Raw genomic sequence first — 110,981 nt, forward strand, 5'->3', positions numbered from 1 at the left:
AGGGCCTTGGCCTGCAGCCACAGGTCATGCAGCTGGCTCACATGCACCCAGGGCAGCACCACGTTCTGGTCGTGGGTCACACGGGCTTCGCCGGCGGAGAACTGGTCCACCAACTGGGCCAGCGCGTCGAGCTGCTCGCCCGAGGCATCACCGGGCGCCTGGCCAACGCGCTTGAACGACAGCACCACGGCACGCAGCTGCGGGTTCTGGTGGGCGCGCACATTGCGGCTCACCCAGCGGCCAAAGGCCGGCTCACGTGCGCCTTGCTCGGTCAGCAGGTGCTTGGCTTCGGTGGCGTTCACCTGCGGGTAGGCCGACAGGTCCGGCGCGACAAAGCAGGCGGCAACACGGTCGAATTCGGCCTGGGGGATGGTGTGCGGGCCGCCGTCGACTTCGACGATCTGGCGGAATTCCTCTTCCACCGAATCAATGTAGGTCTGGCCTTCGGCCTTGACCAGGATCTTGATGCGGGCCTTGTACTTGTTGTCCCGGCGGCCGCGCTCGTTGTAGACGCGCACGATCGCTTCGATGTAGTTGAGCACCTGGTTCCAGGGCAGGAACTCGCGGATGGGTGTGCCGATCACCGGCGTGCGGCCCATGCCGCCGCCGACAAACACCTTGAAGCCGATTTCACCAGCCTCGTTCTTGACCAGATGCAGCCCCACATCGTGCCAGCCTGTGGCGGCGCGGTCTTCTTCAGAGCCGCTGATCGCAATCTTGAACTTGCGCGGCAGGAACGCGAACTCGGGGTGCAGGGTGGTCCACTGGCGCAGCACCTCGGCATAGGGACGGGGGTCCACCAGCTCGTCCACCGCCACGCCGGCCAGCGCATCGGTGGTCGTGTTGCGGATGCAGTTGCCGCTGGTCTGGATGCCGTGCAGGTTGACGCTGGCCAGCAGGTCCATCACATCGGCGGACTTGGACAGCGGAATCCAGTTGAACTGCACATTGGTGCGGGTGGTGAAATGGGCGTAGTGGGTGGGCAGGTAGGTGGTGCCCATGGCGCCCTGGGTCTTGAGCGCGTCCTGGTACAGCTGGGCGTCCGGTTCATCGTATTCGCGGGCAATGCGGGCCAGCACGCGGATCTGGGCAGAGTTGATTTCGCCATAGGGCACTGCCACCCGGAGCATCGGTGCGTAGCGCTGCACATACCAGCCATTTTGCAGACGCAGCGGGCGGAATTCTTCTTCACTCAGCCGGCCCGTTTCCCAGCGTTGGAGCTGGTCACGGAACTGGTCTGCTCGGGCCTGGACAAACTGGCGGTCAAAAGGGGTGTATTGGTACATCGTGGTGCGGAAGTTGCAGCTACCGAGCCCTGGTGTGCCCGCTGCCCCAATGGCGGCGGAGCTGGGCTGTTGCGATGTACTGTAGAAAAGTTTTATATAAACTCAAACTACATTTTTCTCAGTCCTGTATGACATCGAGTTATATGAAAATGGCAAATGCTAGTGAGTAAATGGCATATGGGCGCGGTAGCAGGCCCGGTAGACGGGGCGAAGCGAAGGCCCTGGCCGCAGCAACCACGGGCTTTCAAACACCGCTTATTTGCAGTATCGGTCGCTGGCCAGCGCCAGGGCCAGCGGGTTGGCTACCGGCAGCGGCTCCGCATGCAGGCGGGCCGCCAGCAGTTCGGCGCAGAGCAGCGCCCAGGTCAGGCCGCGCGATCCCATCGCCGTGGCGACCCAGGGGCTGGCGAGGCCTTCGGGCAGCGCTTGCAGCGCCTGCGCTGGCAAGAGCGGGCCCACCAGCGGCAGCCGGTCGGCCGATGCGCAGCGCAGCTGGGCCCAGTGCCGGGCCTGGGCGAAGGCCTGGGCATCGGGCCGGTGGCCGGCCGGCAGCAAGGTTTGCAGCTTGGCCCAGTTGCCGGCATGCGCAGCGGCGGCATCGTCGGCCGAAGGCGGAAGTGTTGCCTTACCGCGCTCAAAACTTGATCCCATGACCCAGGCCGCTTCTCCGGTCTGCCCATGGCGGAAATACGGCACCCAGCTGCCATGGCCGTTGACGGGCGGGTGGACAGTCGGCGCCTGGCCGGCCGGGTAGCTGCCCCAGCTGACCTGGCCGCGAATGGTTTGCAGCGCGGGGGCCGCAGCCAGGCTTTGTCCGTTGATGCGGATGCTGGCCGATTGCGGCCCGGCGCAGAGTACGACCAGATCGGCCTGCGCCCATGGCTGGCCCTGGCCGTCGCGCAGCGACCACTGCGGCGGGCCTTCTGCGGTCTCCAGCGCGTCGAGCGCCTGCACCGGGGCGTTGCCCACAAAGCGGATCGCTGGATGGTCCAGCAAGGCCTGCACCAGCGCGGCCGGGCGCAGCCAGCCGCCGCGCGGGTGCCAGAGCGCGGGGGTGCCAGCGGGCAAGCCCAGCGCCTCCAGGCAGGCGGCGCTGGCCTCGTCACTCCAGTCAGCGGCAGGCGCGGCCAGCGTGTCTCTCCAGGCGGGTGGCCGTTCATGGGCGCTGCGGCGTGCCGGCACTGCCGGGCCGTCGCCATGCGCTGCCGTCTCATCGGGCGGCGTGCCCAGTTGCCGGCGCTCCAGCACCCCGGTCATCTCCCAATCCAGCCCCGCTTGCAGCAGCTGCTGCAAGCATTGCAGACTGCAGCGCTGGCCAGCGCGGGTGATGCGCGAGAGCAGGCTGTCGTCGCTGCTGGTATGGGGCGCAAAAATGCCGGCCGGCAGTGCGGAGGCACCGGCGGCCGGATGGCTGGCGGCATCGAGCACGGTCACCTGCCAGCCGCGCAGGGCCAGTTGGCGCGCGCAAGCCGCACCGGCGATGCCCGCGCCGACGATGGCAGCGTGCCCGCCACCGCCGGCGAGCCGCGCTGGCAGGGCCTGCGCGCCCATTGGCCACAGCGGCGCCTTGCGGGGCTCCCAGTGCGGCGCAAAGCTGGCCTGCAGGTTGTCGCGCTTGGGCGGCACGCCGGGTACCTTGCGCACCTCAAAGCCGCACTGGGCCAGGTCGCGCCGCAGCTGGGCGGCGATGGTCCAGGTGGCGAGCCGGGTGCCGCGCCGGGCGCAGCGTGCCACGGCCTTCAGGGTGTGCAGGCTCCACATGTCGGGGTTGCGGGCGGGGCTGAAGCCGTCCAGGTAGATGCTGTCGGCGACCAGCTCGTGCTGGCGCAGCATGGTCTGGCTGTCGCCCACCAGCAGGCTGAGCAGCACCCGGCCACCGGCCAGGCGCAGCCGGTGCACGCCCGGCAGCAGCCCCCACCATTGGGCGGCAAGCTCTTCGGCCAGCGGCAGCAGATGGGGAAACTTGCGCGCTTGCTCCAAGAGGTCAGCTGCCGCAATGGGAAAGGCCTCGGTCGAGACAAAGTGCAGCAGCGCAGGGCGGGCCGGGTCTTGCTGCCAGGCATGCCAGGTGACCAGAAAGTTCAGCCCAAAGCCAAAGCCGGTCTCCAGAATGCGCCACTGCGGCTGGCCCGCCCAGGCCTGGGGCAGGCCGCAACCGGCCAGGAACACCTGCTCGGCCTGGGCCAGTGCATGGGCGGCTTCGCTGTGGTAGCGGTCGCCAAAGCGGGGGCTGTACGGTGTGCCGTCGGCCATCCATTGCACGGTCTCGGTCATGGCTTGCAAAGATCATTTTTCAAAGAATGCGCATTGTAGGGAGTGGGAGGCTGCTGCAGCGCCGGTATCGCCGCTCATGGCGGTTTTGTGACAATTTGTTGTCGAAGCCGTACTATCATCGCCCCATGCCTGATCGACTGTCTGCCCGTTCCCTTGTCTCTCACTGCCTGTTGCTGGCGCTGGCCTGGACCCTGCCTGGCCATGCCCAAACACCCGCCCAAGCCAAGCCCGCCGTCTATGCCGCTGCGCAGGCAGAGCAAACGCCGATGCTGGCGACCTTGAAAAACCTGGTGCATATCGAATCGGGCAGCCGCGATTATGGCGGCGTCAGCTATATCGCCCAGGTCGCCGCCGAGCGGCTGAAAGCACTCGGTGGCGAGGTGCAGATCATTCCGGCGACGGATGTGGTGCGGCTGGAGGATACGCCGGAGCAGGTCGGCCCCATGGTGCAGGCCGTCTTCAAGGGACGGGGCCAGTCGCGCATCATGATGATTGCGCACATGGACACCGTCTACCAGCGCGGTGATGTTGATAAGCAGCCTTTCCGCATCGAGGGTGACCGCGTCTACGGCCTGGGCGTGGAAGACGAAAAGCAGGGGGTGGCGCTGGTGCTGCACAGCATTGCCATGCTGCAAAAGCTGGGCTATGACCGCTTTGGCGAGATCACCGTGCTGTTCAACAGCGATGAAGAGATCAGCTCGCCGGGCTCGCGCCGGCTGATCAGCGCGCTGGCGCGCGACCAGGATGCCATCTTCTCGTTCGAGAGCGGTGGCCAGCAAGGCACCTTGCACCTGGCCACCAGCGGCATTGGCGCGATGTTCCTGGATGTGGAAGGTAAATCCTCGCACGCCGGGGCCAAGCCCGAGGCAGGGGTGAATGCGCTCTATGAACTGTCGCACCAGCTGCTGCAGATGCGCGACCTGTCGCAACCCGACAACGGCCTGAAGCTGAACTGGACCATCGCACAAGCGGGCACCACCCGCAATGTGATACCGCCACATGCGCAAGCGCAGGCCGATGCGCGGGCGCTGCGGGCCCAGGATTTTCAGGCGCTGCAGGATGCGGTGCAGGAAAAAATCAAGAACCGCCTGCTGGAGGGCAGCAAGGTGACGGCCCGCTTTGAACTGCGCCGCCCGCCGATGCAGGCCAGCGACGCTGCACGCCGCATTGCCGCGCAGGCCAAAGCCATCTACCAGGATGAGCTGGGCATACCGCTGCATGTGAACGATGTGGCGCTGGGCGGCGGCACCGATGCCGCTTTTGCCGCCCTCAACACCCGGGGTGGGGTGGTCGAGGGCATGGGCGTGTGCGGCTACGGCGCGCATGACATGTATGGCGAATACATCCTGCTGGACTGCATTGCGCCGCGCCTGTACCTGGTGGCGCGCATGGTGATGGCGCTGTCGGATCCGGCGACCGCGCGCTGAGCACCGGCCGCCGGAGCAGGGCTGAGATTCAGCCCTTTTTCTGCAGCATCTTGATGACGCTGGAGAAGTCCTCGCCACCATGGCCGGCAATGCTGTGCGCCGCATACAGCTGGCGCGCCATGCCGCCCAGCGGGGTGCTGGCCTTCACCGTCATTGCGCTTTCCTGCGCCAGGCCCAGGTCCTTGAGCATCAGGTCGGTGCCAAAGCCACCGGTGTAGCCGCGCGTGGCGGCGCTGGCATCCTGCACGCCAGGGAAGGGGTTGTAGACCTCCAGCGCCCAGTTGCCGCCCGAGCTGCGCCGCATGATCTCGCTGAGCACCTTGGGATCCAGGCCATTGGCAACGCCCAGCGCAATCGCCTCGCTGGTGCCGATCATCAAAATGCCCAGCAGCATGTTGTTGCAGATCTTGGCCGTCTGGCCTGCGCCCACATCGCCGGCGTGGAAGATGTTCTTGCCCATTTTCTCGAGCAGTGGGCGGGCACGCTCCAAGTCTGCTGCGCTGCCGCCGACCATGAAGGTCAGGGTGCCGGCAATCGCGCCACCGGTGCCGCCGGAGACGGGCGCATCGATAAAGCCAATCCCCAGCGCTTGTGCGGCCTTGGCCACTTTCTGGCTGGTCGCTGCCGCAATCGTGGAGCTGTCGATGATCAGCGCGCCTTTGGCAATGCCTTGCAGCAGGCCCGCCTGGCTGCCGTTGCCCAGAAACAGGCCTTCGACATGCTGGCTGGCGGGCAGCATGCTGACGACCACCTCCGCGCCTTCGACGGCCTCCTGGGCGCTGGTCGCGGCGCTGCCGCCTTCGGCCACCACCTTGGCTACCGCCTCGCGGCTCAGGTCAAAAGCGCGCACCTGGTGGCCCGCCTTGGCCAGGTTGATGGCCATGGGCGCGCCCATATTGCCCAGGCCGATGAATGCGATAGTTGCCATGTTTGTCTCCTTGAAGGTGTTATTGCAAAGCTTGTCGGTTGGTAGGGTTGCGAATGACAGTCAGTACTCAAAGATCGCTGTCAAACACGCTGTGGCGTTTGCGGGCGGCGGGGGCCGGGCCCGCATCGCCAGCCGGCTTGGCGGTTTTTGGTTTTTTGAGCGGCTTGGCGGATGGATCGGAAGCGGCTGCCTTGGGTTTTTTCTTCGGTGTGGCCTTGGCGCGCGGGTTAAAGGCCAGCGCCGCATCGATCCAGTGCTGCCAGGCCTCGCGCGTGGCGTAGGCCGCGGGGCCGACCAGAAAATAGCCGTCCATCAAACCTTTGGACGACAGCGGGCGCAGGCCAGGCACTTCTGCCACCTGGGCATGGGTGTCGGGCGCCAGGCGCACCAGCAGCTCATCGTTTTCCACGCCCAGGCACATCTTGCCGTCGACCATGAACACATGGCAGCCGAACATGGTTTTCTCTTCCACCGGGACACCCACGGCTTGCTCGGCCAGTGCCAGGCGTACGGCATCGATGAGGCGCAAAGTTTCTGGGTCCAGAGGGCGGCGTGGCATGGTGGGATTGTGCTTGGGCAGAAGGGGCAGGGCAGGGGCCTGCTCAGCGGATGGCTTCGGGCGCATCTCCATCGAGCATGCGCCGGGCGATGATGACCCGCATGATTTCGTTGGTGCCTTCCAGAATCTGGTGCACCCGGGCGTCGCGCATCAGGCGCTCCAGCGGGTACTCCCGAATATAGCCGTAGCCGCCGTGCAGTTGCAGCGCATCGTTGCAGACATTGAAGCCCGTATCCGTCGCAAAGCGTTTGGCCATTGCGCAGTAGGTCGAGGCGTCGCGCGCGCCGGCATCGAGCTTGTTGGCGGCCAGGCGCACCATCTGGCGCGCGGCGACCAGTTCGGTGGCCATGTCGGCCAGCTTGAATTGCAGCGCCTGAAAGCTGGCAATCGGCTTGCCGAACTGCTTGCGCTCCTGCATATAGCTTTGCGCCTGGGTCAGCGCGCCCTGGGCCGCGCCCACCGAGCAGGTGGCGATATTGATGCGGCCGCCGTCGAGCCCCTTCATCGCGATCTTGAAGCCTTCGCCCTCGCGGCCCAGCAGGTGGTAGGCGGGGATGCGCACATTGTCAAAGCTGATCACGCGCGTGGGCTGGCTGTTCCAGCCCATCTTTTCTTCCTTCTTGCCGTAGCTGATGCCTTCCAGGTGCGCAGGCACCGCAAAGGCGCTGATGCCCGAGGCGCCCGATTGCGCGTCGCCCGTGCGGGCCATCAGCACCAGCATGTCGGTGGCGCCGGCCCCGCTGATGAAGGCCTTGCTGCCGTTGATGATGTAGTCATGGCCGACCAGCTCCGCCCGGGTTTTGAGCGAGGCGGCGTCGGACCCGGCACCGGGCTCGGTCAGGCAATAGCTGGCCAGCTTCTGACCGCTGGCGAGCAGCGGGCCCCATTCATCGCGCACGGCATCGCTGGCCCAGGTGCCCAGCATCCAGGTCGCCATGTTGTGGATGGTGATGAAAGCGGTGGTGGACGGGTCCACCGCGGCCAGCTCCTCAAACACCAGGGTGGCGTCCAGCCGTGGCAGCGCCAGGCCGCCGGCGTTTTCAGGCGCATACAGGCCGCAAAAGCCCAGCTCGCCGGCCTTGGCAATCGCCTCACGGGGGAAGACGGCCTCTGCATCCCAGTGCGCGGCATGCGGGGCCAGCTCGGTCTGGGCAAAGGCGCGCGCGGTGTCGGCAAAGGCGCGTTGGTCTTCTGATAGCTCGAAATCCATGGGCTTGTCTCCTGTCTCTTATCGCGCTGCGCCGGGCATGCGAGGCCCGGGCAGCACCGTTTTGTGGTGAACGCGGCTGGCTATGGTTTTTGTAGCAGCTCGGGCGGCGGGCCCTCGTGCAGCCAGACCATCAAGTCCTTCTTGCGCTTGCCGATTTCGGCCACCAGGCATTCGTGGTAGCGGCGCGGCCAGTCGGGCTGGGCCTCGTGCGCGGCCTGCTGCTTTTTGCAGGTGGCCGCGCGCTGGCGTATCCACTCGTTCTGGTCGCGGCGCAGTGCAGGGCGCTCGTGCGCCGACAGAATGCGCATGACGTCGGCATAGAGGATGTTGTTGTCGGTATCGGCTTGCTGAAAGGCCTGCACCGCGCAGGCATTGGTTTGCTCGGTATTGCCGCCGCTCACACAGGCCGCGCCTGCCTGGGCAAGCACGGTCTGCGGCGCGAGGGCAGCCGAGGCTGCAAAAAACAGAGCCAGCAGTGCTGGGCGGAATGCAAAGGAATGGGGCATAGCCCAGATCATCGCCGCAAAACCGCAGCGGTCCGGCAAAGGGCCGCTGCGGTGTTGGCCAAGTCCGCTTACTTCAGGCTGATCGTGGTGTTCACGCCATGGGCAATGGTGCTGTCGTCAAACCAGCGGGCCGTCACCGTCTTGGTCTGCGTGTAGAACATGACGACCTGTTTGCCGTAGGGGCCCAGGTCGCCGAGCTTGGAGGCGCGGCTGCCGGTGAACGAGAACAGTGGCACCGGCACAGGAATGGGCACATTGATGCCGATCTGGCCGACATCGATCTCTTCTTGGAACTTGCGCGCTGCGGCGCCGCTTTGCGTGAAGATCGCTGTGCCGTTGCCATTGGGGTTGGCGTTGATGAAGGCAATCGCCTCATCGATATCGGCAGCCTCGGCAATGCAGAGCACGGGGCCGAAGATTTCCTGGTCATAAATGGCCATGCCGGGCTTGACGCCGGAGAAGACCGTCGGGCCGACAAAATTGCCCTTTTCATAACCCGCGACGGCGGGCTTTCGGCCATCGAGCTCCAGCTTGGCGCCGTCGGCAATGCCGCGCTCGATCAGGCCCTCGACCCGCGACAGCGCCTGGCAGGAGACGACCGGGCCCACATCGGTGCCCGCTTCGGTACCGGCAGAGACCTTCAGGGTCTTGGCCTTTTCGACCAATTCGGGGATCCACTTCCGGGCCTCGCCCACCAGCACCACCACCGACAAGGCCATGCAGCGTTGGCCGGCCGCGCCAAACGCCGCACCAGCGAGCGCGTTGAGCGACTGCTCCTTGTTGCAGTCGGGCAGCACGATGGCGTGGTTTTTCGCGCCCATCATGCATTGCACGCGCTTGCCGTTGAGCGATGCGCGGTTGTAGACATGGGTGCCGACCTTGGTTGAGCCCACAAAGCTGATCGCCTTGATATCGGGGTGGTCGCAGATGGCATTGACCGCGTCTTCGCCGCCGTGGATCACATTCAGCACGCCCGGGGGCACGCCGGCTTCCAGTGCCAGCTCGCACAGGCGCATGGTCACCATCGGGTCTTGCTCGGAGGGCTTGAGCACAAAGGTGTTGCCAGTGGCAATCGCCATCGGGAACATCCACAGCGGGATCATCGCCGGGAAGTTGAAAGGAGTGATGCCGGCGCAAACGCCCAGCGGCTGGTTCAGGGTGTAGGTGTCGACACCATTGGCCACATTGTTGGCCAGCTCGCCCAACTGCAGGGAGCCGATGTTGGCCGCATGCTCGACCACCTCCAGGCCGCGAAACACATCGCCTTCGGCGTCGGGCAGGGTCTTGCCTTGCTCGGCCGTCAGGATGGCGGCCAGCTCCTTCATGTTCTCGCGGATCAGCTGCTGGAGCTTGAGGAAGATGCGGGCGCGCACGCCAATCGGCGTCTTCTTCCAGGTCTTGAACGCTTCCTTGGCGTTGGCGACGGCGGCGTTGATCTCTTCGGGCGTGGCAAAAGGCACGCGGGCCAGCACCTGCTGCGTGGCAGGGTTGACGACGTCACGCCATTGCGTGGTCTTGGACTCGACCAACTGGCCGTTGATCAGCAGCTTGACGGTCGGCGCCAAGGTGCTGGTGGATTGCGGTGCGTTCATGTTTTGTCTCCTGGTTATCTGGGTCACGAGCGGCGGCAGGTTGCCAGCGGGCAAGCTACCGTTGGTGCCCATGGTAGATGTGCGCATTCGCCCAAACAAGAGGTTGTCTGCACATGGCTGTGCGAAGCTGCACACCCCCCCTTCCTGCAGACGGCTTGGGGCATACTGTTCCGGTGGCTTTGCAAAGGAGGCTTGCATGGGTTGGTTAGACAGAATCGGTCAGCTGTTGGGCGCCAAACCGCCGGCCCAAGACGGAAGCACCGCACCGGCGCTTGCGCCTGAACGCCCCTCGGAGCCTACGCTGGACGACTGGCATGCCTTGTGCCTGGCTTGGGGTCAGGCGCTGGCATTGGACGATACCGCTGAACTGTGGAGCGAGGTGCGCCAGGCCATCGAGCAGCCGGCGCTCTACCTTGATCGCTTTGCGGATGCGTTGGTCAACCGGGGGATGGACGAGCCCGAGCATGTGACGCCTTGGCTGGCGCTGTTAGAAGGGCTGCAGCGCCGTGGGCAGAACGTTGAGCTCGATTGGAAGCTGGGCATGGACGACGCCATCTGGGCGCTGCAGCAGCTGAAAACCGTGCAGCAAGCTGGTGTGGACCTGCAGGTGCTGGCGGGCAGCAAGGCGCTGAACCATGAGGCTTTGCAGGAAGCGGGTGACTGCCTGCGCCGCCAGGGACTGAGCTTGGTCTGCATCGACATCGATAGCGATAGTTATCCGCTGTCTGTGTTGGAAAGCAGCGCTGTTGCGCCTTTGCAGGGCCTGGCCCAACGGGTGGGCGGCAAACTGCTGACTTTGCACAATTAGTTGCGCAACAAAATAACCTTTTGGCCCTGCGCGGTGTAACGCTGTTTTATCCTTGCGCACCTTCGCGGTGCGTGCCAGCTTCAGCTGGGCTGAGCGCACTATCTTTTTCGCTAACGCCCGGCGCTCTACTCTATGAACAAACAGGCCCCAGCGGAGCAATCGAGGGCCGAGCATGGCACCGACGATCTCCAACGCAATCTCAGCAACCGCCATATCCAGTTGATCGCCATCGGCGGCGCCATCGGCACGGGCCTCTTCATGGGCTCGGGCAAGACCATCAGCCTGGCGGGTCCGTCGATCGTGCTGGTCTACGCCATCATCGGCATCATGCTGTTCTTTGTGATGCGGGCCATGGGTGAGCTGCTGCTGTCCAACCTGCAGTACAAGTCCTTCATCGATTTCTCCGACGACCTGCTGGGCCCCTGGGCTGGCTTTTTCACCGGGTGGACCTACTGGTTCTGCTGGATCATCACCGGCATTGCCGATGTGATTGCGATCTCCGCCTATGCCCAGTTCTGGTGGCCTGATCTGCCCCAGTGGGCACCCGCGATCGCCTGCGTGGCCTTGCTGCTGTCGCTGAACCTGCTGACCGTCAAGCTGTTTGGCGAGATTGAGTTCTGGTTTGCGATGATCAAGATCGTCGCGATCGTCGCGCTGGTGGGCACGGGCCTGTACATGGTCAGCACCGGTTTCAGCTCGCCAGCCGGGCGCCAGGCGAGTATCGCCAACCTCTGGAACGATGGCGGGCTCTTCCCCCATGGGGCGATGGGCTTTTTTGCCGGCTTCCAGATTGCGGTGTTCGCGTTTGTCGGTATCGAGCTGGTGGGCACCACAGCCGCCGAAGCCAAGGACCCGCACCGCACCCTGCCGCGCGCGATCAACTCGATTCCGGTGCGCATCATCATCTTCTACGTCTGCGCGCTGATCGCCATCATGGCCGTCACCCCCTGGCGTGATGTGGTTCCGAGCAAGAGCCCGTTTGTGGAACTGTTTGTGCTGGCCGGCCTGCCTGCCGCAGCGAGCGTGATCAATTTTGTCGTGCTGACCTCGGCCGCCTCATCGGCCAACAGCGGCGTGTTCTCCACCAGCCGCATGCTGTTTGGACTGGCGCTCAAAGGGGATGCACCGCGCTCGTTTGGCAAGCTCTCGGCCAGCAGCGTGCCTTCGCGCGGCCTGCTGTTCTCCTGCGTCTGCCTGCTGGGCGGTGCGTTTTTGATGTGGGTGGTGCCCAACCTGGTGGAAGCCTTCACCTTGGTAACCACGGTCTCGGCCATCCTCTTCATGTTTGTCTGGTCGCTGATCCTGCTGTCCTATATCAGCTACCGCAAGCAGCGCCCGGCGCTGCATGAGGCCTCCCGCTACCGCATGCCCGGCGGCGTGTTCATGTGCTGGGTCTGCCTGGCCTTCTTTGCCGCCGTGCTCGTGCTGCTCAGCCTGGAGCTGGACACGCGCCAGGCGCTGATCGCCACGCCGGCCTGGTTTGTGCTGCTGGGCCTGGCCTACGCCTGGCAACGCAAGCGCGCCAAACAGGGCTGATCGGAGCCAGGCACGCTGCCTCACTGCTGCCCCTGTTGCAAATTTGCACAATAATGCTGTGCAACATCGACAAGGGGCTGGCATGGATTGGGATCATTTGCGCTTTTTCTGGGCCTTGGTGCAGGCAGGCACCTTGGTGGGTGCGGCCAAGGCGCTGGGCGTGGAGCACACGACGGTGTCGCGCCGCATCCAGGCTTTGGAAAAGCAGCTCGGCGCCACCTTGTTCACCCGCGAGGGCAGCGGCTACAAGCTGACCGATGCCGGCCGCCAGTTGCAGCCACGGGCCGAGGCCATGGACCAGATTGCGCGCGGCATTGCGCCGATTGCCGCCAGCCAAGGCGCCGAGACGCCCAGCGGCGTGGTGCGCATCGGCGTGACCGAGGGCTTTGGCACCCAGGTGCTGGCCAAGCACCTGGCCGTGTTGGCCCAGCGCTACCCGTTGCTGACGATTGACCTGCTGGCCGTGCCGCGCATGCTCCAGCTCTCGCGCCGCGAAGCCGACATCGTCATCTCGCTGGAGCGCCCGGTGCGCGATACCGTCGTGACCAGCCGGCTGACCGAGTACCGCCTATATCTCTATGGCCAGCGCGAATACCTGGCCCGCCATCCGCTGATCACCGCGACCGAAGGCCTGGCCAGCCACCGCTTTGTGCACTATGTCGATGACCAGCTGTTCACCAAGGAGCTGCAGTTTCTCGACAGCCTGAGCGCACCGCAGCGCTTCAGCTTCCGCAGCACCAGCATCCTGGCGCAATACACCGCCGTGCGCACCGGTGCAGGCTTGGGGGTGCTGCCCGGCTTTCTGGCCGACAAGGATCCGCTGCTGCAGCGCGTGCTGCCCGAGCAGGCCCAGTTCACCCGCACTTTCTGGATGTCGATGCCGCCGGAGCTGCGCTCGGTGCCGGGCATCCAGGTGGTCTGGCGCTTTTTGCAGGCCACGGTGCAGGAGCAGCAGGACCTGCTGCTGTGCTGACCTCGGGCACCTAAAAAAACCGGCTGCCAAGGCAGCCGGTTCGTTGTGCAGCGACGCGCGGTTTACATGTTGTTCGGCAGCACGGTGACGATTTGCGGAAAGAACCACAGAATCACCAGGGCCAGCACCATCAGCATAAAGTACGGCGCGCAGACGCGGGCCAGGTAGGTGATCTGCTTGCCCGTCATGCCCTGCAGCACAAACAGGTTGAAGCCCACTGGCGGTGTGATCTGGGCAGTCTCCACGGTGATCACCAGAAAGATGCCGAACCACAGCGGATCGATACCGGCAGCCTGGATGATCGGCAGCACTACGCCCATGGTCAGCACGATCGTGGAGATACCGTCCAGGAAGCAGCCGATCAGGATGTAGAAGATGCCGAGCACGATGATCAGCATCGCCGGCGACAGGTTCAGACTGCCGACATACTCGGCCAGCTGGCGTGGCAGGCCGATATAACCCATCGACAAGGTCATGAACGCAGCGCCGGCGAGGATCAGCGCGATCATGCAGTACAGGCGCGTGGCGCCAAACAGCGAGTCCCTGAAGTTCTTCCAGGTCAGCGCGCCTTGGGCTGCAGACAGCACCAGCGAGCCCACCACACCGATGGCAGCTGCTTCGGTCGCCGTTGCAATGCCGGTGTAAATACTGGCAATCACCGAGGCAATCAGCAGCACCACCGGGATCAGGTGGCGCGACTCGTGGAGCTTTTGCTTGAAGCTCATCGTGCTGTCAGCCTTGGGAATCTTGTTCGGGTTGAGCAGCGCCCAGAACACGATCCAGCCGCTGAACATCAGCGCCAGCATGATGCCGGGCAGCACGCCGGCCATGAAGAGCTTGGAGATCGACATCTCCGCGGCCACGCCGTAGACGATCAGGATGATCGATGGCGGAATCAGCAGGCCCAGGGTGGCAGGGCCGCCCAGCGAGCCGATGACCATGTTCTCGGGGTAGCCGCGCTTCATCAGCTCGGGCACATTCATCTTGCCGACGGTGGCGCAGGTGGCGGCCGACGAGCCAGACACTGCCGCAAAAATCGTGCAGCCAATCACATTGGTGTGCAGCAAGCGGCCGGGCAGCAGGTTGACCCAGGGTGCGAGGCCGCGGAACATGCTCTCCGAGAGGTTCGTGCGGTAGAGAATCTCGCCCATCCAGACAAAGAGCGGCAGCGCCGTCAAGGTCCAGCTGCTGGCCGATCCCCAGATCGTCATGGCCATCGCGTCCCCAGCCGCACGGGCGGTGAAGAACTCCATGCCGAACCAGGCGACACCGGCCAGGGTCAGACCCACCCAGACGCCGCCGCCCAGCAGGATCAGCAGCACCACGATCAGCGCAATGCTGGCGGTAATTTCATTCATGGTGGGCGTCCTCTTTAACCACAGGTTTGCGTTTGCCCATCAGCTCCAGCACCAGCTCGTCGCAAAAGGCGATAAAGAACACCAGGGTACCCAGTGCCATGAAAACTTGGGGAATCCACAGCGGCGTCGCGTCGATGCCGACCGAGATATCGTCGATCTCCCAGGATTGCCAGACCAGGCGCGAAGCGTAGAACGCCAGGAAGCCCGACAGCACGGTGGCGATGACCAAGGCAATCACTTCCAGGGTCTTGAGGGCGGAGCCCTTGAGCGCGCCCAGCAGCAGGGTCACGCGGATATGCTCGCCTTTTTTGAGGGTGCTGGCCAGGGCCATGAAGCCCGCTCCCGCCATCGCGTAGCCGGCGTAGGCATCGGTGCCGGGGGCACTGAAGCCGAACAGGCGGCTGATGACGGTGAGCAGCACCATCACGAGGATGCCGATCATTGAAAGCCCCGCCAGCCAGGCGGAGGCTTCATACAGTCCATTGAGTAGCTTGCGCATGCTTGTCATTCAAAGCAGTAAAGGTTGCTGACTATGCAGCCCACCCGGCCTAGGCCGGCGGACTGCATAGAGAGGGGCCGTGGCTTACTTGGAGGCTTGGTAGGCGTCCAGAATGGCCTTGCCTTCGGCGCCCGCCTTGTCGGTCCATTCCTTGATGACGGTGTCACCAACCTTGGCCAGGTCAGCCTTGAGCTGGGCCGATGGCTGCTCGATGCTCATGCCGCCTTGCTTCAGGGTCGCCAGCGACTTGGCATCCACTTCCTTGGATTCCTTCCAGCCGCGCTCTTCGGCAGCAGCAGCGGCCTTCAGCACCGCTTCCTGCTCGGTCTTGCCCAGCGCGTTGAAGGCCTTCTTGCTCACGGTGACGGCATTCTTCGGAATCCAGGCCTGCACGTTGTAGTAGTACTTCAGGTTTTCAAACAGCTTGTTGTCGGCGCCGGTAGCCGACGAGGTGATCAGGCCATCGACTACGCCGGTGGCCAGCGCCTGGGACAGCTCGGCTTCCTGCACGGTGGCCGGTTGCGCGCCAATCAGCTCGCCAATGCGGGCGGTGGTGGGCGAGTAGACGCGCCATTTCATGCCCTTGAGGTCAGCTGCCGAGTTGATGGGCTTCTTCGTGTAGATGCCCTGGGGTGGCCAGGCCACCGAATACAGCAGCACCTGGCCTTGCTTGTCCAGCAGCTTTTGCAGCGCTGGCTTTTGGGCCTGGTAGAGCTTGAAGGCGTCGTCGTAGTTGTTGACGAGGAAGGGCAGGCCGTCAACGCCGAAGATCTGCGATTCATTCTGGAAGCTCACCAGAAAGAACTCGCCCATTTGCGCATTACCGGTTTGCACGGCACGCTTGATTTCGGGCATTTTGAACAGCGACGCACCAAAATGGGGCGTGATCTTGAGTTTGCCGCTGGTCGCCGCGTCCACGTCCTTGACGAACTGCTCATTGTTCTTGGAATGGAAGTTAAATGGCGCATACGCCGTGGCGAAATCCCATTTGGTTTGGGCAGCGGCTGCGGTGGCAAAACCGACGCTGGCAACCAGGGTGGCGGTGGCACAAAAAATTCGACGCTTCATGACGGCTCCTTCTAGAGACAAATAGGGCGCAGCGGATGCTGCCCGGGATGAATACGATCAACAGCCACAGCAATGCTCGCAGCAACTGCTATGCTGGTGAATTGTTTGCCAAAATTAACAGTTATTGCAAAGTAACGCTATACGGGGTTTCAACAATCGTCGGTTCTTGTAGGTTTCAAAATTTCTTTTGTGGGATGTGGTATTAAAAATTGTTCAACGATTTTTGATTTCGATGGAACACGCCCATTATTTTTGCCGTCATAGTGTCATAGGGTTAATACTAGGTTTGCTGAGAAATCAGACAGGCCATGGGGCGCCAAAGCATGACCTTAAGGCAGTCTTAAGAGCCCTCTAAAGCCTGGAAATGCAGGCGCAAAAATGCCACCACGGCGGCTGGAGCGCGGTGGTGGCTGGCGTGAGGCAGCAGTGCAGCAGGGCGGCGGTTCAGCCCTTGTTGGCGCTGTCGCCGGCAGGCTTGTCGGCGGGGGTGGCGCTAGTGGTTGCCACCGCTGCAGTGCCGGTGCTGCCTGGCTTGGGCGCTTGCCAGCCGATGAATTGGGGGTAGATGGTGGCGACCCCTTTGCCATTGAAATCCCAGCCTTTGCACTGCCCCAGATGGCGGGGTGGCTGGTCCGATTGGGGGCGCGCAAAGGCCTGGTTCACGCTCTGGAAGGCGGCAGTCGCCATGTTGAACAGCAGCTCGCGCATATGGGTGCAGCCCTCGATGTTGCCGAGGTTGGCTTCGATGGCCTTGCGCCAACCGCGCGCCATGCAGCAGCCCACCATGCGTTGCATCGCGGGCAGGGCCAGCGGGCACTCGCCCAGCGGATGCGCATCCATCGCGACCTCGATCGCCACCACTGTAAGTGTTGTATCAATGGTACAGCGAATCCACATATGGTGAATGGGTTCTCCGGCCATGCGTTTGCGCTCGCCGGACAGCACCAGGTCATAGGCCTTGGTGTCCACCAGCTCGCCTTCGACATCCCAGAGCCCGTCGGCGCGCTCGAAGCTGCGGTAACGCACATCGCGCAAATGTTTGGGGACTCGGTTGGGGACGGGAGACAAAGGCATGGGAGAGGGTGTCGCGGTGGGATTGTTTTTTATGAATGACCCGGTTTGGTGCAGACGGCGCGGTATCGCTGCGCTGCCATGCCAACAGTGTTGATCACTATGCGGCTGTTGCTGCGGGCTGTCTGTGCAGCAGGTGACAGAGGGGCTGCCGGCTGCGCAGAGCCCTCTATTGTAAAAACAATCGCGCCGCCGCTGCAGAGCAGGGGCGGCGCTGTGGGGGAGGGCCTGCGAGCCGGTATCAGCCGTGGCGGATCGCGACGGTCTTCAGCGTGGTAAAGCCATACAGCGCTTCAAAGCCCTTTTCGCGGCCGTGGCCGCTGGCCTTGGTGCCGCCAAAGGGCAGCTCCACACCGCCGCCGGCGCCGTAGTTGTTGATGAAGACCTGGCCGCTGCGCAGGCGCTTGGCCACGCGGAACTGGCGGCCGCCATCGCGCGTCCAGACGCCGGCGACCAGGCCGAACTGGGTGGCATTGGCCATCTTGATGGCTTCTTCCTCGGTGTCGAAGGCCATGGCGCTGAGAATGGGGCCAAAGATCTCTTCCTGGGCCAGGCGGTGGTCCACGGGCACATCGCGCAGCAAGGTGGGGGCCTGGTAGTAGCCGCCCTCTGGGGCCTCGTCGATGATCTGGCCCTGCGCGACGACGGAGATGCCGTCGTTGTGCGCATCGCTCAGAAAATCCCAGACGCGCTGCTGCTGGGTCTGGCGGATCAGCGGGCCCAGGTCCAGGTCCAGGCTGGCCGGGCCCACGCGCAGCGCTTCGAAGGCGCTTCCCAGGCGTGCCAGCAGGGTTTCGTAAATGCTGCGTTCGACCAGCAGACGCGAGCCGGCCGAGCAGGTCTGGCCGGAGTTCTGGATGATGGCGTTGATGATGGTCGGGATGGCGGCATCCAGATCGGCATCGGCAAACACGATCTGCGGGCTCTTGCCACCGAGCTCCAACGTGCAGGGGCAGTGGCGCTCGGCAGCGGCCTGCTCGATCAAGGTGCCGATGCGGGGGCTGCCGGTAAAGCTGATGTGGTCCACATCGGGATGGCGGGCCAGCGCGTCGCCCACTTCATGGCCAAAACCGGTGACGATGTTGATGGCGCCGGCAGGAAAGCCCACGTCGGCCGCCAGCTGCGCCACGCGGATGAGGCTCAGGCATGCGTCTTCGGAGGGCTTGACGACGCAGACATTGCCTGCCGCCAGCGCGGCGCCCACGCAGCGGCCAAAGATCTGCATCGGGTAGTTCCAGGGCACGATATGGCCGGTCACGCCATGGGGTTCGCGCCAGGTCAGCACGCTGAAATCATGGGGATAGGGAATCGTCTCGCCATGGAGCTTGTCAGCCGCGCCGGCGTAGAACTCGAAATAGCGCCCCAGCGCCAATGCGTCGGCCTTGGCCTGCTTCGTGGGCTTGCCGCAATCACGCTGCTCGATGGCGGCCAGCTCATCGGCATGCTCCAGCACCTTGGCCGACAGGCGCATCATCAGGCGGCTGCGTTCCGCAGGGCTGGTCTTGCGCCATACGTTGTCGTAGCACAGACGTGCGGCCTGCACCGCATGGTCGACATCTTCCGCATTGCCACGCTGGATTTCATCAAAGGGTTGGCCGTCAGAGGGGTCGAGGACGGGGATGGTCTTGCCCGACAGCGAGGGCACAGAGGCGTTGGCGATGTAATGCAATTGCATGGCGTTGTTCCGTTCTGGGTGCAATAGGCGGCGGAGTCTGCCAGCTGGCAGGCTCGAAACGGCCACCACGATAGCGCAGGAATGGGCCAGCGCCTACCGGGATGAGCCCGCGGTTGTCACGGGTTTGACCAGCCCATTTGAGCAGCCTGTTGGCACTTTTTGGGCGATGGCGGGCCAATGCACCTAAAATCACGGGGTTTTGCCGCTGGCGGGCCGATTTTTTGCGTGCTGCCGGCCCTCCATTCAATTGACCTCATAGGAATCGCATGTCCTTCGAAAAACTGACCCCTGGCTCCAAGGCCCCTGATGTCTTCAATGTTGTGATCGAAATTTCGGCCAACTCCGCTCCTGTGAAGTACGAAGTGGACAAGGATTCGGGCTGCGTGTTTGTGGACCGCTTCCTGGGCACCGCGATGCACTACCCCGTGAACTACGGCTATGTGCCCCAGACGCTGTCGGGCGACGGCGACCCGGTGGACGTGCTGGTGATGACGCCTTTCCCGTTGCCTACCGGTGTGGTGGTGCCTTGCCGCGCGATCGGCATCCTGCAGATGGAAGATGAGTCCGGCGTGGACGGCAAGGTGCTGGCCGTGCCCACGCAGAAGCTGCTGCCTTCCTACGACAAGATCAACCACCTGAGCGATATCCATGACCTGGTGCTGCAGCAGATCTCGCACTTCTTCGAACACTACAAGGACCTGGAAAAGGGCAAGTGGGTGAAGGTGCTGGGCTGGAAGGGCGTGGACGAAGCGCACAAGGAAATCCTCGACGGCATCGCCAACTGCAAGAAGTAAGAAGGTGCCGCCTGCTGGGGCCTTGCGGCCCTCGCCAGGCCATGCTGACAAAAGCCGGTTTTTCACCGGCTTTTTGCTTTTGGGCGATGCGCCAGGCGCTAAGCTGGCAGGCATACAAAAAAGCGAAGGAGCGAGCAAGTGGTTGATGTCGTCGATTGCGTGGTGATTGGTGCAGGGGTGGTGGGGCTGGCTGTCGCCCGTGAGCTCGCCTTGGCGGGGCGGGAAGTGCTGGTGCTGGAGGCCCAGGATGCCATTGGTACGGGCACGAGCTCGCGCAACAGCGAGGTGATCCATGCCGGCATCTACTACGCCCAGGGATCGCGCAAGGCGCGCTGGTGTGTGGAGGGCAAGGCGCTGCTGTACGCTTACTGCCAGGAGCGAGGTATTGACCACCAGCGCAGCGGCAAGCTGATTGTGGCCACGTCCGAATCACAGCGCGCGAAGCTGCAGGACATTGCCCGCCATGCCGCTGCCAATGGCGTCGATGACCTGGTGCTGCTCAGCCGCGAAGAGGCCCGGGCACTCGAGCCCGCGCTGGAATGTGTGGCGGCGCTGCATTCGCCCAGTACCGGCATTGTCGACAGCCACGGCCTGATGCTCAGCCTGCAAGGCGACCTGGAAAATGCCGGTGGCATGGTGGTCTTCAACAGCCCGTTGGCTGCCGCCCGCTGCGACGAGGGCAGTATCTTGCTGCGCACCGAAGATGGCACCGAGCTGCAGGCCACGACCGTGGTCAATGCTGCCGGCCTGTGGGCGCCCGATCTGGCGCGCAAGTTTGAAGGCGCAGACCTGACGCAGCTGCCGACCGCCCATTACGCCAAGGGCAACTACTTCACGCTGTCGGGCCGCGCGCCTTTCAGGCATCTGATCTACCCGGTGCCCGAGGTCGGTGGCCTGGGCGTGCATCTGACCCTGGACCTGGGTGGTCAGGCCAAGTTTGGCCCGGATGTGCAGTGGGTGCAAAGCCCGGAGGACCTGGTCGTTGATCCCGCCCGTGGCGAGGCCTTTTACGCGGCCGTGCGCCGCTACTGGCCGGCGCTGCAGGAGGGTGCGCTTGCAGCCGGCTACGCCGGCATCCGGCCCAAGATCAGCGGCCCTGGCGAGCCCGATGCCGACTTTGTACTGCAAGGCCCGGATGTGCATGGCGCCGTTGGTCTCTTCCATTTGCTGGGCATCGAATCTCCGGGGTTGACCAGCTGCCTGGCGATTGCGAAGGCCGTGGCCCGGGAAGTGGCCGCGCCTGGGGCATAGGCATGGATTACGCCCCGCGTGGACTGTGCTGGGAAAACTACAAATAGACGCTTTTGTACCGCGATAGTCGGAATCTTCTGACAGGCAGGGGTGCATATCTGAACCCGGCAGCGCCGCTTTCTCCGTTAACATGTAACGGAGCTAACGCCATGCCGCAGCCATTGTCTGCGCTGCACGGCGTCTGCGGAACTTTCCTGTAGCCTGACCAAGAAAAGGATGATGAATATGCGTAAATCCAATTTGCTGAGCGATACCGTTGAGAATGCCCAGGCTGATCTGGAAAAACTGGTGAGCGATCTGCGCGGCGTGCTGTCGAGCAAGGACCTGGACGGCGTGCCGGACATCAAGCAACTGCGCCAGCGCCTGGAAGACACCGCTGGCGATGCCCGTGAAGGTGCAGTGCGCGCAGCCCAGGAAGCTGCCCGTCAAGCCAAGGAGGCCGCACTGGCCGCAGACCGCTATGCCCACGATGAGCCATGGCGCGTTGCTGGCGCAGCGTTGGCCGTAGGCGCGCTGATCGGCTTTATCTTCTCGCGCCGCTAAGCTGCGCCCGATGGCCGGTTGCCGGCACCATAGCCGCACTGGCCTGGCCCGCCGGGCCAAGACCTAGAACAAGGGGCACCCCGGTGCCCCATATGCACGAGGAGAGTCCATGAACTGGTTGTCTGTGCTGGGCGTGGATGACATGCTGCTGCGCTTTCGCGCGCTGCTGTCTGAAAGCGCCATGGCGGCTGAAGACCGAATGGATCTGCTGGCCATTGAATGGCAGGAGCAGAAGAAAAACCTGATCTGGCTGGTACTGATGGGTTTGGTGGTCGCAGGCCTGACCATCGTCGCGCTGACGGTGCTGTCGGGCGCCATCATCATTTCGTTCTGGGATACGCCCAACCGCATGCTCGCCACCTGGCTGGTGGCTGGTGTCTGGCTGGTGCTGTGGCTGGGTGTTCTGGCTTTCCTGTATTTCACGACGAAGAAAGCCGCCAATCCCTTCCAGCTGACCAAGACCGTGCTGCGCCAGGACTGGCAAGCGGTCAAGGGCCGTCTTAAATAATGCAGGTGACCAACGCTATGAGCAATGCAAGCAAGGACGCTGATCTGGTGCTGCTGCAGGCCACGGATCCGCAAGCGCGAGAAGTGCTGCAGCGTATAGAGAACCAGCGTGAACGTCTCGAAGGCCGCCGCCTGGCGCGCCAGCAGGCACTCACGCTGCGCAGAGATGCTGCCGGAGGCCAGCACAACCCCATGGCCTATGGCACGTTGGCAGAGCGCTTGATCAACTTTGGCCGTGAGCATCCTTTGGTATGTGCCGGTCTGGTCGGTGCGGGTCTGTTGCTGGGCCCCCGTAAGCTGATTCGCATGGCCTCGATCGCGATGCCCATCGTGATGAAATTGCGCCGCAGCCATTAGGCTGCACGCGAGCGCAGCCTCGCACCTTTGGCTCCCTGGAGACCGCCATGCTTTACCGCATGGCGGTTTTTTTTCGTGCTACAGCCACGGGCACAGTCCCGGCAATAGGGACAGTCCGCTTGCTGTCTGCGATGGCATCGCGAAAATACGCTGTCAAGCCCCGCTTATCTGGGTAGAATGCGCGGCGCGCTGTGTATATACGCATTGCGTGGTGCACTTGTTTTTTGCGCTGTGATCGGTGTTGCTGGTGCTGCAACGGACGGCCCATGACGCATGTTTGCTCCTCAAAATGGAGCAAGCAGGGGCCTGTGCACCGCAGCGGCGCAAGACACGGTACAGAACTTGCTTCTCTCGCCCGCCCACTTGATCGCAGGTGGATCTCACCCCTAAGGAGTTTCTTGATGACTACACGGCGTCGTATTGTTCAAACCTGTCTGGCTGCGCTTCCCCTTGCGCTGGCCGGCCTGTCGGCTGCACCGGCCTGGGCGCAGACCAAGGTCAAGGTCGCGGCGGTGTACACCGTGCCGTATGAACAGCAATGGGTCAGCCGCATCCATGAGGCGCTCAAGGCGGCCGAGGCGCGTGGCGAGATCGAGTACAAGTCCAGCGAGAACGTCGCCAATGCGGACTACGAGCGCGTGATGCGCGAGTACGCGACGGGCGGTGCGCAGCTGATGTTTGGCGAGGTGTTCGGCGTGGAAGCGGCTGCTCGCAAGGTTGCCAAGGACTTTCCGAAGACCGCCTTTGTGATGGGCTCGTCCGGCAAGGTCCAGGCGCCCAATTTCAGTGTGTTCGACAACTATATCCAGGAGCCTGCGTACCTGACGGGCATGGTGGCCGGCGGCATGACCAAGACGGGCAAGATCGGCATGGTCGGCGGTTTCCCGATTCCGGAAGTCAACCGCCTGATGCATGCCTTCATGGCGGGTGCCAAGGAAGTGAACCCCAAGGTGGAGTTCACCGTCAGTTTCATCAACAGCTGGTTTGACCCGCCCAAGGCCAAGGAAGCGACCTTTGCGATGATCGACAAGGGTGCGGACGTGCTCTATGCCGAGCGGTTTGGTGTGAGCGATGCGGCCAAGGAGAAGGGCAAGCTGGCGATCGGCAACGTGATCAACACCCAGGCACAGTACCCCGATACCGTGGTGGCTTCGGCGCTGTGGCACATGGAGCCCAGCGTGGAGCGCGCGATCAAGGCGGTGAAGGACGGCAGCTACAAGGCTGAGGACTACGGCCCGTACTCGATGATGAAGTACAAGGGCTCGTCGCTGGCACCGTTTGGCACCTTCGAGAAGAAGCTGCCCGCAGACTTGATCGCCAAGGTGCAGGCCAAGCAGGCCGACATCCTGTCGGGCAAGTTCACCGTGAAGGTCGACGACTCGCAACCCAAGTCCACGGCCAAGTAAGCCGGGCTTGGATTGCATAGGCGCTGTGCCCACTGGCATGGCGCCTCCACTTCCAGCTCCGGCACTTGCCGGGGCTGTTTTTGTGCCCGCTGGCAGGCCCCGCCGCCTGCCCAGCGAACCCAGCGGCCCCTTTGCCCATGTCTCCTCCAAGCTCCTCTCCTGTCGTGCTCCAGCTGCATGGCATCACCAAACGTTTTGGCCCCCTGGTGGCCAATGATTCCATTTCGCTGACCCTGCACCGGGGTGAGATGGTGGCCCTGCTGGGCGAGAACGGTGCGGGCAAATCCACGTTGATGTCGATCCTGTTTGGCCACTATGTGGCCGACGAGGGGGAGATCACGGTGAGGGGCCAGCCGCTGCCGCCGGGCCAGCCGCGTGCCTCGCTGGCTGCCGGCATCGGCATGGTGCACCAGCACTTTGCGCTGGCCGACAACCTGAGTGTGCTGGACAACATCATCGTGGGCAGCGAATCGCTGCTGCGCCTGCAGTCGGCCAAGCGCCAGGCCCGTGCCAAGCTGGTCGAGGTCGCGCGCCAGTTTGGTCTGGTGGTGGACCCGGATGCGCGGGTGGGCAGCCTGTCGGTGGGTGAGCGCCAACGGGTGGAAATCCTCAAGGCGCTGTACCGGGGCGCCAAGATCCTGATTCTGGATGAGCCGACCGCCGTGCTGACCCCGCAGGAGAGCGAGGCGCTGTTTGCGACCTTGTCCCAGATGGTGGCGCAGGGACTGTCGATCATTTTCATCAGCCACAAGCTCGGCGAAGTGCTGCGTGTGGCCGACCGCGTGGCCGTGCTGCGGCACGGCAAGCTGGTGGCCGAGGCGCCGACTGCCGGCAGCACCCAGGCGCAGCTGGCGCAGTGGATGGTGGGCGAGGCGGTGAGCCTGCCCGAGCGCCAACCTGCCGCCAAGGTGGGCGGCGAGGTCTGCAGCCTGCGCCATGTGCACACCACGGCCTCGGCCAAGTCCACCGCGCGCGATCGCCTGGTCGATGTATCGCTGGTACTCAAGGCCGGTGAGCTGGTGGCGATCGCCGGTGTCTCGGGCAATGGCCAGGTGGCTTTGGCCGATATGCTCTGCGGCATGCGCCGCCCGGGCCAGGGCACGGTGCAGTACCTGGGCGCGCCGATGCCAGCGTCGGCCGTGGCCCTGGTCGCCCAGGGTGTGGCCCGTATCCCAGAAGACCGGCATGGCACCGGCGTGGTCGGTGATTTGCCGGTGTGGGAAAACGCGGTGTCCGAGCGGCTGCGCAGCCCCTGGTTCTCGCGCTGGGGCTGGGTGCGCCGTGCGCAGGCGCGCAGCCAGGCCCAGCATGTGTCCCGGCAGTTCGACGTGCGCGGTGGCGGGCTCGATGCGCCGGCCCGCTCGCTGTCGGGCGGCAATATGCAAAAACTGATTCTGGGCCGGGCGCTGTTGGCACCTCAAGGCGCCGAGGGCATGGCGCCACGCCTGATTGTGGCGCACCAACCCACCTGGGGGCTGGACATTGGCGCGGTGCGCTTTGTGCACCAGCAGCTGCTGGCGGCCCGCGATGCCGGCGCTGCGGTGCTGCTGATCTCGGACGATCTGGACGAGGTGCTGGCACTGGGTGACCGCATCGGTGTGATGCACGAGGGCCACCTGTCGCCCGTGCTGCCTTTTGCGGACTGGAGCCGCGAGACCATCGGTCTGGCCATGGCCGGATCCCCTATGACAGCGCCTGTGCACCAGCGCTGAGAGACTGCCATGCGTATAGAAAAAAGAGCAACCCCGTCGAAGCTGGCCATGGTGGCTGCGCCCTTGGGGGCCGTTGTATTTACCCTGGCCATCAGCGGCTTGCTGGTGCTGTGGGCCGGCGCGCCCGTTGGTGCGACCTATCTGGCGCTGTTCAAAGGGGCCTTTGGCTCGCTGTTTGCGCTGTCCGAGACCTTGACGCGCGCTGTGCCGCTGATCCTGACCGGCCTGGCCGCGGCAGTGGCTTTCCGGGCGCGGCTGTTCAACATTGGTGCCGAAGGCCAGCTGTATGCCGGTGCGGTGGCGGCTGTGGCCGTGGGCGGCATGCATGGCGGCACCGGCTTTGAGCTGCCCATTTATCTGCTGTTTCCGCTGATGCTGCTGGCCGCCGCACTGGCCGGCGCGGCCTTGCTGCTGGGCCCTGCGTTGATGAAGACCAAGCTGGGTGTGGACGAGGTGGTCACCACGTTGCTGCTGAACTTTGTCATGCTGCTGGCAGTATCCTATCTGCTCGATGGCCCGATGAAAGACCCGATGGCGATGGGCTGGCCGCAGAGCGTGGCGCTGCAGGGCGACCTGGAACTGGGCAAGCTCATTGCGCAGACCCGTTTGCACAATGGCCTGCTGATTGCCGTTGGCCTGGCCGTGGCGCTGTGGCTGCTGCTGCAGCGGGCGGTGCCGGGATTCGACATTCGCGCCGCAGGTGCCAACCCCCGGGCAGCGGCTTTTGCCGGCGTGCCGGTGACCCGCACCGTGGTGCTGGTGGCGCTGCTGTCGGGCGGTCTTGCAGGCCTGGCCGGCGCCATCGAGGTGGCGGGCCGCACCAGTTACCTGACTCTGGACATGTCGCCCGGCTATGGCTACAGCGGCATCGTGATCGCGATGCTGGCAGGGCTGCATCCGCTGGGTGTGGTGGCCTCGGCCGTGTTTGTGGCTGGCATGCTGGTGGGGGCCGACAGCATGAGCCGAGCGGTAGGCGTGCCCAATGCGATTGCCGATGTGATCGTCGCGGCCTCGCTGTTGTCGGTGCTGGTGGCCAGCCTGATGACCCAATACCGCTTGCGCAGAAAGTGAGATCTGCGATGTTGAAACCCCAAAAACAAAGCGCAGCGCGAGGTGCCCGATGAGCGACGTGATGGATATTTTGGCCAATGCCTCTTTCTGGGTGGCCGTGCTGCGTACGGCCACACCGCTGCTGCTGGGCACGCTGGGGGTGCTGCTGTGCGAGCGCGCCGGCGTGCTGAACCTGGGCATCGAGGGCATCATGGTGGCCGGGGCCTTTACCGGCTGGCTGACCGTGTATGCCGGCCATGGCCTGTGGACGGGGGTGCTGGTGGCCGCACTCACCGGCGCGGTGCTGGGCAGCCTGCATGCCTGGCTGACGGTGGGGCTGGCGCTGTCGCAGCACGTATCGGGCCTGGGCATCACCATGCTGGCGACCGCCTTGTCGTACTACGGTTACCGGGTGAGCTTTCCCAAGGTGAACACACCGCCCACGATCACGCCTTTTGAGGCGATGGACTGGCTGCCGATTCCGATTCTGGGCGACCAGACGGCCTTGACCTTGCTGGCCCTGCTGCTGGTGCCTTTGCTCGCCTGGGTGCTGTTTCGCACGCCCCTCGGTCTGGCCGTGCGCATGGTCGGCGAGAACCCGCAGGCCGCAGAAGGGCAGGGCGTGGCCGTGATGGCTGTGCGCAGTGGTGCCATCATTGCGGGCTCGGCACTGATGGGCGTGGCCGGTGCCTTCCTGACCCTGTCGGCCTTCAATGCCTTTTTCTTCAACATGGTCAACGGCCGGGGCTGGATCTGCGTGGCACTGGTGGTGTTTGCCTCCTGGCGGCCGGGCAAGGCCCTGCTGGGCGCGCTGCTGTTTGCGTTCTTCGATGCGCTGCAGCTGCGCCTGCAGCAGTCGGGCGATGGCCTCGTGCCCTACCAGTTCTATTTGATGCTGCCGTACCTGCTGTCGATCCTGGCGCTGGTGCTGGTGGCCCGCAAAGCCGCGTACCCGCAGGCGCTGATGAAACCCTACCGCAAAGGCGAGCGCTGAGCCGCGCGCCGCGCCCCACGATGCAGACCAGGGTCTGCCTACAAGGATAAACAATGCTTGATTTATTGATTCGCAATGCCAGCCTGGCCGATGGCCGCAAGAACATGTCGGTGGCTGTGCAGGACGGCAAGATTGCCGAGGTGAGCGAGGGCCTGCAGGCGCCAGCGGCCGAGGTGGTGGATGCCGAGGGCCTGCTGCTGAGCCCGCCCTTTGTGGACCCGCATTTCCACATGGACGCCACGCTGAGCTACGGCATGCCGCGTGTCAACGAAAGCGGCACCTTGCTCGAAGGCATTGCGCTCTGGGGCGAACTCAAGCCCCAGCTGACGCATGAGGCCCTCGTCGAACGCGCCTTGGCCTACTGTGACTGGGCGGTGGCGCGTGGCCTGCTGGCCATCCGCAGCCATGTGGACACCAGTGACCCCAGCCTGCTGCCGGTCGAAGCGATGCTCGATGTGCAAAAGCGCGTGGCGCCGTATATCGATCTGCAGCTGGTGGCTTTTCCGCAGGATGGCGTGCTGCGCACACCGGGCGGGCTGGACAACCTCAAGCGCGCGCTGGACCTGGGCGTCGATGTCGTCGGGGGCATTCCGCACTTTGAGCGCACGATGGCCGATGGCGCAGAGAGCGTGCGCATTCTCTGCGAACTGGCGGCCGAGCGCGGCAAGCGGGTGGACATGCACTGTGACGAGTCGGATGACCCGATGTCGCGCCATGTGGAGACGCTGGCCTACCACACGCAGCGCCTGGGGCTGCATGGCCGCGTGACCGGTTCGCACCTGACTTCCATGCACAGCATGGACAACTACTACGTCAGCAAGCTGATGGCCCTGATGGCCGAGGCGCAGCTGGGCGTTGTCAGCAACCCCTTGATCAACATCACGATCCAGGGCCGCCATGACAGCTACCCCAAGCGCCGGGGCATGACGCGCGTGCCTGAGCTGATGGCCGCCGGCCTGACCGTTGCCTTTGGCCATGACTGCGTGATGGACCCCTGGTACAGCCTGGGATCGGGCGATGCACTGGAGGTGGCGAGCATGGGCCTGCATGTGGCGCAGATGACCAGCCGCGCAGGCATGCAGCAGTGCTTCGATGCCATCACGCTGAACCCGGCACGCCTGCTGGGCCTGCAAGGCTATGGCATTGAAAGGGGCGCGCATGCCGACTTTGTGCTGCTGCATGCCAAGGACCCCGTCGAGGCCTTGCGCCTGAAGGCCACGCGCCTGGGCGTTTGGCGCCGAGGCCAGCGCATTGCCAGCACGCCGGCACCGGTGGCCCGCTTGAACCTGCCTGGGCGCCCAGCCAGCACCAGCTTGCTGAGCGCGCGTTAAGCACGGCCTTTCAGCGCTGCTGCAAGCGTTTGCGGATGGGCTCGAACTCTGGTGTCGCGCGGCGCTTCACCGGGTCGGGCTGGCCTTTTTCCATCGCATCCCAGTAGCGCCAGTGCACCTTGGCCTGGCCCAGTTCGTAGTCCATCGCGTCCCAGGCATCTTCGCGGAAGCTGTAGAAGGCCCAGTGGTAGCGCTTGTCTTCGGCATAAGACAGAACATCGTCCAGGTACTGGCTGCAGCTGTCGAGCATGCGCACACAGCCAAACTCGCCCATGACGATCTGCTCCGGCGCGATCGACAAGGAGCGCGCCCAGCCGTTGACGGTATCCAGGTACCGGGCCACGCGCTCCTTGTTCCACGGCTGGGTCTTGCCGGCAAACGGCACCTCGCCCGGGTAGCGGTAGGGCTGCTTGCGCTTGAGGTTGAGGCCGCTGGTGGCCTGGTAGGGCTCGTACATGTGAAAGCTGTACAGCACCCGTTTGTCCTCTAGTGCTTTGGGCCAGTAGGCGAAGGCATCGGCCGCGCCATACCAGCCGGCATCGACCATGATGGGCGTGTCCGGGTCGACGGCACGCACCTGGGCAATGAGGTAGTTGTAGAAGGCGAGCAGATCGCGCGATCCACCTTTGGCCTTGGCATACCAGGCCTGCATCTCCGCTGGGCTGGCATGCTCGGGCAGGCCGCCTTCCTTCTCGGGCGCGGGTTCATTGACCAGGTTGTAGGCCGCTATGCCGGGCGTGTCCTTCAACGCGCGGGCGAGGTCTTGCCAAAACTGGCCTGCGGCCTTCCAGTGCGCCTTGTCCTGCCAGATGCGGTCATCAAACTTGCCATCGTTGTTTTGTGACCAGCGGGACAACGGCAGCGACAGCGGTGCAATCACCACCTTCAAGCCCGCCGCATCGGCCTGGGCCACCGAGGCTTTCAAGGTGGCCAGATCCACGGCGGACAGGCGCTCGTAGTCGTCGGCATTGCCCATCAGGAAATCACGCTGCTCGGGCTTCCATTTGTCATACGACAGCCGTACCCAGCTGGCGCCATAGCCGCGCAGTGCTTCGTAGTAGCTGGCATCCGGCGGCAGGCGGTTGAAGCTGTTGCCACCCCGTTGGGTGTCGGTCCAGAAGGCCGCCAGATCGGCCGCTTGCACGGATGCGGTCAGCGCCATCGCGACGGCCAGGCTGGGTACAGAGATCTTGAACATCGAAGCAGGGCGCTGAAGGCCAGTGGCTGGAGATGCGGGCGATGCTATCACTGGTATTGCTTTGATTGATTTTTATTTGCAACCGGTTTGGGGGCCGTTACAGGGCGTTTTAAGAGGCGTGCCGTCCGGACCATCCTTTGCGCTTGCTCACACAATGCCTGGCCATCGCGTTGCGCTTCTGCTTTTTAAGGATGACCAGGCAGGTTGGGCACCGCTTCCTGGCCGCCACCCTCCGCCAGCAGCCACTGCCGCAGCTGCGCAAAAGCGGGAAACTGCATACGGTCGGGCCGGTAGCACAGGTAGTGGCCATGCTCGACGGCGGTGCTGCCGTCGAACGGCGTCACCAGCACACCCTCGGCCAGTTCGTCTTCGACGAGGATGAGCGGCACAAAGGCGATCCCCAACCCGCAGCGCGCCGCCTGGATCAAGGCCGAGTACTGCGCAAACCGTGGGCCGGTGATCAGCAACTGGTGGGTGATGCCATGGACTGCGGCCCACTGCGACCAGGCGCCCTGGGCTTCTTCATGGTGCAGCAAGGTATGGGCCAGCACATCGCTGGGGTTCTCGATCTTGTGCTTGCCCTGCATCAGCTCGCGGGAGGCGATCACCACGAACTCGCGCCCTGCGATGTATTCGTTCACCACGCCAGCGTAGTCAGCCGGGTTGTAGCGGATGGCGGCATCGACGTGGGCCGGCAGGTTCTCCAGCGGCGCCAGATGGCGGCTGAAGCTGAGCGTGGCGCGGGGATGGGCCTGGCGGAAGCGGGGCAGGCGGGGAATGAGCCAGCGCGTGAAAAACGTCGGCACGCAGCTGAGGGTCAGCACATGGGTGTCCGCGCCGGCGCGGGCCTCGTAGGTGGCGGTTTCGAGGTTGCGCAGGCTGCCGGTGATCTTGAGCCAATAGCTGCGGCCCACGGGTGTGAGCTCTACGCCGCGCCCCGCTTTTTGCAGCAGGGCGGTGCCCAGAAAGCTTTCCAGCGAGGCAATCTGCTTGCTCACGGCACTGGTGGTCACGCACAGCGAGGAGGCCGCCAGGGTCAGGCTGGAATGGCGGGCCACGGCGTCGAGCGCAAGCAGTTCCTGGATGGTGGGGCAGTCCCGTTTCATAGGTCTCGGTAAGTCGTTCTGTTGATGAAAAGTTGCGAGAACACTTTCCATTAATTCAATGATGAAGTGGCATTGTCACGCAGTTGCAATATCAATATAGAGGCCGATCGCTACACTAACATGTCTGAAAAGGAAAGTATTCGCTTTTACCGGGAGACAAGATGGTTCGTGGCATTGCCATTGTCTATGGCCTGTACCTGCTGCTGCCGATGGCATTGCTGGCGATCGGCAGCTTCGGGCAGAACTGGACCAACACACTGCTGCCTTCGGGTTTCACCGGGCAGTGGTACATGGAACTGTGGAGCGACCCGTCGTTCCGCAAAGGCTTCGTCTCCAGCCTGGTCGTCGCGCTGTCCACCTGCGCGATCAATGCGGTGCTGGCGCTGCCGCTGGCCTATTCGCTGCACCAGGGCGCAACGCGCGGGCGCGCCTTTGCGGCCCGCATCGTGAGCGCCATGCCCGTGGCAGTGCCCGCCATCACGCTCGGGTTCGGCTACATGGTTGTCTTCAACACCGATACCTTGCCCTGGCTGGGCAGCACACCGCTGCTGGTTGCTGCGCATGTGATCGCAACCTTGCCCTATCTCACCAACACCTTGCTGACCGATCTGCGCCACCTCGGCATCGAGCGGCTGGAGCAGGCGGCCGCCACCTTGGGGGCGGGCGAGTGGCAGCGCTTCAGCGGCATCGTGCTGCCGAGCCTGCGCCAGAGCATGCTGTCCGGTCTGGTGATGGTGGCGGCGCTGTCGATCGGGGAGTTCAACCTCTCCAATCTGCTGGTCGGTTTCCAGAACCGCACCTATCCGGTGGTGCTGCTGCAGGCCTTCTATGGCGCAACCGGCTTTGCCTGCGCCGCCACGGTGATCCTGCTGCTGCTGGCCAGCCTGGCCGCACTGCTGTCTTCTTCTCTTATGCGTAAATCCCCATGAGCCTGACTTTCGAGAACGTCAGTTACCGCTACCCCGGCAGCCAGCAAGGGCTGCACGAGGTGTCCTTCGACATTGGCCAGGGCGAGCTGGTGGCGGTGATCGGCCCCAGCGGCTCGGGCAAGTCCACCTTGCTCAAGCTGGTAGCGGGGCTGGAGACCGGCTACCAGGGCCGCATCGCACTGGCTGGCCAGGACATGGCGGGCACGCCGGTGCACCAGCGCGGCATCGGCATGGTGTTCCAGAGCTATGCGCTGTTTCCGCATCTGTCGGTGCGGGACAACGTGGCCTACGGGCTGGCGCTGCGCAAGATGCCAGCCGCACAGCGCCATGCCCGGGCGGCAGAGCTCTTGGAGGTGGTGGGCCTCTCCGATTTTGCGCAGCGCGGAGTGCAGCAGCTCTCCGGCGGGCAGCAGCAGCGGGTAGCGCTGGCGCGTGCGCTGGCCATCGATCCGCGTGCGCTGCTGCTGGATGAGCCGCTGTCTGCGCTGGATGCCAGCGTGCGGGGCCATCTGCGCGACCAGATCCGTGCGCTGCAGCAGCAGTTTGGCGCCACCACCTTGTTGGTCACCCACGACCAGGAAGAGGCGCTGGCCATGGCCGACCGGGTTGCGGTGCTCAAGGAAGGGCGGCTGCTGCAGATCGCCTCGCCCAAGGACATTTACGACATGCCAAACTGCCGCGCCGTGGCGGAGTTTGTGGGGCTATCGACCATTTTGGAAGGGCGGGTGGCCTCCAGCGGCCGCGTGGACTTTGGCTTTGCCGAGCTGTCCGTGCCCACCGGCACCCATCGCCCCGGGCACAAGGTGCCTGCGCTGATCCGCCCCGAGCATATCGAGCCAGACCCGCAGCCCGGGCAGACCAATACCTTGCAGGGGCGTCCGAGCGCCTGCCGCTATCTGGGTTCGCTCACGCGCTATGACTTCGAGGTGGCAGGTGCGCCACGCGCCTTCCTCGCGGAAGGCCGGCAGCCGGCACGCCAGGCCATTGCGATCGCGCCCGAGCATATTCGCCTGCTGGATGCCTGAGCACCGCACATCCGATCAAGACCCACCGACACCGTAATTTCAACGAAGGAAAACCGCTATGCAACGCCGACATCTCATCCAAGCCGCTGCTGCCTTGCCTCTGGCAGCCCTGGTCCAGCGCACATCGTGGGCGCAGGAGGGGGCCGAGCTCTATGCCGGAGAAAAAGAGCTCTACGACCTGGCCAAAAAAGAAGGTTTTTGCGTGTCCTTCGACACCGGTCCGGAATGGGCCAACTGGAAGGCCTTGTTTGCCGAGTTCAAGAAGCGCTACCCCGATGTCGAGCTGAGCTACAACGATCTGGGCTCGGCCGCCACGGTAGTCGCGCTGGAGAAGATGCGCCGCCGCCCCCAGGCAGACACGGCCTACTACTTCGCGGCCTCGGCCGTGGATGCCGCGAAAAAGGACGTGGTGGCACCGTTCAAGCCCATCCACTTCGACAAGTTGCCCGAGGTGTTCCGCGAGGCGGAAGGGCGCTGGTTCACCATCCATACCCTGAACATCGCCTTCCTGGTGAACAAGAAGCTGGTCAAGAATGTGCCCACCGGCTGGGCCGACCTGCTCAAGCCCGAGTACAAGAACAGCGTGACCTATCTGGACCCCCGCAGTGCCGGCGTGGGCCAGGTGCTGACCTTGGCCGCAGCCTATGGCAACGGCGGCAGCGTGGACAACGTCAAGCCCGGCACGGATTACCTGGGCAAGCTCCATGCCGCCGGCAATGTGCAGCGCGTGGAGGGCACGACCCCGTATGCCAAGTTCATCAAGGGCGAAATCCCGATCTGGATCGGCTACGAGAACGATGGCCTCAAGGCCAAGCATAACGATGGCATGGGCGACGCCTGCGAGGTCGTCATCCCCAAGGAAGCCAGCGTGGCCGCACCGTATGCCATCAGCCTGGTGAAGGGCGGCCCGAACCCGAACGCCGGCAAGCTGTGGCTGAACTTCATCATGAGCGACGCCGGCCAGCAGCTGTTCGCCAAGGGCTTTGTGCGGCCTGCAGTGCCTGGTGTCAAGCTGCCCGACGATGTGGCCAGCAAGCTGCCGGCAGCGGCGCAGATCCGTCCGCTCGATGTCATCAAGGCCTCGGCCAAGAAGGCCGAGATCGACCAGCTCTGGGCGCAGGCCACGCTGGGTCGCTCATGAGCGGGTGGATCCGCCGTTTTGGCGCCTGGCCGGCCTGGTGCTTCATGGCGCTGTTCTTCGTGCTGCCGCTGGCATCCTTGGTGCCTGAGGCCATGACGGACGGCGGCAGCGCCTTTGCCCGCTTGTGGAGCAATCCACTGCTGGGCCGGGCGGTGCTGAACACCCTGGTGCTGGGACTGACTGCCGGCGCAGTCTCCGGCCTGGTGGGCACGGTGATCGCCATTGAGTTGGGGCGCCAGCCGCTGCAGCGCCGGCGCTGGATGATGACCTTGCTGGGGCTGCCGCTGGCCTTCTCGGGCCTGGTGATCGCCTATGGCTTCATCCTGGCCTTTGGGCGCTCGGGCTTTGTCACGCAGTTGCTGGTGGCGCTTGGCCTGGATGGCGCTGCCGTGGGCAGCTGGATCTATGGCACGGTGGGCCTGGGCTGCGCCTATGCCTACTACCTGGTGCCCCGCGTGGCGCTGTCGCTCTACCCGGTGTTCGCCAACCTCGACCTGCGGCCGATGCTGGCAGCGCGCACCTTGGGCGCCACACGGTGGCGCGCGTTCCGCGACACGGTGGTAGCCGAGGTGGCGCCATCGGTGGTGTCCAACGCCTGCCTGGTGGCTGCCATTGCGATGGGCACCTACGGCACGGCGCTCGCGCTGGTGGGGACGCAGCTGAACATTCTTCCGCTGATGCTGTTTGCACAGGTCAGCGATGGCGGATCGGACCTGAGCGTCGCATCCGCCTTGTCATTGCTTTTGATGGCGCTGTGCGTCATCGTCATGGGATTGGGAGACGCGATTGCACGCCAACGTGAACAACATGCCGCAGGATCGCATTGATGCGCTCGGCTTGCCGCCCGGGCTGACCGAGGCGCTGCGGCGGCTGGCCCAGCACCAAGCCAGCCCGGCGCGCCACCGCCGGCCGGTGGGCGTCATCGGCCCGGGCGATGCCGATGGCCAGGTCTACGCCGATGCGCGGCTGATTGCCCGCGCGCTGGCCGCTGCCGGCATGGCGATTGTGTGCGGGGGGCGCGGCGGGGTGATGGCTGCGGCCTCACAAGGCGCCACCGAAGTGGGCGGGGTCGCCATCGGCATCCTGCCCGAAGAAGACGAGCGCCATGCGAATCCCTATCTCAGCGTGGCCTTGCCCACGGGCATCGGTGAAATGCGCAATGCCTTGATCGCCCGCAGCGCCATCTGCCTGGTGGCCGTGGGCTACAACATGGGCACGCTTTCCGAGATGGCGCTGGGCCTGAAGTGGGAGCGCCCGGTCTTCGTGCTGCACGGCGAGCTGTCCTTGCCCGGCGCGGTCGAGGTGGCGGATGTGCAGCAGATGCTGGGCTGCGTCGTGGACTGCCTTTTGGGCGATGCCGCGTCTGCGTGAATGGCGGCAATGCGCTCGTGAGGCCGCCTACACCTCCCGGTGCAGAAATTGCTTTCTGTAGCTCGCGGGCGAAATCGAAAACATCCGCGTGAACTGCAGGCGAAATGACACCGTGGAGCCAAAGCCTGCTGTCTCCGCCACCTGGTCGATGGAGCCGTCACCGCGCTCGAGCAGGCGCTGGGCGACGGCCAGTCGTTGGTGCAGCAGCCATTGCACGACGGTAGCGCCGGTCTTGCGCTTGAAGTGGCGGCTGAAGTTGCGGGCGCTCATATGGGCCTTCTGGGCCAGCTGTTCCACATTGATGGGTTCGTTGAGATGGGCCATGGCCCAGTCAAGCGCTGCGGACACGGCATCCGGGCGCTCGGTCTCGGACAGCGGCATCTCGATGTACTGGGACTGGTTGCCATGGCGGTGCGGAGCAACGACCAGGCGGCGCGCCACCCGGTTGGCAATTTCTGCGCCATGGTCCAGGCGGATCAGGTGCAGGCAGCAGTCAATGGCGGCGGCCGTGCCGGCCGACGTGGTGATATTGCCGTCGTCGGTGTAGAGCGCATGGCGGTCGAGCTTGACGTCGGGATGGTCCTTGGCGAAATCATCGGCCCAGGCCCAGTGCGTCGAAGCCGAGCGGCCCTGCAGCAGACCGGCCTGGGCCAGCACAAAGGTGCCCAGGCACAGGCCCACGACCCGCGCGCCACGCGCATGGGCCTGCTGCAGCGCGGCCAGCATCGCGGCCGAGGGCTGCGCGTCCGGTGAACTCCAGGACGGAATGATGACGGTATCGGCCTGCTCCAGAGCGGCTAGGTCGTGCTCGACCTGAATCGCGAATCCGGACAGGGTGGACACAGCACCGGTGCGCTCCGCGCAGACCCGCAACTCGTAGCGCGGGGCACCCAGGCGCAGCAAATCGTCGCCGAACACGATGCAGGGGACGGACAAATGGAAGGGGCTGATGCCGTCGTAGGCAATCACAGCAATCGTGTGCATGGCATGGAAAGGGTGGATTTGGCCGGATCTTATCGCATCTTGTCTATTTGGCTACTTTTGCATTTTCTGCAGATCAACAGAATAGAGCCATCGATTCAGACAAACTTGAAGGCATTACTAGTCAGGATCGAAGAGCTTATTCAATCGTTTAATACTAGGAGTTAATGATGAAGTTTTCCATCGCTGCTGCCGTGTTGGCCACCTCTTCGCTGATCGCCTGCGCCGCAGGTGCTGCTGACGGCCTGGTCTCCGTTCCTGTATCGCAGCTCAAGTGGACGGAGCTGGCGGGCTCGGGCGGCATCAAGTATGCCAATCTGCGCGGTGACCTGACGGGTAAGGAAGCCTACGAAGCCTTTGTGCTGTTTCCTGCAGGCCGCGACAATCCCACTCACCACCATACCAAGTCGCTGCCCACCGTGGTCGTGCAAGGCACCTTCTATGCGGTGATCGATGGCAAGCGTACCGAATACCCCGCCGGCTCTTTCTATGATCTGCCTGCCGGTTTGATCCATGAAAGCGGCTGCGTGGCCGGTATGGACTGCCTGCTGTTTCAATACCAGAGCGGTGGTTTTGATTTGGTCGCTAAATAATATATTTATGCAAGCGAATGGATTTACTGCGCAAGCAGTAAGTTCCTCGCGCAGGGATATAAAAAAAATGGCAGCCTCGGCTGCCATTTTTTATGTCCGGGACGGAGCCCCGGCGTGCACTTTACAGTGGCACATCAGTCTGCGGTAGGGGGCACGTAGCCGGCTGCCGCATCGGCGCCTTCGCCGAAGAAATGGTTTTCCATCTGGCGGGCCAGGTACTGGCGGGCGCGCTGGTCGGCCAGATTCAGGCGGTTTTCATTGACCAGCATCGTCTGGTGCTTGAGCCAGCCAGCCCAGGCTTCCTTGCTGACGTTTTCCCACAGGCGCTTGCCCAGTTCACCAGGGTAGGGGGGAAAGTCGAGGCCCTCGGCTTCTTTGTGCAGTTTGACGCAGTTGACCATACGTGCCATGGGAGATGCTTCCTTCGTTGGGTTGACGCTGATGCACTGGCGGTGCTCGCCCGATGCTGCCGCAGTCTGCCGGCCATCGCCAGACACTGCCTGCTTTGCCCGCACTTCCACCAGGGTTGGGGTGCGGGCGAGCCTCCTGCTTGCCAGCCCGTCACCGGGCCCAGCCACTGCGATTTCGCGTCTTGTTAATAAGTTCCAGTTATAAAAAACTGAATTAATAGTAGTTTGAGTTTTTATGGCGGCGTTTCAGAATGTGTTCAGGCCTCAAGCCCTACGACTTTTGCCATTCTGAAAGTGTTCCATGCAACAACGCCGCCACTTTATCAAGTTTCCGATAGCCGCAGCCGCAGTCGCGTCTCTGATGGCGCTTGCGCCTGCCGTTTTCAGCAGCGCGGCCCATGCCCAGGCGCCAGCCCCGGTGACCTTGCTCAATGTCTCTTACGACCCGACGCGTGAGCTGTACAACCAGTTCAACCAGGCTTTTGCCAAGCACTGGAAGGATACGACCGGCCAGACCGTGACCATCAAGCAGTCGCATGGCGGCTCCGGCAAGCAAGGGCGCGCGATCATTGACGGCATCGAGGCTGACGTGGCAACGCTGGCGTTGGCGGGGGACATCGATGCACTGCACAAATATGGCCAGCTGGTGCCCGCCGATTGGCAAAAGCGCTTGCCGCTGAACAGCGCGCCTTACACCTCGACCATTGTGTTCCTGGTCAAAAAAGGCAATCCCAAGGGCATCAAGGACTGGGGCGATCTGATCAAGCCGGACGTGAAGGTGATTACGCCCAACCCCAAGACCAGTGGCGGCGCGCGCTGGAACTACCTGGCTGCCTGGGAGTTTGGCAAGCGCAACTATGGCGGTGAAGCAGGTGCCAAGGACTACATCACCAAGCTGTTCAAGAATGTGCCGATTCTCGACACCGGCGCGCGCGGCTCGACGGTGACCTTTGTGCAGCGGGGCCAGGGCGATGTGCTGCTGGCCTGGGAAAACGAAGCCTACCTGGCACTGAAGGAATTCGGGCCCGAGAAGTTCGAGATCGTGACGCCTTCGCTGTCGATCCTGGCCGAGCCCACGGTGACTGTCGTGGACAAGGTGGTCGACAAGCGCGGCACCCGCAAGATTGCCGAGGCCTACCTGCAGTACCTGTACTCCGACGAAGGCCAGGACATTGCCGGCCGCAATTTCTACCGCCCCACTGCCGAAGCGGCCAAGGCCAAGTACGCCAGCCAGTTTGCCAACCTGAAGCTCTTCACCATCGATGACGCTTTCGGTGGCTGGACCAAGGCAGATGCTGCGCACTTTGCCGACGGCGGCAGCTTTGACCAGATCTACACCAAGAAATAAGCAAGGACGCTCAACAATCCGCCAGGTCATCCCCTGGCGGTTGGTCCATAAAGGTGAATGTTATGAATTTTCAGCAACTGCGGGCCGTGCGTGAGGCCGCCCGCAATGGCTACAACCTGACCGAGGTGGCGCATGTGCTCTACACCTCGCAACCAGGTGTCAGCCGCCAGATCCGCGAATTGGAAGACGAGCTGGGCGTGGATATCTTCATCCGCGCCGGCAAGCGTCTGACCGGGCTGACCCCGCCGGGCGAGGCCATCTTGCCGATCGTGGACCGTTTGCTGCTGGAGTCCGAAAACCTGCGCCGCGCCGGTGCCGATTTCCATGCGAGCCGCAGCGGTCAGCTGAGCATTGCCGCCACCCACTCGCAGGCCCGCTATGCGCTGCCGCTGGTGGTGCGCGATTTTCGTGAGCAGTTTCCGGATGTGGCCCTGCACCTGCACCAGGGCTCACCGCGCCAGGTGGCCGAGATGCTGCTGAGCGGTGCGGCCGATATCGGCGTGGCCACCGAGGCCCTGACCGGCTATGCCAGCCTGGCCACCTTGCCGGGCTACCGCTGGACGCACTCGGTCGTCGTGCCGCCCGGTCACCCCTTGCTGGCCCAGCAGGAGTCCGGCCGGCCGCTGACCCTGCAGTCGCTGGTGCGTTTTCCGATCATCACCTATGAGCAGGGCTATACCGGCCGCTCGCACATCGATGAATCCTTTGCCGCCGCCGAGGTCACACCCAATGTGGTGCTGACCGCGATGGATGCGGACGTGATCAAGACCTATGTCGAGCTGGGCATGGGCATTGGCATCGTGGCCTCGATCGCGTTTGACGAGGAGCGCGACCGCAACCTGCGGGCGATTGATGCCGGTCATCTGTTCAAGGTCAACACCACCCGCATCGCACTGCGCAAGGGCGTGTGGTTGCGCGCCTACGCGTTGCAGTTCATCGAGAGCTTTGTGCCAACCTTGAAGCGCGAAGTGGTCTTGCAGGCGGTGTCCGCTACCGCACCGGACGAAGCGGCAGCCGCTGCCAGCGCCCAGAAAGCGGCTTGAGCGCGCTGGCTCATACGCGAAGGTGATGGTGGCTGACAAGAATGGAAACAAAGTTTTCCATATGCGCAGGCTATGATGCACGTTTTCAACGTGTAGATGAGGAGATAGCGAATGCGCACAACTTTGATGCTCACCGGTCTGGTGGCCGCCATGGCCCTGGCCGGCTGCAAGACCATGGACGCGGGCAACCTGAGCGGGCTGATGGACTCCGGCTCCACCGCAATGAAGGCCATGACATTGACCGATGGCGATGTCGTGGCCTTGTCCAATGAATCCTGCGCCGCGCTGGACCAACAAAACAAGCTCGCACCCGCGAACAACAAATACAGCCAGCGTCTGGCCAAGGTCGTGGCCAAGATGCCGCAAGAGGTAGAAGGCAAGAAGGCCGACTACAAGGTCTACCTGACCAGCGATGTGAATGCCTGGGCGATGGCCAATGGCTGCATCCGCGTCTACAGCGGCCTGATGGACCTGATGAACGACGACGAACTGCGTGGCGTGATCGGCCATGAAATCGGCCACGTGGCCTTGGGCCACAGCAAGCGCCGCATGCAGACGGCCTATGCCACATCGGCCGCACGCCAGATTGCTGCCAACAGCGGCAATGCCACCTTGGCATCGCTGTCGAGCTCGCAAGCGGGCGAGCTGGGGGAGAAGTTCATCCATGCGCAGTTCTCGCAGGCCAACGAGTCTGCCGCCGATAACTACTCCTTTGACCTGCTCACCAAGCAAAAGATGGAACGCAAAGGCCTTGTCACGGCCTTCCAGAAACTGGCCAAGCTGAGCGGCGGTGGCGGCGGATCTCTGATGGATTCGCACCCCCCATCGGAAGCCCGCGCCAAGGCGATGCAGGCACGACTGGACAGCGGCAAGTAAATCTCCGCAACGCAAAGGACTGGCAGGCTGCAAGGCAGCTGACCAGTCCTTTTTTGCGTCTGCACATCGCGGAGGGGCCTGCCGCCGGTGCTTGTGTGACGCCGCTGCACAGCGCGGGCTGCTATGCTGGCAGCCCAACTCCAAGAGATTTTATGCAGTTACTGTTGTTGAGCAACTCCCGTGCCCCGGATGGCGGCTACCTGACTTTTTGCCGCGATGCGCTGGCAGCGCAGATGCAGGGCGTGCAAAAAGCACTGTTCGTGCCCTTTGCCGGTGTCACCCTGAGCTGGGATGATTACGCTGCGCAGGTGCAGGACGCCATGGCACACACCGGCGTTCAGTTGGTGGGCGCGCACAGGGATGACGCCCTGGTCCAGTTTTTGGCTGGGGATATTCAAGCGGTGATCGTAGGCGGCGGCAATACCTTCCAGCTGCTGGCCGAATGCCGCAAACGGGGCTGGCTGGTGCGCATTGGCGATGCGGTGCGCTCGGGGCGCATGTCGTACACCGGCTGGAGTGCTGGCGCCAATCTGGCGGGGCTGACGATCAACACCACCAATGACATGCCTATCGTCGACCCCCAAGGCTTTAGCGCGCTGGGCCTGGTGCCGTTTTGCATCAACCCCCACTACAACAACAGCCTGCCGCCCGGCCACCAGGGCGAAACGCGCGACCAGCGCCTGGCAGAGTTCCTGATCGCCAACCCGGACAAGCTGGTGGTGGCGTTGCCCGAGGGCAGCTGGCTGCGGGTGCAGGGCGGCCAGGCCCAGGTGGCGGGGCAGTTTGCAGCCAAGCGCTTTGCAGTGGGCAAGCCGGTCGAGGACCTGCCCGTAGGGGCTGCGCTGAACGTCTAGTACTTAGACGCGCTCAAAGATGGCGGCAATACCCTGGCCGCCGCCAATGCACATGGTAACCAGCGCATAGCGGCCACCGGTGCGGTGCAGCTCATCGATGGCCTTGACGGTGATGATCGCGCCGGTCGCTCCAATCGGGTGGCCCAGCGAAATGCCCGAACCATTGGGGTTGACCTTGGCTGGGTCGGCGCCCAGGCCCTTGGTCACCGCGCAGGCTTGCGCGGCAAAGGCTTCGTTGGCTTCGATCACATCCATCTGGTCCAGCTTGAGGCCGGTCTTGGCCAGCACGGCCTTGGACGCCGGCACCGGGCCAATGCCCATGATCTTGGGGTCGACACCCGCATGCGCATAGCCCACCAGACGGGCCAGCGGCTTGGCGCCACGCGCGTTGGCGGCGGCCGCTTCCATCAGCACCACGGCGGCTGCGGCGTCATTGATGCCGGAGGCATTGGCGGCGGTGACGGTGCCGTCTTCCTTGATGAAGACGGGCTTCATCTTCTGAAAGTCTTCGATCTTGGCGCCGGCGCGGAAGTGCTCGTCCTTGTCAAAGCGGATGTCACCCTTCTTGCTTTTCAGGATGACCGGCACGATCTGGCCGGCAAAGCGGTTCTCTGCCCAGGCCTGCTCGGCGCGCTGGTGGCTGCTCAAGGCCAACTGGTCCTGGTCATCGCGGCTGACGCCAAATTCCTTGGCCACGTTCTCGGCGGTCACGCCCATATGGATGTTGTGGAAGGGGTCGTGCAGCGCGCCGGTCATCATGTCGATCATTTTGAAATCGCCCATGCGTGCGCCCCAGCGGCTGGTGGTGCTGGCGTACGGTGCGCGGCTCATGTTTTCTGCTCCGGCACCGATCGCCACGTCGTAGTCGCCCAGCAGAATGCCCTGGCTGGCCGTCACAATCGCCTGCAGGCCCGAGCCGCAGAGGCGGTTGACGTTCATCGCCGGCGTCTCCTGCGGGCAGCCGCCCTGGATGGCGGCCACGCGGCTCAGGTACATGTCCTTGGGTTCCGTATTGACCACGTGGCCGAAGACCACATGGCCCACATCCTTGCCTTCAATGCCGGCGCGGGCCAGCGACTCCTTGACGACCAGCGCGCCCAGCTCGGTCGGTGGAACATCCTTGAGGCTGCCGCCAAAGGTGCCGATGGCAGTGCGCACGGCGCTGCAGACAAGTACTTCACGGGACATGGAAAGGTCTCCTGTTTAAATGGATAGAGGCATGCAAATGTTGCCTTGCAGCATTATTGCCACCCAGCCCGCCGCTGTGTCAACCAGAGAAGGCGAGCACGCACCTTGGTGACAGTCCACGACGGGCTGGGAGCGTCCAGTGCGCTCCGTCGTTCAAGGCTCACGGACGTCGGCGATCACGTTCTGGCCAAAGTCGGCGCGGTCCAGCCAGCCCAGCACCTTGGCAGCGGCTTCTTCAGGGCTGCTGAGTTTGCCGCCTTCATGCAGGCCCTTGAAGTTGCCTACATCGGGGAAGGCGCCCGCATCGGCACTGCGCAGCTGCACCTGCATGTCGGTGTCGATCACGCCGGGTGCGAGCGAGACGATCTTGGCGCCATGGGGCTTGTGGGCTTCTTCCAGCGCCACGCAGCGCGCATAGGCATCCATGCCGGCCTTGGCGGTGCAGTAGGCAGCCTGCGATGCCATCGGGCGGCGGCCCAGGCCGGAGGACACATTCAGCACTTTCCTGGGCACGGTCCAGCTGTCGGTGGCGCCCAGGAACACGCCAGTCAGCGCCATCGGTGCCTCCAGCCCTACGCGCAGTGCATTGCGCAGATCGGGCGTGGCCAGGTCCGACAGCGGCGCGATCTGCGGAATCACGCCAGCGTTGTTGATCAGAGTGATGCTGGCCCAGTCGGTGGCCTTCAGGCGGCGCAGCCAGTCGCCCAGGCGCTGGGCTGCGGCATCGGTATCGCCCAGGTCCTGCTCCCACTGAATGAGCTGGTCAGGCGTTGGAGCGGCAGCGGCCAGCGCGCTGGAGATGCTGCGCGCGATGCTCAGCACGGTATGGCCCTTGGCCAGAAGTTGCCGGCCCATGGCCAGGCCCATGCCGCGCGATCCGCCGGTCAGGATGGTGAGGTGTTTGGTGGTCATAACCGGCTATCGTAACGGCAGTTGGGCCTGGGCGTTACGGCGTTTTTCCCGGATGCCTGCACAGGCGTGGCGGCTTGGTTAGGATCAGCAGCTTTGGAACGACAAAGACAAAGGAAGCACAGCATGAACCAATCCAAAGTAGCCATCGTGATCGCCGGTGGATCCGGCATGGGCGCAGCGGCAGCACGCCAGTTGCACCAGGCCGGCTATGCGCTGGGCATTTTGTCGTCCTCGGGCAAGGGCGAGGCGCTGGCTCAGGAGCTGGGCGGTGTCGGCGTGACGGGGTCCAACCAGAATGTGGCCGACATGCAAAAGCTGGTGGATGCGGTGATGGCGCGCTACGGCCGCATCGATGTGCTGGTCAATGGCGCCGGCCACGGCCCCAAGGGTGACCTGCTGTCGATCAGCGATGAGGACTGGATCAAGGGCCTGGAGGTCTATTTCCTGAACGTGGTGCGTGCCACGCGCCTGGTCGCTCCCATCATGCAAAAGCAGGGCGGCGGCGCGATCATCAATATCTCGTCCGCCTGGGCGTTCGAGCCGGCAGCGCTGTTCCCGACCTCGGCCATGGCGCGCTCCGGGCTGGCGGCCTTCACGAAGATCTTCTGCGATGAATATGGCCAGCACAATATCCGCATGAACAACGTGCTGCCTGGCTGGATCGACAGCCTGCCCAAGAAGGACGAGCGCCAGGCGGCCGTGCCGCTGCAGCGCTACGGCAAGGCCGATGAGATTGGCGCCACCGTAGCCTTTCTGGCCTCCGACGGTGCGGCCTACATCACCGGCCAGAACATCCGCGTCGATGGCGGCCTGATGCGCCACGTCTAAGACGGCCAGGCCGCTCCAGCCCGGCCTTCAGAAATCTGCCGCCAGCCGGCAGTCCAGCCATTGGCCGGTCACCGGGTGGGCAAAGCCCAGCTGCTGCGCCTGCAGCAGCAGGCGCGGTGCCATGGCCTGCACCGCTGCGCTGGCATACAGGCCGTCGCCCAGCATCGCATGGCCGATGGCCTGCATATGCAGGCGCAGCTGGTGTGTGCGGCCGGTCAGTGGCTCCAGCCAGAGGCGGGTGCAGCCGGCGGGAATGGTTGGCAGCGCGGCTGCCTCGTCTGCGGCCATCGCCCGCCACCAGGTCTGGCTGGGCTTGCCAATCTCCCAATCGACACGCTGCAAGGGGCGGCGCTCCCAGTCGGTGATCAGCGGCAGGTCCACCAGGCTCCAGGCGTGGCCATCCTGCGGCATCGCGGCATGCAGCGCATGGCCGGGTGCCAGAGGCTGTGCAGCAGGGCTGCCGCAGACGACGGCGGCATAGCGCTTGCGTACCGTGCGGGCCGCAAAGGCATCACCCAGCGCACGCTGCACGGCCAGGCTGCGCGCCATCACCACCAGGCCCGAGGTGGGCTGGTCCAGCCGGTGCACCACCAGCGCATCGGGCCACTGCCGCTGGGCCCGTGCGCTCAGGCAGTCCTGCTTGTCTTCTCCGCGGCCAGGCACGCACAACAGGCCCGATGGCTTGTTCAGCACCAGCAGGTGCTCGTCGATGTAATCGGGAATCAGCATGGCAGCAGCGCAAAAAGGCGGCGGAGAAATGCGCAGGATTTTACGTGCTGCAGCCTAGGTGACAGCGCGCCGTGCACGTGGCGAGCGGCTGCCTGTACTGTATGCCTCGTCATAAGCAGCAGGCATTTGCTCATGCAGCCCGCGCGCAGTGCGGGTTGCTACGATGCCCTTTGCCGCGCACAAGCGCTATAAAAACGGATGCATGCCGGTGGTGCCATGCGCAGCATCGTCTGCGTGCCGCCACTGGCCATATCACAAGGAGACCCAATGCTAGGCCTGATGCAAAAGCAGCAACTGCTGACCTCCAACCTGCTGGAGTTTGCGGAGCGTTACCACCGCGATACCGAAATCGTCTCCCGCCGTGTCGAAGGTGACATCCACCGCTACACCTATGCCGACTTTGCGCAGCGCTCGCGGCAGCTGGCCCAGACCCTGGATGGCATGGGCCTGGCCGCAGGCACGCGCGTGGCGAGCCTGGCCTGGAATGGCTACCGCCATATGGAGCTGTACTACGGCGTGGGCGGCTCGGGCCGGGTCATCCATACCTTGAACCCCCGCCTGCATCCTGACCAGGTGGTCTGGATCGTCAACCATGCCGAGGACGAGGTGCTGTGCTTTGACAGCTGCTTCCTGCCGATCGTGCAGGCCATCCACGAGCGCTGCCCCACGGTGCGCCAATGGGTGGCGCTGTGCGATGCCGACAAGTTACCCGCCGATGCCGGCATTCCGGGCCTGGTCGCCTACGAGGCCTGGATTGCCGGCGCCGATGGCGCCTACCAGTGGCCCGAGTTTGACGAAAACACCGCCTGCGGCATGTGCTACACCAGCGGCACCACCGGCAACCCCAAGGCCGTGCTGTACTCGCACCGCAGCACCGTATTGCACGCCTATGGCGCCTCGCTGCCCGATGTGATGGATATTTCCTCGCGCGATGTGGTGCTGCCGGTCGTGCCGATGTTCCACGTCAACGCCTGGGGCCTGCCGTTCTCCGGGCCGCTCAATGGCGCCAAGCTGGTGTTTCCCGGCCCGGCGCTGGATGGTCCCTCGGTGTACGCGCTGATGGAGGCGGAGAAGGTGACGTTTGCCGCCGGCGTGCCCACTGTCTGGCAGATGCTGCTGAGCCATGTGCAAAGCCAGGGCCTGCGCTTTGGCAGCCTGCAGCGCACCATCATTGGCGGTTCGGCCTGCCCGCCGGCGATGATCAAGACCTTCCAGGACGACTATGGCGTCACCGTGCTGCATGCCTGGGGAATGACCGAACTCAGCCCGCTGGGGACCGTGTGCACCTTGAAGCACAAGCACCTGGCGCTGCCGGCCGACACCCAGGCGCAGCTGCTGGCCAAGCAGGGCCGGGTCATCTTTGGTGTGGACATGCGGATTGTGGGGGACGATGGCCAGGACCAGCCCTGGGACGGCAAGACCTATGGCGACCTGCTGGTGCGCGGCCCCTGGGTGGTGGCGGACTACTACCGCAGCGAGGGCGCGTCGCCGCTGGTGGCCGATGCGAAGGGCCGCGACTGGTTCCCCACCGGTGACGTGGCCACCATCGATGCCGATGGCTTCATGCAGATCACCGACCGCAGCAAGGACGTGATCAAGTCCGGCGGTGAATGGATCAGCTCCATCGACATCGAGAACATTGCGATGGCCCACCCGGCCGTCGCCATGGCCGCCTGCGTGGGCATGCCCCACCCCAAGTGGGACGAGCGGCCAGTGGTGTTTGTTGCGCTCAAGAAGGATGCCGCCGTCAGCGAAGCAGACTTGCTGGCCTTCTACCAGGGAAAAATGGCCAAGTGGCAGATTCCCGATGCGGTGGTGTTTGTCGATGCGATCCCGCTGGGCGCCACCGGCAAGATGCTCAAGACCCGGCTGCGCGAGCAGTTCAAGGACTATGCGCTGCCGGCCTGAGAGCCTCCATTTGATCCATTTCTTCAGGCATACCAGGAGGCCTTTGCATGACCCGCAAGATTGGGCAATTATTTGATTTGACCGGCAAGACGGCACTGATCACCGGCGGCTCGCGCGGCCTGGGGCTGCAGCTGGCCCATGCGCTGGGCGAGGCCGGCGCCAAGGTGGTGCTGAGCAGCCGCAAGGCCCACGAGCTGGAGGCGGCCGTGGCCGAACTCGGTGGCGCCGGTATCGATGCGCGCTGGGTGGCGGCCGACTGTGCGGTGGACAGCGAGATCGAGCGCCTGGCGCAAGAGGTGCTGGAGCGCGTCGGTGATGTGGACATTCTGGTCAACAACGCCGGTGCCAGCTGGGGCGCGCCGGCCGAAGACCATCCTGCTGCCGCCTGGGACAAGGTGATGAACCTGAATGTGCGCGGCTATTTTCTGCTGTCGCAGCAGCTGGCCAAGCGCAGCATGATCCCGCGCCGCCAGGGCGCCATCATCAACCTGGCCTCGATTGCCGGGCTGGGCGGCAACCCGGCAGCGATGAAGACCATTGCCTACAACACCAGCAAGGGCGCCGTGATCAACTTCACCCGGGCGCTGGCGGCCGAATGGGGGCACTACGGCATCCGCGTCAATGCGCTGGCGCCGGGCTTTTTCCGCACCAAGATGGCCACTGGCCTGATCGACCAGATCGGCGAGGATGCGATGACTGCCGGCGTGCCGCTGGGGCGCCTGGGCGGGGATGATGATTTGAAGGGTGCTGCCGTGCTGCTGGCCAGCGACGCCGGCAAGCACATCACCGGCCAGTGCCTGGCCGTCGATGGCGGGGTCAGCATCGTCACTGCAGGCTGATTCAGGCTGGCTGACCGAGTAGATTGACGGGCTGCCTGCAAAAGGCAGCCCGCCTTCGTTGGATCAGCTGTGGTCCGTCTGCGCCAGGTAGAACCACTCGCGGTTCACGGCGGCATCGGCCTGCGGGAAGATCACGCAGCCATCGAACGGCGCCAGAATCTGGCTGCCATCGGCGCGCGTGGCCAGCAGGTCGCCCTTGCGGAAAGGGTCAAAGTTCTGCCAGTCCTGTTGCATGCGGTCGTCGGCGCTTTGGCGCATGAACACCTGCCGCATATGGTGGGTGGTGTACTGGGCAACGGGCTCGACGGTCACATCGGCCATCTCCAGCAGGTTCAGCACGCCAGCGATGCAGCGGTCGGCGACCTCGATGGCCTGCGGCTCTTCGTGCGAGCCCGATTCCACGGTGATCGCATAGCCGCCCCGGCTGCGCATGAACTCATTGGTGCCGATGCCATGCTCTGGGCGAAGCGCGCCGCCGCTCGCCTTCACGGCTTGCTCATAGACCTCCAGCCAGCCTTGCACGATGACCGGCAGGCCCACGGCCTTGGCAAAGGCTTCTTCTTCCTGCTGGCGGGCAAAGGGCTCGAGGTTGCCCGTGTTGTTGAGCGGCCCGGTCATCGCAAAGGGCTGGCCGTCGCCGCTGTACGAGTGCAGGTCGAGCAGTGCGTCATGGCTCTCGAGCAACGGAGCCAGCGCATTGACCATGTGGTCTTCAAAGTTCTGCGGCTCGGCCTGCGGCACAAAGTTGCGGTTGAGGTTGCGGTCGCCTTCGCGCTCGTTCTTGATGAAGGCCTTGGGATTGGCGACGGGCACCATCGTCAACCGCCCGCGCTTGAGGCGCACCTGGCCCGATTCAAAGCGCTCGATCCAGCGGTGGATCGCATGCGTGCCGCTTTGTTCATTGCCATGCACGGCGCCAAAGATCAACAGGGACGGGCCCGGCACAGCCGATGCCCAGCCGTAGCTGCGCAACGCGGCAGGCTGATCGGCAGAGGGGCTGTGGTCCAGTTGGGGGATGTGGAAGCGAGAGACAGTCATTGCAGTTTTCCGGTGTGATGGCATGCCAGCCCGGGCCACTGCATCACAAGCCTTGCATCCCGCCGGGGACTGTCGCACCAGAGCAGGGCGCAAGGTTTATACCCACAACCGTGGGGCAGGGGGCGGCGTGTGCCATTGGCACCTGCTCGCAGGTGCCAGCAGCCATCCTACCGCATCGGGGGCTGCAAGCGGCCGGTTCTGCTATCAATTTTGATAACCATGGCAACTGTTACCTCGTCAGCCCGGTGCCCCACGCAGCTAAAAAGACAAAGGCTGCCGAAGCAGCCTCTGCACAGGGGCGTGGGCCACTGGGCCCCCACGCTTATGCGCGGCGGGTGAACACCAGATCCCAGACACCATGGCCCAGACGCAGTCCCCGGTTCTCGAACTTGGTCAGCGGGCGGTATTCCGGCTGCGGCGCGTAGCCGTCGGCGGTGTTCTTCAGGTCGGGGTTGGCCGACAGCACCTCGAGCATCTGCTCGGCATAGGGCTGCCAGTCGGTCGCGCAGTGGATATAGCCACCGGGCTTCAAGTGGGCCACCAGCTGGGCCACAAAGGGCGACTGGATCAGGCGGCGCTTGTTGTGCTTTTTCTTGTGCCAGGGATCGGGGAAGAACACATGGATGCCGTCCAGCGAGCCTGGCTGCAGCATGTTCTCCAGCACTTCCACCGCGTCGTGCTGGAAGATGCGGATATTGGTGATGTCCTGCTCGCCAATGCGCTTGAGCAGCGCGCCCACACCCGGCTCATGCACTTCGCAGCACAGGAAATTGTCTTCCGGGCGAACGCGGGCAATGTGCGCCGTGGCCTCGCCCATGCCAAAGCCGATTTCCAGAATCACCTTGGCCTGGCGGCCAAAGGCGGCTTCGGCGTTGAAGGCCTCACCGGTGTAGGGCAGCACATAGCGGGTGCCCAAGGTCTCAAAGGCCTTGGCCTGGCCGGTCGTGGTGCGGCCCGCACGGCGCACATAGGAGCGGATGGTCTTGGGATGGGCGACATCCGCAGGCGCATGGCCGGGGGCACTGCTGGCATCGCGTGCGTTGGTAATGATGGGCTCGGGCACGGGGCCGGCAGCAGGCGTCGAAGAAGATTGCATGGTCATGGAGGTGCCGCTCAGCACAAGCGGCAGGGTGGCGCTTGCCCGGCAAGGGGCGCTCGGCCGCGTCAAAAAAGGGGCTATTGTAGATTTTTCCAGTCTGCAATGGCAAAACCGTGGGCAATCGGTGTGCGTGCAGCTGGCCTGGCGACTGCCATCTCGCTGCCTATAATGCCTTTTTCACAAAGTGAAGTCTGTCGTGATTGCAGGTCTGTATGCGACAGGAAACTCGGGTGGCGGCTTGCGGCTTGCGCCAGGCGGCGTGGCTCGCCCCATGGGTTCCGGTATGGGCCTGCCAGTTGCGCCAGCATCCGGAGCAGCATGGACATTCTTTCGTCGTTGGAGCCGATTGTGCGCGAGCTTATCGCGCCGGCGGCCGCGCATACCGATAGCCAGGCGGTCTACCCGCGCCAGGCGCTGCAGGCCTTGGGCAGCCAGGGGCTGCTGGGCCTGATCAGCGCCGCTGATGTGGGCGGCATGGGCGCAGGCCTGCCCGAAGCGGTACAGGTGGTGGAGCGCATTGCCCAGGACTGTCCCTGCACGGCCATGGTGCTGACCATGCACTACTGCGGCGTGGCGCTGATCGAGCCCTTTGCTGCCGAAGACACCCGGCGCGCCATTGCGCAGGGCCGCCACATCACCACGCTGGCGGTGTCGGAGACCGGCTCGCGCAGCCATATCTGGGCCCCAACGGGTACTGCCGAAGCGCAGGGCCCGAGCGCGGTGCTGCTCAATGCCCACAAAAGCATGATTACCTCGGCCGGGGAGGCCGATTCCTATGTCTGGATCTCGCGGGCGAGCACCGGTGAGGGCAATACGCTGTGGCTGGTGGACAGCCGCCTGCCCGGGCTGCAGATTCCCGCGCGCTTTGATGGCATGGGGCTGCGCGGCAATGCCTCGTCTCCGATCATCGCCCAGGATGTGGCCGTGCCGCTGTCCTGCCGTTTGGGCGAGGATGGCCGGGGCGAAGACGTCAAGGCCCGCTACCTGATGCCGTATTTTCCGACCTTGATCGCCACCACGTCGGTTGGCCTGATGCAAGGCGTGCTGCGCCGCGCGCTGCAGCATGTGGCCCACACCCGCTTTGCCGAAAACGGCAGCGGCCTGGCCGACCTGCCCACCATTCGCGCCTACCTGGCCAAGGCCCAGCTCAAGGCCGACCAGGCCCGCCTGCTGCGCGATGACGCCGTGCAGGCGGTGCTGGCCGGGCGCCCCGATGCCAAGACCCGGTTGCTGCAATGCAAGGCCGCTGCGGCCGAGGCGGCGCTGGAAGTGAGCGATACGGCCATGCGTGTCTGCGGCGGCGCCGCCTTCCGCAAGGACCTGGGCATTGAGCGGCTGTTCCGCGATGCCCGCGCTGCTTCGGTGATGGCCCCCACCACCGATGTGATCTATGACCTGCTGGGCAAGGCGCTGTGCGAGGCCGCCGCCTGAGCCCTTTGTGTTCCACCTACCTGAGATAGACATCTATGACCGCTTCCTACACCACCCTCCGACTCGGCGCTGTGGCCTATGCGCCCAAGGTCATCACGATCTGGGAAGGCTTCAAGGCCCACTTCATCGAGCAGGGCCTGTACTTTGACTATGTGCTGTATTCCAACTACGAGTCGCTCACCGAGGCACTGATCGACGGCCGTGTGCAGCTGGCCTGGAACTCGCCGCTGGCCTTTGTGCGTGCCGAGCTGATGGCCCGGGCCGCCGGCCAGCAGGTGCGGTCCATCGCGATGCGCGACACCGACATGGATGTGCAGTCGCTGCTGGTGGTGCGCGCAGACAGCCCGGCCCAGACCCTGACTGACCTGCGCGGCCAGACCCTGGGCTTTGGCGCGATAGATTCGCCCCAGGCCACCTTGATTCCACTGGACCACCTGCGCCAACAGGGCATGCTGGCCGGCCGGGATTTTCAGGCGCGCCGTTTTGATGTGCTGGGCGGCAAGCATGGTGACCATATCGGTGGCGAGCGCCTGGCGGCCAAGGCCATGGTGGCGGGGGAGATTGCGGCGTCCTGGATGGTAGCCAAGAACTACCTGGCCTTTGCCGCTGAAGGCACCTTGCCCGCAGGCGCCACGCGCGTGCTCGACACCTCGCAGCCTTTTGACCACTGCAATATGACGGCGGGCCCCAGCATCAGCGCTGCCGATGCGGCGCGCTTTACCGAGATCCTGCTGGCCATGTCCTGGGACGACCCGCTGATCCGCCCGTTGCTGGAGTTGGAAGGCCTCAAGGTCTGGCACCCAGGCCGAGCGTCCGGCTATGCGCCGTTGTCCCGTGCGGTGCGCGACGAGCGCTTCTACGATGACGCGGGCCGCATCCTGGCGGCGGACTACCGGTATTGACGCCCATGGAAAAACCGTCCGCACCGTCCTGCGGCGCTGGCAGCGAACGCCAGGCCGACCTCGCCAGCCTGCCGCTGGTGGATTTGGGCCGGCTGGGCTTTGATGCCGGTGCGCACCTGCTGGTCAAGCACGGCCTGGCCGCCGTCGCCGTGGGCGAGTCCATCCGGGTCAGCGGCCAGGCGCCAGGCTGGCAGGCGCAGTTGGCGGCCTGGTGCCAGGCCCAGGGCCATGCGCTGCAAACGCCGCCGGGCTGGCTGCGGCAGCCGGCCTTGCTGGTGCTGCGCGGCAACGCGCAAGCCGGCCGGTGGCGCCATGCTGCGGTGGCAGGCCACAGCGATGCCAGCCAACCCGGTGCGGTCGCCGCACAGGCCAACCCGGCCTGGGGCTTGGCGGCGCGCGGCGCAGCGGTGGAGGCCGGGGCGCCGGCCTTTGCCTTTCGCCTGCAGGAGAAGGCCGAGTTCTGGACCGACCAGGCCGGGGACCTGTATGCCCAGGCCGTGGCTGCACAGTGGAATGCCGACACCGATATCGACTGGGCGCATGCGCCCGAGCCTCCGGCAGTGATCGAGGACGCGATCGTGCAGGTGATGACCTATATGGTCGAGAACGAAAATGCGGCGCTGATCGTGCCGGCGCGCTTCTTGGGCGAGCTGCATCCGCATTACCGCGAGCTGCAGGCGGCGCTGGCGATCCAGGTGGCCGACGAGGCCCGCCATATCGATGTGTTCACCCGCCGCATTCGCCGCCATGGACGTGAACCGGCGCTCTCCACCGCAGGCGGCCAGGCATCGCTGCAAAGCTTGCTGGCGGAAAAGGATTTTTCAGTGGCGGGCTTTTTGCTGTCGGTGCTGGGCGAGGGCAGCTTTGTCAATCTGCTGCAGTTCTTGCAGACCTATGCGCCCGATCCGCTGACCCGCCAGATCTGCCGCCTGGCCGCCCGCGATGAGGCGCGCCATGTGGCGCTGGGCATGTCGCACCTGCTGCACCGCCTGAAGCTCGAGCCGGATTTTCGCCACCGGCTGGCCCAGGCGGTGGAAGCACGCCATGATGCGCTGGCCGGGACATCGGGCTTGAACGAAGAGGTGTTTGATGCACTGATCCTGGTGGGCGCCGGGGCCTTCTCCGCCGATGCGCTGGCGCTGGGCAGCCAGCGCGTGCAGCAGCTGATGCAGGACATGGCCGATGGCCGCTACACCAAGCTGGTGCGGCTGGGCTTTGAGCGCGGCCATGCGCAGGAGCTGGCCTCCTTGCACACGCGCAATTTCATGTAGGGGCCAGATGGCGGCGCGCCCATTGCGCCGTCCAGCCGGCCAGCGCATCGGGGATGCTGCTGGCCTGGCCCGCCTGGAGCCCCAGGTGCTGGGCCGACTGGCGCAGCACGGCGATGCGCTGCTCGGCGCTGTCCACCACGACGGCTGGCGCGCCGTATTGTTTGGAGAGTTTTTCACCATCGGCCTGCAGCACCAACGGCGTGTGCATATAGCGCGGCGCAGGCAGGCCCAGCGCGCGCTGCAGCAACAGCTGGCGCGGCGTGTTGTCGGCCAGGTCGGCGCCGCGCACCACATCGCTGATGCCTTGCGCGGCGTCATCGACCACCACGGCCAGCTGGTAGGCCCAGAGGCCATCGGCGCGCTGCACCAGAAAATCGCCGACGCTGGCAGCCACATCCTGCTGCAGCGGGCCCAGCCAGCGGTCTTGCCACAGCAGCTGCTGGTCGCTGTGCAGTACCGGGTGTTCGAGCGTCGGCAACAGGTCGTCTTCGGCCGCTACGGCGCTGGCATGCTGCTGGAAGCGCTGCGCATGGAAGCGCCAGCTGCGGCCGGTCTTGCCATGCAGGCCATCGCGGCAGGTGCCCGGGTACGGGCGCTCGCCGTGGCGCTCATGCACATGGCCCTGCGCGGCGAGCGCGGCATCCATGTCACGGCGGGTGCAGGCGCAGGGGTAGGCCCAGCCTGCTGCCTGTAGCTGCGCCAGTGCGGCGGCATAAAGGCCATGGCGGGCGGATTGCCATTGCGGCGGCGCATCGGGAACCAGCTGCAGCGCATGGAGCTGGCGCAATATTTCTCGGTCCATGCCCGGTGGGCAGCGGGGCGGATCGATGTCTTCTATCCGCAGCAACCAGGTGCCGCCATGGGCGCGGGCATCGAGCCAGGACGCCAGGGCCGCCACCAAGGAGCCCGCATGCAGCGGGCCGGTGGGCGAGGGGGCAAAACGGCCGGTGTAAACGCGAGAGCTCATGGGTCAGCCAGTGTAATGCCGCTGGCACGCGCGCGAAGCCGTTGCCCCTATCGGCAACGGCTGAGGATGTCGTAATAGAAGAAGCGCCCGGCAGGCTGCCGGGCGCGCGCTGCGCTTATTCGCCGAGCACGGCCAGCGCGAGTTCCAGGCCGGAGACAAAGGCGTCTTCGACTCGGTAGCCCAGGCACCAGTCGCCGCACAGGCCAATGGCGCTCTTGGCGTTCCACAGATGGCTGCGGGCTTGGCCCTTCGCATCCTTGGGCAGGGGGTTGATGGTCTTGGCATAGCCCCATTGCACAACGCGGATGTCGCTGGGCGTGGCGCGGATGCGGGTCAATTCGGAGAAGGCCTGCAGCATCTTGGCGGCGACGCGCTGGGGCTCGTCGTTCTCATGCTTGCGCGCCCAGTCGGGGCTGGCCTGCACGGTCCAGCGCTCGACCTTGCCGCGGCCGGGCTTGGACGACTCACGCGAGAGCCAGGTGATGCGGGGGTGTTCGGTGCGCGCGGCATTCCACTGCGGGCCCATCGTGGTGATGCTCGGATCGACCGCATGGGCAAAGGTCAGCAGCAGGGTCCAGCTGGGGGCGATGTAGACATCGGGCAGCTGCCAGTCAGCGGGCACATGGGTTTCGCTGTCGGCCAGCAGCTCCTGGGCTTCGGGTGACGGAATGGCCAGCACGACGCCGTCAAGGCCGGCGTAGACGTGGACGCCGCCGTCGACGTCTTCGGTGCGCAACTGCCACTGGCTGGGGTTGAGTGCATCGCGCTCAAAAGCCAGTGCATATTCATTGAGGCGAACGGTCAGCGGCGCGGACCAGGACGCGAGCAGACTGTCCATCGTGGGGACGCCCACTAGATGGGCCTCCATGCCGCGCTGAGTGGTCACGGCGACCTTGCCGGTCGCATCCAGGGTGCGGATGGCATTGACGCTCCATTGGCGGGTGACATCGGGGGTGGTGTCCAGCGCCAATTGGAAGCGCGGGTCGCGCACCGTGAAGAACTGGGCGCCGACATCGAAGCTGCCATGCGCGCTGTGGCGGCTGGCCATGCGGCCACCCACCTGGGGTTGGGCTTCGATCACGGTGACCTGGTGGCCCGCCTGCTGCAAGGTGCGTGCGCAGACGACGCCCGCCATGCCGGCGCCTACCACGGCATAGTGCTTGCGGGTGGCCAGAACAATATGGGAAGAGGAGGCTGATCGTTTGGGTTTGGGGGGAATGCGAGAAGACATGAAAGACTTTCTGTACTGTTTCGACAAACGATAAGGCATCACAGATGGCTGCAGGTGCAGCGGCATCTGGAGAACCACTCTACACGGTGTGCATGCCCATTTTGCTCAGGATTTATCCCACATAGTGATTGCTCAGCAAAGAAGTGCGTGTGGCCTCGGACTGCAACTGGTCGAGCCACCACTGCAAAGCCTTGCCGGGATTGGTGCCGCGCCAGGCGTAGCGCAGCTTGATCTTGCGGGGGGGACGCATCAGTTCGCGCTCCACCAACTGGCCGCTGCGCAGATAGGGCATGGTCATGTTGTCTGGCAGAAAACCGCCTCCGATGCCGCGCAGCTGCGCCTGCAGCTTGGCCTGCATGGTGTCGACGGTCAGCACATCCTGGCCGTTGAGCACGCCGATCGTCTGGCCATTTCCGCTGCGGGAGGAATCGGCCACGGCGATGATGCGGTGCTGGCGCAGCACCTCGTCGCTGATGGGTTGCAACTCGTCGGCCAGGCGGTGGTGCGGGGCGACGACATAGCGGAAGGTGATCTCGCCCAGGTCCAGCTGCTGCAGGCCGGCGACGTGCGATGCATCGACGGCAATGCCGATGGCCAGATCGGCGCGGCCCGAGCTGAGGGCTTCCAAGGTACCGGCCAGGATGGAGTCGGTGATCTTGAGCCTGGTGGGCGGCGCGATCGTGTAGAAGCCCTCGATCAGCTCCAGCAGGGTGGTGCGCGATATCACCCCGTCGACGGCAATGCGCAGCTCGGGCTCCCAGCCGGTAGCGACGCGGCGCACGCGGTTGGCAACGGCATCCACTTCCGACAGCAGGCGCGCGCCTTCGCGCAGCAGCTCCTGGCCAGCCTCGGTGGGCCTGGCCTGGCGCGCGCTGCGGTCAAACAGCAGCACATCCAGGGCATCCTCGACCTGGCGGATACGGTAGGTGAGCGCGCTGGGCACCAGACCCAGCTGGCGTGCTGCAGCGGCAAAGCTGCCGGAGTCCGCCACCAGCTGGAGCAAGGCCAGGGTATCGGGGGTGAGGACATCACGGTCACGCAACAAGGCCATTTTGACGGTTCTTTCCTACATGCAGCCCTGGGCAGATCGGTAAATCTTCGCTGCTGAGGCCGGCTTGATTCAGGCTTGACGAGATCGTGGATACGTTCTGGAAAAAGCCCATCAGATTTTTTGAATGATGCCATCAAAACCGCTGCCCCGCAGGCAGATGCTGCGGTTTTACAGTCTTGGACATGGTGATGAACAGCGCAATGTGCGCCGTTTGCCAGACAGGAGATCAAAAATGTTGATGGTTCGTAAATCTGCCGATCGTGGCCATGCTGACCATGGCTGGCTGCGCTCCAACCACAGTTTCTCGTTTGCCGGCTACTACGACCCCCGCTTCATGGGCTGGGGCAATCTGCGCGTGATCAATGAAGACCGGGTGGCACCGGGCAAGGGCTTTGGCACCCATGGCCACCGCGACATGGAAATCATCAGCTATGTGCTGGAAGGCAACCTGGCCCACAAGGACAGCATGGGTCACATCGAAGGCCTGCCACCGGGCGATGTGCAGCGCATGAGCGCCGGCACCGGCGTGCAGCACAGCGAGTTCAACCATGCCAGCGGCCAGGAAACGCATTTTCTGCAGATCTGGATCGAGCCCGATCGCAAGGGCATTGCGCCCAGCTATGCACAAAAGACGTTTGCGGATGCGGACAAGCGCGGCCAGCTGCGCCTGGTGGTGTCTCCCGATGGGGCCGACGGCTCGCTGACGATGAACGCCGATGCGCGCATGTATGCCGGATTGCTCGATGGCGATGAAGAGGCCAGCCTGCGCCTGGCGCCCGGACGCAAGTCCTATGTCTATGTGGTGCGGGGCGATGTGTCGGTGAACGACACGGCGTTGCACACCGGGGATGCGGCCTATCTGGACCAGGAGACATCGCTGCGCCTGGCGCAGGCCCGCGATGCCGAAGTGCTGGTATTTGATCTGGCTGCCTGATGCACAGGGGGGCTGCCATGGAGGGCCGCCCCCGTGTGGCGCAGGTGTGGGTGTTGGTAGTAGTGGTGGTGTTATTTCAAGGAGAAAAATATGAATGCTTTGCAAAATCCTTTGGCCCTGCTGGGCCGCATTCTGATTGCCTGGTTCTTTATCATTCCAGGCTGGGGCAAGTTGACCGGCTTTGCCGGCGCCGTAGGCTATGCCCAATCGGCAGGCATGCCGATGCCCGAGGTGGGGGTGGTCGTGGGCCTGGCGATCGAGATTCTGGGTGGTCTGGCGCTGCTGCTGGGCCTGGGTACGCGCTATGCCGCAGCCATTCTGGCGATCTTTACGTTGGCTGCGACGGTGATCTTCCATGCCTACTGGTCGGTTCCCGCCGAGGCTGTGATGGTCACCAAGCTGCTGTTCAACAAGAACATCGCCATCGTCGGCGGGCTGCTGGCCTTTGCCGCCTTTGGGGCCGGCGCATGGAGCCTGGATGCCAAGCGCCACGCTGCTTGATCGCCTGCAGCATGCCGAGCCGGGCAGCAGCCTAGCGGTCAGGTCTCGGTCTTGAGCGCCGTCTTGCGCAGGCCGTCATCGACGGCGCGGCGCTCGTCAAACACAAAGCAGCTGCCCTGGTAGCCGCTGCCATCGGTTTCCTCAAAGTACTTGAGGATGCCGCCTTCGAGTTGGTAGACATGCGTCAGGCCTTCTTCCTGCATCAGGATGGCGGCCTTTTCGCAGCGGATGCCACCGGTGCAGTAGCTGACCACGGTCTTGCCGGCCAGCTCCTCCCGGTGCGCCCGCAGCTGTGCGGGGAACTCGGTGAACTTGCGCAGCCGCCAGTCGATCGCGCCGACAAAGGCGCCTTCGTCCACCTCGTAGTCGTTGCGGGTGTCCAGGGTGACCACCGGGCGGCCCTGGTCATCATGGCCTTGCTGCAGCCAGCGCTGCAGATCGCGGGGGCTGACCGATGGTGCCCGGCCATGGGCAGGGCGAATGGCCGGGTGGTCCATGCGGATGATCTCCGGCTTGACCTTGACCAGCATCTTGCGAAACGGCACGGTCTGCGACCAGCTCTCCTTGGGCTGTACGTCGGCAAAACGTGGGTCCTGGCGCAGCGCATCCACCCAGGCATGTACCGCCTCGGCGGGGCCAGCCAGAAAGAAATTGATGCCTTCCTCGGCCAGCAATACCGTGCCCTTGAGCGCCAGATCGGCCGCGCGCCGGGCCAGCAGCTCGCGCAGCGCCTCACAGTCAGGCAGGCTGATGAACTTGTAGCAGGAGATGTTGAGAATCGAGGACACGGTGGTTTCTGGCAAAGCTTCGGGGATGAAATAGCCGCCTGTGCCGGAGTGCATGGCGGGCGGCTATTTTAGCCAGGGTAGCGCTGGCCGCTGGTCAGGCCCCTGTGGCAGCGCCCGAATCGCTAGATCGCATACTCGATGCCGTCATCGCTGTGCGCGCGGTTCATCGCTTGCATAAACTCGGCATCGGTGCGGTACATGCGCAGATGCGGATTGTCCTGCAGCAGGCCGGCGCGTTGGAGGCGGGCTTCGACGGGCAGCTTCATGCCGACGATATGCAGCATGCCGCCGCGCTTGGCAGCCATGCGCTCCAACCGCACAAAGGCTTCGACGCCGGTGATGTCGATCTGGTTCATCGGCTGGGCCAGCAGCGCCAGTTGCCGGTAGTGCGCGTGCTGGGTCCACAGGTTGGCGGCGCGCTCCTCGAGCGCTGCTGCCGATGCAAAGTCCAGCTCCGAATCCATGCGCAGGGCCAGCAGGTCCGGGGCCAGCGCAGGCAATTGCCACAGATGGCGGTCGCGCAGGCTGCCGTCCGGGTGCAGGCCGACCTCCACAATGCGCGGGTGCAGCCGGTTGTAGAGAAAGTAGCAGGAGCTGAGCAGGATGCCCGAGAGCACGCCCCAGTAGATGCGCGGTGCCGTCAGCAAGGTGATCCCGAAAGTGGCGACCGCAATGCATCCTTCGACGCGCGAGATCTTGAACAGATAGAGCAGGGCGCGCGGCTTGACCAGGTTGGCGACGGCCGTCATCACAATCGCGGCCAGTGCCGCCTGCGGCACATGGTAGAGCGCCGGGATGAACCACAGCACCACGCTGACGACCAGCAAAATCGAGAACACATTGGCGTAGCCGGTCTTGGCACCGGCCAGCAGATTGACGGCCGAGCGCGAGAACGAGGCGCTGGTGGCAAAGCTGCCGAACAGGCCGGCGCTCATCTTGGACAGGCCTTGCGCCACCAGCTCCTGGCTGCTGTCCCAGCGTGTACCCGCCTGTTGGTGCTCGACCTGGGCGCTGGAGGCGGTCTCCAGTGCGCTGACCAGCGAAATCACCAGCACCGGCATGACGAGCAGGCCAAACTGCGACCAGTCCAGCATCCCCGGCCAGACCAGGTGCGGCAGGCCAGTGGGCAGGTGGCCGACCACCGCGCCGCCTTTGTCGGCAAAGTCGGTCAGCCAGCTGATCAGCCCGGTGCCGGCGATGACGAACACCGCCGACGGGAAGGCCGGGCGCCACTTCTTGCCCAGCACCAGGATGGCAATGCTGGCCAGACCCAGCAGGATGGAGCGCCAGTCAAACAGCCCCAGCGACGGGTTGTCCCAGACGGTAGCCCAGTCGCTGCGCATACCCAGCAAACTGGGCAGTTGCGAGGCCAGGATCAGCAGCGCGGCAGCCTGGGTGAAGCCGGCCAGCACCGGTGAGGTGACGAGGTTCAGCAGCCAGCCGGCACGCACCAGGCCCAGGCTCAGTTGCACCAGGCCGGCCAGGATGGCCATCCAGGCGGCCAGCACCACCCACTGGGCCGAGCCCGGTTCGGCCATGCCGGTCAGCGATGCACCGATCAGCAAGGCGCTCAGTGCGGTGGGCCCGACACCCAGCCGAGGGGACGGGCTGAAAAGAATGGCCACGGCCGCCGGGATCATCGATGCATAGATCCCCGTGATCAGCGGCATGCCCGCCAGATGCGCGTAAGCCACCCCTTGGGGCACCAGCATCAACCCGACCGTGATGCCGGCCATGAATTCACCACGCAAGAGCTGTGGGGTAGGCCTGGGCCAGCGCAGGAACGGAAAGATACGGTGAATCAGGGTGGGCTGCATGGCTGCATTGTCGCCGCATCAACCCCGTCTTGCAGCGTGTCTCCTGCGCCCGCGCGACTGCGGGCAGTGGCCTGGGCCATCCCTCGGGCTGATCGGCGGCCGGAGTTTGTGAAGCATTGCCAAGCCCTGGTATCTGATCGGTATCGCTTGCCGCAGCTTGTTGCAATGGCTTGGCAAGCGGCGGCCGCGCCGCGACAATCGTCAGCGCAGACCAGGCCTTGTCTGCGCGCCGCCGCTGCTTGTATCTGTTTGCCTTTGCCTTTGCTTTCCATGCCCATGATCCGCCGCTTCACCCCGCTTCAAGCCATCGCCATCGCAGCGCTGGTGCTCGCTGCGCTCGGCGCTGGCCTGGCGGCACTGTGGCAGTCCGGGGCCTTGCAGCAGGGCTGGGGCTGGAGCCAGGGACTGGCACACACACTGGACGCCTCGGGCCAGCGGGCCAGCCAGGCCGTTGAGCGCGCAGCCCAGTCCAACCGCCAGCGCGCCGACGACGATGCGATCACCTCCCAGGTGGTGGATGCGCTGGCCGCCTCGCAAAGCCCTGACCTGCTGGCGCTGCAGGTGGAGACCTCCCACGCAATGGTCACGTTGCGTGGCACGGTCTCCTCCCAACCGCTGCTCGACCGTGCGGTGGCGATTGCGGGCAGTGTGCTGGGGGTGCATGGCGTTTTCAGCCTGATCCAGGTGCATGCCGATGCGCTCGGATGAGCAGCCCTGCCGTGCGGCAGTCCCTGCCTGGCCCATGGCATTAGTACCCGTGTGGCCCGCCCCCATGGCAGTTGGCCGCATAATGCCGCCCAACACCGAAGGTGCCGGTTGTGCATGCAGAACCGGGCACCGCTCTTCATATCCGGCAGCCTTGGGCCTGCCTTTCTCTACCTCCGTTTGCCGCCATGCACCAGCACGACCACTCCCATGACCACGACCATGGTCACTGCGACCACGCGCACTGCCAGCACCACCATGCCCACGGCCCCAAGCATATTTATGTGTACTCTCCCTCGGGGGCGGTGCGTGACAAAAAGGCGTTCAAACGCGCGGTGAAACGCCTGGAGGCCATGGGGCACCAGGTGGAGGTGGACCAGGATGCGCTCGCCTCCAGCACGCGTTTTGCCGGCGACGATGACACGCGCCTGGCGGCGATCACGCGCGCCTGCCAAAGCGGCGCCGATGTGGCCATGATCAGCCGGGGCGGCTATGGACTCTCACGCCTGTTGCACCGCCTGGACTATGAACAGATCGCCCAGGCTGTCGCCTCCGGCACGCGTTTTGTCGGCCTGAGCGATTTCACCGCATTCCAATTGGCGCTGTATGCCAGGACCCGCGCGGTGACCTGGGCCGGCCCGGCGCTGGTGGGCGATTTTGGCGCCGAAGAGGGCGTCGATGACATCATGCAGGATTGCTTTGAAGACCTGCTGAGCGGGGCTGGCGAAGGCGCTGGCTGGCGGCTGGTGCCGGAAAAGGCGGGCACGGTGACGGGCGCGTCAGCCTCGGACGATGTCTACATCCCCAAGGCGACGCTGTGGGGCGGCAACCTGGCGATGATCGCATCCCTGGTGGGCACACCGTACCTGCCCAAGGTCAAGGGCGGGGTACTGTTCATCGAGGATGTAGGCGAGGCGCCCTACAAGGTGGAGCGTATGCTGACCACCTTGCTGCACGCCGGCGTGCTGGCCCAGCAAAAGGCCGTGGTGTTTGGCCAGTTCAGTGACTACCATCTCAATGCGCATGACAAGGGCTTCAAGCTGGCCAGCGTCGTGCAGTGGCTGCGCACGCAGATCGAGGCGCCGGTGTTCACCAACCTGCCTTTTGGCCATGTGCCGACCAAGGTGCTGCTGCCGTTGGGCGCCCAGGTTTCGCTGAGTGTTGAAGGCCGGGACGCATTGATTTATTGGGGCCATCAATAAGCATCCACCGCCAGCAGCCGCAGGCTTTGACCGCGATTTGTCACAGGCTCCATGTGTTGGAATCTTAACAATTCGTAAGCTCCACGACGGGCTCAAGACTGGTCGGGCATGCTGGTTTGCAGTGTAATATGCATGGTCGCCATTGATGCATAGGCCGGCGTTGCTCCTGGGGAGGAGGTAGCGACGGCCGTAACAAGAAAATCCATGACAACTGTCGCCACCGTGGTATTCATCGATATCTCGGGCAGTACCGCATTGTTCGAAACCTTGGGCAATGAACGCGCTGCGCGAGCCGTCGCGGGCATGACGGACGCCTTCAAGCAGGTCGTCGTGCAGGCGGGGGGCCGCGTCATCAAAACGCTCGGCGATGGTGTGCTGGCCATTTTCAACAGCAGTGCGTTGGCCGTCAGCGCCATGACGATGCTGATGCGCCGCCATTATGGGCAATGGGATTCGCTGCCCCCCTCGCAGAAATTCCATGTGCGCGTGGGCATGAGTACCGGTGAAGTGGTGCTGATGGAAGGCGACTGCTATGGCGACTCGGTCAACATGGCAGCGCGTCTGTGTGAGAAGGCCGGCCACCGCGAGGTCTGGGCTGCAGCCTCGACGATGGAGTCCGGCGCCCGCGCCGACACGGTGTTTGTGCCGATGGGCTGGATGGATGTGCGTGGCAAGGCCGAGCAGCAAATGCTCTACCAGGTGCAATGGATCGAGCCGGAAGCCCAGGACGTCGTCACCGCCTACGACTCGGTATTGCCGATGAAGCCCGAAGCCGTGGTGCAGATGCGCCTGCGGCTGGCATCGGGCGGCCTCGAGCGCTTTTTCAGCACCCAGGAGATGCCGATCTTTGTCGGACGCTCATCCGATTCGGAGTGGGTCGTGCTGGACCGGCGTGTCTCCCGCCAGCATGGCCGCATCGACTGGCGCAGCGGCAATGTCATCTACACCGATCTGAGCCGCTATGGTACCTGGGTGAGCTTTGGTGCCAACCCTGCCACCGCCGTGCGGCGCGAGTCGGTGCAGCTGCACGGGATGGGCGTGATGTACTTTGGCGTGTCACCCGAGGACCCGACCGCGCCGAGCACGGCGTTCTCGGTCACGCCGGTCTGAGGCATACCCCTGGCTGGCGCATCGATAGGCGTCGCCGGGCGCAACGCCGGTGTGTTCATGTTTGCGGCGCTTGCAGCGCGGCCAGTGCCGTCTCGATGCTTGCTGCCGTCGTGGGCCGCACCACGCGCGCCACTTCCTGCCCATTGCGCAGCATCACCAGCGTGGGCCAGAGCTTGATGCGGTAGCTGCGGCCCAGCGGCCGGCCTGGGCCGTCTTCCACTTTCAGATGACGGATATCTGCGCGCGGTGCCAGTGCCTGCTCGATCAAGCCTTGTGCCCCCAGGCAATGCGGGCACCAGGGGGTGCCAAATTCCAGGACGGTCAAGCCCGCTTGGGTATCGATGTCGGAGCGCTGGGGCTCCTGGCTGAGGTGCTGTGCCGAGTAGGTCAAAAGGCGGCTCCAAAGTAGGGATGCTGATCTGGTCTGTTATAGCACCGGCACAGTCCGTTTCCGTCAGCGCCAGTCACTTGTGCGGCGGTGGCATGTCCTGCAGACGAGCCAGCTCTTCAGGCGTATTGGCGTTATAAAAGGCCTGGGCATCGTCAAATGGCACGAGGCAATGGCCATGCTGCGCTGCCCATTGCCGCAGTTTGCGCCCGCCGCCGGCCACAAATTGCCGCACGCTACCCGCCAGGCTGGCGTGGATCAGGCAGAACGTGGGTTGCAAAACCGGGCGTGTGCTGCCGGCCTCGTCGGGCGGTGTGCAGGCCATCGCAATCGGGCAGCCCTGGGCGGCAGTGGCCTGCGCCAGGCGCCGGGCCAGGTCCTGCGGAAAATAGGGTGTGTCGCAGGCTACCGTCAACAGCCATGGCGTTTGGCAGGCCGCCAGGCCGGCGGCAAATCCTGCCAACGGGCCTGCGTAGGCTTCGGTGTCCGGCAAATGCAGGTCTGCCACCACCGGGTAGCCCAGCGCGCGGTAGGTATCCAGGTGGCGATTGGCGTTGATGAGCAGCGGGCCCACTTGGGGCTGCAGCCGTTGGGCGCAATGCCATGCCAGCGCCTGGCCGCCCAGCAGTTGCAGGCCTTTGTCTGCCCCGCCCATGCGCGAGCCCTGGCCGCCCGCCAGTACCAGGCCGGTGATGTGTTCAGGGGGAATGGCGACGACAGAAGAGGGCATGGTCGGCAAAGGCAGCAGGTACTGAGGCGATCTGGTGGTGGCATCCATCAGAAGGGCGCGATGGCGCTGTCAGCCCCCGATATAGCTCATCTCCACGCGCTGGCGCTGCTGGGCGATCTCGGGGTGTTGGCTACGCCGCTCGCTGTAGTTGTCGCTGCGCTGGCCCCAGACCTGGGCAATGGCCTGGCGAATATCGCTGTCGCTCGCGCCATTGCGCAGCAACGCGCGCAGGTCCCAGCCTTCGCTTGCAAACAGGCACAGAAACAGCTTTCCCTCGGTGGACAGGCGTGCGCGGTTGCAGTCGTGGCAGAAGGCATGCGTGACGCTGCTGATCAACCCAATCTCTCCCAGGCTTGGATCATGCCGGCCGTTGGCACCGACATAGCCCCAGCGCACCGCCGTCTCTCCAGGCGCAGTCGCGGACAAGGGGGTCAGTGCAAAAGCCGACTGCAGGCGCTCCAGCACCGCATCCGAGGGCAGCACTTCTTCAAGCCGCCAGCCATTGGTGGCGCCGACATCCATGAACTCGATAAAGCGCAGGGTGACGCCGCTGCCGCGAAAGTGGCGCGCCATCGCGACGATCTCGTGGTCATTGACACCCCGCTTGACCACCATGTTCACCTTGATGTTGGCAAAACCCATGGCCTGCGCGGCCTCGATGCCCTGCAGCACGGTGGCGACCGGAAAGTCCATGTCGTTCATCTGGCGGAACAGCGGATCGCTCAGGCTGTCGAGGCTGACGGTCAGCCGCTTGAGCCCGGCGTCTTTGAGCGCACGGGCCTTGCGTGCCAGAATGGAGCCATTGGTCGTCAAGGTCAGGTCCATCGGCGCGCCGTCCAGCGTCTGCAGCTCGGCCAGCTGGGCAATCAGCGCTTCGAGGTTTTTGCGCAGCAGCGGCTCGCCGCCGGTGATGCGCAGCTTGCCGACGCCAAGTTGCGAAAACAGGCGCGCAGTACGGGTGATCTCCTCGAAACTGAGCAAATCGCCATGCGGCAGATACACGTGGTCCTTGTCGAACACATCCTTGGGCATGCAGTAGCTGCAGCGGAAATTGCAGCGGTCTGTGACGCTGATGCGCAGATCCCGCAGCGGCCGCTGGCGCAGGTCGTGCACCGCATTGCCGTGCGGCAGTGCGACGCCGGCCGGTGCGGGCATAGCCAGAGCTGTATCGCGCAGACGCAGGTCAACCAGGGAAATAACAGGACGATCCATGGCCGAATGGTACTAGAGGGCGCCTTCCGATGTGGCCTTGCGGTTATGCGCTGCCTTGCCAAGCAGCAAAAAGTACCAATCCCCGGTTGCCGGTGGCCCGAGTTGGTGTATGGTTCGCCCCCTTGTTCTCTTTTGCTTTGCGTGATTTTTGCCATGACCTTGCCCAGCCATTCCTCTTCTTCACCCGCCCCATTGGATGTCGCGGTTATTGGTGGCGGCCCGGCTGGCTTGATGGCGGCGCACCGTCTGGCGCAGTCCGGTCTGCAGGTGACGGTGTATGACGCGATGCCGTCGGTGGGGCGCAAGTTCCTGCTCGCAGGGCGCGGCGGGCTCAACCTCACCCATTCGGAGCCGATGGCACCGTTTGTCGGGCGTTATGGGCGTCAGCAGGCGGTGGTCGCATCCTGGCTGCAGTATTTTGGCGCTGCCGAAGTGCAGGTCTGGGCGCAGGATTTGGGTGTCGAGACCTTTGTAGGTACCTCGGGCCGGGTGTTCCCGAAAGACATGAAAGCGGCGCCGCTGCTGCGCGCCTGGCTGGTGGCCATGCGGGCCGCAGGCGTGCGTTTTGCAATGCGCCACCGCTGGCTGGGCTGGGATGATGCAGGCGCGCTGCGCTTTGCGGTGCCCGATGGCGAGACCGCCGTGCAAGCCCGGGCCACCGTGCTGGCGCTGGGCGGAGGAAGCTGGGCACGCCTGGGATCGGACGGCGCCTGGATGCCGCTGCTGGCGCAGGCGGGCGTCAGCACCGTGGCACTGGAGCCCGCCAACTGCGGTTTTGATGTGCGCATGCTGCCATCGGCCCATCGCGAGACCGCACCCGGCTGGTCGCCATTTTTTGCCAGCAAGTTTGCCGGCCAACCCTTCAAATCGGTGGCCATCCGTTTTGACGATGGCAGCGAAGCGGGCTTTGCACGCCGAGGAGAATTTGTGGCGACTGACTCGGGCGTGGAAGGCAGCCTCATCTATGCGGTGTCCGCTCCGCTTCGCGAGGCCATCAAGGCCCAGGGGAGTGCAACGTTTTTTGTCGACCTGCTGCCCGATCACAGCGCGGAGCGCGTGCTCGCCGAGGTCCGCCACCCGCGCGGCTCGCGCAGCCTGGCCAGCCATCTCAAGGGCCGGCAGGGGCTTGACGGCATCAAGGCGGCACTGCTGTTCGAGGTGTTGGGCAAGGAGGGCATGCAGGATGCGCAGAAACTGGCAGCCACCATCAAGGCGGCTCCCATCACCGTCACCGCTCCCCGCCCGATGGATGAAGCGATCAGCACTGCCGGGGGCGTGGCGTTCTCCGCGCTGTCGCATGACCTGATGTGCCATGCCCGGCCGGGGCTCTTTTGCGCGGGCGAGATGCTGGACTGGGAAGCGCCGACCGGTGGCTATCTGCTGACCGCCGCGTTGTCGAGCGGCGTGCGCGCGGCGCAGGGTGTTGCGCATTTTCTCAAGGGCTGATCCCACCGCAGCGGTAGCAGCTATGCGGACGCTGCGGCCAGCCCGTTCTTGAAATGCAGCTTCACGCAGGCGCGTGCTGCCTGGCTGTCATGCGTGGCCAGCGCCTGCATCAGCGCCCGGTGCTCCCGCAGCGATTCCTCGATGCGGCCGGATTTGAACAGCGAGTTGTGGCGGTTGAGCTTCATCACCTTGCGCAAGTCGGCGACCATCTGGCTGAGCCATTTGTTGTCCAGCATCTCCAGCACGCGCATATGAAACTGCTCATTGGCCATAAAGAACGCATCGCGCTCATGGACGGCAGCTTCCAGCGCGTCGTGCAGGCCTTGTAGCTCAGCGATCTGCTCGGCGCTGGCGCAGCTGGCCAGTTCGGCGGCCGCATCGCTTTCCAGCAATGCGAGCAGGTGGTAGACCTGGAGCAGGTCTTTTTGCGACACCTCAGTCACATAGGCGCCACGGCGCAGCTTCATGGTGACCAGGCCCTCGGTCGCCAAAACCTTCAAGGCCTCGCGCAAAGGCGTGCGGCTGATGCCTATTTCTTCGGCAATCTTCAACTCATCGATCCAGCTGCCCGGCGGCAGCTGGTGCGCAAAAATGCGTTGCCGCAGTAGCTCGGCAACGTCCTGGTACAGCGCGCGTGGCGCAAAATTGGGGAGGCTCATCGGTGGCGCCATTGTACAGAAGGCGACTGAAATTCAAAATTCTGCATTCATAATTATGAATAATGTACACTTGCCTGGTGGCCGTGCGTAGGCCAATATGCATTGTCTATAACGTATTCCGAGCTTGAGACATGACTGATTCCGCGAAGCACAACACTGCATCCGAGTTCCCCAAGGCCGACCGCGCTGCCTGGGACAAGGCCGCCAGCAAATCCGCCCCGGGTGGCGATGTCACCAACCTCAATTGGCTGACGCCCGATGGAATCACGGTCAAGCCGCTCTATACCGCTGCCGATACCGCCGACCTGCCTTTTGCCGATACCTTGCCGGGCTTTGCGCCGTATCTGCGCGGCCCGCAGGCCACGATGTACGCGGTGCGCCCCTGGACCATTCGCCAGTACGCCGGCTTTTCGACGGCCGAAGAGTCCAATGCCTTCTACCGCAAGGCGCTGGCGGCGGGCGGCCAAGGCGTGTCGGTCGCCTTTGACCTGGCCACCCACCGTGGTTACGACAGTGACCACCCGCGCGTGACGGGTGACGTCGGCAAGGCCGGTGTAGCGATCGATTCGGTCGAGGACATGAAGATCCTGTTCAACAGCATTCCGCTGGACAAGGTCTCGGTGTCGATGACGATGAATGGCGCGGTGCTGCCGGTGCTGGCCGGCTATGTGGTGGCGGCCGAAGAGCAGGGCGTTGCGCAGGACCAGCTGTCGGGCACGATCCAGAACGACATTCTCAAAGAGTTCATGGTGCGCAACACCTACATCTATCCGCCCAAGCCGAGCATGCGCATCATCGGCGACATCATCGAGTACACGAGCCAGAACATGCCCAAGTTCAACTCGATCTCGATCAGTGGCTACCACATGCAGGAAGCCGGCGCCAACCAGGCGCTGGAGCTGGCCTTTACCTTGGCGGACGGCAAGGAATATGTGAAAACCGCCATCGCCAAAGGCATGGACGTGGATGCCTTTGCCGGGCGCCTGTCCTTCTTCTGGGCGGTGGGCATGAACTTCTACCTCGAAATCGCCAAGATGCGGGCCGCCCGCCTGCTGTGGTGCCGCATCATGACCGGTTTCGACGCGAAGAACCCCAAGAGCCTGATGCTGCGCACCCACAGCCAGACCAGCGGCTGGAGCCTGACCGAGCAGGACCCCTATAACAATGTGGTGCGCACCACCATCGAGGCGATGGCCGCCGTGTTTGGCGGCACGCAGTCTTTGCACACCAATGCGCTCGACGAAGCGATTGCGCTGCCCACCGAGTTCAGCGCCCGCATTGCGCGCAACACCCAGCTCATCATCCAGGAAGAGACCCACATCACCAATGTGATCGACCCCTGGGCTGGCAGCTACATGATGGAAAAGCTGACCCAGGACATGGCCGATGCCGCCTGGAAGATCATCGAGGAGGTCGATGCCATGGGTGGCATGACCCAGGCGGTAGACAGCGGCTGGGCCAAGCTCAAGATCGAGGCCGCTGCGGCAGAGAAGCAGGCGCGCATCGATTCGGGCAAGGAAGTGATTGTCGGCGTCAACAAATACAAGCTTGCTAAGGAAGACCCGGTCGATATTCTGGAAGTGGACAACGTCAAGGTGCGCGACAGCCAGATTGCGCGCCTGAACCAGATCAAGGCCACGCGCGATGCGGCTGCGGTCGACAAGGCACTGCAGGCACTGAGCGCTGCTGCCGAGTCCGGCGAAGGCAATCTGCTGGATCTGGCGATCCAGGCCGTTCGGCTGCGTGCCACCGTCGGAGAAGTCTCCGACGCACTGGAAAAATCCTTTGGCCGCCACCGCGCCGATACGCAGAAGGTGACCGGCGTCTACGCGGCCGCCTATGACTCGGCCGAAGGCTGGGAAAACCTCAAGGGCGAGATTGCTGCCTTTGCCGAAGCGCAAGGCCGCCGCCCCCGCGTGATGATTGCCAAACTCGGCCAGGACGGCCATGACCGGGGGGCCAAGGTGGTCGCCACCGCCTTTGCCGATCTGGGCTATGACGTCGACATGGGCCCGTTGTTCCAGACCCCCGAGGAATGCGCCCGCCAGGCCATCGAGAACGACGTGCATGCCGTCGGCGTCTCGACCTTGGCCGCCGGCCACAAGACGCTGGTGCCCGCGATCATCGAAGAGCTCAAGAAGCAGGGTGCCGACGACATCATCGTCTTTGTCGGCGGCGTGATCCCTGCGCAGGACTATGACTATCTGTACAACGCCGGCGTCAAGGGCGTCTACGGCCCGGGCACACCGATCCCGGCCAGTGCCAAGGATGTGCTGGAGCAGATCAAGGCCAGCTTGACGGCTTGAAATAAGGTATATACCATTGATATATATCGCATCCTGAAAGCGCCACATGTCTGACCTCGCCATCGCCAAAATCTTCATGAACGGTCGCAGCCAGGCCGTTCGTCTGCCCAAGGAGTTCCGCTTCGACACCGACGAGGTGACTGTCGAGCGCCAGGCAGATGGCTCGGTGGTCTTGCGGCCCGTGCCCGCCGATGCGCATGCAGCTTGGCTGGCGCGGCTCGACCGTTTGGTGGGGCGCTTCGAAGGCATGCCCGAGGAGATCGAGCGCGACAAGACGCCTCCGCGTGACATCGGTCTTGACTGATCCGGACTGTGACGCGCTGACCTATGCCCCGTTACTACTTGGACACCAATATCTGCATCTATGCCTGGCACCGCCAGCATGCAGCCGTGCTCCATCGCATGCGGACCGTGGACCATACCCGGATGGTGATACCTGCATTGGTCGCAGCGGAGCTGGCCAGTGGTGCCATGCGCAGCACTTATCCGGAGCGCAACCGGGCGTTGATGGAGGAGGCCCTGTCGCTGTTTTGCATTGAGCCTTGGGGCGGTGATGCCATCTGGCATTACGGTGCGCAATCTGCCCGCTTGCGCAAGGCGGGCACGCCCATTGGTGCCATCGACTTGATGATTGGCTGCCAGGCCCTGGCCGACCCTGATGGCGTTCTGGTCACACACAACGTCCGCGAATTTGAGCGCATCGCAGGCTTGCGGATCGAAGACTGGATGGAGGCAGCGGTATGAAGCTTTCTTTTGCCCCGATGGACAGCAGCGATTTCGAATCGCTGTTCGCGCTGCGCGTAGCCGCCATGCGCCCCAGCCTGGAGCGGCTGGGCATCTTCAACATGGACCATGCCCGCAAGCGTTTTCAGCGCCAGTTCGAGCCGCAGTACATGCAGCACATCTGTGTGGATGAGGGCGCAGGCGAGGGCCCTCAGCGCGCAGGGCTGCTGACCTTGGTGCCCTATGGCGATGGCCGGCTGAAACTGCAGCACCTGTACCTGCTGCCGGCCTGGCATAACCGCCGCATTGGCGACTGGGCGCTGCAGCAGGTGCAAACCCAAGCGCGCCGCGAAGGCCGCGCGGTGTGGTTGAAGGTGCTCAACCAGAGCGATGCGATCCGTTTCTACGAGCGCCACGGCTTTGTGCAGACGGGCGGCGATCCGATTGACCTGTTGTACCAGTGGACCCCGGCGTAGAGGTAGTGGATATGGTGTTGGCGAAACAAATGATGGTTGCCTGCGCTTGTTGCGCAGAGGCTTTGCAGCTATGTGGCGGCAGGGCGGCGGCATGAATACCGAGGTTGCCGAGCGCGTTGCCGCCATTACGCAAGGGGACAACCCGGCGCTGCAGCGCCGCGCGATGGCCAAGGCCATCACCTTGCTGGAATCCACCCGTGCCGACCACCGTGCGCTGGGTGACGCGCTGCTGACGGCGCTGTTGCCGCACACCGGCCAGTCCTTTCGCCTGGGCATCAGTGGCGTGCCGGGCGTGGGCAAATCGACGTTTATCGAAACCCTGGGGCTCTATCTGATCGGCAAGGGCCTGCGTGTGGCCGTGCTGGCGATCGATCCGTCGTCCACGGTGTCAGGCGGCTCCATCCTGGGTGACAAGACGCGCATGGAGCAACTGTCGATGCGTACTGAAGCCTATATCCGCCCCAGCCCGTCGAGCGGCACGCTGGGCGGCGTGGCAGAGAAGACACGCGAGGCCGTGCTGGTCTGCGAAGCGGCAGGCTATGACGTGGTAATGGTCGAGACCGTCGGCGTTGGCCAAAGCGAGATTGCGGTGCATGGCATGACCGACATGTTCTGCGTGCTGCAGCTGCCCAATGCCGGCGATGACCTGCAGGCCATCAAAAAAGGCGTGATGGAGCTGGCTGATCTGGTGGTCATCAACAAGGCCGATATCGACCCGAATGCAGCCACCCGTGCGCAGGCGCAGATCACCTCCAGCCTGCGCTTGCTGGGCATGCATGGCAGCCATGACCCTGGGGCACGCGGTGCGCTGTGGCAGCCCCGGGTGATACAGATCAGCGCGCTGCTGGGCGATGGTGTGGAGGCCTTTTGGGAGGCCGTCAGCAGCTACCGCCAGATGCAGACCAGCAATGGCTGCCTGGCGATGCGGCGCGAAAAGCAGTCGCTGGCCTGGATGTGGGAGCGCATTGACCATGGGCTCAAGCTGGCGTTTCGCAGCCACCCTGCCGTGCGCGATATGCTGCCTGCTGTGCAGCAGCAAGTCGCATCGGGCCAGTTGGCGGCATCGACGGCGGCCAGAAACCTGCTGCAGGCGCAAAGCGGTGCAGCGATGATTCAGAAAGCGGATTGACCCGGGTTGCGAGCCCGGATCAAGACAGAGAGACAACCTAGCAAGCTTCAAGGATGGAACATGCAAGATATCTTGGAACAACTGGAGAAAAAGCGTGAACTCGCCCGCCTCGGCGGCGGGCAAAAGCGCATCGATGCACAGCACAAGAAGGGCAAGCTGACCGCGCGCGAACGCATCGAGCTGCTGCTCGATGACGGCACCTTCGAAGAGTGGGACATGTTCGTCGAGCACCGCTGCACCGACTTCGGCATGGAAGAGACCAAGATCCCCGGCGATGGCGTGGTCACCGGCTACGGCATGATCAATGGCCGTCTGGTCTTTGTGTTCAGCCAGGATTTCACCGTGTTTGGCGGCGCGCTGTCCGAGACCCATGCCGAGAAGATCTGCAAGGTGATGGACCAGGCGATGAAGGTCGGCGCGCCAGTCATCGGCCTCAACGATTCGGGCGGCGCCCGCATCCAGGAAGGCGTGGCATCGCTGGGCGGCTATGCCGATGTGTTCCAGAAGAATGTGCTGGCCTCGGGCGTGGTGCCACAGATCTCGATGATCATGGGCCCCTGCGCCGGTGGCGCGGTCTACTCGCCGGCGATGACGGACTTCATCTTCATGGTCAAGGATTCGAGCTACATGTTTGTCACCGGCCCCGACGTGGTCAAGACCGTGACGCATGAACAGGTGACCGCCGAAGAGCTGGGGGGCGCGCTGACCCACACCAGCAAGAGCGGTGTGGCCGACATGGCGTTCGACAACGATGTCGAGGCGCTGATGATGCTGCGCCGCCTCTACAACTACCTGCCGCTGAACAACCGCGAAAAGGCACCGGTGCGCGCGACGACCGATCCGGTCAGCCGTGCCGATATGTCGCTTGACACGCTGGTGCCCGAGAACCCGAACAAGCCCTATGACATGAAGGAGCTGATCGCCAAGACCGTCGATGATGGCGATTTCTTTGAGCTGCAGCCCGAGTACGCCAAGAACATCCTGATCGGCTTTGCCCGCATGGCCGGCCAGACCGTCGGCATTGTGGCCAACCAGCCGCTGGTGCTGGCCGGCTGCCTGGATATCAAGAGCTCCATCAAGGCGGCCCGCTTTGTGCGCTTTTGCGATGCCTTCAACATCCCGGTGGTCACCTTTGTCGATGTGCCCGGCTTCATGCCTGGCACCAGCCAGGAATACGGCGGCATCATCAAGCACGGTGCCAAGCTGCTGTATGCGTATGCCGAATGCACGGTGCCAAAAATCACCGTCATCACCCGCAAGGCCTACGGCGGTGCCTATGACGTGATGGCCTCCAAGCACCTGCGCGGTGATGTGAACCTGGCCTGGCCACAAGCGGAAATCGCGGTCATGGGCGCCAAGGGGGCTGTCGAGATCATCTTCCGCGAAGACAAGAACGACCCGGACAAGCTCTCCAAGCGCGAGGCCGAGTACAAAAGCCGCTTTGCCAACCCCTTTGTTGCGGGCGCCCGGGGCTTCATCGACGATGTGATCCTGCCGCACGAGACGCGCAAGCGCATCTGCCGCAGCCTGGAAATGCTCAAGAACAAGCAGCTTGAGAACCCCTGGCGCAAGCACGGCAATATCCCGCTGTAAGCGCCGCAGGCCCGATGCGTCCCACCCCCGCCACACCCCGCATGGCCGCAACGCGGCTGGCGCAGCGATTGCAGGCGCGCCGCCTGTTGGCGCTGCGCTTGCTGTGCGCGGCCGTGGCTGGCGTTGCCGGGGCCGTGTGGGCGCAAGCTCCTGCCATTTCGCGGGCGGCACCGGGCACCGGTTGCGTCGCTCGCAGTGGCGCGCCGCTGGCCCAGTCCACGCAGTATGTGTTCTCGTACCAGGGAGGCTGCGAAAACGGCCTGGCCCAGGGCGAGGGACGGGCGCAATGGCTGCCGCGCGGCGATGCCGCTGCGGCGCCGGTGGTGTGGCAGGGCCGCTTTGACCGGGGGATTTTCCTCAGCCGCCCGGCAGCGCGCGCTGCCCGGCCCCTGGCCGACAGCCAAGTGCTGCTCGATCTGGGGCCCTTGGCGGACAGCGAAGGCAAGGGCGGGCGCCTGTGGGTGCAGGCGGCATTGGATGGCAACACGCCGGCCGATGCCTGTGCACCGGTGGCGCTGCATGTGCTGGTGGACATCCATTCACCGCTGGGCTCCGAGCAGGTGGCCAGGCAGTGGCTGCAGGCGGCCTTGCAGCACTGGCAGCGTGCCTGCCCCGCTGCAGCGCAGAACCTGGTGCGGCTGATGCTGTACCAGGGCTTTGAGCTGGCGGCCGATGCCGATGGCCATCTGCCCGCGCCGGTGGTGCGGGCCACGGCCTCGCTGCAGGGGCGTGAGCTGCTGTTCCAGCAGTACAGCAACAACGCAGCGGCGCAGCAGCAGCACAATGCCGGCCAGCCTGAGCAGCAGCGTGAGTACAGCGCCAATGCCCAGCGGCTGCAGGCGATGGTGCGCCAGTACCAGGCCCGGCGCGTGGTGGACCTGCCTACCCTGGACAAAAACCTGGCCAGCTTGCGCGGCCAGGTGGTGCTGGTGGGTGTGCGGCCCGAGCGCATCCTGTCGCGCAGGCTGGCGACGGTGCGCACGGCCCACCGCGATGGCTGGGACGGCACGGCAGCCGTGGTCGAAGGCCAGGAGATTGCCCGCTGGGGCAAGGACAGCCGCCTGCTGGCTGTGAAGGTGCAAGGGCGTTCGACCGATGTGCGCACGCAGGACCAGGTGATGCTGCAGCTGCTGGGCAGTGCGCGCTGCAGCGAGATCGATTGCGAAGACTATCTGCTCATGCCCGGCGGGCAATGGGCGCATGACAAGGCGCTGCCGTAAGCACGGCAGCAGGGTGGCCAACCGAGAGATTCAACAAAGAGACGACAACCATGTTCAGCAAAATCCTGATTGCCAATCGCGGCGAGATTGCATGCCGCGTGATCGCCACGGCCCGAACCATGGGCATTCAGACCGTTGCGGTCTACTCCGATGCGGACAAGGACGCGCGCCATGTGAAGCTGGCCGATGAGGCCGTGCATATTGGCGCGGCTCCGAGCCGCGAATCCTACCTGCTGGCTGACCGCATCATCGATGCGGCCCGCAAGACCGGCGCGCAGGCCATCCACCCGGGCTATGGTTTCCTGTCCGAGAACGAAGCCTTTGCCAAGCGCTGCGAAGACGAGGGCATTGCCTTTATCGGCCCCAAGGCGCATTCGATTGCTGCGATGGGCGACAAGATCGCGTCGAAGAAGCTGGCCAACGAAGCCAAGGTCAACACCATCCCAGGCTACAACGATGCCATCGAGAACGCAGAAAAAGCGGTGGGCCTCGCGCAGGGCATTGGCTACCCGGTGATGATCAAGGCATCGGCCGGCGGCGGCGGCAAGGGCCTGCGCGTGGCCTACAACGACAAGGAGGCGCTGGAGGGCTTTACCGCCTGCCAGAATGAAGCCCGCAACAGCTTCGGCGATGACCGGATCTTTATCGAGAAGTTCGTGCAGGAGCCGCGCCATATCGAGATCCAGATCCTGGGCGACAGCCATGGCAATGTGGTCTACCTGAACGAGCGCGAATGCTCGATCCAGCGCCGCCACCAGAAGGTGATCGAAGAGGCGCCATCGCCCTTCATCAGCGATGCCACCCGCAAGGCCATGGGCGAGCAGGCGGTGGCGCTGGCCAAGGCGGTGCAGTACCAGAGTGCGGGCACGGTGGAGTTTGTCGTCGGCAAGGACCAGGACTTCTACTTTCTGGAAATGAACACCCGCCTGCAGGTGGAGCACCCGGTGACCGAGTGCATCACCGGCCTGGATTTGGTCGAGCAGATGATCCGCGTGGCGGCAGGCGAGAAGCTGTCCTTCAGCCAGGCCGATGTGAAGCGCGATGGCTGGGCGATCGAATGCCGCATCAATGCCGAGGACCCGTTCCGCAACTTCCTGCCATCGACCGGCCGCCTGGTGCGCTTTGAGCCGCCCAAGCAGACCATGTGGCAGGCCGATACCGCCCATCTGCAAGGTGTGCGCGTCGATACCGGTGTGTACGAGGGCGGCGAGATCCCCATGTACTACGACTCGATGATTGCCAAGCTGATTGTGCATGGCAAGGACCGCAACGAGGCGATTGCGAAGATGCGCGAGGCGCTCAACGGCTTTGCGATCCGTGGCATCAGCTCGAACATCCCCTTCCAGGCAGCGCTGCTGGCCCATCCCAAGTTTGTCTCGGGCCAGTTCAACACCGGCTTTATCGCCGAGCACTATGGCCATGGCTTCCATGCCGAGGACGTGCCCCATGAGGACACCGATTTTCTGGTGGCGCTGGCGATGTTCCGCAACCGCCGCTACCGCGCGCGAGCCTCCACCATCAGCGGCCAGATGCTGGGCCACCAGGTGCGTGTGGGCCACAGCTACACGGCCGTGGTGCTGGGCGCCGAAGGCCAGCACCGCTTTGTGTCGGCCGAGGTGACCGATTTTGACGACGAAGCCCGCGTCTGCAAGGTCAGCATTGGCGACAAGGTCTACCAGTTCAGCAGCGAAGCGGTGCTGCGCGATGTCGTCACCCACGGCACCTGCAACGGCCAGCCCTTTACCGCCCAGATCGAGCGCGGCACGGCCAAGAACCCGCTCGCGCTGCGCGTGATCCACAATGGCACGCAGCGAGACATCCTCGTGCTGTCCGAGCGCGGCGCCGCGCTCTACCAGCTGATGCCGTACAAGGCGCCACCGGATCTGTCCAAGTTCCTGCTCTCGCCCATGCCCGGCCTGCTGGTCGATGTGGCGGTGCAGCCAGGCCAGAAGGTGCAGGCCGGCGAGAAGCTGGCGGTCATCGAGGCGATGAAGATGGAGAACATCCTGTTTGCGACGCAGGACGGCGTGGTCAGCAAGGTGAGTGCCGCCAAGGGCAATTCGCTGGCGGTAGACGATATCATCCTGGAGTTCGAATGATCTGACTGCCTTGCCCGCATGCAGACCCGCTGCCCCGCAGCGGGTTTTTTTTGTGGGCCAGGAAGGGTGTACGAGGGAATGGGAATGCAACGAGCTTTGTTGGCCTTGGCCGCGCTGGTGCTGCTGGGGCTGGGCGCCGTGCCATTGGCGGCCGGGCACTTTCACCTGGGGGTGCTGGTGCCTGTGGGGCTGGGCCTGGCCGGTGGCTACCTGGCCTGGCGCTGGTGGGCGGTGCAGGCCTGGTGCGCGGCTGCGCCCTGGCGTCGCGCATGCTGGCGTGCCGCCTGGTTAGGCTTGGCCTTGTGGGTGGTCAGCGTGGGCTGGCTCTGGCAGCGCATTGCCGGCCTGGGGCAGCCACCGGCGACCACGACGCCGGTGGCTGCGATCGTGGTGCTGGGCAGCGGAACGCAAGACGGCAAGCCGCGCCCGGCGCTCGCCATGCGGCTGGATACCGCCGCACAGCTGGCGGCCTTGCAGCCGCAGGCGGTGCTGGCAGTGACCGGCGGGGTGGACTTTGGGCAGGACGAGAGCGAGGGCGCCATCATGGCGCGTTACCTGGCCCAGACCCATGGGCTGGACCCTGCGGCGATGGTGGTGGAAGCGCGCAGCACCAGCACCGTGCTCAACCTGGAATGGACCGGCCCCCTGCTGCAGCAGCGCGGCGTGGATCTGGCGCAGCCCATTGCGATTGTCAGCAGCGACTTTCACCTCTGGCGCGCGCTGCAGATTGCCCGCAGCCAGGGCTTTGGCCAACCCATTGGCGTGGCGGCCCCGACACCGTTGCTGACCCGGTTCAACGTCTGGCTGCGCGAGTACTTTGCGGTGGCCAGCAGCTGGGCCTTGGGGGAGTGGTAGCGGTTTGAGACTTGAACAGGTACTCAGGTGCTGGCGCGCCGCACCAGGTGGTAGCCCAGATCCAGCCGGTTCTGCGTCACTGGCTGGCCTTGCACCAGCTGCAGCAGCATCGTGGCGGCCTCGGCACCAATGGCGCTGCGGGGGGTGTGGATGGTGGTCAGCGGCGGCACCATCTGCGCGCTGCCGGGCAGGTCGTTGAAACCGGCAATCGCGATTTGCGCGGGCACGGCCAGCCTCAGGCGGTTGGCAGCCAGCAGCGCGCCCTGGGCCAGGTCATCGTTGCAGAAAAATACCGCATCCACGCCGCTGTCCAGCTGCAGCACCTGCTCCAGCAGCTGCGCGCCCAAGGCCAGCGACGAGCGCTCGGGACTCAGAATCTCCAGCCCCGGGTCGGCCAGGCCCGCCCGCTGCAAGGCCTGGCGGTAGCCCTGCAGGCGCTGCATCACGCGGGCATCCAGCTGGGCGCCGCAAAAGGCGATGCGGCGGTAACCCTGGGCCAGCAGGTGCTCCGTCATCGTCACACCGGCATCCACCTGCGAAAAGCCCACGCTGTGCATGCCAGCGGCAGCGCTGGCCGGGTGCAGTTCCATCAGATGCACGCAGGCCGTGCCACTGGCTGCCAGCAACTGCGCACTGCCGGCGCTGCGTTCATAACCGGTCAGCATCAGGCCGGCAGGGCGCATTGGCAGGTAGGCGCGCAGCAACTGCTCTTCTTCAGCGGCGCTGTAGTGCGATACCCCAATCAACAGGTGGTACCCGGCGGCAAACAGCACCTTGTGCGCCGCTTCGATCAAATCCACAAACAAGGTATTGCTGAGCAGGGGCACGATGACCAGCACCTGGTTGCTTTTCTGCGATGCCAGCGCGCGCGCGGCCGGGTCGGGCACATAGCCCAGGCGCAAAGCCACCTCGCGCACCTTGTCGGCCAGCGCCGCTGCCACCCGGCGTTCGCCGCGCAGCGCGCGCGACACCGTCATCGGGCTCACCCCAGCGGCATCTGCCACATCCTGCAAGGTGACCCGGCCGCTGGCACGCGAGCGGCGGCCAGCGGGCTCGGCCACTGGCGCGGGCAATGGGGTGGAAGAGGGCAGGGGCAAGCAATTCTCCGGTCGAGTCGGCAAGCAATATCCGGTATGATAGCGCTATCCCAGTTTGATGGGGAGGAAGGCAGTGCCTGCAGCCGTCTCAAATGCAAAGTTGATTGCTGAATCGGCTTGTTCAAGAGGCGTCATCCAAGGGCAGTGCTTATTTTTTACCTGTATTGGATAGCGCTAACCCAATGACCATGTCCTCTAGTGATTCTTCGCGTCGGCGTCCTGTAGCTCTGGTGGTGATGGGGGTGTCGGGATGCGGCAAATCCAGCGCCGGTGAAGCCATTGCAACGCAGCTGGGATGGCGCCTCGTCGAAGGCGACAGCTACCATGCGGCCGAAAGTGTGGCCAAGATGCAGGCGGGCATTGCGCTGACCGATGCCGACCGTGCAGGCTGGCTGCAGCGCCTGGCGCAGTTGCTGGCAGAGGCGGATGATGGCGGGGGTGTGGTGCTGACCTGTTCGGCGCTCAAACGCCAGTACCGGGAGTTGCTGCGCGCGTCCCAGGCCCGGCTCGGCTTTGTGTTTCTGGATCTCAGCTACGAGACGGCCCTGGCACGGGTGCAGCAGCGCGCGGGGCATTTCTTCTCGCCCGAGCTGGTGGCCAACCAGTTTGCGACGCTGGAAGACCCCCGCGAGGAGGCGCAGGTATTGACTGTGGATGCCGACACCCCACTGGGGCACATAGCCCAGCAAGTGCAGCAGTGGCTCGATGCCCAGCAGCCTTGAGATGGTCAACAGGCTCTAAGTGCTGACAAAGCCTGGTGCCAGCGCCGCATGCAGCGGCTGTGCTATAAAAATTACATAAACAAGGGGATGCTGCAGCCATGGCTGCAGGCCCCGGCAATGCAAAGGATTCCCCATGATGCAGATCCACCCCGTTCTTCAAGCGGTCACCGACCGCATCCGCGCCAAGAGCGCGGCTACGCGCAGCGACTATCTGGCCCAGCTGGACGCGATGGCCCAGCGGCCGCCGCAGATGCGCTCCATGGGCTGCGCCAATGTGGCCCATGCCGTGGCCGGTGTGCCTGCCAATGACAAGCTGCGCATTGTTGAGGTCAAGGGCCCGAATGTGGGCATTGTCACGGCCTACAACGATGTGCTGTCGGCCCATGCGCCGCTGCAGCGCTACCCCGACATCCTGAAGGACGAGGCGCGCAAGCACGGCGCCACCGCGCAGGTGGCAGGGGGTGTGCCCGCCATGTGCGACGGGGTGACCCAGGGCATGCCGGGCATGGAGCTGAGCCTGTTCAGCCGCGATGCGATTGCGATGGGCACCGCCGTGGCACTGACCCATGACACCTTTGATGCGGCGCTGATGCTCGGCGTCTGCGACAAGATTGTTCCTGGTTTGCTGATCGGTGCCTTGCATTTTGGCCATCTGCCGATGGTGTTTGTGCCCGCAGGGCCGATGACCTCGGGCCTGTCCAACAACGACAAGGCCAAGGTGCGCGAGCTGGCCGCCCAGGGCCTGGTGGGCCGCGAAAAGCTGCTGGAAGCCGAGATGGCCGCCTACCATGATGCGGGCACCTGCACCTTCTACGGCACGGCCAACAGCAACCAGATGCTGCTCGAGGCCATGGGCCTGCATGTGCCTGGCAATGCCTTCATCAACCCCGAAGATGGCGCGCGTGAGCTGCTGACCCGCGAGGCGATGCGCACGGTGCTCAATATCACTGCCGGCAAGCGCTTTGCGCCGATTGGCCGCATCGTCGACGAGCGCTGCATTGTCAACGCGATGGTGGCCTTGCTGGCCACCGGCGGCTCGACCAACCACCTGATCCACTGGGTGGCAGTGGCGCGGGCTGCGGGTATCGTCATCGACTGGAATGATTTCGAACAGCTGTCGTCGGTCGTGCCCCTGCTGGCACGCGTCTACCCCAATGGGGCAGCCGATGTGAACCAGTTCCAGGAGGCAGGCGGACCAGGCTATGTGATTGGCCAGCTGCTGGCGGCAGGCCTGATGCATGGCGATGTGCTGACGGTGCGCCCCGAGGGCCTGGCGGCTTACGCCAGTGTGCCGCGCGTCGAAGCGGGCCAACTGGTGTGGCAAGCGGCCACCGAATCGGGTGACGACAGCGTGCTGCGCCCCGTCAGCGCGCCTTTCAGTCCCACCGGAGGCCTCAAGCTGCTGACCGGCAACCTGGGCCGCAGCGTCATCAAGGTCAGCGCCGTGCCGCTCGATCGCCATGTGCTGCGCGCGCCTGCCTGGGTGTTTGACTCGCAGGACGCGCTGCAGGAAGCCTTCAAGTCGGGGGCGCTGGAGCAGGCCTGCCAGACCAATGGTCACAACGGCGTGGTCTGCGTGGTGCGCTGGCAGGGCCCGCAAGCCAATGGCATGCCCGAGCTGCACAAGCTGACGCCCCCATTGGCCGTGCTGCAAGGCAAGGGCTACCTGGTGGCTTTGGTGACCGATGGGCGCATGAGCGGCGCCTCGGGCAAGGTACCCGCTGCCATCCATGTGTCGCCTGAAGCACTGGCCGGCGGCCCTCTGGCCAAAATTGAGAGCGGCGATATGGTGCTGCTGGACGCTGAAACCGGTATCATGCAGGCCGAAGTGGATGCCGCCGTCTGGGAGGCACGCCCGCTTGCCACGATACCGGCCGAGCAGCTGCGCGCCAATGGCCGTGGTCTGGGCCGAGAACTGTTTGCCGGATTCCGGCGCAATGCGCTGAGCGCAGAAGAAGGAGCCTGCACATGGCTGAGCAACTGACCGCCTTGTCGATCATGCAAGATGCACCGGTGATCCCGGTGATCGTGCTGCGCGATGTCAACCACGCCGTGTCGATGGCCAAGGCCCTGGTCGCAGGCGGTATCCGGGTACTGGAAGTGACCTTGCGCACGCCCCAAGGCCTGCCCTCGATCGAAGCGATTGCCAAGGCCGTGCCGGAGGCGATCGTCGGCGCAGGTACCGTGCGCAATGCCGCCGATGCGCATGCGGCTGCAGCGGCCGGTGCCCGCTTTGCGGTCAGCCCTGGCTACACCTCCAGCGTCGGCCAAGCCTGCCGCGAGGCCCGTTTGCCGCTGCTGCCTGGCGTTGCCACCAGCAGCGAGATCATGCAGGCGCAGCAAGATGGCTTCCAGGAACTGAAGTTCTTCCCCGCGCTGCAAGCCGGGGGCATCAACATGCTCAAGGCCTGGCAGGGCCCCTTCGCCGAAGTGCGGTTTTGCCCGACCGGCGGCATCACGCCCACCAACGCGCCAGAGTTTCTGGCGTTGAAGAATGTCGTCTGCGTGGGAGGCTCCTGGCTGGTGCCCACCGATACCCTGGAGCGCGGCGACTGGGAACACATCACCTTGCTGGCGCGCGAAGCCGCTGGCTTGCGGCACAAGGGCTGACCGCGCAGCCGCAGGCGTGCGGATTAGCTGTGCGCCTGCTACCTACCCTGGCCCCTCTCAGGGCCTGCGGGCGCTGGAGGCCATGCCAAGCGCGATGCTGCCATGACTGGCTGCTGCAGCGCCATCTGCTTTCGCCCCGTTCTTGGATGACCAAGGCGGCGCAGCTGGGCATCGCGCCGCACAGCGCTGCCTGGTATGTGGTATTTGCCCAGCGACGCGAGTGCCGAGGGCGCAGGCTGCCCCCGTGGTGCCCTTATTCCTTGGACTGAGTCTGATCGCCATGGGAATGGCTGGAGGCATCTTCGGTCCACGCCTTGTAGCGGCCGGAATGCGGCTGGAACTGCTGTCCGGGAAACAGCGTTCGCTCGATATCGCGCAGTACCGTCATGCCCACACCATTGAGCTTGAGCAAGCGCTCGGGATATGCTTCGACCACCTGATCCACGGTGGTGATCGCGTGCCGCCCCAGGCTGTTGAGGGTTCTGCGAGAGAGCCTTTTGTTCAGGAGGAGTTCAGTGGCCATGGGATCATCAATCTATAAACAAAGCGGCAACGTCCGTCGTTGGAGTGAAGACAGGGGCCAGGCAACTGCTACTTCAGCGGGAGTTGCGATGCCCAAGCCTTTGCCCCAACGAGACAGGAATGGATACAAATCATGCTAAATCGCATTTTGTTATTCATTGATTCTATCAGCTTATAGCTAATTTGTAACTCAGAGGCGGGCGATTTCTGCCGATGAGAGATTGATTTGCGCCACATTAATGTAATTAAATGTATTTGTGCGCATATACTCAGCGATGTGCGGGGTGGAATGACCGCGTTTCTTCCCAGCGGTATTTTCCTCCTAAAAAAATGAATCTCCTGCGCAACTATCCTTTAACCAAACTGCAGGTAATGGCTGGGAGGGCCTGCCCAAGGACCAGAAAATCACAGGGTTTGCCTAGGGCTGTTGTCACCGCTGCGCTGGCCGGTGTTGGGTTATTAGGCAGGTCTATCATGCTATGTAATCCATAAAAACGGTTAAAGTAAGAATGGGCGGAGAGTATCAATATCCCTGGCTGCCCGCCGCGCGCTATCCGCGCCCTACCATTGTCTGGTTATGCCCGTTCGTAAAGCCTCGTCGTTGACGATCACCTTGATTTTGCCTTTTGTGATGCTGATCGCATTGCTGACCGGGGTGCTGGGCGTGCTGTGGTACTGGACGGGCAGCAAGACGGTCTCGATGCTGTCTCAGCAATTGATGGTGGAGATGGCCGAGCGCATCAGCCAGGCGGTGGACCGGCATGTCTTCAGTTCCGGCTCCATCATCGAGGCGAGCTTTCCGGCCGGTTTGCAGGCGCCTGGCCGGATCGAGGACGATATGCCTGCACTGCGCACCCGGCTGTGGGCGGCCACGTCGCTGACACAGCACCGGGGCGACTATGTCTACTACGGCAACCGCCATGGCCAGGGCATGGGCCTGCTGCGCCGCAATGCAACCCAGGCGGAGCTGCGCATCAAGCTCCATGCGCAGGACGTGCGCAGCCTCTACCTGCTGCCGGGGATTCAGGCCGAACCCATCTTTCTGTCCCAAGAGTCCCATCTGTTCGATCCGCGCACCCGTCCCTGGTACCGGCTTGCGCAGGGCGTGGCTGGCCATATCTGGACGCCTGTCTACATCGACTTCAATGCCAAGGACCTGGTGATGACGCGGGCGCGGCAGGTTTTTGGGCGGGACGGCCAGCCCGTTGGTGTGGTGGCCACCGATGTCTCGCTGAAGGAATTGCGGCTTTTTGTCGATGGCCTGCATTTGTCCGAAGGGGCACAGGCATTCCTCATGGAGCCCAATGGCGACCTGGTTGCCGGCACGGGCATGGACAATATCCGCCAGAGCGGTGAGCAGCCGCCCAGCCGGGTCAATGCTGCCAGCGCGGGCAATCCACTCTTGAAGGCGGTGTACCGGCAGCTGGTCAACGAGTTCTCGCAGTCCAACGAGGTGGCTCGCACGGCGCTGATCTTCGACGCCAAGGACCATGCGATCGAAGTGGCCTACCGCCGCGTCACCGATGAGGCGGGCCTGAACTGGCTGGCGGTGGTGGCCGTGCCGCACCAGCAGATGCTGGCTGGCATTCGCGTCCATGTCGTGCTGGTGGTCGCCTTGGGTTTGCTTGCACTGGGCAGTGCGCTGGCACTGGGGTTGCACATCTTTGGCGGTTTGGCCAAGGATATGCGCTCGCTCACCTATGCGGTGCGCCGTGTCGGGCAAGGTGAAATCGATGTACCGATCGGCGTGGAGCGCAACGACGAGATTGGCGAGCTGGCCAACAATGTCCACCATATGCGGCACCGCTTGTTTACGGATGCGCTCACCGGCGCTGCCAACCGCAGCGCGCTGAACCACATTCTGGAAACCCTGACCCGGCCCGGCAGCGGCAAGCCTGCCGTGTTCGCGATTCTCTTCATCGACCTGAACCAGTTCAAGCCGCTCAATGACCGCTGGGGCCATGACAACGGTGACCTGGCCCTGGTCGAGGTGGTGCAGCGCCTCAAGGAAGTACTGCGCAGCAACGATGTGCTGATACGCCTGGGTGGGGACGAGTTTGTCGCCGTGCTCCAGGGCGTCCACAGTGATACGCAGATCCAGGTGGTAAAAGCCAAGATCCTTGAAGCCCTCGCACCGGCGTTGCAGACGCTGAAGGGCTTGCCCGAGGGGGTGGTGGTTCACCTGGGCGCGTCCATCGGGCAGGCCATCTTTCCGGCCGATGGTGCCGATCCGCAAAGCCTGCTCAAGCACGCGGACCTGGACATGTACAAGAACAAGCAGCGCAGCGGCCACAGCCGTTGACCAGCACAATGGGCCGTTGAGGGCCTGGAAGCAGAAAAGCCAGGCAAGGGCCTGGCTTGGGGGTGTGAGGGGCCAGCTGTCAAGCGGCCCAGGGTCTGTTAACGCAGACCGCCACCTTCGCCACCTTCGGCACGTTGAATGAGTTCAATCTTGTAGCCATCAGGATCGGTCACAAAAGCGATCAACGTGGTGCCGCCTTTTACCGGGCCGGCTTCGCGGGTGACATTGCCGCCATTGGCCTTGATCTTTTCGCAAGCGGCGTACGCATCAGGCACGCCCAGCGCGATATGGCCATAGGCCGTGCCCAGGTCATAGCTCTCGGTGCCCCAGTTGTAGGTCAATTCGATCTCGGCCTGGCCGGGGTTGCCGCCGTCATAGCCGACAAAGGCCAGCGAATACTTGTATTCGGGGTTTTCCGAGGTGCGCAGCAGGCGCATACCCAGCACCTGGGTGTAGAAATCGATGGAGCGCTGGAGATTGCCAACGCGCAGCATGGTGTGCAAAAGACGCATGGGGTTTTCTTTCTTGTAAAGGCAGCGGCAGCGCTTGGCCGCCGCAGGGAAGAGGGCCGACCTTGTCGGTCTGTCCGGAACCATCTGAGTGTAGCGCTGCAACCAGCCGAGCCGCAGCCCACAAAGCACAACCCCTGCACGGGGCAGGGGTTGGAAGCAGAAGCGAGGCGGCGAGAATTACTCGACCTTGGCCTTTTCACGCAGCTCTTGCTGGTACTTCTGGATTTGTTGCTGGCGCAGTTGCTGCTCGATCTGGGGCTTGACTTCCTCGAACTTGGGCAGCTGTGCTTCACGCACATCGTCCACGCGGATGATGTGGTAGCCGAACTGGGTCTTGACGGGGGTGTCCGTCATCTGGCCCTTCTTCAGCTTGGTCATGGCTTCGGAGAACTCAGGCACGTAGTTGGCTGCATTGCCCCAGTCCAGATCGCCGCCGCGCTGGCCCGATCCAGGATCCTTGGATTCCTTCTTGGCCAGGTCTTCGAACTTGGCACCCTTCTTGATTTGGGCGATCAGCGCCTTGGCCTTGTCTTCGCTGTCCACCAGGATGTGGAAGGCATGGTATTCCTTGCCTTGGTTGGTGGCGACAAACTTGTCGTACTCGGCCTTGGCGGCAGCGTCAGAAATGGGGTGCGCCTTTTCGTAAGCGGCGAACAGCTCCTGGGTCAGGATGCCTTGGCGAGCCAGCTCGACCTGGCCCTTGAAGGACTCGGTCGCATCCAGGCCTTGGGCCTTGGCAGCCTGGGCATAGATTTCGCGCTCGATGATGGCTTCCTTGATCTGGCCTTCTTGCTCGGCACTCACAGGGCGGCCGCTGCGTTCCATTTGTTCCTTGAAGGTCTTCAGCAGAGACGAAGGCACGGGCTTGCCATTGACAACGCCAATGTTCTGGGCCACTGCGGGCAGCGCGGCTGAACCAAGCAGGGCAGCTGCAACCAGACCGGACAAGAGCTGTTTTTTCATGCGAAATCCAAATTGTTTATCTGTGAAGGAAATATACACCAGTGATTTCATTGTTTTGGTGTATTCAGGACTTCAATGGCAAGGGCATGTAAACCCGCGTCAATGAATGCTTGGAGCGCATCATACACAAGCCGGTGCTGGGCAATGCGTGATGTGCCAGTAAATAAGGGTGAAGCGATGCGCAACCGAAAATGGGTGCCAAAACCGCTGCCATTGGCACCGGCATGGCCGGCATGCAGACCGCTTTCGTCGATCACTTCCAACTGGGTGGGTGAGAGTTTGTCGCGCAGCACCGCTTCAATGGCGGTGGCGGTAATGTCCTGGGCTTGCATAGAGGAAAGGCAAAGATGGGCGCGGGTGTGTCAGCGGCAGCCATTGCGTTCAGCGCGATGCGCTGCCGGCCAGCGCCCGCGGTTGTCAGGGCTGGTCTTCCGGGTTGTGCTGGATGTGGCGGCTCAGGTACATGGCCTGGCCGAGCACGAAGACCAGCATCAGGCCCAGGCCGCCGAACATCTTGAAGGTGACCCAGGTGTCCAGGTCAAACTGGTAGGCCACCCAGATGTTGATGATGCCCATGACGGTGAAAAAAATGGCCCAGCTGTAGTTGACCGTGTTCCAGACAGGCTGGGGCAGTTGCACCTGCGAGGACATCAGCTTTTGTATCAGGTTGCGGTTGAAGAACCACTGGCCGCCCAGCAAAACGGCTGCCATCACCCAGTACAAGACGGTGGGCTTCCATTTGATGAAGGCCTCGTCGTGAAAGAGCAGCGTGGCACCGCCAAACACCACGATCACGCCCAGGCTGATCCACTGCATCGGCTCCACCTTGCCGACCTTGAAATGCAGGTAGGCAATTTGCGCAATGGTCGCAGCAATGGCCACCCCGGTGGCCACGAACACCCCCCAGACCTTGAACGCTGCGAAAAACAGCAGGATGGGGAAAAAATCAATCAAAAATTTCATATCAGGCGATGCGGGCTGTGCACGGCGTAGCTGAAAGCGGAGCACGATGCGGACAAGAAGGCAGGGCTTTGGTGCTTGTGTTTTGTTGAGTAGCGCGTCTGCGGGCAAGCCGCCAATGATACGCGAGCGGTTTTGCCGCCAGCTTAAGCTGGACTGAAGCCCCCGCCACGCTTTGCAGCGCTGTCAGAGCGCGTGCTGCTGCCAAAGTTCCACACCGCGCAAGCGGAAGCCAGGCGCCTGCTGCGCCCTGGGGTCATTCCTGCTTTTCAAAGTCCAGCGCGGCCGAGTTCATGCAGTAGCGCAGGCCGGTAGGCTGGGGGCCGTCCGGGAATACATGGCCCAGATGGGCACCGCACTGGGCGCAGACTGTCTCGACCCGCACCATGCCATGGCTGCGGTCCACGTTTTCCTGAATCGCGCCGGGGATGGCTTCGGAGAAGCTGGGCCAGCCACAGCCAGCATCAAACTTGGTGTCGCTGTCAAACAGCTTGGCACCGCAACAGATGCAGTGGTAGCTGCCATCGGCCCAGTGGGCCTCGTACTTGCCGGTAAACGGGCGTTCGGTAGCGGCATGCCGGGTGACCTGGTACGCCACTGGTTCGGCTTGTTTGGATGCGAGTTCGGCCTGCCATTGGGCATCCGATTTTTGGACAGGAAAGCTCATGATGAACAGCTGATTTCGATATGTTGCGCCCAGTCGGGCGGGAGGGCGGCCAGGTCTTCGCAGCCCGGATGCTCCGCATATGGTGTCGCCAGCACGGTTTGCAAGCGGGCAAACGGTGCCCAGTCCCCCTGCTGGGCGGCGGTAATGGCTTGCTGGCCCAGGTGGTTGCGCAGCACATAGCGGGGATTGGCGGCAAACATGCGTGCGGCGGTGGCCGTCGCATCGCCGGGCTGCAGCAGCGCCTGGTACTGCTCACGCCAGGTCTCAAACGCGGCATCGCCATCAAACCAATGGGCCAGCGCCGGCAGGCTGTCATCGGCCACCGCTTGCGACAGCGCGCGCCAGAACAGGCTGTAGTCGGTGCGGTGCTGCTGCATCAGCGCCAGCAAGGGGTTGACCACGCCGGCCACGGCTTCGGGCGCCGTGCTGCGGGCAGGGTCAAGGCCCAGCTTGGCGCCCAGCGCCCGCTGCATCGCAGGCTCCAGCGCGGTTTTGTAGCGCTCCAACGCGGCCAGGGTGGTGGCTTCGTCGCCGATCAACGGCAGCAGCGCCTGGCCCAGGCAGAACAGGTTCCAGTACGCCACCTGCGGCTGGCGGGCAAAGGCATAGCGGCCGCCGGTATCGCTGTGGTTGCAGATGTGGTTGGCGTCGTAGTGGTCCAGAAACTGGAAGGGGCCGTAGTCGATCGTCAGGCCCAGGATGCTCATGTTGTCGGTGTTCATCACGCCATGGCAAAAGCCATGGGCCTGCCACAGCGCAATCATGCGTGCGGTGCGCTCGGCCACCTCAGCCAAAAACGCGGCATAGCGCTCGGCGCTGCCGCTGGCGTGTTGGGCAACATCCGGCATGTAGCGCTCCACCACATAGTCCGCCAGCTTGCGCAGGCTGTCCTGGTCATCGCGGGCCGCAAAATGCTCAAAATGGCCAAAGCGCACAAAACTGGGCGCTACGCGGGCCACGACGGCAGCGGTTTCCACGGTCTCGCGGTAAATCGGCTGCGGCGAGGTCACCAGCGACAGCGCTCGCGTGGTCGGCACGCCCAGGCCATGCATCGCTTCGCTGCACAGGTACTCGCGGATCGACGAGCGCAGCACCGCGCGCCCGTCTCCCATGCGGGAATAGGGCGTCTTGCCTGCGCCTTTGAGTTGCAGCTCCAGCCCCTGCGGGGCCGCCGGGGAGCGGATCTCACCCAGCAGTATGGCCCGGCCATCACCCAGCTGCCCGGCCCAGTGGCCAAACTGGTGGCCGCTGTAGACGCTGGCCAGCGCATCCATGCCCGGCAGCAGCGCATTGCCGCCCAGCACCTCGGTGGCTTCGCTGCCCCTCAGCCATTCGGGGCGCAGGCCCATCTGCTGGGCGAGCGCGTCATTGCGGGCGTGCATCGCCAGCGCCGGCATCGGTGTGGGCTGCAGACGCGTGTAAAAGACCGGGGGCAGACCGGCAAAGCCGTTGTGCCATTGGGCACCGGGCTGCAATGCAGAATCGGCTGCTGCAGGCGTGGATGCGGGGCCTGCGGCGGCAACCGGGCGGGAAGACATGCTTGAATCCATGCAGCCATTGTCTGCCTTGCAGCTTTCCCCGGGTGGCGCTGTGTCTATATACCAAGTCTGGCTTCTTGGGCCGATCCAGTGCGGCGGCGCAACATTATTTGACCCTGCCCCGGGCGCAAAACCGCCGCACCCTGCGCTTTTGTCTCTGGTGGGCCGGGAGGGCACGGTATTATGTCGGCCTGAGTTCTACCGCTTGGTTCATCAGAAAAGATCCCTGGGCCATCCGGCACTTGCCCGGCATGCCTGGCCAGCCCTGTTTTGCGCGGGCCTGCCGGTGTGCGACAGCGTATCGCAGGTGATTGCCGCCCATCCAAGAGAAAACGAGCACTGTGCGCCTCAATTCCATCAAGCTTGCTGGCTTCAAATCGTTTGCGGAGCCCACCAATTTCATGCTGCCAGGGCAACTGGTGGGCGTGGTCGGCCCCAATGGCTGCGGCAAGTCCAACATCATGGATGCGGTGCGCTGGGTGCTGGGCGAGTCCAAGGCCAGTGAATTGCGCGGCGAGTCGATGCAGGATGTGATCTTCAATGGCACGACGCACCGCAAGCCGGCCAGCCGCTCCAGTGTGGAGCTGGTGTTTGACAACAGCGACCACCGCGCCGGCGGCCAGTGGAGCCAGTACACCGAAATCGCCGTCAAGCGGGTGCTCACGCGCGACGGCAGCAGCAGCTATTTCATCAACAACATGCCGGTGCGCCGGCGCGATGTGCAGGATGTGTTCCTGGGCACCGGCCTGGGCCCGCGCGCCTACGCCATCATTGGCCAGGGCACCATCAGCCGCATCATCGAGTCGCGCCCCGAAGAGCTGCGCCTGTTCCTGGAAGAAGCAGCCGGCGTCTCCAAGTACAAGGAGCGCCGCCGCGAGACCGAGAACCGCCTCAACGACACGCGCGAAAACCTGACCCGGGTCGAAGACATTCTGCGTGAGCTCAATGCCAACCTCGACAAGCTGGAAAAGCAGGCCGAGGTAGCCGCCAAATACAACGCGCTCAATGCCAGCGCCACCCTGAAGCAGCACCAGCTGTGGTTCCTCAAGCGCAGCGATGCCGAGCAGGAGCAGGAGAAGGTGCGCATCGAAGGCCTCAAGGCGGTCAATGACCTGGAATCGCGCATGGCCGATCTGCGCCATGTCGAGGCGGACCTGGAAACCATCCGCCAGTCGCACTATGCTGCCGGCGACACCGTGAACCAGGCGCAGGGCAAGCTCTATGAAGCCACCGCCGAAGTCGGCCGGCTCGAAGCCGAAATCCGCTATGTGGTCGAAGGCCGCCAGAGGGTGGAGAACCGCCTGGTGCAACTGGCCGAGCAGATTGCGCAGTGGACGATACGCAAGGACGAGTCCGAGGCCGAGCTGGAAAACCTGGCTGGCCAGGGTATGGATGCGGAAGAGCGCGCCGAGATGCTGGCGGCCCAGCTCGAAGAGCAAAACCTGCAACTGCCCGATATGGAGGAAGCGCTGCGCCTGGCCCAGCAGCGCGCCAACGAGCAGCGCAGCTCCGTCACCCAGGTGCAGCAGCAGATCCAGGTGCTGGCCGCCGAGCAGCGCAGCCTGAACGAACAAAGCCGTGGCCTGGAGGTACGCAGCGAGCGCCTGCGCAGCGACCGCAATGCGATGGCCGCGCCCGACGAGACCCGCCTGGCCAACCTGCAGCAGCAAAACGAGGAAGCCGCCGAGGCCGCCGAGATCGCCGAAGGGCGGCTGCTGGAGCTGCAGGACAGTGTGCCCCAGCTCGATGAAGCGCGGCGCAGCAAGCAGCAGCAGGTGAACCAGGAAGGCGCCAAGCAGGCCGATCTGTCGGCACGGCTCGATGCCCTCAAGGCGCTACAGGAAAAGGTCAAGACCGACGGCAAGCTGCAGCCCTGGCTGGCCAAGCATGGGCTCGATGGCCTGCAAGGCCTGTGGAGCCGCATCCAGGTGGAGCCGGGCTGGGAAAACGCACTGGAAGCTGCACTGCGCGAGCGGCTGGCGGCATTGGAAGTCAGCCGCCTGGATATGGTGCGTGGATTCTTGGGCGCCGGTGCCCAGGATGCACCGCCGGCGCGCCTGGCCTTTTACAGCGTGCCGCAAGCACCAGCCGCTGCCCCTGCGGGCAAACTGGCGCAGCTGTCCGACCTGCTGCGTGTGCATGATGCCGGCCTGCGTGCCGTGCTGGTCGACTGGCTCTGCGGCTGCTACACCTGCCCGAGCCTGGACGAGGCGCTGGCCCAGCGCAGCCGTCTGCAGGCCGGCGAAACCATTTTTGTGCCGACCGGCCACTCCGTCAGCCTGCACAGCGTGAGCTTTTATGCGCAGGACTCCGAGCAGTCCGGCATGCTGGCACGGGCCCAGGAAATCGAGCATCTGGAAAAAGAACTGCGCGCCCAATCGCTGATCGGCGAAGAGGCGCGCAACGCGCTGGTGCGTGCCGAGAGTGCCTATGCCGATGCCTCGCAGCGCCTGGTGGCGGTGCGTGCGGAGGCTGCCCAGACCCGCAACCGTGCCCATGAGCTGCAGGTGGAGACCTTGCGCCTGACCCAGTTGGCCGAGCAGGCCCGGGCCCGCGCGGCCCAGATCGACACCGACCTGGGCGAAGTGGTGCAGCAGCTCGAAGAGATCCAGGAGCGCCGGATTGCGGCCGAGGCCCGCTTTGAAGAGCTGGACATGCAGCTGGCCGACAGCCAGGAGCGCCATGCCCAGTTCGATGAAACCGTCTACGAGTCCGAGCGCAAGCTGGCCAGCGCCCGCGAGCAGCTGCGCGCGCTCGAGCGCCAGTCGCAGGAAGCGGTGTTTGGCCAGCGCAGCATGGAAGCGCGCCGCGCCGAGCTCCACCGCACGATGGAAACGGCGATGCAGCAGGCCAAGGCCCTCGGAGATGAACAGCTGCGCGCGCAGGAAGAGCAAAAACGCCTTAATGATGCGGCAGCGCAGGGGGGGCTGCAGGATGCGCTGAACCTCAAGATGGAGCGCGAAAAGGACCTGGCCGCACGCCGCAGCGAATACGATGACCTGACGGCCCGGCTGCGCAGCAGCGATGAGCGCCGCCAGCAGTTTGAGCGCGAGCTGCAGCCGCTGCGCGACCGGATCACCGAGTTCAAGCTCAAGGAGCAGGCCGCGCAACTGGGCCTGGAGCAGTACACGACCTTGCTGCAGGAGGCCCAGGCGGATCTGGACGTTATCGCCGCGTCGGTCAAGGATGGGCAGGTGCGCCTGACCGGACTGCAGGGCGACATCGACCGCCTGCACCGCGAGATCGAAGCGCTGGGTGCCGTCAACCTGGCTGCCCTGGATGAGTTGAACCATGCCCGCGAGCGCAAGACCTTCCTCGACTCGCAGATGGAAGACCTGACCCAGGCCATGACGACCCTGGAAGACGCCATCAAGAAGATCGATGCCGAAACCCGGCAACTGCTCTCGGGCACCTTCGACACCGTCAACAGCCACTTCGGCCGCATGTTCCCGGAGCTGTTTGGTGGCGGGCAGGCCAAGCTGATCATCACCGGCGACGAGATTCTGGACTCGGGTGTGCAGGTGATGGCGCAGCCGCCCGGCAAGAAGAACCAGACCATCCACCTGCTCTCGGGCGGCGAGAAAGCGCTGACCGCGATTGCGCTGGTGTTCGCGATCTTCCAGCTCAACCCGGCGCCCTTCTGTCTGCTCGATGAGGTGGACGCGCCGCTGGACGATGCCAACACCGAGCGCTACGCCAAGCTGGTCGCCTCGATGAGCCGGGGCACGCAGTTCCTCTTCATCAGCCACAACAAGATCGCGATGGAGATCGCGCAGCAACTGATTGGTGTGACAATGCAGGAACAGGGCGTCTCGCGCATTGTGGCTGTGGATATGGAGTCTGCGTTGTCGATGGCGGATTCGGCGTGATAGATTTTTAGAACGAAAACGTATGAGTAATTTTCAACTGGCGTTGGTGATCACCTTTGGGGTCATTCTGGTTTTGTACATCGCCTACAACACCTGGTCGGCGCGCCGCAACGAGCCCAAGAAACCCCGGCCCGAGGAGCCCGGCCAGAGCGGCGACTCCGAGCTGCGCTACGAACCCGGCTTTGATGGCCGGGCCGCATCGGCAGCTACCGGTGACCCGGTCCTCGACGCCCAACTGGGCGGCCAGGGTCCCCGCCTGAGCGGTCACAGTGCCGATGCCTTTGGTGCAGGCGCGGTGGCGCGCAGCGGCAACCCCGGCACCTTTCTGGGCGACCGCCAGCAGATCCTCGATCCCCTCACCGATGCGATTGCCACCATTCATACGGACGGCATCGTCTCGGGCAATGCCGCGATTGCGGCGATGCCCAGCAGCTTTCGCGCAGGCAACAAGGCCTTCAACATCGAGGGCCTGAATGAAACCAGCCAGACCTGGGAGCTGCCGCGCGCCGGTGCCCGCTACACCGGTTTTCAGGCCGGCGTGCAGCTGGCCAACCGCCATGGCCCGATGAACGAGATCGAGTTTTCCGAATTCGTCACCAAGGTCCAGCAGTTTGCCGACAGTATCGGTGCGGCGTACGACACGCCCGACATGCTGCAGGAAGTGGCCCGCGCCCGCGAGCTCGACGCCTTTGCGAGCGAGCATGATGCGCAGCTGGCCTTCATGCTGCGCGCCAAACGCGCCTCCTGGAGTCCCGGCTATGTGGCCCAGGTGGCGGCCAAGCATGGCTTTGTGCCCGCAGGCCCTGGCCGCATGGTGATGCCCTCGGGCATCGAGCAGATGCCCGCGATCCTGGCGCTGACCTACGACGCGCAGGCGGCACTGGCCGACGACCCGGAGGCCAGCGCCTTGCGCGATGTGCTGCTGAGCCTGGATGTGCCGCATGTGGCCCGCAGCGAAAAGCCTTTCGACAAGATGCGCGCCGCCGCCGAAGCGCTTTGCGCAGAGATGGACGGCGTCATCTGCGACCAGAATGGCACGCCGCTGCCGATCATGGTGGTCGACCCGATCGCGCAGGATCTGGAGAACCTCTACGACCAGCTCGAACTGCGCGATCTGGCCGCCGGCTCGCTGGCCGCACGGCGCCTTTTCAGCTAAGCCTCGTACCTTTTTTCGCAAAGGCTGCCGGTGCAGCCTTTTTGCATTCTGGCTGCTGCTGTTTACGCGATGGCGATGCGGCTTTGGTCGTATAGTCGCAGGCATCAGACCAGGCAGGGCCCCGCGCTTTGCCAGATTTTCGGAGTCAAGCCACATGGCTGAGAATATTGATCTTTTTGCCTCGCCCGCCAGCGGTACCCCGCAGGATGCTGCTGCCGAGGTGCAGGCCTTGCGCGCGCAACTGGTGCAGTGGGCGCATGAATACTATGTGCAAGACGCGCCCACGGTGCCCGATGGCGAGTATGACCGGGTCTACCAGCGGCTCGAAGCGCTGGAAAAGGCCCACCCCGAGCTGCACAGTCCGGACTCGCCCACGCAGCGTGTGATCGGCGCCATTCTCGAGGGGCTGACCCCGGTTCGCCATGCGGTGCCGATGCTGAGCATCCGCACCGAAACCGACAATGAAGCCAGCGGCGCGCAAGCCTTCGATGCACGCATCCGCAAGGAGCTGGGCCTGGACCCCGGTGACCCGCCGGTCGAGTATGTGGCCGAGCCCAAATTTGATGGCCTGGCGATGAACCTGCGCTACGAGGCGGGGCGCCTGGTGCAGGCCACCACGCGCGGCGATGGTGAAGTGGGCGAGGACGTCACCCACAATATCCGCACCATCCGCCAGATACCGCTGCAGCTGCGCGCCGATGCCGCGGTGCCGCCGGTGCTGGAAGTGCGCGGCGAGGTGTATATGCGCCGCGATGATTTTGATGCCCTCAACCGCAAGCAGGAGGCCGCTGGCGGCAAGACCTTTGTCAACCCGCGCAACGCAGCAGCCGGCGCAGTGCGCCAACTCGATTCGAACATCACCGCCCAGCGCCCGCTGTCCTTCTTTGCCTATGGCCTGGGCGAGGTCACCTCGGTGGCCCAAGGCGGCATGCAGTGGGACAGCCACTACGCGATGCTGATGCAGCTGCGCGCCTGGGGCTTTCCGGTCGCGCCCCAGGTCTGTGTGGCCAAGGGTGCCGATGAGCTGGTTGCGTTTCACCAGCGCATGGGCGCCGAGCGTGCCAACCTGGGCTACGAGATCGACGGTGTGGTCTACAAGGTCAACAGCCGCGCGCTGCAGCTGGAGCTGGGCTTTGTCAGCCGCGAGCCGCGCTGGGCCGTGGCCCATAAGTACCCGGCCCAGGAGATGGTCACGCGTCTGGAGGGCATCGAGGTCCAGGTGGGCCGCACCGGCAAGCTCACGCCAGTGGCCCGGTTGGCGCCCGTGTTTGTCGGTGGCGTCACCGTCACCAATGCCACCTTGTCCAATGTGTTCGACATCCGCAAGAAAGGGGTGCGCGTTGGTGACGACGTCATCGTGCGGCGGGCCGGGGATGTGATTCCGGAGGTCGCCGGGCGGGTGCCTGGCGTGCGCCCGCAGTATGTGCCCAATTTCTCGATGCCCAGCCAATGCCCGGTCTGCGGCAGCGACGTGGTGCGCGAGAAAGGCGAGGCCAACCACCGATGCACCGGTGGCCTGTTCTGCGTGGCGCAGCGCAAGGAGGCGATCCTGCACTACGCGCACCGCCGCGCGATGGATATCGAAGGCCTGGGCGACAAGCTGGTCGATCAGCTGGTGGACAGCGGTGTGATCCGCAGCCTGCCCGACCTCTACAAACTGGGTATTGCGACCTTGTCAGGCCTGGAGCGCATGGCAGAGAAGTCCGCACAGAATGTGCTGGCCGCGCTGGAGTCGTCGAAGAAAACCACACTGGCGCGCTTTGTGTTTGGCCTGGGCATCCGCCATGTGGGCGAGTCCACCGCCAAGGACCTGGCCAAGCACTTTGGCGTGCTGGACGCGATCATGGATGCCTCGGTCGAAGAGCTGCTGCAGGTGAATGACGTGGGGCCGGTGGTGGCCAACAGCCTGCACACCTTTTTTGCGCAGCCACACAACCGCGAAGTGGTTGAGCAGCTGCGCGCTGCGGGCGTTCACTGGGACGAAGCGGTGCCTGCCGAAAAGCCCGCGCAGATCCTGGCCGGCATGACGGTGGTGCTGACCGGCACGCTGCCCACCATGGGCCGTGATGAGGCCAAAGACCTGCTGGAAGCTGCAGGCGCCAAGGTCTCTGGCTCGGTCAGCAAGAAGACCCATTACCTGGTGGCCGGCGCCGATGCCGGCAGCAAACTGAGCAAGGCGCAGGAGCTGGGAGTGACCGTGCTGGACGAGGCCGCGATGCTGCGGCTTTTGCAACATGGAGCGCCTTGAGTTGCCGGAAGGTTGGAGCGCGATGGCGCTGCACTGGCTTGCTATCTCGCGCCACACGGAGCAGGGATAGGGACATTCTCCGACATCGGCGCCTGCCAGATGTCAATACGATGAAAAACGCCAGTGGCTGCCATCCGGCGGCCCTGCTTTTTTTATGCAGAGGAGATGCCGTGAGCTATACCCTGAGACAAGTTCAGACCTTGCTGACCAAGCCGGAGCTGGAGCTGTTCCAAGCCAGCCGTGCCAATGCGATCAAGGAGCTGACCGAGCGTCAGCTCAGCAGCAAAATCACCCGCACCCGTACCTTGCGCGCCAAGTACCGCGATCTCTACCAGCGCCAGACGGTGAAAACCCAGAAAGGGCCAGCGGCTGCGCGTCGGCCCGCTGGCAATGACAACAACCGCACCGAAGTGAAGGCCGATGTCATGCAAGAGGTGCTGGGCCGTTTCGAAGAGCGCCTCGCCAAGGTACAGGCCGATGCCACGAAAGCGGCTGCCAAGACCGCCGCTGTGAAAACCAGCAAGCCCGCGCCCGCAAAGAGCGCTGCCAAAAAGCCCGCTGCTGCGGCCAAGACAACCGCAGCAGCTGCTCCACGCAAGAAAGCGGCCAAGTCCGCCACCAAGGCATCCCCTGCCGAGGCGGTCAAAGCCGCTGCAGTGAAGAAAGCCAGCGGCGCTCGCAAGGCTGCCTCCAAGGCCGCTGTGAAGAAAACCGCCTCGTCGTCTGCGGCTCCGGCCAAAGCGTCAAAGACCGCAGCGAACACTCCGAAAGTGGCCGGCAACGCAACGGCTGCAGCACAAGGGGCAGTGCCCACCACACAACCAGCAGCGGCCAGCCGGGGCAACCCCATCAAAGCCAAGCCGGTCAACAAGAAGATCCAGGCCAGTGGCCAGTCCCGCACCCAGGCCGCGCAGGCCAAGCGCGACAGCCGCTGACCGCACACAAAAGCGATGAAAAAGGCCGTACCTCCTGCGCAGGGGGTTACGGCCTTTTTAGGGGGTTCCGACGGGGGGGCATGGGCCCGGCGGGCCCAGCGCTCGTCAGCGTCAGGGTTTCTGTTTTTTGGCAGGCGCACTGGGGGCGGCTGCAGGTTGCTGTGCTTTGGCATACGCTTTAGCCATCATCTCGCGCAGCATGGCCGAACTCGATTGCTGCATCATGCGGTTGATGTCGGCTTGCTTGCTTTGCATCAGCTGGGCGTGGGGCGACTGGGGTCCCTGGTCCAGCAGCGATTGCAGCTGCGCTTCGTTGAAATTCTGCGCATAGGCGGTAGCCAGCTGCGTGTCCCAGCGCTTTTGGTAGTCCGCCGCGACCGAGCGCGTGGCAGCAATCATGGCCTGGCCGGCCTGCTGCTGGCCCACCTTGTCGATCAAGGCCTGGTATTCGGGCGACTTGGCAGCAATCTGCAAGCCTACTTGGGGCAGGCTGTGGCCGAGCTTGTATTTCTCGACCAGCGCCAGTGCCAGGTCTTGCAGTTTGGCGGCGTGCGCGAGACTGGGCAGCCAGGCGCTGCCGGCGGCCACGGCGGGCAGGAGCAGGCCGCCAAGCAGGCGGCGTCGGGCCGAGGAGGTGCGGGCAAAGTAAGAGGCCATGGGAGGCACTTGAGTCAGGAAACGGTCGGGACAGCGGAGGCTTCGGCCGGCTGGGGCGGTACCAAGGGGCCGGGCGGCGTTTCCAGATCGATCACATGGATGCCGAATGCCCCGCGCCTGCGGTCTTCGAAATAGCGCTGCAGGGTGACCTTGACGGTGCGAAAGGCAATATCGTCCCAGGGGATGTCGGCTTCGCTGAAGAGGCGGGCCTCCATGGTCTCCCAGCCGGGGTTGAATGTGGTGCTTTGGAGCTGTGCCAGATAGAACAGATGCACTTGCCCGACATGCGGCACGTTGACCAGCGAGAACAGCGTGCCCATCTTGATGTCGGCGCCAGCTTCTTCCTCGGTCTCGCGCTCGGCGCCCTGGCCGGTGGTTTCGTCCAGCTCCATAAAGCCGGCTGGCAAGGTCCAGTAGCCTTTGCGCGGTTCAATATTGCGCAGACACAGCAGCACCTTGTCATCCATGTATGGAATGGTGCCCACCACGTTCAGCGGATTTTCGTAATGGACGGTATGGCAGGCCGGGCAGATCGCGCGGATCTTGGTATCGCCGTCATCGGGCAGGCGGTGCTCAACCTTGGTGCCGCAGCGGCGGCAATAATCAACGGGGGCGCGAGAGGTCATGCGGTCTATTGTGCGTCAAGCCCGCGTTGCTCGCGGCAACGGGCGAAAAAAAGCGCCACCGCAGTGGGTGGCGCGTTGTCCTGGTATTACACCAGCTCGATTTTCAACGCGGGCAGGCCGGTCACGCCGCCCTCCAGCACATCGCCCTTGACCACGGCGGCCACGCCTTCAGGCGTGCCGGTGAAGATCAGGTCGCCGGCTTGCAGCTCCCAGGCTTGCGAGATCACTTCGATGGTCTCGGCAATGTTCCAGATCAGCTTTTGCACATTGCTGTGCTGGCGCTCCACACCATTGACCTTCAGCCAGATGTCGGCGTTGTTGATATCGCCGGCCTGGGCGGCGGGCACCAGCGCTGCAATCGGCGCGCTGCCTTCAAAGGCCTTGCCGATCTCCCAGGGGCGGCCCTGCTTTTTCATGTCGTTTTGCAGGTCGCGGCGGGTCATGTCCAGTCCGACGCCATAGCCCCAGATATGCGCGGCCGCATCGGCTGCAGCAATGTTCTTGCCGCCCTTGCCGATGGCCACCACCAGCTCGATCTCGTGGTGCAGGTTGCTCGTGAGCGTTGGGTAGGCGATCTGGCCGGTGCTGCCGGTGGCGACAGGCACCACCGCATCGGCGGGCTTCATGAAGAAGAAGGGCGCCTCACGGCCGGTAAAGCCCATTTCCTTGGCATGATCTTCATAGTTGCGGCCCACGCAGTAAACGCGGCGCACGGGGAACAGCTGGTCGCTGCCTTGGACAGGCACGCTCGTTGGCGCGGCTGGGGAAATGACGTATTGGCTCATGCTGGACTTTGGTTGGAGGCGGACAAATACCGCCCGGTTGAAGCGGTGCCAAAAATTATGCGGCAAAACACCTTGCTCTGCAGGCTCTCCGCACGGGCTGTTGCTGGTCTTGGCATGCCAGACAGCGACAGCTGTCATGCCGGCGACTGGCTCATTGGCGGCCGCAGCGCCCTGCGTTATGCTCGGTCGCCATGAAGCTGCACAATTATTTCCGCTCCTCTGCCTCCTACCGGGTGCGCATTGCGATGCAGGCCAAGGGCCTGGCCTATGACTACCTGCCGGTGCACCTGGTCAAGGCTGAGCACCGCGAGCCCGCCTTTGCCAGCCATGTTGGCGATGCGCTGGTGCCGGCGCTCGAGACCGATGATGGACTGTGGTTGAACCAGTCGCTGGCGGTGATCGAGTGGCTGGACGAGGCCTATCCGCAGACGCCGTCGATGCTGCCGGGCAATGCCTTGGCGCGTGCCCGCATCCGGGCGCTGGCCTTGCAGGTGGCTTGCGAGATCCATCCCATCAACAACCTGCGCGTGCTGGCCTACCTGACCGGCGAACTGGGCCACAGCGATGCCGAAAAAACCCAGTGGTACCAGCACTGGTGCCGCACCGGGCTGGAGGCTTTTGAGCGCCAACTGTTGTTGCTGGCCGCCGAGCGCCAGGCGCAGGGCCTGGCACCATCGCGTTTTTGCTGGGGCGATAGCCTGACCCTGGCCGACTGCGCGCTGGTCCCACAGATTTTCAATGCCCAGCGCTTCAAGGTGAATCTTGACGGCCTGCCGTTGACGATGGCCGCCTATGAAGCGGCCTTTGCGACCGATGCGGTGCAACAAGCCCAGCCCGGCGTATGCCCGGATGCCCAGCCATGAGCGCCGTTGAACGTTCCCGTTTTCCGGCAGACTGGCTGCTGCCCCAGTGGCCCACGCCACCCGGTGTGTTTGCGCTGTGTACGACCCGCCAAGGCGGTACCAGTGAAGGCCTGTTCGGCACCACCAACCTGAGCTTCAATGTGGGCGATGTGCCCGCCCATGTGCACAACAACAGGCAATTGCTGGCCGAGGCCATGCAGGCACTGGAGATACAGGCAGGCCGCGGTGCAGACAACGCGCCCCCTCGCCAGCCGGTGTTTGTGCGCCAGGTACACGGAACTCATGTGCAGGTGCTGGGCGAGGGCGGCGGGAATGAACAGCCGGCCGATGCCAGTGTCAGCGATGTACCCGGCCTGGGCTGCACCGTGATGGCCGCCGATTGTCTGCCCGTATTGTTCTGCCACCAGCAGCTGCCAGTCGTGGGTGCCGCCCACGCCGGCTGGCGCGGCTTGCTGGGGCAGGGCGGTGTAGGGGTGCTGGAGAACTGCTTTGCGGCTTACGCTGATCGCGTACGTCTGCAAGCGGGTCAGGCGGGTCTGAGTGATGCCGAGATTGCTGCGCAGACCATGGCTTGGCTGGGCCCTTGCATCAGCCAGCCTGCGTTTGAGGTGGGGGCCGAGGTGCAGGCCGCCTTTGTGGATCCGGACCCGGGTTGCGCGCCGCTGTTTGCAGCCGGCAAGCCTGGCAAGTTTTTTGCCAACCTGAGCGGTCTGGCCCGCCACCGCCTGCGGCGCTTGGGGCTTGCCCAGCTGTTTGGCAACGATGGCAGCCAGGACTGGTGCACGGTAGCCAATCCGGATCGCTTCTTCTCGCACCGCCGGGATGGATCGCCGACCGGAGGCACCGGGCGTTTTGCCGCTTGTATTTGGGTAGCCTAGATCGCTTACATTTTCGGATATTGATTCATAAAGTACTCATTTCTATAAAAATGAGTACTTTTTACATATTAAATGGAAGTGTTTATGCTATTTAATCTACTCATTTATTCAATAAAGAGTAGAATATGCAGCATGACTACCCCTTTGATGGCCACCTTGGTGGCAGCCCGTAAAGCCCAGCAACTGACCCAGGCCCAACTGGCCGAGCAGGCGGGGCTGTCGCGCATGGCGGTGCAGCGCACCGAAACGGGCGATGTGGACCCGCGCTACTCGACGGTGGCTGAGATGGCCCGGGTGCTGGGCATGCAGCTGGTGGCCGTGCCGGCGGATCTGCTGCCCGCGCTGCAGGCCTTTATCCAGTCGGGCGGCAAGTTTTTAGGGCAGCCCACCGGTGCGGAAGCGCCCCCTTCGGTGGTGGACAGCCTGGCGGGCCGCCAGCCCTGAGACCTGTCTGAGCGCAAGCGGGGCACGCAATGAGCACTTCCATCCGCTACCTGCGTCTGTACATGCATCTGCCTGGCAGCATGGGCGGCGGGCGGCGGGCGATTGGTTATCTGTCCCAGTACGGCGATATCTTGCGGGTCTCGTTCGAGGACAGCTATATCGCCGACCCCCAGCGGCCCTTGTTGTCGCTCAGCTACCAGGGTGCCAGCGAAGCCGACACCCAGCGCATCCTGCGTGCCGCGCGTGACGCCCGGCTCGTGCGCACTGATGGGCGTTGGCCGGTCTACTTTCAGAACCTGTTGCCCGAGGGCCATAACCGCCAGCGCCTGGCCGCTGAGCGGGGCTGCTCGCCCGATGATGAGTTTGAACTGCTGGCCGCTGCCGGCCACGACCTGATGGGCGCGCTGGAAGTGGAGCCGGTGCCGCGCGACGAAGCCATCCCGGACGTGGTGCGCCACTGGCATACCTCGCAAGGCCTGGATGTGCTCGAACCCGGTTTTGTCGAGTTTCCGGTGGCCGATGCCGCATCGCTGCCGGGCATCGTCACCAAGTTCAGCGCGGTGCAAGACGGCCGGCGCTACACGGTGCGCCGCCGGGGCGCGGCCGGCAGTGTGATCCTCAAGCTCGCCAGCACCCAGCATCCGGACTTGGTGGCCAATGAGTACAGCTGCTACCAGCTGTGCCAGGCGGTGGGGTTGACGACGGCGGACGCGCAGATCATCAGCCGCGCCCAGGCCGATCTGCCCGAACACCTGCCGTTTGACGAGATCCTGGCCGTGCAGCGCTTTGACCACCTGCCCGACGGCTCCCGTGTGCACATGGAGGAGTTCAATCAGGCCCTGGGCTATGCACCACGCCACAAGTATGGCAAGGGCCTGCAGCAGGACTGGCCGACGATGCTGCGCGTTCTCGATCGCCTCAGCCCCCAGCCGGTGGCCGACACGCGCGAGTTCCTGGCCCGTACCGTGGCGGCCATCCTGATGGGCAACACCGACGCCCACCTGAAGAACTGGGCGCTCGTGTACCCCGATGGGCGGCAGCCGCGTCTGGCGCCGGTCTACGACTGTGTCTGCGTCGCCGCCTTTTTTGAAGGCTCCGCCCCGCAGCAGTACGCCGTCAACAAGGCCATTGACAGCAGCATGCGGGCGCTGCGCTGGGACGATGTGGCGGCACTGCTGAAGACCGCCGGTCTTCTGCGGGTGCCGCGCCATATCAGCCTGCTCAAGGAGGTGGTGCGGCAGGCGCAGAGCAGCTGGCCCGCGTTGTTGGCTCAGGCACCGGCAGGCATGGCCGGCGTGGTGCAGCAGCGGTTGCGCGGCGGGGTCGCTATCGCCGCGCTCTAATGCGGCAGCGGGCGTATTGCCCGACGGGCTGTCGCTTGTATGTCAGGGTTTGCCCCAGGATGGCGCGCAAAAGCGGTATGCTCCACGCTTGCCTGTTGCTGGAGCCTGTGCTGTGCTGCCCTTTGAAGTCGAAATCCCCTTTGTCAATCACCTGGGCTTTAGCTTGCACCGCTGGGAGAACGGCGAGGCGGAACTGCATTACCAGGCCCGGCCCGAACATCTCAATAGCTATGAGGTGACGCATGGCGGGGCCTCGATGACCTTGCTCGATGTGACGATGGCCCATGCGGCGCGCAGTGCCATCCCTGGCAGCGGCGCAGTCACGATCGAGATGAAAACCAGCTTCATGGCGCCGGCCAATGGCGCGTTGGTGGCCAAGGGCAAGCTGCTCTCGCGCAGCAGCCGCATGGCCTTTTGCGAGGCCTGGCTGTATGACGAGCAGGGCGCGTTGTGCAGCCACGCCACGGGTACCTTCAAATATGTGATGCCGGAGGTCGTGCAGTCCTTGCAGGCGGCCAAAAAGCAGATCAAGACAGACTGATTCTCGCGCTTGCGCAATGCTGCGCTGTAGCGCAGCTGGGCCTGTGGCCACTGTCCCCAGGCCTTTGATAGATGGACAGAACATGCCAAAGCCTTCTTCAACGGTTGACCAGCTGAGCTGGTCCTTTCAGCCCTTTTCGGCCCTCACTCTGCAGCAGCTGTATGACCTGCTGCATGTGCGCTGCCAGGTCTTCATTGCCGAGCAGGTCGCCTTCCAGGACCTGGACTACAAAGACCAGGACGCCTGGCACCTGCTGGGGCGTGATGCGCAAGGCGTGCTGCAAGCCTATGTCCGGGTGCTGCCCCCGGGCCTGGCCTATGCAGAGCCTTCGATTGGCCGCGTAGCCGTCATGCAGGCCATGCGCGGCACCGGCGCTGGCTGGGAGCTGATGCGCCACGCGATGGCGGAGACGGACCGCCTCTGGCCAGGTTCGGCCATCCGTATTGGCGCGCAGGCCTATTTGCAAAAGTTCTACGAAGGCTGCGGATTCGAGGTTGTCTCCGAGCCCTATCTGGAAGATGGCATTGCCCACCTGACCATGCTCTACCCGGGCAAGAGCCAGGCCGTGGAAAGCGCCGCTGTATGACAGGCAGGCACCCCCAAATGGGGATGATTCGCCATGGCTGAGGCCGGCCTGCAACCGGCCTCGCTGAACCAGGGCCTGCCGATGCCGGAGCGCCGTCTGGCAATGCTGGTCATCGTGCTGGGCCTGATTGTGGCCGTCCTCGATGGCAGCATCATGAACCTGGCGCTGCCCACGGTCGCCAAGGAGTTGCAGGCATCGCCCGCCGAGGCGATCTGGATCATCAATGCCTACCAGCTGGGTACCCTGGGCCTGCTGCTGCCCTTGGCTGCGCTGGGCGAGCGCATTGGCTACCGCAAGGTCTACCTGGTGGGCCTTGTCTGTTTTACCCTGGCATCGGCCGTGGCCATGCTGGCCCAATCGCTGTGGCTGCTGATTGCGGCGCGTGGCTTGCAAGGCATGGGCGCGGCCGGGGTGATGGCCGTCAACGCCGCACTGGTGCGCTTAACCTACCCAGCTGCCAAGCTGGGCAAGGGCATGGCGCTCAACTCGCTGGTTGTCGCGATTTCATCGGTGGCCGGCCCCGGCGTTGCGGCGCTGATTCTGTCGGTGGCCAGCTGGCCCTGGCTGTTTGCCATCAATGTGCCGCTGGGCATTCTGACCTTGTGGCTGGGCCGCAAGGCCTTGCCCCGCAACCCGCAGCAGTTGCTGGATGCGCCTCATGCCAAGCTGACGCCGATTGATGTGGTGCTGAATTTTGCGATGTTCTCGCTGGTGTTCCTGGGCGCCGAGCGCATCGGCGCACGCCATGACGTGCAGTCGGGTGGTACTGCCGCATCGGGCTGGCTCATGCTAGGCCTGGGCTTGCTGCTGGGCGCCTGGTATGTGCTGCGGCAGCGCAAGCTGAGCCTGCCACTGCTGCCGCTGGACTTGCTGCGCATTCCTGTTTTTGCGCTGTCGATGGGCGCATCGATTGGCGCATTTGCCGCGCAGATGCTGTCGTTTATCGCACTGCCTTTCTTGCTGCTGGATGCGCTGCAGCGCAGCCATTTTGCGGCGGGCATGCTGATGACGGCCTGGTCGGTCGCCATCGTGGTGGTGGCACCGTTGGCTGGCCGGCTGATTGGCCGGGTGCAAGACGGTCTGCTGGGCGGCATCGGCATGGCGATTTTGGCGCTGGGGCTGCTGAGCCTGGCGCTGCTGCCGGTGGACCCGAGCGATCTGAACATCGGTTGGCGCATGGCCTTGTGCGGCCTGGGCTTTGGGCTGTTCCAGTCGCCCAACAACCACACCATCGTGACCTCGGCTCCGCTGGCCCGTGCCGGCGCTGCCAGCGGCATGCTGGGCACCGCACGGCTGACCGGGCAATCGCTGGGCGCTGTGTTGGTGGCCATCATCTTCACCCTGTGGCCGGTGGCCAGCGGCCATGGCACGACGGTGGCGCTGTACCTGGCGGCAGGCTTTGCCGCCATGTCGGGGGTGTTCAGCAGTCTGCGGCTGCGGCATTCCGCCCACTAAGGCGCGCTGGGCGGCGGTGGAGGAGGGGCCTGTTGCGCCTCGGCTTCCGCGCGGTGGCGCATGCGGCGCCGCGCGGGCGTGCCGGCAATGAACAGCAGCAAGCCCAGCGGCAGTGCGCCATACAGCAGCAACGTGAAAATGGCGCCCAGCAGGCTGCCCTGCGGGCTGGCCGCTTCAACCACAGCCATCAGCACCACCACATAAAGCCAGGCTATCGCTATCAGGTACATGCCCTGGAATTTACCCGAACTTGCCCCCCCTCCAGCACACGGCTGCCATTTTTTGCGCCTAAGATGCACAGACGCCTACGCGCAGCGTGGCGCCTGTTCAGGGAGACGACGATGACGCAGCAACCGTATTGGGGACTGGGCAGTGACCAGCTCCAGCAACTCAGCCAGATGACCCAGCAATGGATGGAGCGCATGCAGTCCTTGCAGACCATGGCATCTCCTTTCAATGCCGTCGGCGCACCCAAGGGCCTCAGTGCCGGGCTGCCGGGGCTGGGGGCGCTGCCGGGCGGCACGCCACCGGTCAGCTTTGACATGGAAAAGCTCCAGGCCATCCAGGCGCAATACGCCCAAGCTGCGTTGGCGCTGTGGACCGAAGGCGCCAAGGGTGAGGTGGCCCTGCCCAAGGACCGGCGCTTTGCCGGCGAGGCCTGGCAGCAAAATCCGGTCTCCAGCTTCACTGCCGCCAGCTACGCGCTGCATGCCAAAACCATGATGGACATGGTCGATGCCGTGCAAGGTGACGAGAAAACCCGGGCCCGGGTCCGCTTTGGGGTGGAGCAGTGGCTGGCGGCCACGGCGCCCAGCAACTTTCTGGCCTTCAATGCCGAAGCGCAGAAAAAGGCGTTGGACACCCAGGGCCAGAGCATTGCCCAGGGCCTGCAGAACATGCTGGCCGATATGCGCCAGGGCCATGTCTCGATGACCGACGAATCGCTGTTTGAAGTGGGGCGCAATGTGGCCACCAGCGAAGGGGCCGTGGTCTTTCAGAACGAGCTGTTCCAGCTCATCGAATACAAGCCGCTGACCACCCAGGTCTATGAGCGGCCGATGCTGTTTGTGCCGCCCTGCATCAACAAGTACTACATCCTCGATCTGCAGCCCGACAATTCGCTGATCCGCTACAGCGTGGCCCAGGGCCACCGTACCTTTGTGGTCAGTTGGCGCAACCCGGATGCCAGCCTGGGCGGTAAGCGCTGGGACGACTACATCGGCAGCGCCGTGCTGGAAGCGATCGAGGTGGTCAAGGCCATCTCCGGCAAGCCGCAGATCAACACTCTGGGCTTTTGCGTGGGCGGCACCATGCTCGTCAACGCACTGGCGGTGCTGGCTGCGCGCGGCGATGATTCGGTGGCCAGTGCCACCTTGCTCACCACGTTGGTGGATTTCAACGACACCGGCATTCTCGACGTGTTCATCGATGAGAACTTCGTCAAGTTTCGCGAGCTGACCATGGGCCAAAATGGCCTGATGCCTGGCCAGGAGCTGGCTTCGACTTTCAGCTTTCTGCGCCCGGTGGACCTGGTGTGGAACTATGTGGTGGGCAACTACCTCAAGGGTGAGACGCCGCCGCCTTTCGATCTGCTGTACTGGAACAGCGATTGCACCAACCTGCCTGGGCCTTACTACGCCTGGTACCTGCGCAATTTCTACCTGGAAAACAAACTGGTGCAGCCCGGTGCGCTCAGCGTCTGCGGCGAAAAGCTCGATGTCGGCAAGATCGACATGCCGATCTACATCTACGGCTCGCGTGAGGACCACATCGTGCCGATTGGCGCGGCCTACGCATCCACCCAAGTGCTCGGGGGCGACAAGCGCTTTGTCATGGGCGCGTCGGGCCATATCGCCGGTGTCATCAACCCGCCGGCCAAGAACAAGCGCAGCCACTGGCTGCGCGACGATGGCCAGTTGCCTGCCGATATCGACGCCTGGATCGATGGCGCTGACGAACTGCCCGGCAGCTGGTGGACGGACTGGAGCCAGTGGCTGGCCCAGCACGGCGGCAAGAAAGTGGCGGCGCCCAAAAGCTATGGCCGCGCGCGAACCGAGTACCGCGAACTGGAGCCTGCGCCCGGCAGCTATGTGCAAGCCAAAGCCTGAGCATCCAACGCACAGGGCCCTCACCACCCGATTGCCATTGCGGGGTGGTCATTCAAATGCTGCAGTGCAATAATTAGCACCGCAGGGGCCGTGAGAGACAACGGCATCCGTGCCATTTTGAAAAGGAAGAATCATGGAAGACATCGTCATCATTTCCGCCGTCCGCACGGCAGTGGGTAAGTTTGGTGGCTCGCTGGCCAAGGTGCCGGCGACGGACCTGGGTGCCACCGTCATCCAGGAAGCGCTGGCACGTGCCAACGTGGCAGCGGACCAGGTCGATGAAGTCATCATGGGCCAGGTCCTGGCCGCCGGCGTGGGCCAGAACCCTGCGCGGCAGGCGATGATCAAGGCCGGTGTGGACAAAAAGACCCCGGCGCTGACCATTAACGCGGTCTGCGGCTCCGGGCTGAAGTCGGTGATGCTGGCGGCCCAGGCCATCGGCCAGGGGGATGCCGAGATCGTCGTGGCCGGTGGCCAGGAAAACATGAGCCTCTCGCCCCACGTGCTCAACGGTTCGCGTGACGGCCAGCGCATGGGCGACTGGAAGATGACCGACACGATGATCGTCGACGGCCTCTGGGACGTGTACAACCAGTACCACATGGGCATCACTGCCGAGAACGTGGCCAAGGAATTCCATATCGACCGCGACAAGCAGGACGCCTTTGCACTGGCCAGCCAGCAAAAGGCCGCCGCCGCGCAGGACGCTGGCAAGTTCGATGAAGAAATCGTCACCGTGCAAATTCCGCAGCGCAAGGGTGACCCGGTGGCCTTCAAGGCCGATGAATACATCAACCGCAAGACCAATGGCGAGGCCTTGGCCAGTTTGAAGCCTGCTTTTGACAAGGCCGGCTCGGTCACTGCCGGTAATGCGTCCGGCCTCAACGATGGCGCCGCCGCCCTGGTGATTGCCAGCGCCAAAAAGGCCCAGGAACTGGGTGCCGAGCCGCTGGCCCGCATCGCCGGCTTTGCCACCGTCGGCCTGGACCCCAAGATCATGGGCATGGGACCTATGCATGCCGTGCGCAAGGTGCTGGCCAAGACCGGCTGGAAGGCCGAAGAGGTCGACCTGTTCGAGCTCAATGAAGCTTTCGCAGCCCAGGCCTGTGCAGTCAACCAGGAGTTGGGTCTGGACACCAGCAAGGTCAACGTCAACGGGGGCGCGATTGCCATCGGCCACCCCATCGGTGCATCCGGTGCGCGCATCTTGGTGACCTTGCTCCATGAGATGAAGCGACGTGGCTCCAAGCGCGGCATCGCTGGCTTGTGTATTGGTGGCGGCATGGGCGTGGCACTGGCAGTCGAACGCGCCTGACCTTTCGCCCCTGCGCGTCATGACCAACCGCCTCTCGAGGCGGTTTTTCTTTGCTCCAGCAAAGGCGATGGCGATCCGCGGGGCCCAACGATCACGCTGAGCGTCGGGAACCGAGCCGGACAATGCCGGAATACCTGACTATGGTGGTGTGCCTCGTGATAGGGTTTCCGATGATGGAGCGCGCAAACGCGCAAAACCGCGCACGGAACTGGCGCGTTTCTGTTGCAATGCTCTTTGGAAATCACCGAAATTTATAGGTACTGCAAGAATTTGTTCGCTTGGCGTAAACGAGCGTTTCGGTGCTCGGTTTCTTGGTTACAGTGCTAGTGCACAAGCATGTCAAGCAGAACCAAGGAGATGTGAATGAGTCAAAAAGTGGCCTACGTAACCGGCGGTATGGGA

The 110,981-nt window shown here is 64.1% G+C and carries 105 protein-coding genes (2 of these 105 running past the window's edge); 63 read left to right on the top strand and 42 right to left on the bottom strand.

What is annotated here, in order from left to right; genetic code table 11:
• Positions 1-1,286, bottom strand: the 5' portion of a protein-coding gene (locus tag ACHWUQ_RS16265; RefSeq protein ID WP_394681759.1) for a nitrite/sulfite reductase. Its footprint begins 514 nt before the window's first position; the window shows 1,286 of its 1,800 coding nt (coding positions 1-1,286); it begins with the start codon at positions 1,284-1,286; the stop codon falls past the left edge of the window.
• A gap of 255 nt (positions 1,287-1,541) precedes the next feature.
• The gene (gene mnmC / locus ACHWUQ_RS16270; protein WP_394681760.1) at positions 1,542-3,560 is read right to left on the bottom strand and encodes an FAD-dependent 5-carboxymethylaminomethyl-2-thiouridine(34) oxidoreductase MnmC; all 2,019 of its coding nucleotides are present in this window, start codon (positions 3,558-3,560) and stop codon (positions 1,542-1,544) included.
• A gap of 125 nt (positions 3,561-3,685) precedes the next feature.
• Here mnmC and ACHWUQ_RS16275 point away from each other — a divergent pair, with 125 nt between their 5' ends.
• Complete coding sequence (locus ACHWUQ_RS16275) at positions 3,686-4,987, top strand: glutamate carboxypeptidase (protein ID WP_394681761.1); 1,302 nt, start codon at positions 3,686-3,688, stop codon at positions 4,985-4,987.
• 28 nt (positions 4,988-5,015) lie between these two features.
• Here ACHWUQ_RS16275 and mmsB read toward each other — a convergent pair whose 3' ends face one another.
• The 5 genes from mmsB to ACHWUQ_RS16300 all read right to left on the bottom strand — a co-directional run bounded on the left by mmsB (position 5,016) and on the right by ACHWUQ_RS16300 (position 9,782).
• Complete coding sequence (gene mmsB / locus ACHWUQ_RS16280) at positions 5,016-5,975, bottom strand: 3-hydroxyisobutyrate dehydrogenase (RefSeq protein ID WP_312836503.1); 960 nt, start codon at positions 5,973-5,975, stop codon at positions 5,016-5,018.
• A gap of 7 nt (positions 5,976-5,982) precedes the next feature.
• Positions 5,983-6,474 carry a TfoX/Sxy family protein gene (locus ACHWUQ_RS16285; protein WP_394681762.1) on the bottom strand — a complete coding sequence of 164 codons (492 nt, stop codon included), beginning with the start codon at positions 6,472-6,474 and terminating at the stop codon, positions 5,983-5,985.
• A 43-nt stretch (positions 6,475-6,517) separates the two neighbouring features.
• The gene (locus tag ACHWUQ_RS16290; RefSeq protein WP_394681763.1) at positions 6,518-7,684 is read right to left on the bottom strand and encodes an acyl-CoA dehydrogenase family protein; all 1,167 of its coding nucleotides are present in this window, start codon (positions 7,682-7,684) and stop codon (positions 6,518-6,520) included.
• 80 nt (positions 7,685-7,764) lie between these two features.
• Positions 7,765-8,190, bottom strand: a complete 426-nt coding sequence (locus tag ACHWUQ_RS16295; RefSeq protein WP_394681764.1) for a lysozyme inhibitor LprI family protein — start codon at positions 8,188-8,190, stop codon at positions 7,765-7,767.
• A gap of 68 nt (positions 8,191-8,258) precedes the next feature.
• Positions 8,259-9,782 (bottom strand): CoA-acylating methylmalonate-semialdehyde dehydrogenase, encoded by a 1,524-nt coding sequence (locus tag ACHWUQ_RS16300; RefSeq protein WP_394681765.1) that lies wholly within the window; start codon positions 9,780-9,782, stop codon positions 8,259-8,261.
• A 196-nt stretch (positions 9,783-9,978) separates the two neighbouring features.
• Between ACHWUQ_RS16300 and ACHWUQ_RS16305 the strand changes: the two genes are divergently transcribed.
• From ACHWUQ_RS16305 to ACHWUQ_RS16315, 3 genes are all read left to right on the top strand, one after another.
• Positions 9,979-10,590, top strand: a complete 612-nt coding sequence (locus tag ACHWUQ_RS16305) for a hypothetical protein (RefSeq protein ID WP_394681766.1) — start codon at positions 9,979-9,981, stop codon at positions 10,588-10,590.
• Between the two features lie 132 nt (positions 10,591-10,722).
• Positions 10,723-12,126 (top strand): D-serine/D-alanine/glycine transporter, encoded by a 1,404-nt coding sequence (gene cycA / locus ACHWUQ_RS16310; protein ID WP_313334237.1) that lies wholly within the window; start codon positions 10,723-10,725, stop codon positions 12,124-12,126.
• Between the two features lie 82 nt (positions 12,127-12,208).
• On the top strand, positions 12,209-13,099 hold the full coding sequence (locus ACHWUQ_RS16315; RefSeq protein ID WP_312528379.1) for a LysR family transcriptional regulator: 891 nt from the start codon (positions 12,209-12,211) through the stop codon (positions 13,097-13,099).
• A 62-nt stretch (positions 13,100-13,161) separates the two neighbouring features.
• Here the strand turns inward: ACHWUQ_RS16315 and ACHWUQ_RS16320 are convergent, their stop codons facing one another.
• From ACHWUQ_RS16320 to ACHWUQ_RS16340, 5 genes are all read right to left on the bottom strand, one after another.
• Positions 13,162-14,457 carry a TRAP transporter large permease gene (locus ACHWUQ_RS16320; RefSeq protein WP_394681767.1) on the bottom strand — a complete coding sequence of 432 codons (1,296 nt, stop codon included), beginning with the start codon at positions 14,455-14,457 and terminating at the stop codon, positions 13,162-13,164.
• A complete protein-coding gene (locus ACHWUQ_RS16325) occupies positions 14,450-14,956 on the bottom strand; it encodes a TRAP transporter small permease subunit (RefSeq protein WP_312528384.1) in 507 nt (168 codons plus the stop codon). The genes ACHWUQ_RS16320 and ACHWUQ_RS16325 overlap by 8 nt, the downstream gene beginning before the upstream one ends.
• Positions 14,957-15,040: 84 nt before the next feature.
• Positions 15,041-16,024 (bottom strand): TRAP transporter substrate-binding protein, encoded by a 984-nt coding sequence (locus ACHWUQ_RS16330; RefSeq protein ID WP_312528386.1) that lies wholly within the window; start codon positions 16,022-16,024, stop codon positions 15,041-15,043.
• A gap of 444 nt (positions 16,025-16,468) precedes the next feature.
• The gene (locus ACHWUQ_RS16335; protein WP_394681768.1) at positions 16,469-17,098 is read right to left on the bottom strand and encodes a DUF2889 domain-containing protein; all 630 of its coding nucleotides are present in this window, start codon (positions 17,096-17,098) and stop codon (positions 16,469-16,471) included.
• Between the two features lie 238 nt (positions 17,099-17,336).
• Positions 17,337-18,770 (bottom strand): aldehyde dehydrogenase family protein, encoded by a 1,434-nt coding sequence (locus ACHWUQ_RS16340; protein ID WP_239811881.1) that lies wholly within the window; start codon positions 18,768-18,770, stop codon positions 17,337-17,339.
• A gap of 266 nt (positions 18,771-19,036) precedes the next feature.
• Between ACHWUQ_RS16340 and ppa the strand changes: the two genes are divergently transcribed.
• The 10 genes from ppa to ACHWUQ_RS16390 all read left to right on the top strand — a co-directional run bounded on the left by ppa (position 19,037) and on the right by ACHWUQ_RS16390 (position 28,715).
• Positions 19,037-19,564 carry an inorganic diphosphatase gene (ppa, locus tag ACHWUQ_RS16345; protein ID WP_239811882.1) on the top strand — a complete coding sequence of 176 codons (528 nt, stop codon included), beginning with the start codon at positions 19,037-19,039 and terminating at the stop codon, positions 19,562-19,564.
• Positions 19,565-19,702: 138 nt separating this feature from the next.
• Positions 19,703-20,815: an NAD(P)/FAD-dependent oxidoreductase gene (locus tag ACHWUQ_RS16350; protein WP_394681769.1), complete on the top strand. Its 1,113-nt coding sequence runs from the start codon at positions 19,703-19,705 to the stop codon at positions 20,813-20,815.
• A gap of 225 nt (positions 20,816-21,040) precedes the next feature.
• Positions 21,041-21,358 (top strand): YqjD family protein, encoded by a 318-nt coding sequence (locus ACHWUQ_RS16355; protein WP_133856071.1) that lies wholly within the window; start codon positions 21,041-21,043, stop codon positions 21,356-21,358.
• 109 nt (positions 21,359-21,467) lie between these two features.
• Entirely contained in the window at positions 21,468-21,866 is a 399-nt protein-coding gene (locus ACHWUQ_RS16360) for a phage holin family protein (RefSeq protein WP_312409028.1), read from the top strand.
• A 17-nt stretch (positions 21,867-21,883) separates the two neighbouring features.
• The gene (locus ACHWUQ_RS16365; protein WP_239811885.1) at positions 21,884-22,222 is read left to right on the top strand and encodes a hypothetical protein; all 339 of its coding nucleotides are present in this window, start codon (positions 21,884-21,886) and stop codon (positions 22,220-22,222) included.
• Positions 22,223-22,623: 401 nt separating this feature from the next.
• Positions 22,624-23,628 (top strand): BMP family protein, encoded by a 1,005-nt coding sequence (locus ACHWUQ_RS16370; protein ID WP_394681770.1) that lies wholly within the window; start codon positions 22,624-22,626, stop codon positions 23,626-23,628.
• Positions 23,629-23,765: 137 nt separating this feature from the next.
• On the top strand, positions 23,766-25,340 hold the full coding sequence (locus ACHWUQ_RS16375) for an ABC transporter ATP-binding protein (RefSeq protein WP_394681771.1): 1,575 nt from the start codon (positions 23,766-23,768) through the stop codon (positions 25,338-25,340).
• Positions 25,341-25,349: 9 nt separating this feature from the next.
• Positions 25,350-26,411 (top strand): ABC transporter permease, encoded by a 1,062-nt coding sequence (locus ACHWUQ_RS16380; protein ID WP_239811888.1) that lies wholly within the window; start codon positions 25,350-25,352, stop codon positions 26,409-26,411.
• A gap of 49 nt (positions 26,412-26,460) precedes the next feature.
• Positions 26,461-27,384 carry an ABC transporter permease gene (locus ACHWUQ_RS16385; protein ID WP_021025091.1) on the top strand — a complete coding sequence of 308 codons (924 nt, stop codon included), beginning with the start codon at positions 26,461-26,463 and terminating at the stop codon, positions 27,382-27,384.
• A gap of 53 nt (positions 27,385-27,437) precedes the next feature.
• Complete coding sequence (locus ACHWUQ_RS16390; RefSeq protein ID WP_394681772.1) at positions 27,438-28,715, top strand: amidohydrolase family protein; 1,278 nt, start codon at positions 27,438-27,440, stop codon at positions 28,713-28,715.
• A 10-nt stretch (positions 28,716-28,725) separates the two neighbouring features.
• Here ACHWUQ_RS16390 and ACHWUQ_RS16395 read toward each other — a convergent pair whose 3' ends face one another.
• Together ACHWUQ_RS16395 and ACHWUQ_RS16400 are read right to left on the bottom strand one after the other, a co-directional pair.
• The gene (locus ACHWUQ_RS16395; RefSeq protein ID WP_394681773.1) at positions 28,726-29,913 is read right to left on the bottom strand and encodes a glycoside hydrolase family 5 protein; all 1,188 of its coding nucleotides are present in this window, start codon (positions 29,911-29,913) and stop codon (positions 28,726-28,728) included.
• Between the two features lie 185 nt (positions 29,914-30,098).
• Positions 30,099-31,019 (bottom strand): LysR substrate-binding domain-containing protein, encoded by a 921-nt coding sequence (locus ACHWUQ_RS16400; RefSeq protein WP_394681774.1) that lies wholly within the window; start codon positions 31,017-31,019, stop codon positions 30,099-30,101.
• Positions 31,020-31,180: 161 nt separating this feature from the next.
• Here ACHWUQ_RS16400 and ACHWUQ_RS16405 point away from each other — a divergent pair, with 161 nt between their 5' ends.
• Genes ACHWUQ_RS16405 through ACHWUQ_RS16425 form a run of 5 tightly spaced genes read left to right on the top strand, consistent with a single transcriptional unit; the run spans position 31,181 to position 35,485 of the window.
• Positions 31,181-31,948 (top strand): ABC transporter permease, encoded by a 768-nt coding sequence (locus ACHWUQ_RS16405; RefSeq protein WP_394681775.1) that lies wholly within the window; start codon positions 31,181-31,183, stop codon positions 31,946-31,948.
• Positions 31,945-32,973 (top strand): ABC transporter ATP-binding protein, encoded by a 1,029-nt coding sequence (locus ACHWUQ_RS16410; RefSeq protein WP_394681776.1) that lies wholly within the window; start codon positions 31,945-31,947, stop codon positions 32,971-32,973. Before ACHWUQ_RS16405 ends, ACHWUQ_RS16410 begins: the two co-directional genes overlap by 4 nt.
• Before the next feature lie 58 nt (positions 32,974-33,031).
• Positions 33,032-34,114, top strand: coding sequence for an extracellular solute-binding protein (locus ACHWUQ_RS16415; protein ID WP_394681777.1), 1,083 nt, complete (start codon positions 33,032-33,034; stop codon positions 34,112-34,114).
• Positions 34,111-34,941, top strand: a complete 831-nt coding sequence (locus ACHWUQ_RS16420) for an ABC transporter permease subunit (protein WP_312457565.1) — start codon at positions 34,111-34,113, stop codon at positions 34,939-34,941. The genes ACHWUQ_RS16415 and ACHWUQ_RS16420 overlap by 4 nt, the downstream gene beginning before the upstream one ends.
• Entirely contained in the window at positions 34,922-35,485 is a 564-nt protein-coding gene (locus tag ACHWUQ_RS16425) for a lysine decarboxylase (RefSeq protein WP_394681778.1), read from the top strand. The genes ACHWUQ_RS16420 and ACHWUQ_RS16425 overlap by 20 nt, the downstream gene beginning before the upstream one ends.
• Positions 35,486-35,512: 27 nt before the next feature.
• On the opposite strand, the gene ACHWUQ_RS16430 is transcribed toward ACHWUQ_RS16425, so the two are convergent.
• Positions 35,513-36,469: a GlxA family transcriptional regulator gene (locus ACHWUQ_RS16430; protein WP_394681779.1), complete on the bottom strand. Its 957-nt coding sequence runs from the start codon at positions 36,467-36,469 to the stop codon at positions 35,513-35,515.
• A 167-nt stretch (positions 36,470-36,636) separates the two neighbouring features.
• Here ACHWUQ_RS16430 and ACHWUQ_RS16435 point away from each other — a divergent pair, with 167 nt between their 5' ends.
• Positions 36,637-37,059, top strand: coding sequence for a cupin domain-containing protein (locus ACHWUQ_RS16435; RefSeq protein ID WP_312836495.1), 423 nt, complete (start codon positions 36,637-36,639; stop codon positions 37,057-37,059).
• 134 nt (positions 37,060-37,193) lie between these two features.
• Here ACHWUQ_RS16435 and ACHWUQ_RS16440 read toward each other — a convergent pair whose 3' ends face one another.
• Positions 37,194-37,469 (bottom strand): oxidative damage protection protein, encoded by a 276-nt coding sequence (locus tag ACHWUQ_RS16440; protein ID WP_133856086.1) that lies wholly within the window; start codon positions 37,467-37,469, stop codon positions 37,194-37,196.
• A 301-nt stretch (positions 37,470-37,770) separates the two neighbouring features.
• On the opposite strand from ACHWUQ_RS16440, the gene ACHWUQ_RS16445 reads away from it, so the two are divergent.
• From ACHWUQ_RS16445 to pepE, 4 genes are all read left to right on the top strand, one after another.
• Entirely contained in the window at positions 37,771-38,817 is a 1,047-nt protein-coding gene (locus tag ACHWUQ_RS16445; protein ID WP_305852724.1) for a sulfate ABC transporter substrate-binding protein, read from the top strand.
• 62 nt (positions 38,818-38,879) lie between these two features.
• Positions 38,880-39,860, top strand: coding sequence for a CysB family HTH-type transcriptional regulator (locus ACHWUQ_RS16450; RefSeq protein ID WP_312457625.1), 981 nt, complete (start codon positions 38,880-38,882; stop codon positions 39,858-39,860).
• Positions 39,861-39,971: 111 nt separating this feature from the next.
• Positions 39,972-40,736 carry a M48 family metalloprotease gene (locus ACHWUQ_RS16455; RefSeq protein WP_394681780.1) on the top strand — a complete coding sequence of 255 codons (765 nt, stop codon included), beginning with the start codon at positions 39,972-39,974 and terminating at the stop codon, positions 40,734-40,736.
• Positions 40,737-40,888: 152 nt separating this feature from the next.
• Positions 40,889-41,590, top strand: a complete 702-nt coding sequence (gene pepE, locus ACHWUQ_RS16460) for a dipeptidase PepE (RefSeq protein ID WP_394681781.1) — start codon at positions 40,889-40,891, stop codon at positions 41,588-41,590.
• Positions 41,591-41,593: 3 nt separating this feature from the next.
• Here pepE and bktB read toward each other — a convergent pair whose 3' ends face one another.
• Positions 41,594-42,778: a beta-ketothiolase BktB gene (bktB, locus tag ACHWUQ_RS16465; protein WP_394681782.1), complete on the bottom strand. Its 1,185-nt coding sequence runs from the start codon at positions 42,776-42,778 to the stop codon at positions 41,594-41,596.
• A 153-nt stretch (positions 42,779-42,931) separates the two neighbouring features.
• Positions 42,932-43,690, bottom strand: coding sequence for an SDR family NAD(P)-dependent oxidoreductase (locus ACHWUQ_RS16470; RefSeq protein ID WP_394681783.1), 759 nt, complete (start codon positions 43,688-43,690; stop codon positions 42,932-42,934).
• A gap of 123 nt (positions 43,691-43,813) precedes the next feature.
• Between ACHWUQ_RS16470 and ACHWUQ_RS16475 the strand changes: the two genes are divergently transcribed.
• On the top strand, positions 43,814-44,518 hold the full coding sequence (locus tag ACHWUQ_RS16475; RefSeq protein ID WP_312457672.1) for an SDR family oxidoreductase: 705 nt from the start codon (positions 43,814-43,816) through the stop codon (positions 44,516-44,518).
• Between the two features lie 27 nt (positions 44,519-44,545).
• On the opposite strand, the gene ACHWUQ_RS16480 is transcribed toward ACHWUQ_RS16475, so the two are convergent.
• Positions 44,546-45,247 (bottom strand): pseudouridine synthase, encoded by a 702-nt coding sequence (locus ACHWUQ_RS16480; protein WP_394681784.1) that lies wholly within the window; start codon positions 45,245-45,247, stop codon positions 44,546-44,548.
• Between the two features lie 267 nt (positions 45,248-45,514).
• On the opposite strand from ACHWUQ_RS16480, the gene ACHWUQ_RS16485 reads away from it, so the two are divergent.
• Entirely contained in the window at positions 45,515-47,155 is a 1,641-nt protein-coding gene (locus ACHWUQ_RS16485) for a 3-(methylthio)propionyl-CoA ligase (RefSeq protein WP_394681785.1), read from the top strand.
• 47 nt (positions 47,156-47,202) lie between these two features.
• A complete protein-coding gene (locus tag ACHWUQ_RS16490; protein ID WP_312457707.1) occupies positions 47,203-47,994 on the top strand; it encodes an SDR family oxidoreductase in 792 nt (263 codons plus the stop codon).
• 63 nt (positions 47,995-48,057) lie between these two features.
• Here ACHWUQ_RS16490 and ACHWUQ_RS16495 read toward each other — a convergent pair whose 3' ends face one another.
• Together ACHWUQ_RS16495 and trmB are read right to left on the bottom strand one after the other, a co-directional pair.
• Positions 48,058-49,032 carry a succinylglutamate desuccinylase/aspartoacylase family protein gene (locus tag ACHWUQ_RS16495; protein WP_394681786.1) on the bottom strand — a complete coding sequence of 325 codons (975 nt, stop codon included), beginning with the start codon at positions 49,030-49,032 and terminating at the stop codon, positions 48,058-48,060.
• A 322-nt stretch (positions 49,033-49,354) separates the two neighbouring features.
• Positions 49,355-50,128: a tRNA (guanosine(46)-N7)-methyltransferase TrmB gene (gene trmB / locus ACHWUQ_RS16500; RefSeq protein ID WP_394681787.1), complete on the bottom strand. Its 774-nt coding sequence runs from the start codon at positions 50,126-50,128 to the stop codon at positions 49,355-49,357.
• Positions 50,129-50,449: 321 nt separating this feature from the next.
• Between trmB and ACHWUQ_RS16505 the strand changes: the two genes are divergently transcribed.
• Genes ACHWUQ_RS16505 through ACHWUQ_RS16515 form a run of 3 tightly spaced genes read left to right on the top strand, consistent with a single transcriptional unit; the run spans position 50,450 to position 53,735 of the window.
• Positions 50,450-51,562 (top strand): acyl-CoA dehydrogenase family protein, encoded by a 1,113-nt coding sequence (locus ACHWUQ_RS16505; RefSeq protein WP_394681788.1) that lies wholly within the window; start codon positions 50,450-50,452, stop codon positions 51,560-51,562.
• A gap of 35 nt (positions 51,563-51,597) precedes the next feature.
• Entirely contained in the window at positions 51,598-52,464 is an 867-nt protein-coding gene (locus ACHWUQ_RS16510; protein ID WP_394681789.1) for a phosphate/phosphite/phosphonate ABC transporter substrate-binding protein, read from the top strand.
• Between the two features lie 5 nt (positions 52,465-52,469).
• The gene (locus tag ACHWUQ_RS16515; RefSeq protein WP_394681790.1) at positions 52,470-53,735 is read left to right on the top strand and encodes a ferritin-like domain-containing protein; all 1,266 of its coding nucleotides are present in this window, start codon (positions 52,470-52,472) and stop codon (positions 53,733-53,735) included.
• On the opposite strand, the gene gluQRS is transcribed toward ACHWUQ_RS16515, so the two are convergent.
• From gluQRS to ACHWUQ_RS16530, 3 genes are all read right to left on the bottom strand, one after another.
• Positions 53,728-54,702 (bottom strand): tRNA glutamyl-Q(34) synthetase GluQRS, encoded by a 975-nt coding sequence (gene gluQRS / locus ACHWUQ_RS16520; protein ID WP_394681791.1) that lies wholly within the window; start codon positions 54,700-54,702, stop codon positions 53,728-53,730. The two genes, ACHWUQ_RS16515 and gluQRS, sit on opposite strands and share 8 nt — an antisense overlap.
• Positions 54,703-54,817: 115 nt before the next feature.
• Positions 54,818-55,933: an FAD-dependent oxidoreductase gene (locus tag ACHWUQ_RS16525; protein WP_312457785.1), complete on the bottom strand. Its 1,116-nt coding sequence runs from the start codon at positions 55,931-55,933 to the stop codon at positions 54,818-54,820.
• Between the two features lie 112 nt (positions 55,934-56,045).
• On the bottom strand, positions 56,046-56,978 hold the full coding sequence (locus tag ACHWUQ_RS16530; protein WP_312835841.1) for a LysR family transcriptional regulator: 933 nt from the start codon (positions 56,976-56,978) through the stop codon (positions 56,046-56,048).
• 238 nt (positions 56,979-57,216) lie between these two features.
• Here ACHWUQ_RS16530 and ACHWUQ_RS16535 point away from each other — a divergent pair, with 238 nt between their 5' ends.
• Positions 57,217-57,918, top strand: coding sequence for a pirin family protein (locus tag ACHWUQ_RS16535; RefSeq protein ID WP_312409051.1), 702 nt, complete (start codon positions 57,217-57,219; stop codon positions 57,916-57,918).
• A gap of 90 nt (positions 57,919-58,008) precedes the next feature.
• Positions 58,009-58,419, top strand: a complete 411-nt coding sequence (locus ACHWUQ_RS16540; protein WP_394681792.1) for a DoxX family protein — start codon at positions 58,009-58,011, stop codon at positions 58,417-58,419.
• A gap of 38 nt (positions 58,420-58,457) precedes the next feature.
• Here ACHWUQ_RS16540 and ACHWUQ_RS16545 read toward each other — a convergent pair whose 3' ends face one another.
• Together ACHWUQ_RS16545 and ACHWUQ_RS16550 are read right to left on the bottom strand one after the other, a co-directional pair.
• Positions 58,458-59,207, bottom strand: a complete 750-nt coding sequence (locus tag ACHWUQ_RS16545) for a sulfurtransferase (protein WP_394681837.1) — start codon at positions 59,205-59,207, stop codon at positions 58,458-58,460.
• Between the two features lie 122 nt (positions 59,208-59,329).
• A complete protein-coding gene (locus tag ACHWUQ_RS16550) occupies positions 59,330-61,024 on the bottom strand; it encodes a SulP family inorganic anion transporter (protein WP_394681793.1) in 1,695 nt (564 codons plus the stop codon).
• A gap of 270 nt (positions 61,025-61,294) precedes the next feature.
• On the opposite strand from ACHWUQ_RS16550, the gene ACHWUQ_RS16555 reads away from it, so the two are divergent.
• The 3 genes from ACHWUQ_RS16555 (at position 61,295) to ACHWUQ_RS16565 (ending at position 64,041) form a co-directional block, all read left to right on the top strand.
• The gene (locus ACHWUQ_RS16555; RefSeq protein WP_394681794.1) at positions 61,295-61,732 is read left to right on the top strand and encodes a BON domain-containing protein; all 438 of its coding nucleotides are present in this window, start codon (positions 61,295-61,297) and stop codon (positions 61,730-61,732) included.
• Between the two features lie 185 nt (positions 61,733-61,917).
• A complete protein-coding gene (locus ACHWUQ_RS16560) occupies positions 61,918-62,931 on the top strand; it encodes an LD-carboxypeptidase (RefSeq protein WP_394681795.1) in 1,014 nt (337 codons plus the stop codon).
• Positions 62,932-63,135: 204 nt separating this feature from the next.
• Entirely contained in the window at positions 63,136-64,041 is a 906-nt protein-coding gene (locus tag ACHWUQ_RS16565; protein ID WP_312409055.1) for an adenylate/guanylate cyclase domain-containing protein, read from the top strand.
• 55 nt (positions 64,042-64,096) lie between these two features.
• Here the strand turns inward: ACHWUQ_RS16565 and ACHWUQ_RS16570 are convergent, their stop codons facing one another.
• From ACHWUQ_RS16570 to moaA, 3 genes are all read right to left on the bottom strand, one after another.
• Entirely contained in the window at positions 64,097-64,432 is a 336-nt protein-coding gene (locus ACHWUQ_RS16570) for a thioredoxin family protein (RefSeq protein WP_394681796.1), read from the bottom strand.
• A gap of 73 nt (positions 64,433-64,505) precedes the next feature.
• Positions 64,506-65,159, bottom strand: a complete 654-nt coding sequence (gene mobA, locus ACHWUQ_RS16575; protein ID WP_312457847.1) for a molybdenum cofactor guanylyltransferase MobA — start codon at positions 65,157-65,159, stop codon at positions 64,506-64,508.
• A 69-nt stretch (positions 65,160-65,228) separates the two neighbouring features.
• Complete coding sequence (gene moaA, locus ACHWUQ_RS16580; RefSeq protein WP_394681797.1) at positions 65,229-66,371, bottom strand: GTP 3',8-cyclase MoaA; 1,143 nt, start codon at positions 66,369-66,371, stop codon at positions 65,229-65,231.
• Between the two features lie 153 nt (positions 66,372-66,524).
• Here moaA and ACHWUQ_RS16585 point away from each other — a divergent pair, with 153 nt between their 5' ends.
• On the top strand, positions 66,525-67,817 hold the full coding sequence (locus ACHWUQ_RS16585; protein ID WP_394681798.1) for a TIGR03862 family flavoprotein: 1,293 nt from the start codon (positions 66,525-66,527) through the stop codon (positions 67,815-67,817).
• A 20-nt stretch (positions 67,818-67,837) separates the two neighbouring features.
• Here ACHWUQ_RS16585 and ACHWUQ_RS16590 read toward each other — a convergent pair whose 3' ends face one another.
• On the bottom strand, positions 67,838-68,476 hold the full coding sequence (locus tag ACHWUQ_RS16590) for a GntR family transcriptional regulator (RefSeq protein ID WP_394681799.1): 639 nt from the start codon (positions 68,474-68,476) through the stop codon (positions 67,838-67,840).
• Between the two features lie 131 nt (positions 68,477-68,607).
• On the opposite strand from ACHWUQ_RS16590, the gene scpA reads away from it, so the two are divergent.
• The 9 genes from scpA to ACHWUQ_RS16635 all read left to right on the top strand — a co-directional run bounded on the left by scpA (position 68,608) and on the right by ACHWUQ_RS16635 (position 78,877).
• Positions 68,608-70,782: a methylmalonyl-CoA mutase gene (gene scpA / locus ACHWUQ_RS16595; RefSeq protein ID WP_373450262.1), complete on the top strand. Its 2,175-nt coding sequence runs from the start codon at positions 68,608-68,610 to the stop codon at positions 70,780-70,782.
• Positions 70,783-70,828: 46 nt separating this feature from the next.
• Positions 70,829-71,086 (top strand): antitoxin, encoded by a 258-nt coding sequence (locus ACHWUQ_RS16600; RefSeq protein ID WP_394681800.1) that lies wholly within the window; start codon positions 70,829-70,831, stop codon positions 71,084-71,086.
• Positions 71,087-71,109: 23 nt separating this feature from the next.
• On the top strand, positions 71,110-71,526 hold the full coding sequence (locus tag ACHWUQ_RS16605) for a type II toxin-antitoxin system VapC family toxin (protein ID WP_312528466.1): 417 nt from the start codon (positions 71,110-71,112) through the stop codon (positions 71,524-71,526).
• Positions 71,523-71,981, top strand: coding sequence for a GNAT family N-acetyltransferase (locus ACHWUQ_RS16610; protein ID WP_394681801.1), 459 nt, complete (start codon positions 71,523-71,525; stop codon positions 71,979-71,981). The genes ACHWUQ_RS16605 and ACHWUQ_RS16610 overlap by 4 nt, the downstream gene beginning before the upstream one ends.
• Positions 71,982-72,072: 91 nt before the next feature.
• Entirely contained in the window at positions 72,073-73,110 is a 1,038-nt protein-coding gene (gene meaB / locus ACHWUQ_RS16615; RefSeq protein WP_394681802.1) for a methylmalonyl Co-A mutase-associated GTPase MeaB, read from the top strand.
• A gap of 60 nt (positions 73,111-73,170) precedes the next feature.
• Positions 73,171-74,703 (top strand): acyl-CoA carboxylase subunit beta, encoded by a 1,533-nt coding sequence (locus ACHWUQ_RS16620; RefSeq protein ID WP_394681803.1) that lies wholly within the window; start codon positions 73,171-73,173, stop codon positions 74,701-74,703.
• A 14-nt stretch (positions 74,704-74,717) separates the two neighbouring features.
• Positions 74,718-75,923: a hypothetical protein gene (locus ACHWUQ_RS16625; RefSeq protein WP_394681804.1), complete on the top strand. Its 1,206-nt coding sequence runs from the start codon at positions 74,718-74,720 to the stop codon at positions 75,921-75,923.
• A 50-nt stretch (positions 75,924-75,973) separates the two neighbouring features.
• Positions 75,974-78,022, top strand: a complete 2,049-nt coding sequence (accC, locus tag ACHWUQ_RS16630; protein WP_394681805.1) for an acetyl-CoA carboxylase biotin carboxylase subunit — start codon at positions 75,974-75,976, stop codon at positions 78,020-78,022.
• An 84-nt stretch (positions 78,023-78,106) separates the two neighbouring features.
• Positions 78,107-78,877: a YdcF family protein gene (locus tag ACHWUQ_RS16635; RefSeq protein ID WP_394681806.1), complete on the top strand. Its 771-nt coding sequence runs from the start codon at positions 78,107-78,109 to the stop codon at positions 78,875-78,877.
• 23 nt (positions 78,878-78,900) lie between these two features.
• Here ACHWUQ_RS16635 and ACHWUQ_RS16640 read toward each other — a convergent pair whose 3' ends face one another.
• Positions 78,901-79,974 (bottom strand): LacI family DNA-binding transcriptional regulator, encoded by a 1,074-nt coding sequence (locus ACHWUQ_RS16640; RefSeq protein ID WP_394681807.1) that lies wholly within the window; start codon positions 79,972-79,974, stop codon positions 78,901-78,903.
• A 188-nt stretch (positions 79,975-80,162) separates the two neighbouring features.
• On the opposite strand from ACHWUQ_RS16640, the gene ACHWUQ_RS16645 reads away from it, so the two are divergent.
• The 3 genes from ACHWUQ_RS16645 to eda all read left to right on the top strand — a co-directional run bounded on the left by ACHWUQ_RS16645 (position 80,163) and on the right by eda (position 83,306).
• Positions 80,163-80,696 (top strand): gluconokinase, encoded by a 534-nt coding sequence (locus ACHWUQ_RS16645; protein WP_312457914.1) that lies wholly within the window; start codon positions 80,163-80,165, stop codon positions 80,694-80,696.
• A gap of 136 nt (positions 80,697-80,832) precedes the next feature.
• Positions 80,833-82,680 carry a phosphogluconate dehydratase gene (edd, locus tag ACHWUQ_RS16650; RefSeq protein WP_394681838.1) on the top strand — a complete coding sequence of 616 codons (1,848 nt, stop codon included), beginning with the start codon at positions 80,833-80,835 and terminating at the stop codon, positions 82,678-82,680.
• A complete protein-coding gene (eda, locus tag ACHWUQ_RS16655) occupies positions 82,665-83,306 on the top strand; it encodes a bifunctional 4-hydroxy-2-oxoglutarate aldolase/2-dehydro-3-deoxy-phosphogluconate aldolase (RefSeq protein ID WP_312457918.1) in 642 nt (213 codons plus the stop codon). The genes edd and eda overlap by 16 nt, the downstream gene beginning before the upstream one ends.
• 253 nt (positions 83,307-83,559) lie before the next feature.
• Here the strand turns inward: eda and ACHWUQ_RS16660 are convergent, their stop codons facing one another.
• Entirely contained in the window at positions 83,560-83,829 is a 270-nt protein-coding gene (locus ACHWUQ_RS16660) for a DNA-directed RNA polymerase subunit alpha C-terminal domain-containing protein (protein WP_312528482.1), read from the bottom strand.
• Between the two features lie 576 nt (positions 83,830-84,405).
• Here ACHWUQ_RS16660 and ACHWUQ_RS16665 point away from each other — a divergent pair.
• Positions 84,406-86,130, top strand: coding sequence for a diguanylate cyclase domain-containing protein (locus ACHWUQ_RS16665; protein WP_394681808.1), 1,725 nt, complete (start codon positions 84,406-84,408; stop codon positions 86,128-86,130).
• 98 nt (positions 86,131-86,228) lie between these two features.
• Here ACHWUQ_RS16665 and gloA read toward each other — a convergent pair whose 3' ends face one another.
• From gloA to ACHWUQ_RS16695, 6 genes are all read right to left on the bottom strand, one after another.
• On the bottom strand, positions 86,229-86,642 hold the full coding sequence (gene gloA / locus ACHWUQ_RS16670) for a lactoylglutathione lyase (protein WP_394681809.1): 414 nt from the start codon (positions 86,640-86,642) through the stop codon (positions 86,229-86,231).
• A gap of 177 nt (positions 86,643-86,819) precedes the next feature.
• Positions 86,820-87,605 (bottom strand): peptidylprolyl isomerase, encoded by a 786-nt coding sequence (locus tag ACHWUQ_RS16675; RefSeq protein WP_239811937.1) that lies wholly within the window; start codon positions 87,603-87,605, stop codon positions 86,820-86,822.
• Positions 87,606-87,652: 47 nt separating this feature from the next.
• Positions 87,653-87,937 (bottom strand): BolA family transcriptional regulator, encoded by a 285-nt coding sequence (locus tag ACHWUQ_RS16680; RefSeq protein ID WP_230777223.1) that lies wholly within the window; start codon positions 87,935-87,937, stop codon positions 87,653-87,655.
• 85 nt (positions 87,938-88,022) lie between these two features.
• Positions 88,023-88,568, bottom strand: coding sequence for a septation protein A (locus ACHWUQ_RS16685; RefSeq protein ID WP_394681810.1), 546 nt, complete (start codon positions 88,566-88,568; stop codon positions 88,023-88,025).
• 253 nt (positions 88,569-88,821) lie between these two features.
• Positions 88,822-89,232 carry a peptide-methionine (R)-S-oxide reductase MsrB gene (msrB, locus tag ACHWUQ_RS16690; RefSeq protein WP_394681811.1) on the bottom strand — a complete coding sequence of 137 codons (411 nt, stop codon included), beginning with the start codon at positions 89,230-89,232 and terminating at the stop codon, positions 88,822-88,824.
• Positions 89,229-90,770 carry a YdiU family protein gene (locus tag ACHWUQ_RS16695; RefSeq protein WP_394681812.1) on the bottom strand — a complete coding sequence of 514 codons (1,542 nt, stop codon included), beginning with the start codon at positions 90,768-90,770 and terminating at the stop codon, positions 89,229-89,231. Before ACHWUQ_RS16695 ends, msrB begins: the two co-directional genes overlap by 4 nt.
• A gap of 341 nt (positions 90,771-91,111) precedes the next feature.
• Between ACHWUQ_RS16695 and smc the strand changes: the two genes are divergently transcribed.
• The 4 genes from smc to ACHWUQ_RS16715 all read left to right on the top strand — a co-directional run bounded on the left by smc (position 91,112) and on the right by ACHWUQ_RS16715 (position 98,978).
• Positions 91,112-94,639, top strand: a complete 3,528-nt coding sequence (gene smc, locus ACHWUQ_RS16700; protein WP_394681813.1) for a chromosome segregation protein SMC — start codon at positions 91,112-91,114, stop codon at positions 94,637-94,639.
• A 22-nt stretch (positions 94,640-94,661) separates the two neighbouring features.
• Positions 94,662-95,795 carry a cell division protein ZipA C-terminal FtsZ-binding domain-containing protein gene (locus ACHWUQ_RS16705; protein WP_239811943.1) on the top strand — a complete coding sequence of 378 codons (1,134 nt, stop codon included), beginning with the start codon at positions 94,662-94,664 and terminating at the stop codon, positions 95,793-95,795.
• Between the two features lie 154 nt (positions 95,796-95,949).
• On the top strand, positions 95,950-98,043 hold the full coding sequence (ligA, locus tag ACHWUQ_RS16710) for an NAD-dependent DNA ligase LigA (protein WP_312835785.1): 2,094 nt from the start codon (positions 95,950-95,952) through the stop codon (positions 98,041-98,043).
• A gap of 170 nt (positions 98,044-98,213) precedes the next feature.
• Complete coding sequence (locus ACHWUQ_RS16715) at positions 98,214-98,978, top strand: hypothetical protein (protein ID WP_369459308.1); 765 nt, start codon at positions 98,214-98,216, stop codon at positions 98,976-98,978.
• A 111-nt stretch (positions 98,979-99,089) separates the two neighbouring features.
• Here the strand turns inward: ACHWUQ_RS16715 and ACHWUQ_RS16720 are convergent, their stop codons facing one another.
• The 3 genes from ACHWUQ_RS16720 to ACHWUQ_RS16730 form a co-directional block, all read right to left on the bottom strand.
• Positions 99,090-99,635: a hypothetical protein gene (locus ACHWUQ_RS16720; RefSeq protein ID WP_394681814.1), complete on the bottom strand. Its 546-nt coding sequence runs from the start codon at positions 99,633-99,635 to the stop codon at positions 99,090-99,092.
• Positions 99,636-99,649: 14 nt separating this feature from the next.
• Positions 99,650-100,261 (bottom strand): NUDIX hydrolase, encoded by a 612-nt coding sequence (locus ACHWUQ_RS16725; RefSeq protein ID WP_394681815.1) that lies wholly within the window; start codon positions 100,259-100,261, stop codon positions 99,650-99,652.
• An 86-nt stretch (positions 100,262-100,347) separates the two neighbouring features.
• Complete coding sequence (locus tag ACHWUQ_RS16730) at positions 100,348-101,046, bottom strand: fumarylacetoacetate hydrolase family protein (RefSeq protein WP_394681816.1); 699 nt, start codon at positions 101,044-101,046, stop codon at positions 100,348-100,350.
• 191 nt (positions 101,047-101,237) lie between these two features.
• On the opposite strand from ACHWUQ_RS16730, the gene maiA reads away from it, so the two are divergent.
• From maiA to ACHWUQ_RS16765, 7 genes are all read left to right on the top strand, one after another.
• The gene (gene maiA, locus ACHWUQ_RS16735) at positions 101,238-101,909 is read left to right on the top strand and encodes a maleylacetoacetate isomerase (protein WP_312528504.1); all 672 of its coding nucleotides are present in this window, start codon (positions 101,238-101,240) and stop codon (positions 101,907-101,909) included.
• On the top strand, positions 101,906-102,787 hold the full coding sequence (locus ACHWUQ_RS16740) for a polyphenol oxidase family protein (RefSeq protein ID WP_394681817.1): 882 nt from the start codon (positions 101,906-101,908) through the stop codon (positions 102,785-102,787). The genes maiA and ACHWUQ_RS16740 overlap by 4 nt, the downstream gene beginning before the upstream one ends.
• A gap of 132 nt (positions 102,788-102,919) precedes the next feature.
• Positions 102,920-103,231 carry a helix-turn-helix transcriptional regulator gene (locus tag ACHWUQ_RS16745; RefSeq protein ID WP_182341446.1) on the top strand — a complete coding sequence of 104 codons (312 nt, stop codon included), beginning with the start codon at positions 102,920-102,922 and terminating at the stop codon, positions 103,229-103,231.
• A gap of 29 nt (positions 103,232-103,260) precedes the next feature.
• A complete protein-coding gene (locus ACHWUQ_RS16750) occupies positions 103,261-104,574 on the top strand; it encodes a type II toxin-antitoxin system HipA family toxin (protein WP_394681818.1) in 1,314 nt (437 codons plus the stop codon).
• Positions 104,575-104,686: 112 nt separating this feature from the next.
• Positions 104,687-105,115, top strand: a complete 429-nt coding sequence (locus tag ACHWUQ_RS16755; protein ID WP_394681819.1) for a PaaI family thioesterase — start codon at positions 104,687-104,689, stop codon at positions 105,113-105,115.
• Positions 105,116-105,197: 82 nt separating this feature from the next.
• Positions 105,198-105,701, top strand: a complete 504-nt coding sequence (locus ACHWUQ_RS16760; RefSeq protein ID WP_239811954.1) for a GNAT family N-acetyltransferase — start codon at positions 105,198-105,200, stop codon at positions 105,699-105,701.
• Between the two features lie 33 nt (positions 105,702-105,734).
• Positions 105,735-107,156: an MFS transporter gene (locus ACHWUQ_RS16765; protein ID WP_394681820.1), complete on the top strand. Its 1,422-nt coding sequence runs from the start codon at positions 105,735-105,737 to the stop codon at positions 107,154-107,156.
• Here ACHWUQ_RS16765 and ACHWUQ_RS16770 read toward each other — a convergent pair.
• On the bottom strand, positions 107,153-107,344 hold the full coding sequence (locus tag ACHWUQ_RS16770) for a hypothetical protein (protein ID WP_394681821.1): 192 nt from the start codon (positions 107,342-107,344) through the stop codon (positions 107,153-107,155). The two genes, ACHWUQ_RS16765 and ACHWUQ_RS16770, sit on opposite strands and share 4 nt — an antisense overlap.
• A 153-nt stretch (positions 107,345-107,497) precedes the next feature.
• Between ACHWUQ_RS16770 and ACHWUQ_RS16775 the strand changes: the two genes are divergently transcribed.
• The 3 genes from ACHWUQ_RS16775 to phbB form a co-directional block, all read left to right on the top strand.
• Complete coding sequence (locus ACHWUQ_RS16775; RefSeq protein ID WP_394681822.1) at positions 107,498-109,264, top strand: PHA/PHB synthase family protein; 1,767 nt, start codon at positions 107,498-107,500, stop codon at positions 109,262-109,264.
• A gap of 133 nt (positions 109,265-109,397) precedes the next feature.
• Positions 109,398-110,579, top strand: a complete 1,182-nt coding sequence (locus ACHWUQ_RS16780; RefSeq protein WP_239811957.1) for an acetyl-CoA C-acetyltransferase — start codon at positions 109,398-109,400, stop codon at positions 110,577-110,579.
• Between the two features lie 363 nt (positions 110,580-110,942).
• Positions 110,943-110,981, top strand: the 5' end (the start) of a protein-coding gene (gene phbB, locus ACHWUQ_RS16785; RefSeq protein ID WP_230777286.1) for an acetoacetyl-CoA reductase. 699 nt of this gene lie beyond the right edge of the window; the window shows 39 of its 738 coding nt (coding positions 1-39); its start codon is at positions 110,943-110,945; its stop codon lies off the right edge, out of view.

Origin of the sequence: uncultured Comamonas sp. (assembly GCF_964277875.1) — a bacterium.
Classification (GTDB): Bacteria; Pseudomonadota; Gammaproteobacteria; order Burkholderiales; family Burkholderiaceae_C; genus Comamonas; species Comamonas sediminis.

What these genes read in the sequence shown, in the direction of transcription:
- gluQRS (WP_394681791.1), bottom strand. Translation starts at nt 54,702, where the DNA reads ATGAGCTCTCGCGTTTACACCGGCCGTTTTGCCCCCTCGCCCACCGGC.
- ACHWUQ_RS16475 (WP_312457672.1), top strand. Translation starts at nt 43,814, where the DNA reads ATGAACCAATCCAAAGTAGCCATCGTGATCGCCGGTGGATCCGGCATG.
- ACHWUQ_RS16340 (WP_239811881.1), bottom strand. Translation starts at nt 18,770, where the DNA reads ATGCAATTGCATTACATCGCCAACGCCTCTGTGCCCTCGCTGTCGGGC.
- ACHWUQ_RS16740 (WP_394681817.1), top strand. Translation starts at nt 101,906, where the DNA reads ATGAGCGCCGTTGAACGTTCCCGTTTTCCGGCAGACTGGCTGCTGCCC.
- ACHWUQ_RS16760 (WP_239811954.1), top strand. Translation starts at nt 105,198, where the DNA reads ATGCCAAAGCCTTCTTCAACGGTTGACCAGCTGAGCTGGTCCTTTCAG.
- ACHWUQ_RS16335 (WP_394681768.1), bottom strand. Translation starts at nt 17,098, where the DNA reads ATGCCTTTGTCTCCCGTCCCCAACCGAGTCCCCAAACATTTGCGCGAT.
- gloA (WP_394681809.1), bottom strand. Translation starts at nt 86,642, where the DNA reads ATGCGTCTTTTGCACACCATGCTGCGCGTTGGCAATCTCCAGCGCTCC.
- ACHWUQ_RS16360 (WP_312409028.1), top strand. Translation starts at nt 21,468, where the DNA reads ATGAACTGGTTGTCTGTGCTGGGCGTGGATGACATGCTGCTGCGCTTT.
- ACHWUQ_RS16585 (WP_394681798.1), top strand. Translation starts at nt 66,525, where the DNA reads ATGACCTTGCCCAGCCATTCCTCTTCTTCACCCGCCCCATTGGATGTC.
- ACHWUQ_RS16510 (WP_394681789.1), top strand. Translation starts at nt 51,598, where the DNA reads ATGACCGCTTCCTACACCACCCTCCGACTCGGCGCTGTGGCCTATGCG.
- ACHWUQ_RS16600 (WP_394681800.1), top strand. Translation starts at nt 70,829, where the DNA reads ATGTCTGACCTCGCCATCGCCAAAATCTTCATGAACGGTCGCAGCCAG.
- ACHWUQ_RS16275 (WP_394681761.1), top strand. Translation starts at nt 3,686, where the DNA reads ATGCCTGATCGACTGTCTGCCCGTTCCCTTGTCTCTCACTGCCTGTTG.
- ACHWUQ_RS16375 (WP_394681771.1), top strand. Translation starts at nt 23,766, where the DNA reads ATGTCTCCTCCAAGCTCCTCTCCTGTCGTGCTCCAGCTGCATGGCATC.
- ACHWUQ_RS16590 (WP_394681799.1), bottom strand. Translation starts at nt 68,476, where the DNA reads ATGAGCCTCCCCAATTTTGCGCCACGCGCGCTGTACCAGGACGTTGCC.
- ACHWUQ_RS16605 (WP_312528466.1), top strand. Translation starts at nt 71,110, where the DNA reads ATGCCCCGTTACTACTTGGACACCAATATCTGCATCTATGCCTGGCAC.
- ppa (WP_239811882.1), top strand. Translation starts at nt 19,037, where the DNA reads ATGTCCTTCGAAAAACTGACCCCTGGCTCCAAGGCCCCTGATGTCTTC.
- mobA (WP_312457847.1), bottom strand. Translation starts at nt 65,159, where the DNA reads ATGCCCTCTTCTGTCGTCGCCATTCCCCCTGAACACATCACCGGCCTG.
- ACHWUQ_RS16425 (WP_394681778.1), top strand. Translation starts at nt 34,922, where the DNA reads ATGCCGCAGGATCGCATTGATGCGCTCGGCTTGCCGCCCGGGCTGACC.
- ACHWUQ_RS16300 (WP_394681765.1), bottom strand. Translation starts at nt 9,782, where the DNA reads ATGAACGCACCGCAATCCACCAGCACCTTGGCGCCGACCGTCAAGCTG.
- edd (WP_394681838.1), top strand. Translation starts at nt 80,833, where the DNA reads ATGCAGATCCACCCCGTTCTTCAAGCGGTCACCGACCGCATCCGCGCC.
- ACHWUQ_RS16320 (WP_394681767.1), bottom strand. Translation starts at nt 14,457, where the DNA reads ATGAATGAAATTACCGCCAGCATTGCGCTGATCGTGGTGCTGCTGATC.
- ACHWUQ_RS16560 (WP_394681795.1), top strand. Translation starts at nt 61,918, where the DNA reads ATGCACCAGCACGACCACTCCCATGACCACGACCATGGTCACTGCGAC.
- ACHWUQ_RS16535 (WP_312409051.1), top strand. Translation starts at nt 57,217, where the DNA reads ATGTTGATGGTTCGTAAATCTGCCGATCGTGGCCATGCTGACCATGGC.
- ACHWUQ_RS16660 (WP_312528482.1), bottom strand. Translation starts at nt 83,829, where the DNA reads ATGGCCACTGAACTCCTCCTGAACAAAAGGCTCTCTCGCAGAACCCTC.
- ACHWUQ_RS16620 (WP_394681803.1), top strand. Translation starts at nt 73,171, where the DNA reads ATGCAAGATATCTTGGAACAACTGGAGAAAAAGCGTGAACTCGCCCGC.
- ACHWUQ_RS16565 (WP_312409055.1), top strand. Translation starts at nt 63,136, where the DNA reads ATGACAACTGTCGCCACCGTGGTATTCATCGATATCTCGGGCAGTACC.
- ACHWUQ_RS16380 (WP_239811888.1), top strand. Translation starts at nt 25,350, where the DNA reads ATGCGTATAGAAAAAAGAGCAACCCCGTCGAAGCTGGCCATGGTGGCT.
- moaA (WP_394681797.1), bottom strand. Translation starts at nt 66,371, where the DNA reads ATGGATCGTCCTGTTATTTCCCTGGTTGACCTGCGTCTGCGCGATACA.
- ACHWUQ_RS16450 (WP_312457625.1), top strand. Translation starts at nt 38,880, where the DNA reads ATGAATTTTCAGCAACTGCGGGCCGTGCGTGAGGCCGCCCGCAATGGC.
- ACHWUQ_RS16725 (WP_394681815.1), bottom strand. Translation starts at nt 100,261, where the DNA reads ATGACCTCTCGCGCCCCCGTTGATTATTGCCGCCGCTGCGGCACCAAG.
- mnmC (WP_394681760.1), bottom strand. Translation starts at nt 3,560, where the DNA reads ATGACCGAGACCGTGCAATGGATGGCCGACGGCACACCGTACAGCCCC.
- ACHWUQ_RS16370 (WP_394681770.1), top strand. Translation starts at nt 22,624, where the DNA reads ATGACTACACGGCGTCGTATTGTTCAAACCTGTCTGGCTGCGCTTCCC.
- ACHWUQ_RS16665 (WP_394681808.1), top strand. Translation starts at nt 84,406, where the DNA reads ATGCCCGTTCGTAAAGCCTCGTCGTTGACGATCACCTTGATTTTGCCT.
- ACHWUQ_RS16770 (WP_394681821.1), bottom strand. Translation starts at nt 107,344, where the DNA reads ATGGCTGTGGTTGAAGCGGCCAGCCCGCAGGGCAGCCTGCTGGGCGCC.
- trmB (WP_394681787.1), bottom strand. Translation starts at nt 50,128, where the DNA reads ATGCAATCTTCTTCGACGCCTGCTGCCGGCCCCGTGCCCGAGCCCATC.
- ACHWUQ_RS16285 (WP_394681762.1), bottom strand. Translation starts at nt 6,474, where the DNA reads ATGCCACGCCGCCCTCTGGACCCAGAAACTTTGCGCCTCATCGATGCC.
- ACHWUQ_RS16400 (WP_394681774.1), bottom strand. Translation starts at nt 31,019, where the DNA reads ATGAAACGGGACTGCCCCACCATCCAGGAACTGCTTGCGCTCGACGCC.
- ACHWUQ_RS16555 (WP_394681794.1), top strand. Translation starts at nt 61,295, where the DNA reads ATGCCCATGATCCGCCGCTTCACCCCGCTTCAAGCCATCGCCATCGCA.
- ACHWUQ_RS16290 (WP_394681763.1), bottom strand. Translation starts at nt 7,684, where the DNA reads ATGGATTTCGAGCTATCAGAAGACCAACGCGCCTTTGCCGACACCGCG.
- cycA (WP_313334237.1), top strand. Translation starts at nt 10,723, where the DNA reads ATGAACAAACAGGCCCCAGCGGAGCAATCGAGGGCCGAGCATGGCACC.
- ACHWUQ_RS16495 (WP_394681786.1), bottom strand. Translation starts at nt 49,032, where the DNA reads ATGACTGTCTCTCGCTTCCACATCCCCCAACTGGACCACAGCCCCTCT.
- ACHWUQ_RS16355 (WP_133856071.1), top strand. Translation starts at nt 21,041, where the DNA reads ATGCGTAAATCCAATTTGCTGAGCGATACCGTTGAGAATGCCCAGGCT.
- scpA (WP_373450262.1), top strand. Translation starts at nt 68,608, where the DNA reads ATGACTGATTCCGCGAAGCACAACACTGCATCCGAGTTCCCCAAGGCC.
- ACHWUQ_RS16490 (WP_312457707.1), top strand. Translation starts at nt 47,203, where the DNA reads ATGACCCGCAAGATTGGGCAATTATTTGATTTGACCGGCAAGACGGCA.
- eda (WP_312457918.1), top strand. Translation starts at nt 82,665, where the DNA reads ATGGCTGAGCAACTGACCGCCTTGTCGATCATGCAAGATGCACCGGTG.
- ACHWUQ_RS16480 (WP_394681784.1), bottom strand. Translation starts at nt 45,247, where the DNA reads ATGCTGATTCCCGATTACATCGACGAGCACCTGCTGGTGCTGAACAAG.
- ACHWUQ_RS16315 (WP_312528379.1), top strand. Translation starts at nt 12,209, where the DNA reads ATGGATTGGGATCATTTGCGCTTTTTCTGGGCCTTGGTGCAGGCAGGC.
- ACHWUQ_RS16540 (WP_394681792.1), top strand. Translation starts at nt 58,009, where the DNA reads ATGAATGCTTTGCAAAATCCTTTGGCCCTGCTGGGCCGCATTCTGATT.
- ACHWUQ_RS16395 (WP_394681773.1), bottom strand. Translation starts at nt 29,913, where the DNA reads ATGTTCAAGATCTCTGTACCCAGCCTGGCCGTCGCGATGGCGCTGACC.
- ACHWUQ_RS16525 (WP_312457785.1), bottom strand. Translation starts at nt 55,933, where the DNA reads ATGTCTTCTCGCATTCCCCCCAAACCCAAACGATCAGCCTCCTCTTCC.
- ACHWUQ_RS16705 (WP_239811943.1), top strand. Translation starts at nt 94,662, where the DNA reads ATGAGTAATTTTCAACTGGCGTTGGTGATCACCTTTGGGGTCATTCTG.
- bktB (WP_394681782.1), bottom strand. Translation starts at nt 42,778, where the DNA reads ATGTCCCGTGAAGTACTTGTCTGCAGCGCCGTGCGCACTGCCATCGGC.
- ACHWUQ_RS16745 (WP_182341446.1), top strand. Translation starts at nt 102,920, where the DNA reads ATGACTACCCCTTTGATGGCCACCTTGGTGGCAGCCCGTAAAGCCCAG.
- ACHWUQ_RS16625 (WP_394681804.1), top strand. Translation starts at nt 74,718, where the DNA reads ATGCGTCCCACCCCCGCCACACCCCGCATGGCCGCAACGCGGCTGGCG.
- ACHWUQ_RS16515 (WP_394681790.1), top strand. Translation starts at nt 52,470, where the DNA reads ATGGAAAAACCGTCCGCACCGTCCTGCGGCGCTGGCAGCGAACGCCAG.
- meaB (WP_394681802.1), top strand. Translation starts at nt 72,073, where the DNA reads ATGAATACCGAGGTTGCCGAGCGCGTTGCCGCCATTACGCAAGGGGAC.
- ACHWUQ_RS16410 (WP_394681776.1), top strand. Translation starts at nt 31,945, where the DNA reads ATGAGCCTGACTTTCGAGAACGTCAGTTACCGCTACCCCGGCAGCCAG.
- ACHWUQ_RS16610 (WP_394681801.1), top strand. Translation starts at nt 71,523, where the DNA reads ATGAAGCTTTCTTTTGCCCCGATGGACAGCAGCGATTTCGAATCGCTG.
- pepE (WP_394681781.1), top strand. Translation starts at nt 40,889, where the DNA reads ATGCAGTTACTGTTGTTGAGCAACTCCCGTGCCCCGGATGGCGGCTAC.
- ACHWUQ_RS16295 (WP_394681764.1), bottom strand. Translation starts at nt 8,190, where the DNA reads ATGCCCCATTCCTTTGCATTCCGCCCAGCACTGCTGGCTCTGTTTTTT.
- ACHWUQ_RS16305 (WP_394681766.1), top strand. Translation starts at nt 9,979, where the DNA reads ATGGGTTGGTTAGACAGAATCGGTCAGCTGTTGGGCGCCAAACCGCCG.
- ACHWUQ_RS16680 (WP_230777223.1), bottom strand. Translation starts at nt 87,937, where the DNA reads ATGCAAGCCCAGGACATTACCGCCACCGCCATTGAAGCGGTGCTGCGC.
- msrB (WP_394681811.1), bottom strand. Translation starts at nt 89,232, where the DNA reads ATGAGCTTTCCTGTCCAAAAATCGGATGCCCAATGGCAGGCCGAACTC.
- ACHWUQ_RS16385 (WP_021025091.1), top strand. Translation starts at nt 26,461, where the DNA reads ATGAGCGACGTGATGGATATTTTGGCCAATGCCTCTTTCTGGGTGGCC.
- ACHWUQ_RS16550 (WP_394681793.1), bottom strand. Translation starts at nt 61,024, where the DNA reads ATGCAGCCCACCCTGATTCACCGTATCTTTCCGTTCCTGCGCTGGCCC.
- ACHWUQ_RS16420 (WP_312457565.1), top strand. Translation starts at nt 34,111, where the DNA reads ATGAGCGGGTGGATCCGCCGTTTTGGCGCCTGGCCGGCCTGGTGCTTC.
- ACHWUQ_RS16455 (WP_394681780.1), top strand. Translation starts at nt 39,972, where the DNA reads ATGCGCACAACTTTGATGCTCACCGGTCTGGTGGCCGCCATGGCCCTG.
- ACHWUQ_RS16750 (WP_394681818.1), top strand. Translation starts at nt 103,261, where the DNA reads ATGAGCACTTCCATCCGCTACCTGCGTCTGTACATGCATCTGCCTGGC.
- ACHWUQ_RS16635 (WP_394681806.1), top strand. Translation starts at nt 78,107, where the DNA reads ATGCAACGAGCTTTGTTGGCCTTGGCCGCGCTGGTGCTGCTGGGGCTG.
- ACHWUQ_RS16505 (WP_394681788.1), top strand. Translation starts at nt 50,450, where the DNA reads ATGGACATTCTTTCGTCGTTGGAGCCGATTGTGCGCGAGCTTATCGCG.
- ACHWUQ_RS16645 (WP_312457914.1), top strand. Translation starts at nt 80,163, where the DNA reads ATGTCCTCTAGTGATTCTTCGCGTCGGCGTCCTGTAGCTCTGGTGGTG.
- accC (WP_394681805.1), top strand. Translation starts at nt 75,974, where the DNA reads ATGTTCAGCAAAATCCTGATTGCCAATCGCGGCGAGATTGCATGCCGC.
- ACHWUQ_RS16470 (WP_394681783.1), bottom strand. Translation starts at nt 43,690, where the DNA reads ATGACCACCAAACACCTCACCATCCTGACCGGCGGATCGCGCGGCATG.
- ACHWUQ_RS16415 (WP_394681777.1), top strand. Translation starts at nt 33,032, where the DNA reads ATGCAACGCCGACATCTCATCCAAGCCGCTGCTGCCTTGCCTCTGGCA.
- ACHWUQ_RS16695 (WP_394681812.1), bottom strand. Translation starts at nt 90,770, where the DNA reads ATGTCTTCCCGCCCGGTTGCCGCCGCAGGCCCCGCATCCACGCCTGCA.
- ACHWUQ_RS16730 (WP_394681816.1), bottom strand. Translation starts at nt 101,046, where the DNA reads ATGAGCCAATACGTCATTTCCCCAGCCGCGCCAACGAGCGTGCCTGTC.
- ACHWUQ_RS16390 (WP_394681772.1), top strand. Translation starts at nt 27,438, where the DNA reads ATGCTTGATTTATTGATTCGCAATGCCAGCCTGGCCGATGGCCGCAAG.
- ACHWUQ_RS16445 (WP_305852724.1), top strand. Translation starts at nt 37,771, where the DNA reads ATGCAACAACGCCGCCACTTTATCAAGTTTCCGATAGCCGCAGCCGCA.
- ACHWUQ_RS16720 (WP_394681814.1), bottom strand. Translation starts at nt 99,635, where the DNA reads ATGGCCTCTTACTTTGCCCGCACCTCCTCGGCCCGACGCCGCCTGCTT.
- maiA (WP_312528504.1), top strand. Translation starts at nt 101,238, where the DNA reads ATGAAGCTGCACAATTATTTCCGCTCCTCTGCCTCCTACCGGGTGCGC.
- ACHWUQ_RS16330 (WP_312528386.1), bottom strand. Translation starts at nt 16,024, where the DNA reads ATGAAGCGTCGAATTTTTTGTGCCACCGCCACCCTGGTTGCCAGCGTC.
- ACHWUQ_RS16775 (WP_394681822.1), top strand. Translation starts at nt 107,498, where the DNA reads ATGACGCAGCAACCGTATTGGGGACTGGGCAGTGACCAGCTCCAGCAA.
- ACHWUQ_RS16675 (WP_239811937.1), bottom strand. Translation starts at nt 87,605, where the DNA reads ATGAAAAAACAGCTCTTGTCCGGTCTGGTTGCAGCTGCCCTGCTTGGT.
- ACHWUQ_RS16435 (WP_312836495.1), top strand. Translation starts at nt 36,637, where the DNA reads ATGAAGTTTTCCATCGCTGCTGCCGTGTTGGCCACCTCTTCGCTGATC.
- ACHWUQ_RS16485 (WP_394681785.1), top strand. Translation starts at nt 45,515, where the DNA reads ATGCTAGGCCTGATGCAAAAGCAGCAACTGCTGACCTCCAACCTGCTG.
- ACHWUQ_RS16440 (WP_133856086.1), bottom strand. Translation starts at nt 37,469, where the DNA reads ATGGCACGTATGGTCAACTGCGTCAAACTGCACAAAGAAGCCGAGGGC.
- ACHWUQ_RS16685 (WP_394681810.1), bottom strand. Translation starts at nt 88,568, where the DNA reads ATGAAATTTTTGATTGATTTTTTCCCCATCCTGCTGTTTTTCGCAGCG.
- ACHWUQ_RS16365 (WP_239811885.1), top strand. Translation starts at nt 21,884, where the DNA reads ATGAGCAATGCAAGCAAGGACGCTGATCTGGTGCTGCTGCAGGCCACG.
- ACHWUQ_RS16405 (WP_394681775.1), top strand. Translation starts at nt 31,181, where the DNA reads ATGGTTCGTGGCATTGCCATTGTCTATGGCCTGTACCTGCTGCTGCCG.
- ACHWUQ_RS16430 (WP_394681779.1), bottom strand. Translation starts at nt 36,469, where the DNA reads ATGCACACGATTGCTGTGATTGCCTACGACGGCATCAGCCCCTTCCAT.
- ACHWUQ_RS16325 (WP_312528384.1), bottom strand. Translation starts at nt 14,956, where the DNA reads ATGCGCAAGCTACTCAATGGACTGTATGAAGCCTCCGCCTGGCTGGCG.
- ACHWUQ_RS16765 (WP_394681820.1), top strand. Translation starts at nt 105,735, where the DNA reads ATGGCTGAGGCCGGCCTGCAACCGGCCTCGCTGAACCAGGGCCTGCCG.
- ACHWUQ_RS16780 (WP_239811957.1), top strand. Translation starts at nt 109,398, where the DNA reads ATGGAAGACATCGTCATCATTTCCGCCGTCCGCACGGCAGTGGGTAAG.
- ligA (WP_312835785.1), top strand. Translation starts at nt 95,950, where the DNA reads ATGGCTGAGAATATTGATCTTTTTGCCTCGCCCGCCAGCGGTACCCCG.